Source organism: Streptomyces sp. CB01373, from assembly GCF_002803075.1.
Classification (GTDB): Bacteria; Actinomycetota; Actinomycetes; order Streptomycetales; family Streptomycetaceae; genus Streptomyces.
On record NZ_NNBK01000017.1, the window covers coordinates 1 to 115,025 of the forward strand.

At 72.2% G+C, this 115,025-nt stretch carries 95 protein-coding genes and 5 pseudogenes (1 of these 100 running past the window's edge); 52 read left to right on the plus strand and 48 right to left on the minus strand.

All coding sequences use genetic code 11. The features are described from left to right. The first annotated feature begins 68 nt into the window (after positions 1-68). Positions 69-860, plus strand: coding sequence for an IS5 family transposase (locus CG719_RS26155; protein ID WP_199836791.1), 792 nt, complete (start codon positions 69-71; stop codon positions 858-860). A gap of 49 nt (positions 861-909) precedes the next feature. On the opposite strand, the gene CG719_RS26160 is transcribed toward CG719_RS26155, so the two are convergent. Next, positions 910-1,674 carry a GNAT family N-acetyltransferase gene (locus tag CG719_RS26160; RefSeq protein WP_100571149.1) on the minus strand — a complete coding sequence of 255 codons (765 nt, stop codon included), beginning with the start codon at positions 1,672-1,674 and terminating at the stop codon, positions 910-912. Positions 1,675-1,807: 133 nt separating this feature from the next. Here CG719_RS26160 and CG719_RS26165 point away from each other — a divergent pair. Further along, positions 1,808-2,137: pseudogene (locus CG719_RS26165) on the plus strand (IS701 family transposase); the annotation flags it as partial. Between the two features lie 256 nt (positions 2,138-2,393). Here the strand turns inward: CG719_RS26165 and CG719_RS36730 are convergent. Further along, a pseudogene (locus CG719_RS36730) lies at positions 2,394-2,591 on the minus strand (transposase); the annotation flags it as partial. A 301-nt stretch (positions 2,592-2,892) separates the two neighbouring features. Between CG719_RS36730 and CG719_RS26175 the strand changes: the two are divergent. Together CG719_RS26175 and CG719_RS26180 are read left to right on the plus strand one after the other, a co-directional pair. Next, positions 2,893-3,837, plus strand: a complete 945-nt coding sequence (locus CG719_RS26175) for an SDR family NAD(P)-dependent oxidoreductase (protein WP_159024954.1) — start codon at positions 2,893-2,895, stop codon at positions 3,835-3,837. Then, on the plus strand, positions 3,834-4,439 hold the full coding sequence (locus tag CG719_RS26180) for a TetR/AcrR family transcriptional regulator (RefSeq protein ID WP_100571152.1): 606 nt from the start codon (positions 3,834-3,836) through the stop codon (positions 4,437-4,439). The genes CG719_RS26175 and CG719_RS26180 overlap by 4 nt, the downstream gene beginning before the upstream one ends. A gap of 308 nt (positions 4,440-4,747) precedes the next feature. On the opposite strand, the gene CG719_RS26185 is transcribed toward CG719_RS26180, so the two are convergent. From CG719_RS26185 to CG719_RS26195, 3 genes are all read right to left on the minus strand, one after another. Next, positions 4,748-5,062: a hypothetical protein gene (locus tag CG719_RS26185; RefSeq protein ID WP_100571153.1), complete on the minus strand. Its 315-nt coding sequence runs from the start codon at positions 5,060-5,062 to the stop codon at positions 4,748-4,750. Continuing rightward, positions 5,059-5,691: a SigE family RNA polymerase sigma factor gene (locus CG719_RS26190; RefSeq protein ID WP_100571154.1), complete on the minus strand. Its 633-nt coding sequence runs from the start codon at positions 5,689-5,691 to the stop codon at positions 5,059-5,061. The genes CG719_RS26185 and CG719_RS26190 overlap by 4 nt, the downstream gene beginning before the upstream one ends. Before the next feature lie 71 nt (positions 5,692-5,762). Further along, positions 5,763-6,077 carry a hypothetical protein gene (locus CG719_RS26195; RefSeq protein ID WP_159024955.1) on the minus strand — a complete coding sequence of 105 codons (315 nt, stop codon included), beginning with the start codon at positions 6,075-6,077 and terminating at the stop codon, positions 5,763-5,765. A gap of 252 nt (positions 6,078-6,329) precedes the next feature. Here CG719_RS26195 and CG719_RS26200 point away from each other — a divergent pair. After that, a pseudogene (locus CG719_RS26200) lies at positions 6,330-6,979 on the plus strand (ISAzo13 family transposase); the annotation flags it as partial. Positions 6,980-7,131: 152 nt separating this feature from the next. Here CG719_RS26200 and CG719_RS26205 read toward each other — a convergent pair. Further along, positions 7,132-8,205: a hypothetical protein gene (locus CG719_RS26205; protein ID WP_100571156.1), complete on the minus strand. Its 1,074-nt coding sequence runs from the start codon at positions 8,203-8,205 to the stop codon at positions 7,132-7,134. 343 nt (positions 8,206-8,548) lie between these two features. On the opposite strand from CG719_RS26205, the gene CG719_RS26210 reads away from it, so the two are divergent. From CG719_RS26210 to CG719_RS36735, 3 genes and pseudogenes are all read left to right on the plus strand, one after another. Further along, complete coding sequence (locus CG719_RS26210) at positions 8,549-9,637, plus strand: peptidoglycan-binding domain-containing protein (protein WP_234375769.1); 1,089 nt, start codon at positions 8,549-8,551, stop codon at positions 9,635-9,637. Positions 9,638-9,924: 287 nt separating this feature from the next. Beyond that, positions 9,925-10,398 (plus strand): annotated as a pseudogene (locus CG719_RS26215) (site-specific integrase); the annotation flags it as partial. Between the two features lie 55 nt (positions 10,399-10,453). Then, entirely contained in the window at positions 10,454-10,969 is a 516-nt protein-coding gene (locus CG719_RS36735; protein WP_234375770.1) for a hypothetical protein, read from the plus strand. A gap of 182 nt (positions 10,970-11,151) precedes the next feature. Here the strand turns inward: CG719_RS36735 and CG719_RS26225 are convergent, their stop codons facing one another. Continuing rightward, complete coding sequence (locus CG719_RS26225) at positions 11,152-11,544, minus strand: nuclear transport factor 2 family protein (protein WP_100571157.1); 393 nt, start codon at positions 11,542-11,544, stop codon at positions 11,152-11,154. A gap of 409 nt (positions 11,545-11,953) precedes the next feature. Between CG719_RS26225 and CG719_RS26230 the strand changes: the two genes are divergently transcribed. The 4 genes from CG719_RS26230 (at position 11,954) to CG719_RS36740 (ending at position 14,392) form a co-directional block, all read left to right on the plus strand. Beyond that, a complete protein-coding gene (locus CG719_RS26230) occupies positions 11,954-12,172 on the plus strand; it encodes a hypothetical protein (RefSeq protein WP_100571158.1) in 219 nt (72 codons plus the stop codon). Positions 12,173-12,428: 256 nt separating this feature from the next. Beyond that, complete coding sequence (locus tag CG719_RS26235) at positions 12,429-12,911, plus strand: hypothetical protein (RefSeq protein WP_199836784.1); 483 nt, start codon at positions 12,429-12,431, stop codon at positions 12,909-12,911. A 30-nt stretch (positions 12,912-12,941) separates the two neighbouring features. After that, entirely contained in the window at positions 12,942-13,709 is a 768-nt protein-coding gene (locus tag CG719_RS26240; RefSeq protein WP_100571159.1) for an SDR family oxidoreductase, read from the plus strand. Beyond that, positions 13,703-14,392: a DUF6233 domain-containing protein gene (locus tag CG719_RS36740; RefSeq protein ID WP_234375771.1), complete on the plus strand. Its 690-nt coding sequence runs from the start codon at positions 13,703-13,705 to the stop codon at positions 14,390-14,392. Before CG719_RS26240 ends, CG719_RS36740 begins: the two co-directional genes overlap by 7 nt. On the opposite strand, the gene CG719_RS26245 is transcribed toward CG719_RS36740, so the two are convergent. The 3 genes from CG719_RS26245 to CG719_RS26255 all read right to left on the minus strand — a co-directional run bounded on the left by CG719_RS26245 (position 14,386) and on the right by CG719_RS26255 (position 16,463). Next, positions 14,386-15,009, minus strand: coding sequence for a hypothetical protein (locus CG719_RS26245; protein ID WP_159024956.1), 624 nt, complete (start codon positions 15,007-15,009; stop codon positions 14,386-14,388). The two genes, CG719_RS36740 and CG719_RS26245, sit on opposite strands and share 7 nt — an antisense overlap. 252 nt (positions 15,010-15,261) lie before the next feature. Then, positions 15,262-15,762: a hypothetical protein gene (locus tag CG719_RS26250; RefSeq protein WP_100571161.1), complete on the minus strand. Its 501-nt coding sequence runs from the start codon at positions 15,760-15,762 to the stop codon at positions 15,262-15,264. A 209-nt stretch (positions 15,763-15,971) separates the two neighbouring features. Continuing rightward, on the minus strand, positions 15,972-16,463 hold the full coding sequence (locus CG719_RS26255) for a MarR family winged helix-turn-helix transcriptional regulator (RefSeq protein ID WP_100571162.1): 492 nt from the start codon (positions 16,461-16,463) through the stop codon (positions 15,972-15,974). Positions 16,464-16,573: 110 nt separating this feature from the next. On the opposite strand from CG719_RS26255, the gene CG719_RS26260 reads away from it, so the two are divergent. Beyond that, positions 16,574-16,987: an organic hydroperoxide resistance protein gene (locus tag CG719_RS26260; protein ID WP_100571163.1), complete on the plus strand. Its 414-nt coding sequence runs from the start codon at positions 16,574-16,576 to the stop codon at positions 16,985-16,987. Between the two features lie 38 nt (positions 16,988-17,025). Here the strand turns inward: CG719_RS26260 and CG719_RS26265 are convergent, their stop codons facing one another. Next, positions 17,026-17,331, minus strand: coding sequence for a hypothetical protein (locus tag CG719_RS26265; protein ID WP_376491943.1), 306 nt, complete (start codon positions 17,329-17,331; stop codon positions 17,026-17,028). Between the two features lie 726 nt (positions 17,332-18,057). On the opposite strand from CG719_RS26265, the gene CG719_RS26270 reads away from it, so the two are divergent. Continuing rightward, positions 18,058-19,554, plus strand: coding sequence for a multicopper oxidase family protein (locus CG719_RS26270; RefSeq protein ID WP_199836785.1), 1,497 nt, complete (start codon positions 18,058-18,060; stop codon positions 19,552-19,554). A 175-nt stretch (positions 19,555-19,729) separates the two neighbouring features. Here CG719_RS26270 and CG719_RS26275 read toward each other — a convergent pair whose 3' ends face one another. The 3 genes from CG719_RS26275 to CG719_RS26285 form a co-directional block, all read right to left on the minus strand. Beyond that, on the minus strand, positions 19,730-21,409 hold the full coding sequence (locus tag CG719_RS26275) for an ABC-F family ATP-binding cassette domain-containing protein (RefSeq protein WP_100571164.1): 1,680 nt from the start codon (positions 21,407-21,409) through the stop codon (positions 19,730-19,732). A gap of 80 nt (positions 21,410-21,489) precedes the next feature. Beyond that, positions 21,490-23,124 carry a ribosomal protection-like ABC-F family protein gene (abc-f, locus tag CG719_RS26280; RefSeq protein WP_100571165.1) on the minus strand — a complete coding sequence of 545 codons (1,635 nt, stop codon included), beginning with the start codon at positions 23,122-23,124 and terminating at the stop codon, positions 21,490-21,492. A 398-nt stretch (positions 23,125-23,522) separates the two neighbouring features. After that, a complete protein-coding gene (locus tag CG719_RS26285) occupies positions 23,523-24,146 on the minus strand; it encodes a hypothetical protein (protein ID WP_100571166.1) in 624 nt (207 codons plus the stop codon). Positions 24,147-24,325: 179 nt separating this feature from the next. On the opposite strand from CG719_RS26285, the gene CG719_RS26290 reads away from it, so the two are divergent. Next, positions 24,326-25,555: a sensor histidine kinase gene (locus CG719_RS26290; protein WP_100571167.1), complete on the plus strand. Its 1,230-nt coding sequence runs from the start codon at positions 24,326-24,328 to the stop codon at positions 25,553-25,555. Continuing rightward, positions 25,552-26,223 (plus strand): response regulator, encoded by a 672-nt coding sequence (locus CG719_RS26295; protein ID WP_100571168.1) that lies wholly within the window; start codon positions 25,552-25,554, stop codon positions 26,221-26,223. Before CG719_RS26290 ends, CG719_RS26295 begins: the two co-directional genes overlap by 4 nt. 43 nt (positions 26,224-26,266) lie before the next feature. On the opposite strand, the gene CG719_RS26300 is transcribed toward CG719_RS26295, so the two are convergent. Beyond that, positions 26,267-27,775, minus strand: a complete 1,509-nt coding sequence (locus tag CG719_RS26300) for a cryptochrome/photolyase family protein (RefSeq protein WP_100571169.1) — start codon at positions 27,773-27,775, stop codon at positions 26,267-26,269. Positions 27,776-28,223: 448 nt separating this feature from the next. On the opposite strand from CG719_RS26300, the gene CG719_RS26305 reads away from it, so the two are divergent. Beyond that, on the plus strand, positions 28,224-29,474 hold the full coding sequence (locus CG719_RS26305) for an NAD(P)/FAD-dependent oxidoreductase (RefSeq protein ID WP_100571302.1): 1,251 nt from the start codon (positions 28,224-28,226) through the stop codon (positions 29,472-29,474). 76 nt (positions 29,475-29,550) lie between these two features. On the opposite strand, the gene CG719_RS26310 is transcribed toward CG719_RS26305, so the two are convergent. Together CG719_RS26310 and CG719_RS26315 are read right to left on the minus strand one after the other, a co-directional pair. Then, entirely contained in the window at positions 29,551-32,040 is a 2,490-nt protein-coding gene (locus tag CG719_RS26310) for a lamin tail domain-containing protein (protein ID WP_324838672.1), read from the minus strand. Positions 32,041-32,875: 835 nt separating this feature from the next. Next, positions 32,876-33,532 carry a DUF2238 domain-containing protein gene (locus tag CG719_RS26315; protein WP_100571170.1) on the minus strand — a complete coding sequence of 219 codons (657 nt, stop codon included), beginning with the start codon at positions 33,530-33,532 and terminating at the stop codon, positions 32,876-32,878. A gap of 320 nt (positions 33,533-33,852) precedes the next feature. Between CG719_RS26315 and CG719_RS26320 the strand changes: the two genes are divergently transcribed. The 5 genes from CG719_RS26320 (at position 33,853) to CG719_RS26340 (ending at position 37,418) form a co-directional block, all read left to right on the plus strand. Beyond that, positions 33,853-34,401: a DinB family protein gene (locus tag CG719_RS26320; RefSeq protein WP_100571171.1), complete on the plus strand. Its 549-nt coding sequence runs from the start codon at positions 33,853-33,855 to the stop codon at positions 34,399-34,401. Between the two features lie 25 nt (positions 34,402-34,426). Then, positions 34,427-35,068, plus strand: a complete 642-nt coding sequence (locus CG719_RS26325; RefSeq protein WP_100571172.1) for a PadR family transcriptional regulator — start codon at positions 34,427-34,429, stop codon at positions 35,066-35,068. Between the two features lie 94 nt (positions 35,069-35,162). Then, a complete protein-coding gene (locus CG719_RS26330; RefSeq protein WP_100571173.1) occupies positions 35,163-36,137 on the plus strand; it encodes an ATP-binding cassette domain-containing protein in 975 nt (324 codons plus the stop codon). Then, on the plus strand, positions 36,134-36,895 hold the full coding sequence (locus tag CG719_RS26335) for an ABC transporter permease (RefSeq protein ID WP_234375772.1): 762 nt from the start codon (positions 36,134-36,136) through the stop codon (positions 36,893-36,895). The genes CG719_RS26330 and CG719_RS26335 overlap by 4 nt, the downstream gene beginning before the upstream one ends. Positions 36,896-36,962: 67 nt before the next feature. Continuing rightward, a complete protein-coding gene (locus CG719_RS26340) occupies positions 36,963-37,418 on the plus strand; it encodes a GNAT family N-acetyltransferase (RefSeq protein WP_159024958.1) in 456 nt (151 codons plus the stop codon). Positions 37,419-37,429: 11 nt separating this feature from the next. On the opposite strand, the gene CG719_RS26345 is transcribed toward CG719_RS26340, so the two are convergent. Further along, a complete protein-coding gene (locus tag CG719_RS26345) occupies positions 37,430-38,101 on the minus strand; it encodes an epimerase (protein WP_100571175.1) in 672 nt (223 codons plus the stop codon). A 218-nt stretch (positions 38,102-38,319) separates the two neighbouring features. Between CG719_RS26345 and CG719_RS26350 the strand changes: the two genes are divergently transcribed. Continuing rightward, positions 38,320-38,907 (plus strand): TetR family transcriptional regulator, encoded by a 588-nt coding sequence (locus tag CG719_RS26350; RefSeq protein ID WP_100571305.1) that lies wholly within the window; start codon positions 38,320-38,322, stop codon positions 38,905-38,907. Between the two features lie 126 nt (positions 38,908-39,033). Here the strand turns inward: CG719_RS26350 and CG719_RS26355 are convergent, their stop codons facing one another. Beyond that, positions 39,034-40,410, minus strand: a complete 1,377-nt coding sequence (locus CG719_RS26355) for a glycosyltransferase (RefSeq protein WP_100571176.1) — start codon at positions 40,408-40,410, stop codon at positions 39,034-39,036. A 158-nt stretch (positions 40,411-40,568) separates the two neighbouring features. Continuing rightward, the gene (locus CG719_RS26360) at positions 40,569-42,905 is read right to left on the minus strand and encodes a chorismate-binding protein (RefSeq protein WP_100571177.1); all 2,337 of its coding nucleotides are present in this window, start codon (positions 42,903-42,905) and stop codon (positions 40,569-40,571) included. Between the two features lie 854 nt (positions 42,906-43,759). Between CG719_RS26360 and CG719_RS26365 the strand changes: the two genes are divergently transcribed. From CG719_RS26365 to CG719_RS26390, 6 genes are all read left to right on the plus strand, one after another. Continuing rightward, positions 43,760-44,206: a MarR family winged helix-turn-helix transcriptional regulator gene (locus CG719_RS26365; protein WP_100571178.1), complete on the plus strand. Its 447-nt coding sequence runs from the start codon at positions 43,760-43,762 to the stop codon at positions 44,204-44,206. After that, on the plus strand, positions 44,206-47,043 hold the full coding sequence (locus CG719_RS26370) for a helix-turn-helix transcriptional regulator (protein ID WP_100571179.1): 2,838 nt from the start codon (positions 44,206-44,208) through the stop codon (positions 47,041-47,043). Before CG719_RS26365 ends, CG719_RS26370 begins: the two co-directional genes overlap by 1 nt. 69 nt (positions 47,044-47,112) lie before the next feature. Further along, entirely contained in the window at positions 47,113-49,884 is a 2,772-nt protein-coding gene (locus CG719_RS26375; RefSeq protein WP_100571180.1) for an AAA family ATPase, read from the plus strand. A gap of 5 nt (positions 49,885-49,889) precedes the next feature. Further along, positions 49,890-52,673 (plus strand): ATP-binding protein, encoded by a 2,784-nt coding sequence (locus CG719_RS26380; RefSeq protein WP_100571181.1) that lies wholly within the window; start codon positions 49,890-49,892, stop codon positions 52,671-52,673. A gap of 562 nt (positions 52,674-53,235) precedes the next feature. Continuing rightward, positions 53,236-53,961, plus strand: a complete 726-nt coding sequence (locus tag CG719_RS26385; RefSeq protein WP_100571182.1) for a helix-turn-helix transcriptional regulator — start codon at positions 53,236-53,238, stop codon at positions 53,959-53,961. Positions 53,962-54,203: 242 nt separating this feature from the next. Beyond that, positions 54,204-55,559 carry a beta-1,3-glucanase family protein gene (locus CG719_RS26390; RefSeq protein WP_100571183.1) on the plus strand — a complete coding sequence of 452 codons (1,356 nt, stop codon included), beginning with the start codon at positions 54,204-54,206 and terminating at the stop codon, positions 55,557-55,559. Between the two features lie 317 nt (positions 55,560-55,876). Here the strand turns inward: CG719_RS26390 and CG719_RS26395 are convergent, their stop codons facing one another. The 6 genes from CG719_RS26395 to CG719_RS35520 all read right to left on the minus strand — a co-directional run bounded on the left by CG719_RS26395 (position 55,877) and on the right by CG719_RS35520 (position 59,727). Then, a complete protein-coding gene (locus CG719_RS26395) occupies positions 55,877-56,383 on the minus strand; it encodes a DUF6584 family protein (protein ID WP_100571306.1) in 507 nt (168 codons plus the stop codon). Positions 56,384-56,673: 290 nt separating this feature from the next. Next, on the minus strand, positions 56,674-57,516 hold the full coding sequence (locus tag CG719_RS26400) for a GNAT family N-acetyltransferase (protein ID WP_234375773.1): 843 nt from the start codon (positions 57,514-57,516) through the stop codon (positions 56,674-56,676). A gap of 89 nt (positions 57,517-57,605) precedes the next feature. Continuing rightward, positions 57,606-58,109 (minus strand): hypothetical protein, encoded by a 504-nt coding sequence (locus CG719_RS26405; protein ID WP_100571185.1) that lies wholly within the window; start codon positions 58,107-58,109, stop codon positions 57,606-57,608. Then, the gene (locus CG719_RS26410) at positions 58,093-58,584 is read right to left on the minus strand and encodes an RNA polymerase sigma factor (RefSeq protein ID WP_100571186.1); all 492 of its coding nucleotides are present in this window, start codon (positions 58,582-58,584) and stop codon (positions 58,093-58,095) included. Before CG719_RS26410 ends, CG719_RS26405 begins: the two co-directional genes overlap by 17 nt. A gap of 145 nt (positions 58,585-58,729) precedes the next feature. After that, positions 58,730-59,368, minus strand: coding sequence for a class F sortase (locus CG719_RS26415; protein ID WP_100571187.1), 639 nt, complete (start codon positions 59,366-59,368; stop codon positions 58,730-58,732). Next, on the minus strand, positions 59,365-59,727 hold the full coding sequence (locus CG719_RS35520) for a Tat pathway signal sequence domain protein (RefSeq protein WP_159024961.1): 363 nt from the start codon (positions 59,725-59,727) through the stop codon (positions 59,365-59,367). Before CG719_RS35520 ends, CG719_RS26415 begins: the two co-directional genes overlap by 4 nt. Positions 59,728-59,852: 125 nt before the next feature. On the opposite strand from CG719_RS35520, the gene CG719_RS37430 reads away from it, so the two are divergent. Continuing rightward, on the plus strand, positions 59,853-59,993 hold the full coding sequence (locus tag CG719_RS37430; protein WP_324838684.1) for a hypothetical protein: 141 nt from the start codon (positions 59,853-59,855) through the stop codon (positions 59,991-59,993). Between the two features lie 249 nt (positions 59,994-60,242). On the opposite strand, the gene CG719_RS26430 is transcribed toward CG719_RS37430, so the two are convergent. Next, positions 60,243-61,430: an amidohydrolase gene (locus CG719_RS26430; RefSeq protein ID WP_100571189.1), complete on the minus strand. Its 1,188-nt coding sequence runs from the start codon at positions 61,428-61,430 to the stop codon at positions 60,243-60,245. Positions 61,431-61,561: 131 nt separating this feature from the next. Continuing rightward, a complete protein-coding gene (locus CG719_RS26435) occupies positions 61,562-62,695 on the minus strand; it encodes a PP2C family protein-serine/threonine phosphatase (RefSeq protein ID WP_100571307.1) in 1,134 nt (377 codons plus the stop codon). 237 nt (positions 62,696-62,932) lie between these two features. On the opposite strand from CG719_RS26435, the gene CG719_RS26440 reads away from it, so the two are divergent. Beyond that, positions 62,933-63,961 (plus strand): 6-phosphofructokinase, encoded by a 1,029-nt coding sequence (locus tag CG719_RS26440; protein WP_100571190.1) that lies wholly within the window; start codon positions 62,933-62,935, stop codon positions 63,959-63,961. Between the two features lie 36 nt (positions 63,962-63,997). Here the strand turns inward: CG719_RS26440 and CG719_RS26445 are convergent, their stop codons facing one another. Next, a complete protein-coding gene (locus CG719_RS26445) occupies positions 63,998-64,858 on the minus strand; it encodes a universal stress protein (RefSeq protein ID WP_100571191.1) in 861 nt (286 codons plus the stop codon). A gap of 164 nt (positions 64,859-65,022) precedes the next feature. On the opposite strand from CG719_RS26445, the gene CG719_RS26450 reads away from it, so the two are divergent. Continuing rightward, positions 65,023-66,777: a sensor histidine kinase gene (locus tag CG719_RS26450; protein WP_100571192.1), complete on the plus strand. Its 1,755-nt coding sequence runs from the start codon at positions 65,023-65,025 to the stop codon at positions 66,775-66,777. Positions 66,778-66,859: 82 nt separating this feature from the next. On the opposite strand, the gene CG719_RS26455 is transcribed toward CG719_RS26450, so the two are convergent. Continuing rightward, the gene (locus tag CG719_RS26455; RefSeq protein ID WP_100571193.1) at positions 66,860-67,330 is read right to left on the minus strand and encodes a universal stress protein; all 471 of its coding nucleotides are present in this window, start codon (positions 67,328-67,330) and stop codon (positions 66,860-66,862) included. Positions 67,331-67,575: 245 nt separating this feature from the next. Between CG719_RS26455 and CG719_RS26460 the strand changes: the two genes are divergently transcribed. From CG719_RS26460 to CG719_RS26470, 3 genes are all read left to right on the plus strand, one after another. Then, complete coding sequence (locus CG719_RS26460; protein ID WP_100571194.1) at positions 67,576-68,481, plus strand: universal stress protein; 906 nt, start codon at positions 67,576-67,578, stop codon at positions 68,479-68,481. 164 nt (positions 68,482-68,645) lie between these two features. Next, positions 68,646-69,668: an alcohol dehydrogenase AdhP gene (adhP, locus tag CG719_RS26465; protein ID WP_100571195.1), complete on the plus strand. Its 1,023-nt coding sequence runs from the start codon at positions 68,646-68,648 to the stop codon at positions 69,666-69,668. A 5-nt stretch (positions 69,669-69,673) separates the two neighbouring features. Next, positions 69,674-70,540 carry a universal stress protein gene (locus tag CG719_RS26470; RefSeq protein WP_100571196.1) on the plus strand — a complete coding sequence of 289 codons (867 nt, stop codon included), beginning with the start codon at positions 69,674-69,676 and terminating at the stop codon, positions 70,538-70,540. A 2-nt stretch (positions 70,541-70,542) separates the two neighbouring features. On the opposite strand, the gene ppk2 is transcribed toward CG719_RS26470, so the two are convergent. The 4 genes and pseudogenes from ppk2 to CG719_RS26490 all read right to left on the minus strand — a co-directional run bounded on the left by ppk2 (position 70,543) and on the right by CG719_RS26490 (position 73,766). Continuing rightward, positions 70,543-71,346 (minus strand): polyphosphate kinase 2, encoded by an 804-nt coding sequence (gene ppk2, locus CG719_RS26475; protein WP_100571197.1) that lies wholly within the window; start codon positions 71,344-71,346, stop codon positions 70,543-70,545. Positions 71,347-71,413: 67 nt separating this feature from the next. After that, entirely contained in the window at positions 71,414-72,763 is a 1,350-nt protein-coding gene (locus CG719_RS26480) for a phosphoribosyltransferase family protein (RefSeq protein WP_100571198.1), read from the minus strand. Positions 72,764-72,878: 115 nt separating this feature from the next. Then, positions 72,879-73,283, minus strand: a pseudogene (locus CG719_RS26485) (Rv1733c family protein); the annotation flags it as partial. A gap of 84 nt (positions 73,284-73,367) precedes the next feature. Beyond that, a complete protein-coding gene (locus tag CG719_RS26490) occupies positions 73,368-73,766 on the minus strand; it encodes an STAS domain-containing protein (RefSeq protein ID WP_100571200.1) in 399 nt (132 codons plus the stop codon). Between the two features lie 362 nt (positions 73,767-74,128). Here CG719_RS26490 and CG719_RS26495 point away from each other — a divergent pair, with 362 nt between their 5' ends. From CG719_RS26495 to CG719_RS26520, 6 genes are all read left to right on the plus strand, one after another. Beyond that, complete coding sequence (locus CG719_RS26495) at positions 74,129-75,199, plus strand: alcohol dehydrogenase catalytic domain-containing protein (RefSeq protein ID WP_100571308.1); 1,071 nt, start codon at positions 74,129-74,131, stop codon at positions 75,197-75,199. Positions 75,200-75,359: 160 nt separating this feature from the next. Beyond that, positions 75,360-75,800 carry a pyridoxamine 5'-phosphate oxidase family protein gene (locus tag CG719_RS26500; protein WP_100571201.1) on the plus strand — a complete coding sequence of 147 codons (441 nt, stop codon included), beginning with the start codon at positions 75,360-75,362 and terminating at the stop codon, positions 75,798-75,800. A 77-nt stretch (positions 75,801-75,877) separates the two neighbouring features. Continuing rightward, positions 75,878-76,618: a CBS domain-containing protein gene (locus tag CG719_RS26505; protein WP_100571202.1), complete on the plus strand. Its 741-nt coding sequence runs from the start codon at positions 75,878-75,880 to the stop codon at positions 76,616-76,618. A 129-nt stretch (positions 76,619-76,747) separates the two neighbouring features. Beyond that, positions 76,748-77,623, plus strand: coding sequence for a universal stress protein (locus CG719_RS26510; protein ID WP_100571203.1), 876 nt, complete (start codon positions 76,748-76,750; stop codon positions 77,621-77,623). A gap of 206 nt (positions 77,624-77,829) precedes the next feature. Next, on the plus strand, positions 77,830-79,215 hold the full coding sequence (locus tag CG719_RS26515; protein ID WP_100571204.1) for an MBL fold metallo-hydrolase: 1,386 nt from the start codon (positions 77,830-77,832) through the stop codon (positions 79,213-79,215). A 112-nt stretch (positions 79,216-79,327) separates the two neighbouring features. Next, positions 79,328-80,074, plus strand: a complete 747-nt coding sequence (locus CG719_RS26520) for a sulfite exporter TauE/SafE family protein (RefSeq protein ID WP_100571205.1) — start codon at positions 79,328-79,330, stop codon at positions 80,072-80,074. Positions 80,075-80,110: 36 nt separating this feature from the next. Here CG719_RS26520 and CG719_RS26525 read toward each other — a convergent pair whose 3' ends face one another. Next, entirely contained in the window at positions 80,111-80,398 is a 288-nt protein-coding gene (locus CG719_RS26525; protein WP_100571206.1) for a metal-sensitive transcriptional regulator, read from the minus strand. A gap of 93 nt (positions 80,399-80,491) precedes the next feature. Here CG719_RS26525 and CG719_RS26530 point away from each other — a divergent pair, with 93 nt between their 5' ends. Further along, positions 80,492-81,079 carry a rhodanese-like domain-containing protein gene (locus tag CG719_RS26530; RefSeq protein WP_100571207.1) on the plus strand — a complete coding sequence of 196 codons (588 nt, stop codon included), beginning with the start codon at positions 80,492-80,494 and terminating at the stop codon, positions 81,077-81,079. Positions 81,080-81,185: 106 nt separating this feature from the next. Here the strand turns inward: CG719_RS26530 and CG719_RS26535 are convergent, their stop codons facing one another. Both CG719_RS26535 and CG719_RS26540 read right to left on the minus strand, forming a co-directional pair. Then, complete coding sequence (locus CG719_RS26535; RefSeq protein WP_234375774.1) at positions 81,186-81,992, minus strand: YihY/virulence factor BrkB family protein; 807 nt, start codon at positions 81,990-81,992, stop codon at positions 81,186-81,188. Between the two features lie 361 nt (positions 81,993-82,353). Next, on the minus strand, positions 82,354-82,587 hold the full coding sequence (locus CG719_RS26540; protein ID WP_100571208.1) for a hypothetical protein: 234 nt from the start codon (positions 82,585-82,587) through the stop codon (positions 82,354-82,356). A 370-nt stretch (positions 82,588-82,957) separates the two neighbouring features. Here CG719_RS26540 and CG719_RS26545 point away from each other — a divergent pair, with 370 nt between their 5' ends. Together CG719_RS26545 and CG719_RS26550 are read left to right on the plus strand one after the other, a co-directional pair. Next, positions 82,958-85,204 carry a serine/threonine-protein kinase gene (locus CG719_RS26545; protein ID WP_100571209.1) on the plus strand — a complete coding sequence of 749 codons (2,247 nt, stop codon included), beginning with the start codon at positions 82,958-82,960 and terminating at the stop codon, positions 85,202-85,204. Between the two features lie 206 nt (positions 85,205-85,410). After that, entirely contained in the window at positions 85,411-86,979 is a 1,569-nt protein-coding gene (locus CG719_RS26550) for a phytoene desaturase family protein (protein WP_199836786.1), read from the plus strand. Positions 86,980-87,281: 302 nt separating this feature from the next. On the opposite strand, the gene CG719_RS26555 is transcribed toward CG719_RS26550, so the two are convergent. From CG719_RS26555 to CG719_RS26580, 6 genes are all read right to left on the minus strand, one after another. Continuing rightward, entirely contained in the window at positions 87,282-89,228 is a 1,947-nt protein-coding gene (locus tag CG719_RS26555; RefSeq protein WP_100571210.1) for a protein kinase domain-containing protein, read from the minus strand. A gap of 46 nt (positions 89,229-89,274) precedes the next feature. Continuing rightward, positions 89,275-90,867 (minus strand): VWA domain-containing protein, encoded by a 1,593-nt coding sequence (locus CG719_RS26560; RefSeq protein ID WP_100571211.1) that lies wholly within the window; start codon positions 90,865-90,867, stop codon positions 89,275-89,277. 79 nt (positions 90,868-90,946) lie between these two features. Then, positions 90,947-93,538 carry a hypothetical protein gene (locus CG719_RS26565; protein ID WP_100571212.1) on the minus strand — a complete coding sequence of 864 codons (2,592 nt, stop codon included), beginning with the start codon at positions 93,536-93,538 and terminating at the stop codon, positions 90,947-90,949. A 37-nt stretch (positions 93,539-93,575) separates the two neighbouring features. Beyond that, complete coding sequence (locus tag CG719_RS26570; protein WP_100571213.1) at positions 93,576-94,952, minus strand: hypothetical protein; 1,377 nt, start codon at positions 94,950-94,952, stop codon at positions 93,576-93,578. A 224-nt stretch (positions 94,953-95,176) separates the two neighbouring features. Further along, complete coding sequence (locus CG719_RS26575; RefSeq protein WP_100571214.1) at positions 95,177-97,036, minus strand: hypothetical protein; 1,860 nt, start codon at positions 97,034-97,036, stop codon at positions 95,177-95,179. Positions 97,037-97,406: 370 nt separating this feature from the next. Beyond that, positions 97,407-99,197, minus strand: a complete 1,791-nt coding sequence (locus CG719_RS26580) for a serine hydrolase (RefSeq protein ID WP_100571215.1) — start codon at positions 99,195-99,197, stop codon at positions 97,407-97,409. Positions 99,198-99,391: 194 nt separating this feature from the next. On the opposite strand from CG719_RS26580, the gene CG719_RS26585 reads away from it, so the two are divergent. The 5 genes from CG719_RS26585 (at position 99,392) to CG719_RS26605 (ending at position 103,502) form a co-directional block, all read left to right on the plus strand. Continuing rightward, positions 99,392-100,891: an acyl-CoA synthetase gene (locus CG719_RS26585; RefSeq protein ID WP_100571216.1), complete on the plus strand. Its 1,500-nt coding sequence runs from the start codon at positions 99,392-99,394 to the stop codon at positions 100,889-100,891. Further along, the gene (locus tag CG719_RS26590) at positions 100,888-101,502 is read left to right on the plus strand and encodes a GNAT family N-acetyltransferase (protein WP_100571217.1); all 615 of its coding nucleotides are present in this window, start codon (positions 100,888-100,890) and stop codon (positions 101,500-101,502) included. The genes CG719_RS26585 and CG719_RS26590 overlap by 4 nt, the downstream gene beginning before the upstream one ends. Positions 101,503-101,539: 37 nt before the next feature. After that, positions 101,540-101,782 (plus strand): DUF397 domain-containing protein, encoded by a 243-nt coding sequence (locus tag CG719_RS26595; RefSeq protein ID WP_100571218.1) that lies wholly within the window; start codon positions 101,540-101,542, stop codon positions 101,780-101,782. 124 nt (positions 101,783-101,906) lie between these two features. Further along, a complete protein-coding gene (locus CG719_RS26600) occupies positions 101,907-102,809 on the plus strand; it encodes a universal stress protein (RefSeq protein ID WP_100571219.1) in 903 nt (300 codons plus the stop codon). Positions 102,810-103,004: 195 nt separating this feature from the next. After that, positions 103,005-103,502, plus strand: a complete 498-nt coding sequence (locus CG719_RS26605; RefSeq protein ID WP_100571220.1) for a hypothetical protein — start codon at positions 103,005-103,007, stop codon at positions 103,500-103,502. A gap of 86 nt (positions 103,503-103,588) precedes the next feature. On the opposite strand, the gene CG719_RS26610 is transcribed toward CG719_RS26605, so the two are convergent. Together CG719_RS26610 and CG719_RS26615 are read right to left on the minus strand one after the other, a co-directional pair. Beyond that, on the minus strand, positions 103,589-105,571 hold the full coding sequence (locus CG719_RS26610) for an N-acetylmuramoyl-L-alanine amidase (RefSeq protein ID WP_199836787.1): 1,983 nt from the start codon (positions 105,569-105,571) through the stop codon (positions 103,589-103,591). Between the two features lie 341 nt (positions 105,572-105,912). Then, the gene (locus CG719_RS26615; protein ID WP_100571222.1) at positions 105,913-107,052 is read right to left on the minus strand and encodes an aminoglycoside phosphotransferase family protein; all 1,140 of its coding nucleotides are present in this window, start codon (positions 107,050-107,052) and stop codon (positions 105,913-105,915) included. A gap of 233 nt (positions 107,053-107,285) precedes the next feature. On the opposite strand from CG719_RS26615, the gene CG719_RS26620 reads away from it, so the two are divergent. Further along, positions 107,286-108,779, plus strand: coding sequence for a DNA-binding protein NsdB (locus tag CG719_RS26620; protein ID WP_100571223.1), 1,494 nt, complete (start codon positions 107,286-107,288; stop codon positions 108,777-108,779). 21 nt (positions 108,780-108,800) lie between these two features. Here the strand turns inward: CG719_RS26620 and CG719_RS26625 are convergent, their stop codons facing one another. Continuing rightward, the gene (locus CG719_RS26625) at positions 108,801-110,237 is read right to left on the minus strand and encodes a PP2C family protein-serine/threonine phosphatase (RefSeq protein ID WP_100571224.1); all 1,437 of its coding nucleotides are present in this window, start codon (positions 110,235-110,237) and stop codon (positions 108,801-108,803) included. Positions 110,238-110,654: 417 nt separating this feature from the next. On the opposite strand from CG719_RS26625, the gene CG719_RS26630 reads away from it, so the two are divergent. After that, complete coding sequence (locus tag CG719_RS26630) at positions 110,655-111,068, plus strand: SsgA family sporulation/cell division regulator (protein WP_100571225.1); 414 nt, start codon at positions 110,655-110,657, stop codon at positions 111,066-111,068. Positions 111,069-111,119: 51 nt separating this feature from the next. Here CG719_RS26630 and CG719_RS26635 read toward each other — a convergent pair whose 3' ends face one another. Then, positions 111,120-112,220 carry a baeRF3 domain-containing protein gene (locus CG719_RS26635; protein WP_100571226.1) on the minus strand — a complete coding sequence of 367 codons (1,101 nt, stop codon included), beginning with the start codon at positions 112,218-112,220 and terminating at the stop codon, positions 111,120-111,122. 433 nt (positions 112,221-112,653) lie between these two features. On the opposite strand from CG719_RS26635, the gene asnB reads away from it, so the two are divergent. After that, entirely contained in the window at positions 112,654-114,498 is a 1,845-nt protein-coding gene (asnB, locus tag CG719_RS26640; protein ID WP_100571227.1) for an asparagine synthase (glutamine-hydrolyzing), read from the plus strand. A gap of 30 nt (positions 114,499-114,528) precedes the next feature. Here asnB and CG719_RS26645 read toward each other — a convergent pair whose 3' ends face one another. Continuing rightward, positions 114,529-115,025: the final stretch of an alpha/beta hydrolase gene (locus CG719_RS26645; protein ID WP_100571228.1), read on the minus strand. The gene runs 1,111 nt beyond the window's last position; only the last 497 of its 1,608 coding nucleotides appear in the window; its start codon lies off the right edge, out of view — the gene reads right to left on this strand; its stop codon occupies positions 114,529-114,531.

Here is a 115,025-nt window from a genome sequence, read left to right on the forward strand (position 1 = left end):
CGATCTACCCCACGACCGAAGATCCTCCCAACGCGGTTACACCACTACAGGGGGCATGACCACCGGGTATTGCGCCGGGCCGAGCGGCCCTGTATGGGCGACAGTTGATCGACGGCATACGGTTCCGTGTTCGGACCGGTGTGCCGTGGCGGGACGTACCCGTCGAGTACGGACCATGGAGCCGGGTCTACGACTTGTTCCGCTGGTGGCAGCGGATCCTCACTCAGCTTCGATCCCTGGCCGACGCGAGAGGCGCAATCGTCCGGGACTTGAGCGTCGACTCCACGGTCTGCCGCGCTCACCAGCATGCGGCCGGGGCCCGCAAGCAGAGTGACCTGCAGAAGGAACCACCAGGCGGCATCTTCACCGAGCCTCGCGATCACGGGCTGGGAAGGTCGCGCGGCGGGTTCACCACCAAGCTGCACCTGGCGGTCGAGCAGGGCCAGAAGCCCATGTCGATCGTGGTGACGGCAGGGCAGCGTGGCGACTCGCCGGAGTTCGAAACGGTGCTGAAGAAGGTACGCGTGCCCTGCCTCGGGCCGGGCCGGCCGCGCGTCCGCCCCGATCGCGTGCGCGCTGACAAGGCGTACGCCTCCCGCAAGAACCGCGCCTACCTGCGCCGCCGTGGCATCCGCTGCACCATCCCGGACAAGGCCGACCATGCTCACAACCGCGAGGAGCGCGGCTCCCGCGGTGGCCGGCCGCCCGAGTTCAACGCCGAGGACTACAAGGCTCGGCATGTCGGCGAGTGCGGCATCACCCGCCTCAAAAGGAACCGGCCTGTGGCCACGAGATACGACAAGCTCGCGGGCCGCTACGAGGACACTGTCCTCGTAACGGCCATCAATGAGTGGCTGTGACCAGCCCATTCAGGGATGGCGGACGGACAGCCCGTGGAGTCTTGGCGGTTCAGAGGTTGATGGCATGTTCGACGAACTGACCGCAGGAGCGGAACCCCAGGCGGCGGTAGACGGGCTCGCCGTCGGCCGACGCCTGCAGGACCGCAATGCGGTGGTCTCGCTCGTGGGCCGTGCGGAGGGCCGCGAGCGTGATGGCGCCGCCGTAGCCGCGCCGGCGGTGGGCGGCCAGGGTGGAGATGTTGTAGATGCCGGCGACTCCCGCATGGTGGAACACCTCGGCGGAGCAGACCGGACGGTTCTCCACATAGCCCACCAGGTACCGGGCCGAGCAGGTCGCGGCCAGTGCCTGCGAAGCGGCCCGGGCGAAGAAGCGTCGGACGGTTTCGGCGGGCGGGTTCCAGTTCGCGGCGAGGACCGTGGCGTAGTCGGCGAGCTGCTCGGGCGTAGTCACCCTCCGGATGTCCAGTCCCGGGACGGCGGGAGGCGGCAGGGTGCCGTCCAGTTCGGCCCACATCGCCGTCTCGCGTTCGGACACCGGCAGACCGGCCGCCGCCAGGCGGGGGGTGAGGTCCACCGGTGTCGAGGCAGGGCCCACCCACCAGGAAAAACGGCGGCCGGTGCCTGCCAGCGTCCCGGCGGTCTCGGTGATGCGTGCCGCGGTGCCGGCGGCGGTGAAGCGGGCCGCGGCAACGATGTTGAACGTGTCGTCGTCCAGGCCACTGTCCGCGACCAGGAGGTCACCAGCCTCTGTGACGGTCGCACCAGACATACTCCGGTGCAGATGACAGGCGTGTTCCGCCAGGTTCCGTTCCATCCTGTCCGTCAAGTCGGCTTCATCAAGAAAATGATCATTCATAGCGATTGATCCCAGCACGACCAGGCGGAGATCGCATGCCATTTTAGGCAGTGTCGCGCCTACGACCAGCACTTTCGATACACGGCCTAGGTGGGTGACCGCGGATGCCGCCTACGGTTTCAGAAAGGGCTGGCGGTCCGAGTCGGAGCAGGCCGATGTCTACCACGTCATGGCCACCACCCGACACGACACCGTCGTCACCCGCTTGGGCGATCGACTCCACGATCTGTTCCCGGGCCTGCCGTGGCAGAAGTGGAAGCGCCGCTCGTGCGGCCAGGGGGCGCACGGCCCGCGGATCTATGACTGGGCACGTGTGGAGGTCAGGCCCTGGCACCGCGAAGACCGCCGACACTGGGTCCTCGCCCGCCGCAGCGTCAGCCGCCCGCAAGAGATCTCCTACTGCATCGCCTACTGCCCAGCCGACCCGAGCGTTCCTACCGGCAGTATCGACCTTGCGGCACCGAAGGTCACCTGTGGCGGCCTTACAGGCGAACGGGAAACGGGCGCCGACAGGCTTACCGGCCGTTCCGCTTGCTCGGCCTGCACCTGTCAGGGCCGGGGCGGGAGGAGGCTGGTCGAGTGGTGGATCCGGGTGCAGCGGAAGGGGTTTTGCACTGGATGGCGTCCGAGCCGTGGTCTCCTTCCCGCCGGCGGCGGACGCTGACCTGCGAGTGACGGCTGTGGTCACCTACGCCACTGCTCCGGCTGCACTTGGGCCACGCCTGCGGCTCACGGTCTGCCGCGGCGTGTCCGCGGTGGCCCGCGTACACCAAGTAGACGGCGACCTGGGCGTTTTCGTCCCCTCCCGGCGGTGCCGGTGTACTGGCGTTGACACCGACGGTGTGCGTGCTCTTCTTCACATCCCCGGTCTCGTCCGAGCAACGGCCGGTGGTGCAAGTGGAGCTGCTCCACCTCCGACAAGTTCGCCGCCCCGAGCGCGATCCCGATCGCGAGGAGCACCAATGCCCCGGCGCGTTCCCGCACGACCAGTCTCTTCCCGTCAGCCACCACGGACAGCCGTCGGTCCCACCCTGTGCACGCCGTGGATGTAGATCCGTTCGAGCCTGGGAATGCGGGCCGGCGTGTCAGGTGCGGTTTCGTCGCTCAATGTGGAAGTGAGGCATGGCATGTTACGGTACTGGGTACCACTTGGAACTTGATACCAAGGAGTCTGCCATGGACAGCCGGACCATCGTGTTGACCGGCGTGACCCGCGGTTTCGGCCGCGAGTCCGTCGAGTTGCTGATCCGGGAACGGCCGCAGGACCACTACGTCCTGCTGGCTCGCCGCGGCGGCGAACGCCTCGCTGCGGAACTCGCCCAGGCCACCGGCGCTTCCGCGGTCACAGGCGTCGACTGTGACCTCGCTTCGCTCGCCGAGATCAGGCGGGCGGTGGAGGAGATTCTGCGTGGGCTCGACACCGGGTACCTGCCGCCGCTCGGCGGCTATCTCGGCAACGCCGGCCTGACGGTCACGACCACCGAGAAACGCACCACGGACGGGTACGAGATGACCTTCGGGGTCAATGTGCTGTCCCACTATCTGCTCGTCAGGGAGCTGCTGCCCCGGTTCACCGGTCCGGGCTGGATCGTGCTCACCTCGAGCGACTGCCACTTCGGGCAGTTCCGCCATACGCTCGGCGCCACGCCGCCGCCGCGCTGGGAGACGCCGGAACGACTGGCCACGCCTCGTGCTGGTGGGGCGCGGGAGGCCGGGCGGGCGTACGCGACCAGCAAACTCGGCGTCATCCACCTGACCCACGCGCTGGCCCGCCGCCTGCCCGAGAGCGTCGGCGTCTACTCCTACAACCCGGCGCTCGTTGCGGGCACCGATTTCTTCCGCCACGCCCCGGAGCCCGTGCGGGGCGTACTCAACGGATTCTTCCAGCTTCAGCGATTCCTCGGCCGGGGCATGACGTCGCAGCAGGCGGGCGCGCGCCTTGCTGAGACGATCCTGACCGGGCTGACCGCCCGGACCGGGTCCTACCTCGATCGTGGCCGCAACGTGCCGTCGTCGCCGGAGTCGCACGACGAGGCCCGCGAGGAGGAGCTGTGGCGCGAGGCCGGCCACCTCGTCGACGCTGACCGCGGGGCGGGACGGGCGGATATCCTGGCCGAATGAGCGCGAACAAGTTTCCGGTGGAGTCATTGCGGGACCGCAAACGCCGCCAGACCCGGGAACGGATCATCGAGACGGCCTTCGCGCTCTTCGCGGAGCGGGGGTTCGATGTCGTCACCGTGGACGAGATCGCCCAGCGGGCCGAGATCGGCCGTACCACCTTCTTCCGCTACTTCGGCGACAAGCAGGAAGTCGTCTTCTCCACCGAGGACGACTTCCTGCGCGCGCTCACCGCGGCCATGCGCGATGCGCCCACCGAGCCGCTCCAGGATCTCGCGCAGGCACTGGCCACATCTCGGCGGCTGCTGCTCGTGATCTGCACCGAGGCCGCCCGCAACCCGGGCCACTACGCGGTTTACCACCGTCTGGTCAAGGAGCACCCCGAGCTCGAAGACCGCCACACCCGCAAGACCCGGCACTACGCCGACCTCCTCGAGAAGCACCTGATCGACCACGGCACCCCGCCGGCCACCGCCGTCCTCGCCGCCCAGTTGACCGTCGCCTGCTACCAGGCGGCGTGGCGCCTCGGCAGCCACGACGCGACGGCGGTGCTCCGCGAGGCGAATGACGCCTTCGACCTCCTGCTGGGCGCCACCGCCGCATAACCGGCGGACCGGCCTTCGCTCAGCCGGGACATCCGCCACCTCGCAGCGGGCTCGACCACCAATCCAGCACTCGGGCAGATACGGTTCCCGATCAGTCGGCAACGACGTGTCTCCGTCCGACGTAGCGGGCGTCGAACAGCTGGCGGACGGCGTCCAGGTTGGCTTCGTTCACGAGGATGCGTTCTGACGCAACTTCAGTGATCCCCAGCGGTCGGTTTGCTGACTACCGCGACAGCCGCGATCCCATGTCTGACCAGCGAAAGTCACACACGAGCTTCGGAAAGAGAACGACCTCTGTCAGAGCCCTACTAGGGCGTGGATGCGACGGGGGAGGGCACCGGGTACGGGACGGTGGAGGTAGGGGTGACGGTGGGGGTGGAATGTCGTGCGGGCGGTGCCGGGCGGGGGCGGTCCGGGGTGTTGGAGGACAGCAGGAGGACGACGGCGGCTGCGGCCGCCGCGGTGGCGGCTGCGGCAACGTACAGCACCCGCCGGATCTTGCGTGTGCCCCAGGTACTTCCGGCAGGCGGGCGGGCGGGTGACAGGTCGTGGGCGCTGATGAGCTGCCCGCGTGCTTCAAGCGCAGCGCGCAGTCGTTCCTCGATCGGTGCCCGAGTACTCATCTGCCCACCTCCAAGAGTTTTTCCAGCGTGGCGAGCGCGCGGCTCGCGGTCGACTTAACGGTGCCACGGGACACGCCGAGGGTCTCGGCGATCTGCGCCTCGGTCAGGTCGGACCAGTAACGCAGGACCAGTACCTCGCGCTGGCGCGCGGTGAGCTGCGCCAGCGCGTCGAAGACCTGCCGGTGCTCCTCGGCGAGCAGCAGCAGCTCGTCGACCGGCGCCCCCGGGCCCTGGTACGGCGGGGTGTACGCGCGTGCGGTGCGCCGCCGACGCAGCACCGAGCGGGCGGCGTTGACCACCGCGGTGTGGAGGTAGGCATGCGCGTCCTGGAGGTCGTCCAGCCGTTCGCCGTGCCGACGGCAGACGGCGGCGAAGGCATCCTGGACGACGTCCTCGGCGGTGTGCAGGTCGTCCACCAGGAAGACCGCCAGCCGGACCATGTCGAGCCGCCGGGTCCGGTACAGATCGGCGAGTGTGGGGGAATCCTCCTCGCTGTCCCGGTCGGCCACCGAACGCAGATGCCCGAATCGTCGGCCGGGGTGCGGCGCGCCCGACGCCGGAGTGGAGGAGGTAGTCCGGGCGCGGCGCAGTAGCCGGGCCCACCAGGGCAGGTCAAGGGTGAGCTGCATCGTCCTCGTTCACATCAGGGGTACGGCGGGGCCGGCTCCTGTCCGGCCCCGCCACGCCTATGGTCGGCGGCTCAGCGGCTGGTGTTACCCGTGTAGGGCTTGCCGTTCGCGTCACCCGGGACCGGGGTCGGGTCGGTGTCGGCGGAGGTCTGCTTGCCCGGGGTGGAGGGCACGGCAGACGGGTAGGGCTTGCCGTTCGCGTCACCCGGGACCGGGGTCGGGTCGGTGTCGGCAGAGGTCTGCTTGCCCGGGGTGGAGGGCACGGGCTTCGGGTCGGCCGTGGCCGACGTGCCCGACTTGGCCGGGTGCGCGTGGCCGGCGGTGGCCGCCTGGGCGGCGATGCCGCCGCCCACCACCAGGGCGAGACCGGCAGTCGACCCCAGCACCCAGGTGCGAAGGGAACGGTTTGACTTCTTGGCGCGGATGTGCCGCATAGGAAACGACTCCAAAGAGTTCGTGGACAACGCTGACAGGTCAGGCAGCACCGGGACTGAAAATCCCGTCCCGTAAACCGCCTTTCACCCCACCAGACGTGCGGCCCCACCCGAGGTTGTCGAGATCCGCAAAAAAATCCGCAGCCTTCGTGGGGCCAGCCGGCCGTCTCCTCGTCATGGGCAATGCGGCCCCGTACGTGATGCCTGGGGATCGAGGTGGTCCTGGCGGCGAAGTTCCAGGTGTTGCCGCATCTGGACGAGCGTCAGCGTCGCCTGGCCATAGGGGCAGAAGCACTGTCGCTGGGGCATGGTGGGATCAGGCTCGTCGCTGCCGCGGCCGGGGCCGGGGTTCGGGAGGGCACGGTCCGCGCGGAGCGGCTGAACTGGAGGCTGGTCGGGCTCTGTTGGGGCGGGTGCGTCGTCCTGGTGGGAGCCGGAAGAAGACTGTGGACCTTGATCCGGGGCTGCGGCCGGCGCTGCTTGCGCTGGTCGAGCCCGACGAGCGGGGTGACCCGATGTCGGCGCTGCGGTGGACGACGAAGTCGACGCGGAAGCTGGCAGGGGAGCTGACACGGCAGGGCCACCGGGGCTCCGCCGACACGGTTGCCGGCCTGCTGCGGGAGGAAGGCTTCAGTCTTCAAGCCAACGCCAAGACCATCGAGAGTGCTCAGCACCCCGACAGGGACGCCCAGTTCCGCTACCTCAATGAGCAGGCACGAGACCACAGGGACGCCGGTGACCCGGTGATCAGCGTGGACAGCAAGAAGAAGGAGCTGATCGGCGATCACAAGAACGCCGGGCGCGAATGGCGGCCCGCAGGGCAGCCCGTGAGGGTCAAGACGCACGACTTCCCCGGCCAGGCCGAGAAAGCGATATGGCTTTGCGATGTCGGTTCGTTTTGACGTCGCCCAGGGGCTTGCGGTGGGAGGGGGCGTGTGTTTCTGCCGCAGGCGGCTACGGGGAAGTCGCAGTCGACGGGTTGATCTTTTCGCCGCGATCCGCCTGATCACCCTGGCGCCGCATCAGGCTCCTGCTGTCCGATCCGGCGGATCGCCTCCAACGGGTAGGGGGTTGCCCGGCTCTCCTGCTGGAATCGGCGATAGAAGTCCCCCGTCACCGCGGCGACCGGCGCGTATCGGACAAGAACTGCCGCGACGGCCGCCGGAATGTCCCCCGGGGCCACCCCCTGGGCACAGGCGTGCACGAACGCCCTGCGTTCTTCCGGCCCGTACCCGTACAGGGCGACGGCCAGCCAGTTCACCAGGTGTGTGACGCTGTAGCACTGGTCGTAGATGCGGTGCCGGTCGAAGAAGTCGGTCTCTTCCTGTGTGAGCTCGAAGCGGGAGGAGATCGCGAGGCCGTAGTCTGCGAAGAAGAGCCGCCGGCCGTCGGTCAGGATGTTCTCGAAGTGGGCGTCGAAGTGCAGCAGCCCGCGGGCGTTCATGAAGGAGATGCCGGCGTTCAGCTCGTTGTCCACCATGGCGCAGGCCCGCTCGGCCGCCTCGTTACCGGCCCCGACCTGGATGCCCAGCCAGTCGTGCAGGTTTTGCGGGATGTACTCCAGGAACAGCATGAGGCTGGCCGAGGACTGCTGGAGAGCCTCGATCCGGCTGCGTACCTCCGATCCGCCTCCCCAGTAGGCGACAGCTCGTTCCACGTCGGCCAGTTCTTCGGGAAGGGGCTGGCCACGGCCTGGTAGCACTCGCCAGTGGTACATCAGGGGGAAACCCTCGTAGTCTCCCGCGATCACCCAGTTCGTTGTCATGGTGTGCACGGCCAGCTCCCGCCAGGCACCGAACCCCGGGCCGCCGATACTGCCGACGCCGTAGTGGCAGAAGGTCGGCAATCCGAACAGATTCGCCGTGGAGTGAACGTTCTCCGGCCGTCGCTCCAGATCGGTCAGGCGTATCTGCTTGACGAAGACCGAGGCTCCGTCGACCTCCAGCAGCACTGTCTTCCCGCCGATGCCGGAACCGATCGGCGTGGCGGCGTCCAGGAGCTCGTGCAGTCGGCGATCACTGCTCAGCGCCAGAGCTGTGGAAACGGCACCGTGGGCGGCCAGACGCGCACCGCGGGACATGTCAGGGCTCTTCACCTATGCCTCCAGCCGGACACCCGCCTCTCGCTTCAACGAGCACGCGGGCAGGAGTTGCCGCCACCCTCTCACGTCCAGGGCGACGATCCGCTCCCGAGGCCTGAGGACTGCCGCAGCGTCCCAGTGACATCCATCCACATCGATATCAATCACGAAAAAGCCCCGCGAGTGACTCCCGAACTCACCTCGAAACGGCCATGGGTCCGGCTTCCAAAGGAACAGCGGTACGCCAACTCTTCACCTCGTCGGCGCCGCCCAGCAGGGCGGCGAAGCACCCCACGCTTCCGCCGCAAGCGGACTGGCCGGGAAACACGAACGAGGACAAGACATGCGTAAGAACGTCAGGAACCTTCTGCTCCAGGGCCTCGCGGCCGTGCTCCTCGCCGGCGGCGCGCTGGGTGCGGTGAACGCCACCGGCGACGAGGCCAACGCCTCGACGAAGCCGGGCCCCCGCAGCGGCTCCCACGCCACTCCCCTGAACCTGGTGTGGCCGACGCTGAAGCCCGGCTCCAGGGGCGCCGATACCCTGACCGCCCAGCACCTCCTGGCCGCCCGCGGACACCGCCTCACCGCCGACGGCGTCTTCGGCCAGAAGACCGCCCAAGCGGTGAGGGACTTTCAGAGGAAGAACCGCCTCGCCGCCGACGGAGTCATCGGCCCCAACACCTGGACCAAACTGACCAACCTCACCGTCGCCCCCGGCGCCCGGGGCCAGGCGGTCAAGGCCGTCCAGGTCCAGCTCGGCGTGAGGGCCGACGGCATCTTCGGCAAGAAGACGAAGACCGCGGTCAGCAACTTCCAGAAGAAGAACCGCCTCCCGGTCGACGGCGTCGTCAGGCCGGCGACCTGGCACCGGTTCATCGCCGGCACCACCACCCCCGCCATCCCCACATCGGGCCGCGACGTCCGCCTGGACCACCGACTGGCCCTCCAGCAGCTCGCCGCCGCCAGCATCAAGGCCCCCGTCGGCCGCACCTCCCTCGACGGCGTCCGCGCCCGCACCATCCAGGGCGTCATCGCCCTGAAGAAGGTCAGCCGCTGCACCATCACCATCACCGGCGGCACCGAGTCCGGCCACAGCAACGGCAAGTACTCCCACGCCAACGGCTACAAGCTCGACCTGCGCACCCGCGACGAGGGCCGCTGTATCACCGACTGGATCAAGACCACCCAGCGCAAGGACAAGCCCCGCGGCAACGACCCCCGCCGGCACGGCACCCTCAACGGCATCTCCGCCGAATACGTCTACGAGACCCCCGCAACGGCGGCGTCCACTGGGACATCACCTTCAAGTAGGCCCACCTCCTGCCCCACCCGCGGCCGCGCCTCCTTCTGGGCGCGGCTGCAGCCGTGCGTGGCCTTCCCCGGCCGACCAGTTCAGAACGGGAACCGCAGCCGTAAGGGGCCCGTACGATGACCGCGTGACAGCCCGCCGCGCTCTTGGCGCTGGTCCCCAGGATTCTGTGCAGATCCGTGCCGCCCAGGCCGACCTTCTCGCCTCCCTGCCCACAGTCCGGCTCCCCGACCTTGACGAGCTGCGGGCCCGCGGGGCACTCGGGGCACACTCGGCGACATCCTTGCCGGCCCCACGCCGGACCCTCGGAGCCGGCAGTCGTACCGACGAGGAGCTACCGCGTAGATAGTGCCGTATCAGGCACAGCGTTTCTCGGAGGGTTCCGGAGCCAGTTGGTGATCACCGGGTCTGCCGTGGGCCGGCTCATCGCCCGGCGCGAGGTCCACCTGCGGGAGAAGACGCAGTGGCGGATGCTCTACGAGACCGCCGGGCGGTCCGAGAAGATCCTCGGCGTGAACATCGAGGACTTGGACCTCGCCGCCCGCCGCTGCCTGGTCAAAGCCAAGGGCGCCCGCAGCAAGGCCCGCGGCCGAGGACAGGCGTGCGAGGACTTCGTGCCGGAGGCGGTCTACTGGGACGCCGGCACTGCCCGGCTCCTGCCCCGACTGCTGCGGGGCCGCACCCGTGGCCCGGTGTTCGTCACCCATCGCCGTCCCGGTCCGGGGAAGGTGGTCAGCCCGTGCGACGTCTGCCCGGACACCGGGCTGGCCCGCCTCTCCTACGGTCAGGCCCGCGCCCTGCTTGATGAGCACACCGCCGTGCGCGGACGGGGGACAAGCTGGGACCTGCACGAGTACCGCCATTCCGCCCTCACCCACCTCGGATGGCATCCTTGGGTTTATGCCTTGACTTCGATCCAAGGATTGAGACCTTGGGTTCATGCCAAGCAATGAGAAGCCTCGCCTCATCCCGACCGGCAAGTGCTGGTGCGGCTGCGGGAAGGACGTCGGCCTGGGCAAGTTTTTCGCCGCCGGCCACGACAAGATCGCCGAAGCAGCGCTCATGGCCCTCAAGTACGACGGGTCCGTTGCTCAACTGCTTCACGCCCACGGCTTCGGCTCGCACCATTCCGTCCGCCACGCCGCCGTCACCGATCCGGACTGCTCGTGGGAGAAGTGCTCCGACTGCAACTACAGCGGCGCCCCTGCCAGTATCGCCAACCACCGCAAGAAGGATCATCCCGACCGGCATGTCCTCGCCCAGGCGATTCGCGCCCTCGGCGGCACCTGGGATCCGCAGCGGGCCATCAAGACCCTCAGCGACCACGGCCACACGTGGGAAGACCAAAGGGCAGCGGAGAAACGGGTCCGGCAGATCCTGCGCGACCTGTGCGCGGACGGGCTCATCGTCAAAGCCGACCCGCAACGGGCTGTCTACGACCTCGCTCAGGAGTAGAGCCGGGGAAGCCGCGGTACCCAACGGCGAGCGAGCCGAGCATGCGGTAGGCCGTCGCCCGCATGTGCGGCGGGTCCTGCCCGAACCGTTCCGTCAGGAACGCTCCGTCGTCCGTCGCCCACATGTCCCGCCACTCCTCCGGTTGCCCCACCTGGCTGAACACCCCGTCAAAGCAGGGGTGTTCAGCCCTCGGGGACGGGGGTGGCCTGGTGGTAGTAGAGCCGCCATCCGGTGTCGCCCTCGCCCTTGCGCCAGAGGGAGCTGCGGCGGGCCCGGCGGCCGGCGATGACGCTCTCGTACGTCAGGTGCACGAGGTCCGGGGCGAGGAGCACCCCGCGCATGCCGGAGGCCTCGATGCGCGGGCTGTCCGCTCCGCCGTGCAGGGTGGGCAGGGCCGCGACCATCTCCTCGTACGTCCAGCGCCGCCCGGAGGCTCCGACCTCGACGAACTCGGGGTCGAACAGCCGGACGCCGACGGCGGAGGCCCGGACGGCGGGGTCGTGCAAACGCAGTTCACCGTCCTTCGCGGCGGCGATCGCGGCCTGTTCCTCGGGGTTCTCAGTCGTGTCGATCATGGACGCATCCTCTCCCGCCCCGGAGCCCTCGGCAAAGGGTCTTCGGGTCCCCGTCCGTTGGCCAAAGTGGAGAACATGGCATTCCGGGCAGCGGCGTGCCTGGTCGCCTCTCAGCTGCGTCATGGAGTTCAACTGGGGTGACTCGATCTGGAACTGATGTTGACGAAGCGTCCCTCCGACACATACTTCTCGAAGTCGAGCACTCCGGGCGGAGAAAGCCCGCCGGCGCGGGATGACAACAACACGTTCAACACAGACGCCGTGCTGTTCGACGGCACCAAGACGGCCCTGGGGATCCTCGGCAGGGGCGTCGCGCTGAGGGCCGCTGCGATGAAGGCCGCGCCGCACGTCAAGAGCGGGCTGATCAGCTTTGGCGAGCTCGTGCACGGGGCAGTGAGGTGTCGAGCGCATGTACCGGCACGATGCGGGAGCCCTCCTTTACGCCCCCCTGCGCACCACGATCCATGAGTCCCCCTCGGGGGAGACGCTGTTCGCCATCGACCGGCCCAGCGACACGGTCGCCGCGCTCGGCCGACCCGAGATCACGGAAGTGGGACGCGAGCTGGACCGCAGGGTCGGAGCTCTTCTGCGTCATCTGGGGGTCGCAGTGCCCGACGAACTGACGTGACCAGACCATCCGTCAGCGTTCACGGTGGGACACGTAAGACCCGCGCCGCCCGCCGGCGGCACCTGTTCAGCAAACGGATGGTCGATGATCGCTGTCGACTCGTCATCGGAAGCGCAAGGCGCGTGGCCCCGCCTTCACCCCGAACAACCGCCATCAGCGGCGTCGCATCTCTCACTGCCGCGTTGGTCCAAGCCGTCACCCGGCCGCCGCCTCCCGTCGAGCAGCTCCCCGATGCGGGCCCCGACCCGGTCGCCGTGTGAGCGGCAACCCGGCACTGGCGGGCAACCGGCCAGGGCACGCCCCGATCGCCGCGGCTGATCAATCCCGGGTGATCGCCGCCCCGCTACTCGACCCCGAGCCACACGACCGCGCCATCTACACCCTGCACGGCCCCGTCGAAATGAACCACCACGACATCGCCAGGGCCATCTCCACGACACTTGGCATCCCGGTGCACTACGAACCGATCAGCGTCGAGGAGTTCGCCTCGGCCATGGACGAACGCGGGCTGCACGCGCATCTCATCCAACACTTGAGCAACGTCGCCGTCGACTACCAGAACGGCGTGTTCGCCGGCACGAACGACAACGTCGAGCAGATCGGCCACCACGCGCCCCTGACCGTCGAACAGTTCGTCACCGAGCGCACGTCCGACTTCGACACCAGCGGCCCCAACTTCGCCCCTCCCAGGCAGGCCGTTCCATTCGGCTCCGGTATCCACCCACGGCCCCGCCGGTGAACATCGAACTCAGCAGCTAGGAGAATCACTATGGCGTCCGTCCTCATCACCGGCGCGTCCAAAGGAATAGGGCGAGCCATCGCCATCGAACTGGCGCATCGTGGTCATCGAGTGATCGTCACCGCTCGCCGTCCCGAGACCCTGGCCGACCCACCCGTGGAGCAGCGCCTGCGCCTCGACGTCACCGATCAGGCCAGCGTCGACCAGGCCATCAAGGACGCCGGGGAGATCGACGTCCTGGTCAGCAACGCCGGTGCGACGGTACGCGCGCCGCTGGAGACCGTCCCGCTCGCGGACGTGGAACAGCTCTACCAGCTCAACACCCTGGGGGCGTTGCGCGTCGCGCAGGGGGTGCTGCCGGCGATGCGGGAACGAGGATCTGGCCGGCTCATCTTCGTCTCCAGTGTCCAAGGGCGACTGGTATTGCCGATCACCGGCCCCTACGCAGCCAGCAAGTGGGCACTGGAGGCGATCGCCGAGACACTCGCCATCGAGACCGGTCACTTCGGCATCAAGGTGAGCATCGTGCAGCCGGGCGCCGTCTCCACGAATGGCGCCAAGCAAGCCCAAGCATTTGTCGGGGAGGACAGCCCCTACGCCCCGCTCTATGAGCAACTGACCGCCCTGCGCGGCGAGGCCATCACTCCCGAGGAAGTGGCCGCGGTCGTCGCCGACACGATCGAGGAACCCGCACCTGCCCTGCGCGAGTCTGCCGGTGCCCCAGCCGAACGATCCCTGAAGGCACGCAAGGAGGCGCCCGAAAGCGAGCCCTTCCTACTGGCCGGGATCGATTGGTAGGGGCAGCCGGGTGTGATGCGGGCGGGCCTACGGCGAAGAGGACCGAGTGGATCGTCGAACTCGGCATCGGGGCCGGCCGGCCGCCGACGCAGGTCCACCGGGACGCCTGTTACTTGGTGGGCAAGCGGCATCGCCCGTTCGGCCGTGAGGTGGCGAGCGCGGCGGCCGCGCTGTCGGCGCCGACTGCTGCGAGAGTGACTTCAATCCGAGCAGGGCGGCGGCAATGCCCTGCCGTCGTCCGGCTCCGCGGATGCCGGATGCGGCGCCTCCTCGAACGACTTCCGCCGTGGCAGCCTCTCCGCCTTCGCCACCCCAGCAGCAGCCCGAGCCAACTGCGCGAGCAGCTGATCGAACGCTGCCGGCCCCGACAGCTCCCGCAATCTGCGACTCCTGCTCATACCGGCCCAACGCCCCGGCGCACCGCACGTAACCGCAATGCACCCGAACGGAGCACCGCCGCGGGAAGATCAGCGTCCATCGCCACGGCTGTCGCTCGGCGCACTGACAAGCGCACCCGGTCAGGGCGAAGTGCCTGCTGGGTTCTGCGGTTTGATGATCCGGGTGATCTCCACGGCGCTTGGAGGCGTAGGCGGCCTGTGGCCGACGGGGCCCATACTGTGCGGTCTTCCACTGCTGCGCGGCTGTACCTACGCGTTGCGCCAGAGTTGGTTCGAAGTCACTGACACGTCCCGGTCGTGGTGGGGGCGGTCATGGTCCGGACAGTGTGGGGGCCTACGGTGCAGGTCCAGGCGACGCCTTCAGTGGTCGGTTCGGGGTGGGTGCCGATTCGGTGGTCCGGGCAGAGTGGCCAGACGATGTGGTGGCGTCGGGCGAGGTAGTCCTGGGTTGCGCCTGCCGTTTCCTGGAAGATGCCGAGGGGGTCCAGGGACAGGATCTCGGTGGTGTAGACGTTGACTTGGCCTGCGGGTTCGAGGGGTTCGGGGTGCAGGATGTGCGGGATGAGGGTGAGGGGAGTCGGGGCTTTCAGGTCGATGTCGGCCGCGTTCAGGAAGTAGTCGACCGCCTGGTTGGTGAGTTCCAGGCGGCGGTCCAGGATGAGCGGGGCGATCATGTCAGCGGGCATGGACCCGTTGCCGGTGAACAGGTCCCAGAGCCATGCGCGGGTCTCGGGCGGGTTGACTGGGATGGTGAGTTCGTTGTCGAGGTAGGTGCACCAGTCGTTGAAGGCTTCGGTTCCGGGGGCGGGTGGGGTGGGAGCGGAGTTCATCGGGGTGTGGGCCTCGTCGGAGTGCAGGAGCGGGGGCGTCAGGCACTCGCTGTGAACTGGCCTTGCCCGCATGCTGGTTGGTGTTGATCGTTTGGTGTGTGCTACGTGCTGCTTGGGCGTGCCTTATGTCTATCGGCCGCCTCCGGAGAAGGATTCGCCGAGGGTCTGGTAGACCTTGATGCCGCCGAGGAGCCAGGCCACTCCGTGGATTTCGAGAAGGACGGAGTCTCCGGGGTCCATGCGGTAGCTGACGACGCCCTGCAGTGGTCGGGACCGCCGGCCCGCCGTGACCGCGCTCGGCCCAGACGTCCACGAAGGCCGTGCCTACTGCGGCAGGTTGGCCTTGTGTGCCTTGCGGAAGATGTCTCCGCACGTGGGGGAGGGCACCGACTCGCGGGCCGCAAGGACGGTCAGCGTACGGCGCACTTCCGTGCCCAGCCGAAGGAGTTGGAGACTGGTCTGGCCGCCCCTATAGGCGTGCAGGCGGAGGACTTTGACCGCGATTTCGTCGCGGTCGTCGGCGAAGGTCTCTGGGAGCCCGGCGAGCAGTTCGAAGTCTTGCTTGCCGGTCGCCGCGTCGGCCACGGCGCTGAGGCGCAGGGTCTCGAACTCTGCTGCGGACAAGGAAGTGTCCACCGCGACAGCGTGGGCGGCCAGGGCCGCGAAGACCTCCATGAGTCGTTCCCCCACCGCCACGTCAATGCCCCAGAGGTGCAGCCGCTCTTGGCGGCGATCCTGGCGCCATGGCTCCTGGTCCAGCAGTGGTAGCAGGACGCGACCCAGGTACGCGCAGCGACGCCACAGCGTGTCGTGGTCCGAGGTCATGGTCGATCCTCTCCGCAGTAGTTGGAGGGCCTGCCGCCCGAGCCGCGCAGGCCCTCCAACTTCCCACTACACGCAGGCCAGGTACAGGACGGGACCGCCACCATGAACAGCTCCAGGGTCAGCAGGACTCTTCCGTCAGCACTGGACGGCAGCGCACAAGTTCGTACGCCTCCGGCCCCACTCCGCGTCCCCCGCGTGTCCGGCAGATGTCACCCGCAGTCGGGAGCCTCCTCCAGGGCCGCCGCGTCGAGGGCCATGGTCAGCCGGTCGAGGCGGGCGCGCAGCTCGCGGACCTCGTCGAGGGTGAAACCGGTCGCCGCGCCGATCCGGTGCGGCACCCGGAGCGCGCGCTCGCGCAGTGCCGCGCCCTCCTCGGTGAGCCGCACCTCGACCGACCGCTCGTCGCGTGCGCTGCGCTCCCGATGCACCAGACCGGCCGCTTCCAGCCGCTTGAGCAGCGGGGACAGGGTGCCGGAGTCCAGCCGCAGATGCTCGCCGAGCCGCTTCACGGGCGTGTCGCCGTGCTCCCAGAGCACCAGCATCACCAGATATTGCGGGTAGGTCAGCCCGAGCTCCTTGAGGATCACGCGGTAGACGCCGTTGAAGGCGCGTGAGGCGGCATGCAGCGAGAAGCAGATCTGGCGGTCCAGACGCAGCCACTCCTCGTCCGGCCGGGCGCTGGGCGGAACCTCGGTAGTCATACGGCCAGGATAACTGGACACCACGCCATTTGATTGTGCACAACTCAATTGTGTGCTCTACTTGTGTGCGCAACCGATACTCGTCTCGCTTCGAGAGGACTGGGTCCCCCATGGACACGCTCTACACCGCAGTCGCTACCGCCACTCACGGCCGGGACGGCCGCGCTGTCAGCTCCGACGGCAAGCTCGACCTGCAGCTGGCCGTCCCGGTGGAGATGGGCGGCAACGGGCAGGGCACCAACCCCGAGCAGCTGTTCGCCGCGGGGTATGCCGCCTGCTTCGCCGGCGCCCTCGGTGTGGTCGGCCGGCGGGCGAAGGTGGATGTCAGTGATGCCGCGGTCACCGGTGAGGTCGGCATCGGCAAGCAGGGCGAGGGTTTCGCGCTCGCCGTCACCCTCCGCATCGAACTGCCCGACGGCATCGACGAGGCCACCGGCCGCAAGCTGGTCGAGCAGGCCCACCAGGTCTGCCCGTACTCCAACGCCACCCGCGGCAACATCCCGGTGGAGCTCGTTGTCGAGTAAGTGCTCCTAGTGGAATGACTTCGGGCGTCGCCGGCAGATCAGCGCGCAGCCCAAGGTGAGAAAGGCTTCGTGGATGTCGTCGCGGATCTCGCAGCGGATCCGCAGACGGCGAACCCGGTACAGACGGGCGAACGCGCGCTCCGCGAACCAGCGTTGGGCGCCGAGCCCGGAGCCGTGCTCGCGGTGCCGCGGCGGGGGATCAGCGGCTTCACGCCGAGATCCAGGACCAGGCGGCGGTACTTGTCGTGGTCGTAGCCGCGGTCGCCCAGCACCACCCCTGGGCGGCGTCGTGGCCGGCCGCGTTTGCCCCGCACTGGCGACTCAGCCTGGAGGAGCGGGTTCAACTGCGTGACATCGTTGCGGTTCCCGGCGGTCAGGGTGGCGACGAGCGGGATGCCGGTGGCGCCGACGTCCGCGCCGGTCCGGGCGCCACGGCCTGCGTCTGCGTCTGCGTGTGTGTCTACGTCATGGTCGTCCCCGGCCCCGGATCAGTGCCCAGGTCAGGGCGGCGACCTCGGCCACGCTCATATCTACGATCCCGTGCCATTCCTGTCCCATACCCTCCCGGCGGACCCCGGTGTGATCCTGGACGCTCTCCTCGCCGACCTGACCCGGTACACCGAAGGACACCTGGACGACGATGCCGCCCTCATGGCCGTTACCCGCCCGCCGGACGCGTCCGGCGGCACTTGGCGAAAGTCGCCTCCGCACCCCTAGTGCGTCGCGCCGCAGCGCCAGGCGCACTGGCTCTGACTGAAAGCCTGGAGCGAATCCATGACGGCTCAGGACGCTGCCCCCGAACTCAACCGGGGCCACAGCCAGACCAACGAAGAGATCTTGCGCATCGCAGACCGGTGAAGGAAAGCCGGGAACAAGCGCCACCGGCTCTGCGAGCCTGACCCGGTAGGGCCCATTCGGGCGGATGGCACCGTGGGCCGGGCGTGGCCGAGTGGCTCGGGATCTTTGTGCGCCTACTCTCCGGCTGACTGACCAGCAGCACACCAGCAGCACATGGATCTCCGGCCCGGTCGTGTGCGGTCGGGGTCCGCCGGTATTTCTGGGGGAGACAAGTGACCCGGCCCGCAACGCGTTTTTCCTCGCCGTCCCGCATCGTCGCCGGTCTGCTTCTCGCCGCGCTCTGGCTCGCGGGCTGCGCGGGGAGTGCACCGAGCGAGCGCTCCCGCGCCACGCAGGGGTCCGTGGTCGAGGGTGGGCCCACAACGCCGGGCGCGGGGCCATGGCTCCAGGATCCCCTGGAGGTGGTGAGCCGCGGCGGCGTGCTCAGGACCACGATCGTGGTGGAACGGCGAATCGTGCGCGTCGGCAACCGCCAACTGCGCGCGACGACCTACAACGGGGCCTACATGCCACCCACGTTGCGCGTGCGGCCTGGCGACCGTATCGACCTGACCCTGATCAACAAGGCCGACAAGTACACCAACCTCCACACGCACGGACTCTTCGTGTCGCCGCGCGCTCCCTCCGACGACATCTTCGTCTCCATCAAGTACGGGCAGTCGTACCACTACGCCTATCAGCTGCCGCGCAGTCACCCCACCGGCACCTTCTGGTACCACTCACACGCAGACATGCTGTCCGCCCCGCAGGTCGCGGGTGGTGAGTCGGGCATCCTCGTCGTCGAGGGCCTGCAGCGGCACCTGCCCATGTCGTTGCGGAACATCACCGAGCACACCATCGCGCTCAAGGACTTCCAGGTCCAGGGCGACGCGATCAAGACCCATCCCCTGAGTATCGGCGCGTCCACCAACCGCACCGTCAACGGCCAGCAGAACCCGGTGATCCACATCCGGCCCGGAGAGACCCAGTTGTGGAGACTGGCCAACATCGGCGCCAACATCTACTACAAACTGCACCTTCCGGGCACCCGCTTCCACGTGATTGCTCAGGACGGCGTTCCCGTGGGCAGGGTCTACGCCGAGGACACGCTGCTCATTCCCGCCGCCGCTCGCTTCGATGTCCTGGTCCAGGGCGGCGCTCCCGGCACCACACGGCTGGAGACACTGCCGTACAACACAGGCCCGGCCGGAAACCAGTTCCCCCGGGCCGACCTCGCTACCGTCGTCACCAGTGGCACGCCCGTGATGAGGGCCGCGCTCCCGACCGCTCTCGGGCCTTACGAGGACTTGAGCCATGCGACGGTCGCGGACCGCAAGACCGTCGTCTTCACGGAGAACAAGGCGGGCACGATCTTCTACGTCAACGGCCGGACGTACGACCCGAACCGGACCGACTTCGTCTCCACCCTCGGCACCGTCGAGGAGTGGACCGTCCGCAATGACTCGGACGAGGACCACAGCTTCCACCTGCACACCGAGCACTTCCAGTTGATGAGCACCAACGGGAAGGCCCACGCCCCCACCCATGGCATGTACGACACGGTGAACGTGCCGAAGCGTGGTGCGATCGTCGTTCGCGTCCACTTCAGGGAATTCACCGGCAGGACCGTGTATCACTGCCACATCCTCAATCACGAGGACATGGGCATGATGGCCGTCCTGGACATTGTCGCGCCCGGCGCGCGCCCCCGGGCCACCCGCAGCGGATGACCGCCGACACGAGGCGCGACCGCCCCGTACCGCTGGAGCGCGAAGCCGTACGGAAACCGTGCATGGCCTTCGCCGGCCGGGCGCGCCGGAAGATCCACAGGATCAACGTGTGCACCAGGTAGCCGAGCACGACCCCGAGCAAGGGCGGCGGTGACAGCCGGCGGAGCTGGGTCGCTCACGGCTCGGTCCCGGCGCGGCGGGCGAGGTTGGGACCCGCGCTGTCCGGGCGCTTGCCGTCGGAGCCGAGCCGGATTTCCCGTCCCTGCCAGCGCTCCCGCAGCCAGCGGTCGTGGCTGGCCAGCACGATCGCGCCGGGGCCGGTGCCCAGCGCCGCCTCCAACTCGTCGCACAGGCGCGGCGACAGGTGGTTGGTGGGTTCGTCGAGCAGCAGCAACTGCGGCGGTCGCGCCACCAGCAGCGCCAGCGCGAGCCGCCGTCGCTGTCCGACCGAGAGCCGGCCGACCGGCTTGTCCAGGTCCGCCTCGTGCATCAGACCGAGCGAACCCAGCGGCACCGCCTCGGCCCGCTCGGCGCCCAGCGCCAGCTCATAGGTGTCCCGGACGGACCGGCCCGGCCGGTCGAAAACGGTGTCCTGGGCGAGCAGTCCCACGGTCAGTCCGCGCCGCCGCCGCACCTCGCCCTCGGGCGCGAGCCGCCCGGCGAGCACGGCCAGCAGAGTCGACTTGCCGGCCCCGTTCCCACCGGTGACCAGCAGACGGTCGGTCGCCGACACCTCCGCACTCAATGGTGCGAGCCGGCCCGGCACCCGTACGTCATCCAGGGACACCAGCGGACCGTCGCCCTGCGCTGCCGGAGCGGCGAGCGCCGTGCTCTCGAACCGCAGCGGCTTCGGCGGCTCGCCGACCTGGGAGCGCTCCAGTTCCTCCAGGCGACGGGCGGCGTTGCGCACTCGCCGGGAGATCTGGCTCTGCACCCGGCCGGCGCGGTGCCCGTAGCCCATCTTCTCGTTGTCGCGCGGTCCCCGGTCCGGTGCGACGCGGTGCGCGGTGATCCCGGCGGAGACCCGCAGCGCCGCCAGTTCTTCCTGGTCCTCGGCCCAGCGCCGCTCCCAGCGGTCCCGCTCGGCCCGCTTCTCGGTCAGGTAGGCGCTGTAGTTGCCGCCATAGCGGACCGGGCCGTCCATCGCGGGGTCGAGGTCGAGCAGGTCCGTGCACACGGCGTCCAGAAAGGCCCGATCGTGGCTGGCGACCACGACGACCCCGGACAGGGTACGCACATGCTCCTCGACGAATGCGGCGGCACCGTCGTCGAGATGGTTGGTCGGTTCGTCCAGCAGCAGCACGGAGGGCCGCCGGACCAGCAGCGCGGCCAGCGCGAGCCGGCCGCGCTGCCCGCCGGACAGAGACCCGAGCGTCCGGTCGTGTGCGAAGGCGTCGAGGCCGAGGCCGTCGAGCACGAGCGCGGCACGCCGGTCGGCGTCCCAGGCCTCCTTTCCCTCGGCCTGTTCGAGCCGGACGCCGTACGCGCCGAGCAGGCCGGCGTACTCGGGCGCGTCCTGTGGGGTCCGCGCGAGCTGCTCGCCGAGCCGTTCCAGCTCGGCGAGGTCCTCCCTGGCTTCGCGCAGGGCGTCGTCGAGCACGTCAGCGATCGTCGCGTCGGCGTCGTACGGCATCTCCTGATGAAGAAAGCCCAGGTCGGGCGGGCGGGTGACGCTGCCGGCGTCCGGCTCGTCCGTCCCGGCCAGCAGGCGCAGCAGGGTCGACTTGCCGACGCCGTTCTCCCCGATCAGCCCGATGCGATGCCCGGGCGAGGCGGTCAGGGAGACACCGTCGAGCAGCCGTCGGTCGCCGAGGGTGTGGACGAGGTCGTGGGCGAGCAGAGCGGTCTGAGGCATGAGGTCCGTCCAACGTGATCGGTGCGCGGCCCGCGGGGCGGCATTGCCTCGGACACGGGCCAGGACGACACGTCGGCGGTTCACACCTCAGGAGCCCCCGTCTCCTCCAGCTTGCCGTCGGCCAGCCGCAGCCACCGGTTGACGCCGATCTCGCGCAGGAACCGCTCGTCGTGGCTGACCACCACGAAGGCCCCCTGGTAGGAGTTCAGGGCGCTCTCCAACTGGCCCGCGCTGACCAGGTCGAGGTTGTTCGTCGGCTCGTCCAGGAGCAGCAGGTGCGGAGCCGGCTCCGCGCACAGCACGCAGGCCAGGGTGGCGCGCAGCCGTTCGCCTCCGGAGAGCACCCCGACGGGCAGATGGGCGCGGGGCCCCCGGAAGAGGAAGCGGGCGAGCAGGTTCATCCGCTCGGCCTCCGGCCGCTCCGGGGCGTAGTCGGCGAAGTTCTCGGCGACCGTACGGTCCAGGTCCAGCAGGTCGAGGCGCTGCGAGAGGTAGGCGATGCGGCCGTCGGCCCGCCTGATCTCACCGCTCCGTGGTGTCAGGTCGCCGCTGAGCAGACGCAGCAACGTGCTCTTGCCGGCACCGTTGGCACCGGTCAGCGCGATGCGCTCGGGGCCCCGGACCGTCAGGTCGGCACCCTGGCCGGCGAACACGTCCTTGTCGCCGAGGCGGACGAGGAGCTGCTCGCCGAGGAACAGGTTGCGTCCGGCGGGCACGTTGGTGTCCGGCAGGTCCAGCGTGATGCGCTGCTCCTCGCGCAGCGCACGCCCGGCCTCGTCCAGCCGGGCCTTCGCCTCGCTGACCCGGCCGGCGTGCATCTGGCCCGCCCGGCCCGCGGACTCCTGCGCACCCCGCTTCATGTTGCCGGCGAAGATACGGGGCAGACCTGCGTTCTTCAGGTTGCGGGCGGCGTTGCTCTGCCGGCGTTCGGCGCGCTCGCGGGCCTGCTGCATTTCCCGCTTCTCCCGCTTCAGCTCCTGCTCGGCGTTGCGGATGTTCTTCTCCGCGACTTCCTGCTCGGTTCGCACGGCCTCCTCGTACGCGGTGAAGTTGCCTCCGTAGAAGCGCAGTTCGCCGCGGCCGAGTTCGGCGATGCGTTCCATGCGGTCGAGCAGGTCGCGGTCGTGGCTGACCAGGAGCAGGCAGCCGTTGAAGTCCTTCAGCACGTCGTAGAGCTTGTGCCGGGCGTCGAGGTCGAGGTTGTTGGTGGGCTCGTCGAGCAGCAGCACATCGGGCCGCTTCAGCAACTGGGCGGCGAAACCGAGGGAGATGACCTGGCCGCCGCTGAGGGTGCTCAGCCTGCGATCCAGGGTGAGGCCGGCCAGGCCGAGGCGGTCGAGCTGGGCGCGGCTGCGTTCCTCGATGTCCCAGTCGTCGCCAATGGTGACGAAGTGCTTCTCGTCGGCGTCCCCGGACTCCACGGCGTCGATGGCCTGGATGATCGCGGCGACGTCCAGCACCTCGGCGACCGTGAGGTCACCGGTCAGGGGGAGGCTCTGCGGGAGGTAGCCGAGGGTGCCGGCCACGGAGATCGACCCGGCGCCGGGCCGCAGTTCACCGGCGATGAGCTTGAGCAGCGTGCTCTTGCCGGTGCCGTTGGGCGCGACCAGGCCGGTACGGCCGGGGCCGACGGTGAAGGACAGGTCCTGGAAGACGGGAGTGTCGTCGGGCCAGGTGAAGGACAGGTTTGAGCAGACGACGGAGGCGTCGGACATGAAGGTGACCTCGCGAGGAGGGGGCAGGGAAGACACTTCTGCCCCGGCAGCAGACAGGGGGAAGAGGAGACGACAGCGAGGCCACGTCGGCGGTGTTTCCACGCACCGGTCCGGTGGCCTTTCTGGGCCGGGTATCACCCGGAGATGTCGTCGTCCACCACCATGTCTGGGCTCCTCAACAAACGATCAACGTCTCCTCCAGTCTAACAACCGAGCCCGGCTGGCCAGTACTCCAGCCGGACCGCTCCCGGCTGGGGGGACCTCATCCGGCCCCCCTCACGACACGGGACGCGCGGTCGAGCGGGCTTGGACCGCGCGTCCCGGTACGCGTTCGACTTCCGGCTGCTCGTGCGGTCCTGAACCCGCGGGGCCGGGAAGCCCACCGGAGCGAGCGGCGATCAGACCGCGGCCGACCCGACCACGCTCGCCGTGGCGACCTCGCTGCGCCCGCGTACGGCGTGGACGCCGATGGCGAACAGCGCGGCGAAGAACAGGTCGTCGGGAAGGATGAACCAGCGGCCGGGCAGCCCGAGGGCGCCGAGCAGGCACGAGACGAGCAGCGCGACACCGATCCACCAGGGCAGCGTCCGGGCGCGCAGCACGGCGATGCCCAGGCAGATCGCGCCGACGAGCAGGCACAGCAGCGCGATGCCCTCGAAGACGGCGAAGCCGGACGGCTGCTCGGTGGGGATGCCGCCGTGGTCGACCAGGTACGGCTTGACGAACCCCTCGATGACTCCCTCGCCGATGTTCAGCATCACCAGCGCGGCGAAGATGCCGGCATAGCCGACGACGTGCAGCTTCGGTGCCCGTTGCGCGAAGGCCAGGATCACGGGCAGCCCCAGCGCGATGATGACGTCCCCACCGAGCGCGATCCCCTCGAACAGCGGCCAGAGGTGGTAGCGGAAGACCTCGTCGCCGCTGCCCGGCGCGAGGAGGTTGGCGGCGAGGTAGCCGAACGCCGCGACGACGGTGCCGACGATGAGCGCCCATCCGGCCAGGCGCTTCAGGTTCAGGGTCATGGTCTCCTCCTGCGTTGTGCCGCCACTCGGCGGTGCGCCGTCAGCGTCGGTCCGGCACGGCCGGGGCGTCGTCGTACTCCGGTCGGCACCGGGTCGTTCGCGGGTCGCGATCCGCACCAGGCGAATACGACGTTCGGATGACGCCGCCCGGCTCCCCCCGCCGGTAGCTTGCGGATGTGATGCTGAAGACGGCACGCGCCAAGTCGCCGGCGCGAGAGGAGTCGGAAGCCCCGGCGCGTCCGCGGCGCATGCCGGCGGTGTTGCTGCCCGACGCTCTGCTCGCGCTCGCGATCACCGGCTTCGCCCTGCTCGACATCGTCTTCGATCTCGACAACTCGACGCGGTACGGCCCCATGCCGCCCCTGGTCGTGTCCACCCTCGTGGCGACGCTGATGCTGGCGCTGCGCAGGCTGGCCCCGCTTGCCACGGCCGTGGTCGTCGCGGTCGCGATCGCCGGACCGATGCTGGCCACGCCGCTGACGTTCACTCTGTGGGGCGACTTCCTGCCCCTTCTGCTCGCCACCTACTCGGTGGCCCGGCACGGTGAACGCGTGTCCGCGTGGCTCGGCGTCGCGGCGACCGCCACCACCGTCGTACTCGTGATGCTGCGCAACCCGGACGCCGGCACCGTCAGCAACATCCCGTTCGCCGCGGTGCCGATCGCCATCGTCTTCGTCGCCGGCCGGGTGCTGAGCGGCCGGGCCCGCAGCCACTCCGACGACCAGGCACGGGTCCAGCGGCTGGAGGCCGAGCGCGAAGAGGCGATCCATGTCGCCCTGGTGGAGGAACGCTCCCGTATCGCCCGCGAGTTGCACGACATCGTCGCCCACTGCGTCAGCGTCATGGTCGTCCAGGCGGGCGCCGCCGAAGACCTGCTCGACCGCGATCCCTCCCAGGCGCACGCGCCACTGCGCTCGGTTCAGGAGACCGGACATCAGGCGGTCGGCGAACTGGGCCGGATGCTCGGCCTGTTGCGCGGGGAAGCGACGCGACCCGCGCTCAAGCCGCAGCCGGGCACCGCGAACCTGGCCGAACTCATCGAGCACATGGGCGGCGTCGGCCTACCGGTCTCACTCACCATGGAAGGCCCGGCCCGCCCACTGCCGCCCGGCATGGACCTGACCGTCTACCGGGTGGTGCAGGAGGCACTCACCAACGCACTCAAGCACGCCACACCCACCACAGCCCATGTGCTGCTGCACTATGACGAGCAGTCCATACGGGTCAGCGTGCGGGACACGGGACGCACAGGCTCGTCCGCGAGTCCGGCCTCGAACCGGATCGGCCACGGGCTCCTGGGAATGCGTGAACGGGTCGGACTCTACGGCGGCACCCTGGAGACCGGACACGCCGACGGCGGCGGCTTCGCCGTGACAGCGAGCCTGCCGCTTCAGGCGGCGCCCCGATGATCCGCGTCCTGCTCGTGGACGACCAGGCCCTGGTCCGCGGCGGCTTCCACTCCATCCTGAGCGGCCAGGACGACATCGAGGTCGTCGGCGAGGCAGCCAACGGCGCGGAGGCAGTCGACAGCGCGCTCACCCTGCTGCCCGACATCATCCTGATGGACATCCGGATGCCGCGCATGGACGGCATCGAGGCAACCCGCCGCCTGCTGCAGGACGGGCGCTGCCCCGCGCGGGTACTCATCCTCACCACCTTCGACGAAGACGAGTACGTCTACCAGGCACTGCGCGCCGGAGCGAGCGGCTTCCTCCTCAAGAGCGCACCACCACGTGAACTCGCCGGCGCCATCCGCACCGTCGCCGCCGGCCAGGCGCTGCTGGCCCCGGAGATCACCCGACGGATGATCGAGGAGTACGTACGCCGCCCGCGCCCCGGTTCGCACCAGCCCACCCGGCTGGAGAAACTGACCCCACGCGAGCACGAAGTGCTCGGTCTCATCGCCCGCGGCCGCTCCAACGCCGAGATCGGTGCGGAACTCTTCCTGAGCGAGCCGACGGTCAAGACCCACGTGACCCGCATCCTCGCCAAGCTCGGCCTGCGCGACCGGGTCCAAGCCGTCGTCTTCGCCTACGAGTACGGCCTCGTCCAACCCGGCCACTCGCCCCACGAGTGACCGACCCACGGCCTCCCGGCGCCATCTCGCAGCTCCCACCGCCTCACGGCACCTCGTCCGCCCGCCGCCGCTCCTGCCGCAGCACTTCGTCGAGGTCGCCGAGGCGGTCCAGGCCCTGTACCGAGCGCCGCATGCGGGCGTTGCCGGACAGCAGCCGCCGGTGCCGGTGCAGGAAGGCCCAGTACCCGGCGGTGTAGGGGCACGCGTGCGGACCGGTGCGCTCGGTGGGCCGGTAGGCGCAGCCGTCGCACAGGTCGCTCATGCGGTGGATGTAGGCGCCGCCCGACGTGTACGGCTTGGTGGTCATCCGGCCGCCGTCCGCGTACTGGGACATGCCCGCCACGTTCGGCACCATCACCCACTCGTAGCCGTCGACGAAGCAGCGGTGGAACCAGTCGGTCACCGCGGCCGGGTCCCAGCCGCGCTGCAGGGCATGGCTGCCCAGCACCATCAGCCGGGGGATGTGATGCGTCCACCCGGTGTCGCGCACCTGGGCGAGCACGGTGCCCAGGCAACGCGCGGTGACCGCGTCCGCGTCCAGCTCGGCGAAGTACTCCGGCAGCTTCTCCGTGTGCCCGAGCGCGTTGTCGCGCCGGTAGTCCTCGCCGAAGTGCCAGTACAGCTGCCAGACGTACTCCCGCCAGCCCGCGACCTGCCGGACGAAGCCCTCCGCGCTGTTCACCGGGACGGCGCCCTCCCGCCAGGCCCGTTCGGCTCGCTCCACGCACTCCGCCGGGTGCAGCAGCCCCAGGTTCAGCGAGGACGAGAGCAGGCTGTGGCTCATCACCGGATCACCGGTGAGCATCGCGTCCTCGTAGGGTCCGAAGGACGCCAGCCGGTGTGTCACGAAGCGGCGCAGGGCCGACAGCGCCTCCCGTCGGGTGGCGGGGAAGCGGCGGGGACCGTCCCGGCCGACGAATCGCACCCCGTCCTCGCGTTCCCACCGGTCGAGGTCGTCGCGCACCTCGGCGTCGATGTCGTCCTCCCGCGGCCGGTACGGACCCGGCACGTCGAGCTCCCCGGCGCCGCCGGGCGGGGGCTCGCGGTTGGCGTGGTCGTGGTTGAACCGGCCGCCGGCCGGCTGGCCGCCCTCCATCAGCAGGTCGTGCTCCTGGCGCACCCAGCGGTAGAAGTCCTCCTGGAGCAGCCGCCGCCCACCGTGCTCCTCGACCCAGCCGGTGAACTCCTCGCGGGCCACCATGAAGCCCCTGGCGGGCAGCACCCGCACCCGGGGCAGGGACCGCACCAGCCGGAGCGCCGCGTACGAGGTGGGGTGGCACACCGTGACCGGCGCCCCGCCCATCGCGCGGCGCAGTCCCTCCCGGTAGGTCTCGGCCCGTACGTACGTCACCCGCCCGCCCAGTTCCGCCGCGCGGTGCCGCATCGCGGAGAGCACCAGGTGCGCCTTGGCACGGTGGAACCGGCGCCGCCGGAAGACCGATCTGGCCTCGATCATCACCACGGGCGCCCCGCGGTCGGGCCCGTCCTCGCGGGCGGGCGTGAGGAAGTGCGGGCCGAGCTGGTCGCCGAAGAGCCAGTGCGGGGTGGTCATGACCGGGGCGCCTTCCGTGCGATGCGGGTGTGGCGGCGTACACGTACGAGGTGTCGCGCGGGGTGCCCGACGGCCCGGCGGACGTCCTCCCTTTGGACCTCAGGAGCGCCCCGGGCCCGCTTGAAGGGGTCCAGGCCCTCCGGGCAGGGGGACGGTCCTCGCGCGACCCTGTGCCGGAAGGTTCCACGGCTCGTGCACGAGCGCCCCCTTCACGTCCGCCAATTCCTCCGCCCAGCGCCGTACATGTACTCCGTCCGGGGCGTACCGCCTGCCCCGGCGGATACGGCGGGCCGCTGGTAGTCGCCCGTTCGGGTGCGGGCGCATCCGCTGTGGTGGCCGGCGGGGAAGTACCTGGTGAAGACGCCGGGCCCCTGTTGACGTCCTCGGGGCAGCGGGGAGCGCGGCAGGTTCCGCTCGGCAGCAGGCCCTTGAGGAGCGAGGAGAGGTGGTGGCCGTGGCGGATGGAACGGCGGTCGCGGACGTCGTCGTGGTGGGTGCCGGGGTCGCCGGGCTGGCGTGCGCCCGCGACCTGGCCGCCGCCGGGCTCGGCGTCACGGTGCTGGAGGCGGGCGACGCGGCGGGCGGGCGGATGCGGACCGACCGCCTGGACGGCTTCACGGTGGACCGGGGCTTCCAGGTCGTCAACCCGGCCTACCCGCAGCTGCGCCGCCGCCTGCCCGCCCGGTTCCTCGACCCGCGCCCCTTCCTGCCGGGCGTCCTGGTGCACACCGGTGGCCGGCGCGTGCTGCTGGCCGACCCGCGCCGCCGCCCCGATGCGGTGGCGTCGCTGCTGTCCGCGCGGTTCGCCCGGCCGCGCGACCTGGTGGCGCTGGCCGTGCTCGGCGCCCGCGACGCGCTCGCCCCGGCCCGCGCGCTCAAGCACGCGCCTGAGCGCACCACCCGTGCCGCCCTGGCCGACGCGGGTTTCTCCGCCCCGTTCGTGGAGGGCTTCTTCCGGCCGTTCCTCTCCGGCGTCTTCCTGGAGGACTCCCTGGAGACCTCCAGCCGGGTGTTCCACCTGGTGTGGCGCAGCATGCTGCGCGGCGCGCTGTGCCTGCCCGCCTTCGGCGTGCAGTCCGTTCCGCGCGCCCTGGCCGCAGCCCTGCCCGAGGGAACCGTACGGCTCGACGCACCCGTGTCACGGCTCGCCGGCCGGGGCGTGGTCACGGCGGACGGCGTGGAGTTGCCTGCGCGCGCCGTCGTCGTGGCGACCGGTGCCGCCGCCGCCTCACGGCTGCTGCCCGGCCTGGACGTCCCTGCCCACCGCACCGTCACCACGTACTACCACGTCGCTCCGCGCTCCCCCCTGGGCCGCCCCGTCCTGCTGGTCGACACCCGCCGCCGCGTACTGAACACCTGCGTCCTCAGCGATGTCGCGCCCGAGTACGCCCCGCGCGGCAGCGCCCTCATCGCCACCTCGGTCCTGGGCGGCGACACCGAGCCCGTGCGGGCGGCCGCGGTCGCGGCCCTGTCCGAGATGTACGGCGCCGACGCCACCACCTGGGACCTGCTGGTCGCGCGCACCGTCGAGAACGCGCTGCCCGCCATGCCGCCGCCCTGGCCGCTGACCCGAACGTGCCGCACCGGGCCGGGCCGTTACGTCTGCGGGGATCACCGCGGCACGGGTTCCGTCCAAGGCGCCCTCGCCTCGGGCGCGCGGGCCGCCCGGGAGGTGCTGGAAGACCTCGGCGGAAACTGAAGGGCGAGCCGATATGCAGACAAGCCCGCCCGCCCCCGCTGCGTTGAGCGCGGGAGCGGGCGGGCTTGCGAGGACCTTACGGCTTCACACGCAGAACCTGCGGGTCGTGGTCGCTGACCTGGTCGGCGAACTCGGAGTTGATGTGCACCACGTCGTAGGTGACGTGGTTCAGCATGCTCGGGTTGACCATCATGTGGTCGAGCACCTGCGAGTTGCCCTGGAAGACGTAGGAGTAGCGCTCGTCCGCCGGCAGGGTGTTCACCAGGTCGGTGAGCTGCTTGCCGTCACCGGTCAGGGTCTTCATCGCGGAGGAGAACTGGTAGTCGTTGTAGTCGCCCAGGGAGACGATGAGGGCCTTGGGGTCGGCCGCCTCGAGCTTCTTGACGAAGGCGTTCTCCAGCGTGGCCTGCTTGTTGCGCTGGATCTCGGAGCTGCGGACCGGCTCCTGGATGCGGCCGGCGACGTTCTGGTCGCCGCCCTTGCTGTTGAGGTGGTTGGCGATCACGAAGATCGTCTTGTTGTTCTTCGTGAGGAACTCGCCGACCAGCGGCTTGCGGCTGCTGTTCCAGGCCTCGTCCGTCGGGGCGATCCGCCCGGGGGAGACGGTCAGGTGGGTCTTGCTGCCCGTGCCGACGACGTCGACGGCGGTGACGGAGTCGCCACCGGGCCGGTCCACGAAGGTGACCCGCTTCGGGTCGAACAGGAAGACGGTGCGGATGTTGCCGCCCGGCTGGCCGCCGTCCTTGTCGTTCACCGGGTTGATCTGACGGTACTCGTAGCGCGGACCACCCGCGGCGACGATGGCGTCGGTGAGCTTGGCCAGCGTCTTGTCGGAGTCCACGGTGCCGTCGTCGATGGCGCCGCTGTTGTCCTGGATCTCCTCGACGCCGACGATGGCGGGCGCGCGCAGGTTGGTGACCAGGTTGTGGCCGAGCCGGTCGAACTTGGACTGCGGGTCGCTCGGGGCGAGGTTCTGCACGTTGTACGTGCCGATGGTGACCTCGTTGGACTTCGCCTCGCTGGTGACCTCGGGCTTGAGGCCGTTGTCCTTGTAGGTACCGACCTGGCGGGCCGCGAGGATGTAGGTTCCGGCGAACTGGCTGTAGTCCAGCGGGCCCGCGGTGACGCCGGTGAGCTCGTCACCCACATTGGCCATCGGGAACGCGTCCGTGGTGTTGATCGCCTGGACCTGGAGACGAGCCACGTTCGGGTCGTCGTACGACGGGTAGTAGACGCCGCCGCGCTTGGTCTTGTTGTGGTCGGGGTCGGCCGTGACCCACAGCTCGTGGTAGGCGTCCGTGGCGCCGACGACGCGGGCGTCGGAGACCTGGACGTTCATGCCCTCCAGGGACTCGTAGAAGTCCAGGGCGTACTTGGTCGGCTCGAGATCGGCGTACTCGATGCTGCCGCTGCTGTCGGCCTTGGGGGACCACACGGCGGGGATGCTGTTCTTGTCGAGGACGACCGGGGCCGGCAGCGGGTTGCCGCTGGACAGCACGGTGACCGTCGGCTTCATGATCTCGGTCGTCGACTGGATGCCGGTGTCGTAGCCGCCCGGGTAGTACTCGGTGACCACACCGGAGACGGTGACGCTGTCGCCGACCTTCACCGTGGGGTTGGAGCTGGTGTAGACGAAGATGCCCTCGCTGGTGCGGGGGTCGTTGTCCGGGTTCGGGTCCTGCATCCAGAAGCCCTTGGACGTGGAGGACGTGCTGGTGGTGCGGACACCGGTGACGATGCCGGTGACGTCCTTGACGTTCTTGGTGGACAGCGGGGACCGCCGGTTGGTGCCCTGGATGTCGTGGATCTTCGCCGAGATCGCGTCGGCGGGGGGCGTCGCGGTCGGGCTCGGCGACGGGGAGCTGTCGCCGCCGCCGGTGCCGCCGCCCTGGCCGCCGGAGTTCTCCGGGGTCGGGTCACCCGCGGCGAAGTCCGCCGCGTTGTCGTCGGTGTCGACCAGCGTCTTGCGGGCGACCGAGGCGGTGTTGCTCGCGCCCGCGGCCGGGCCGGAGCCCTCGTGGACGAGGGCGGTACCGAAGCCGACCAGGTCCTTGATGCGGGAGTCGGCGGCGCAGTCGGCCTTGGTGACGCAGGTGAGCAGATCCGTGCCCTTGACCAGCGCGACGGTGCCGGCGGTGCCCGACATGTTGATGTTGCCGGTGGCGTCCGGGGTCGGCAGGGCGGCGGTGCCGCCGGTGCCCGCGGCCTCCTGGATCAGGTAGCGGCCGTTGCCGGCCAGGGTGCCGGTGAGCGGGGTGGACTGCCACTTGGTGGTCGGGCCGGGGCTGCCCGAGAGGTACTGGACGCTGTAGCCGGAGAGGTCCAGCGAACCGGAGCCGGCGTTGGCCAGCTCGATGAAGTCGTTGGTCAGGGTGGCGCCGGAGTTGCCGCCGCCTCCGTAGACCTCGGAGATGACGGCGTCGGCCGAGGGGGTGGCGAAGGCGGAGTGGACGCCCACTCCGGCCAGCACGACCGAGCCGGTGATCGCCAGCGGTATCAGCCGCTTGCGCAGAGGAGTCGCGCGGTGTCTTGCGGGACGGGGCGTTTCAGCGCTGGAATTCGACACAGGAAGGTTCTCCTTGGGGGCCGGGAAAACGTGAGGGCGCCATGGGAAGCGCCGACCGACCCGGATCCGCCGTCGACGGCCTGGGTCTGGCACGCGGGTCAAGCTACGCGCATAGATGCGTCCGAAAAAAGGCCGCGGGGCCAACACTTGGCAAACTGTTATCCGAAACCCGGCTCGCCCGACGCCGGTGCGGGTGGCGATATAACCGGAGGTGAGCCGATCCCATGGGTGCGGAGGCAGGCCGCGCCATGTCCGGCCCGGGACTCCTGTCGCCGTCCCGCGACGAGTTCAAGGCCGATGCCGGGGCCGTGTGCGAGTCCACGCGCGGGGCGACCCGCAAAGGTGTCGCAGACCTGGACATTTCACTCCAGGGACTTCACTGCCCCGCGGCCGTGACGCATAGGCGACATCGCCCATTTTCCCCTGGAAAGCGGAGAGTTCCTCAACGCCGGTCGACCGCCGACCACATGGGCGCGGACCTGCCCTCGCCGCTCATCCATCCATGAGCCCTCGGCACCTGGCAACTGACCGGCCCACAGCGCGTGTTCGTGGACGATCACGCGTGGCCGCCCGGTACCGCGGCGCGCACCCACTTCCCGCCCCCCGCCGCCGGCACGACGTGCCACCTTCCCGGTCGCGGTCGCTAGTGCTGTGACCGGAAAGGTTCACCGGCTCGCGACGCCCGGCACGGCTCCCCCAAGCTCTTCGAGCAGGGGGGACCCCCAGCCGCGTTGTCGCATCACCCGAGTACATCCAGTACACGGGCGATGCTCCGCCTTGCGATGCACCGCACCGGACGCCGCGAGCTTTCCGGCAAACCTTCCCGGCCACAGCACTAGAGCGCCGCGGCCTCCAGGACCGCCATCCGGCGGTCGTGGAGGCGGCTGAGCAGCATCACCGAGACAGTGGCCCCGATCAGCGCGCAGAACATGTCCCATTGGGTGTCCCAAACATCGCCCTGAGTGGCGAGGAACGCGTCCGCGCCGTGGCCGCCGATCACGGCCGCCGCCCACTCGAACAGTTCGAAGAGCGCGCTGAACGCGAGGCACGCGCACACCGTGAGCGGCGCCAGCCAGCGGCTGCCGCGCAGTGGTGAGGTGCGGCTGAGCAGTTCCCGTACCAGCACCGCGGGCACGAAGCCCTGCATCAGGTGGCCCAGGCGGTCGTACGGATTGCGCTGGAGGCGGAAGGTGTCCCGGATCCAGTCGCCGAGGGGCACCTCCGCGTAGGTGTAGTGGCCGCCCGTCGCCAGCACCAGCGCGTGCACGGCGAGCAGACAGCACAGCAGGTCGGTGAGCGGGAAACGCCGCCATGCCAGCACGGCCAGCGGCAGCCCGACGATCACCCACACGGTCTCCAGCAGCCAGGTGACGCGGTCGCGCGGGGCCCAGCCCGACACGATCATCCCGGCCACCACGATCCCGGCGAGCAGGAGGGGCGGAACGCGCCAGGGGGTGGGGCGTGCCGGTGCGGGCAGGGTCGGGGCGGACATGGGCGGACTCCTCGCCGTAGGACGCTCCTCGCAGCAGGAGCGTGAAAGGTCCCCTCATCCTGGCGCGGCGCCGGTACGGCGTGATGAGTACCGCTACTCATCCTGTTCTGGGGGGCGGGACACCTTCGGCCGGAGCCCGGGCGCAGACCGGGTCGGCCCGCGGAAATTCTCCGGTGCCGGGCCATTGGATCATCGGGCCATTGGGTGGGACATGGGGTGGGACATGGGGTTATTGAGGACAGGATCTGACCTCAATCACCCGTAGCGTCGTTCGGGTCGGGGCAGAAGCCCCGGCGCGAATCGACGAAAGGCGGCCGGACATGGTCACTCACGTTTCCGCCGAGGCACACGGCGACGAGCGTGGAGCGCTGCTGGCGTTCATCGAGGAGCAGCGCGGCGGTATCCGCCGGTCGGTGCTCGGCCTCACGGAGGAGCAGGCCGCGTCGCGGCCCAGTGCCAGCGGCCTTTCGCTGGGCGGGCTGGTCAAGCACGTGGCCGAGGTCGAGCAGAGCTGGATCGCGCGTGCCAAACAGGAGGCGCCGGCGGTCGAGCGGGACGAGTCCAACTGGCACGAGTGTTTCCAACTGGCCGGCGACGAGACCGTCGCCTCGCAACTGGCCTACTGGGAGAAGGTCGCAGCCGAGACGGAGGCGTTCCTCTGCGCGGTGCCCAGTCTCGACGACACCTTCCCGCTGCCGTCCCAGCCCTGGTTCCCGCCCGAGGGGCGCGTCTCCATGCGCTGGCTGGCCCTGCATCTGATCCGTGAGACCGCGCGGCACGCCGGCCACGCCGACATCATCCGCGAATCCCTCGACGGGGCCACGGCCTTCGAACTGGTCGCCAGGGAGCGGGGCAGTTCCGGCGAGTGAGCGGCGGCGTCCTACGCTGGACCGCATGTCAGCGATCCGTCTTCTCGTGCTCGGGGCGGTCCGCCAGCACGGGCGGGCCCACGGCTACCAGGTCCGCAACGACCTGGAGTACTGGGGCGCGCACGAGTGGTCCAATGCCAAGCCCGGCTCGGTCTATCACGCCCTGAAGCAGATGGCGAAGCAAGGACTGCTGCACGCGCACGAGATCGCTCCCTCGACGGCCGGCGGCCCCCCGCGCACCGAGTACGAGATCACCGCGGCGGGCGACGAGGAGTTCTTCACGCTGCTGCGGGAGGCCCTCGTCGCCTACGACCAGAAGATGGACGTGAAGTCGGCGGCCATCGGCTTCGTTGTCGATCTGCCGCGGCACGAGGCGACGGCGCTGCTCAAGGAGCGGATCCGGTGCATCGACGAGTGGCGGGCCGCGGTCACCGGGCACTACGTGCCCGAGGGCGGCCCCGAACCGCTGGGCCACATCGGCGAGATCATGAACCTGTGGGTGCACACGGCCGACGCCGAGGCCGAGTGGACCAGGGGGCTGATCGGGCGGATCGAGGCCGGTGCCTACACCTTCGCCGGGGAGGGGGAGCCGTTCGTCGGTGTCCTGACCGAGGGTCAGGAGAACCCGTACGCGACGGGGGAGCGGCACCCGGGGGACGAGCGCTGAGGTGCTCGTCGTGCGTTGATCAAGTTTGACTGATGAATCCGAGGCGCTTACCTTCGTGCGCCTGTAGTCAAGTTTGACTAGCAAGGGGGTCCCAGTGGCCGACGCGGCGATCATCGTCGAGGAAGCACGCAAGACATACGGCGGGAAGAACACGAAGAACGGCAGGGCCGCGCTGGACGGACTCGACCTCACGGTCGCGCGCGGCACGGTGCACGGGGTGCTCGGCCCGAACGGCGCGGGCAAGACCACCCTGGTCCGGATCCTGTCCACGCTGGTGCGGCCCGACGCGGGCCGGATCGAGGTGGCGGGCCACGACGTGGTGCGCGAGGCGTACGCGGTACGCCTGCGCATCGGCCTGCTCGGCCAGCACGCGGCGCTCGACGAGGAACTCGGCGGCCGGCAGAACCTGGAACTGTTCGGCCGCCTGCATCACCTGGGCGGGCGACGCGCCCGCGAGCGTGCCGACGAACTCCTGGCGCGCTTCGGCCTGACCGAAACCGGCGGCAAGGCGGTACGGCAGTACAGCGGAGGCATGCGGCGCCGCCTGGACCTCGCCGCTTCCCTGATCACCGAACCGGAGGTGCTCTTCCTGGACGAACCCACCACCGGTCTCGACCCGCGCGGCCGCGCGGAGGTGTGGGACTCGGTCCGTTCCCTGGTCGACGGCGGCACCACCGTCCTGCTCACCACCCAGTACCTGGAGGAGGCCGACCAACTCGCCGACCGTGTCTCGGTCGTGGACGCCGGCCGGGTCATCGCCGACGGCACGGCGGACGAGCTCAAGGCGGCCGTCGGCGGCGACCGCGTCGACGTCGTCCTGCGCGATGCCGGGCAGTTGGGCGCGGCCGTCGCGCTGCTGCCCGTACCGGAGGACCGGATCACCGTGGACACCGACCGCCGGCTGCTGAGCGCCCCGGTCGCCGACCGCATGGCGGCCCTGGCCGGGATCGTCCGCGCTCTGGAGGAGGCCGGCATCCAGGCCGAGGACATCGCGCTCAGGCGTCCGACGCTCGACGAGGTGTTCCTGAGGCTCACCGGACACGACGACCGAGTGAAGGAGACCGCGTGACCGCCCACGCACTGACCGACTCCTGGACCATGACCCGCCGCGAACTCGCCCGCTGGGGGCGGCAGCCGGTGACGGTGGTGGTGAACCTGGTCTTCCCCGTGATGCTGCTGCTGATGTTCGGCTATCTGGTCGGCGGCGGCCGGGGGGTGAGCGGCGACTACCTCGACTACCTGGTCCCCGGCATGCTCGCCCTCACGATGGCCTTCGGCCTGGAGGGCACGATGGTCGCCGTCACCCAGGACCTGAACAAGGGCGTCGTCGACCGCTTCCGCTCGATGCCCATGGCCAACAGCGCGCTCCTGGTGGGTCGTTGCGCCGCCGACATGCTGCAGTCGGCGATCGGTCTGGCGGTGCTCCTGGCCGTCGCCGCCGCGCTCGGCTGGCGCGGCGACGGCGGACCGGCCGGGTTCCTGGGCGCCGTCGGACTGCTCCTGCTGTTCCGGTTCGCGATGCTGTGGATCGGCATCCACCTGGCGCTGGTGGCGGGGAAGCCCGAACTGGTGCAGGCGGTGCAGATCCTGGTCTGGCCGGTCGGTTTCCTGTCCAACGCCTTCGCCGTGCCCGGGTCCATGCCCGGCTGGCTCGGTGCGGTGGTCCAGTGGAACCCGATGTCCCACACGGCCACGGCCGTACGCGACCTGTTCGGCAGCCCCGGCGGCGAGCCGGGGCACTTGTGGGCGGCCGTCGCCTGGCCCCTGGCACTGCTCGCGGTGTTCTTCCCGCTGGCGGTACGGAGATTCGCGCGGCTGGGCCGCTAGGACCTGTCCGTAGCGGGAGAGCGGACGGTGGTGTGAGGATGGCGCGATGTTGATCGTTTCTTCCTGTATGGCCGACGACCCCGCTCTGCGCACATTGGTCGATGCGATGACGGCGGAACTGATTCCCGTGTACGAGCTTCCTCCCGACGTCCAGCCCGCTCCGCTGGCTTCGGCGGCCCGGTATCTGCTGGCTCGGAAGGACGACCAGGCGGTGGGCTGTTGTGCGGTGCAGCCGATCGGTGCCGAGATATGGGAGCTCAAGCGGATGTTCGTCTCCCCGGCCGCCCGGGGAACGGGAGTGGCGGACCTGCTGCTGGCCGAGGCCGAGCACCTCGCCTCGGGGCTCGGCGGCCGGTTGGTGCGCCTGGAGACGGGAGTGCGGCAGCCCGCCGCGATGCGCCTGTACGAGCGGACCGGGTACCGCAGGATCGCCAACTATTCGCCGCACGACGAGGATCCGCTGTCGGTGTGCTACGAGAAGGCGCTGCCCGCTCGGTCGTCAAGGGTTGCCGTTGGCGAGTAGGAGGTCCTCGCTCATCTCTCGCCGCCCAGGCGGTTGATCTCCGGGCTGTACAGGATCCGCTCCTCGACCGCCCCGGGCCGGGTGACGGCGAGCATGGCGCGGCCGATGTGTTCGGTGGTCGTGGTGTGACGGGGAGCGAGCCGGTTCAGCAGCGGGTAGAGCCAGGAGGTGAGGGCGTACAGGACGCGGTACACCGGGGTCCTGGAGACCGCTCCGTGGCGGGGGCGGATATAGGCGGGGCGGAACATGTACGCGTCCATCGGCATGGCCAGCAGGGCGTTCTCGGTGCGGCCCTTGACGCGGGCCCACATGGTCCGGCCGCTTTCGCTGCTGTCGGTGCCCTCTCCTGAGACATAGGTGAAGGTCAGTCCGGGGCTGGACGCGGACACGGCACGCGCGGCAGCGAGGGCGTAGTCGTAGGTGACGCGGGTGTACTCGGCCTCGCGGCGGCCGGAGGAGGACATGCCAAGACAGTAGAAGCAGGCATCGTGACCCGCCAGTTGCTCGGAGATGGCGGACAGATCGGTGAAGTCCTGGTGGATGACTTCCCGCAGCTTGGGATGGCTGATGCCCAACGGGCTGCGGACCACCACCAGCACACGAGTGACGGCGGGGTCGAGGAGACAGGCGCGCAGTACGCCCTGTCCGACCATGCCGGATGCGCCGAAGATGACGACTTTCACGAGCAGACTCCAGGTGGGGGAAGGGTTCAGGTCCGTTACAGCGGGCTCAAGCCGCCCAGCGCGCCCATGAACTCGGGTGCGTAGCGGTCGCCGATGACCACGCCGTGCGGCGCCACCGCCTCGATCGCGGCCTCGGTATCTAACTGGATAGGTACAAGCGTAGGGGCAGGCGCGCACAGGTGTCAATAACTGGATAGTTACTTGCTAGGGTGGCGAACATGCCTCGGAACTCCAGCGCCACCAAGGCCAGGCTGCTCGACGCGGCGTTCACCGAATTCGCCGCCTACGGCATCGCCGGCGCCCGAGTGGACCGGATCGCCGAGGCGGCAGGTGCGAACAAGCGCCTGATCTACGTCTACTTCGGCAACAAGGAGCAGTTGTTCGACGCGGTGCTGCAACGGGCGATGACGGAGGGTGCCGAGTCGGTCCCGTTCGACGTCGATGACCTGCCCGGATACGCCGGCGCGATCTTCGACCACCTCGTCGCCCGGCCGGACCTGATGCGCCTGCGACTGTGGAAGCTGCTGGAACGCCCCTCCGTCACCGGGCCCGAACCGGACGCCTTCCGGCGCAAGGTCGCGGGCGTGGCCGACGCACAGCAGCGCGGCGTTCTCGCCCCGGGGATGCAGCCGGACGATCTCCTGACCATGGTCCTCGCCATGGCCCAGGCGTGGTTCTGGGCCGCCGAGGACGGCGACCCCGGACCGGTCGGCCACTCCTGGTCGCCGGAGCGACTGGCCCTGCACCGCTCCGCAGTCGTCGAGGCCGCCCGCCGGATCAGCCAGAGGACCGCTGAGGGCTCGTAACGCCGTCCGGTCCCTCACCGGGAACGCCGCAAGGGGGGCGCGCATCGCCCACGCGCCCGCCGGTCCGCGTCAGGCGGTGCGGTGCCGGCCGTCGAGGGAGGGCCGGGTGCCGGGAGTCGCTGCCCGTCAGACCAGGGCCGGCAGACCGAGGATCAGGTCGGCGGCGGCCGTGCGGCCGCCCGCGGCACGTTGCAGCGCGCCGATCCGTTCCGCGTTCTCGTGGAAGGACGGCTCGGTCAGGACCCGGCTGAGTTTGTCCACGACATCGTCGACGGCGATGGTCTCCGGGTGGTCGAGGGTCAGGGAAACCCTGGAGTCCAGGCCGCGTACCGCCTGGTCCCAGCAGTTGACCCACAGGGGGCGTACGACCAGCGGCTTGCCGAAGTAGAGGCCCTCGTGGAAGCCGTTGCCGCCGCCGTGGGTGAAGAACGCCTTGACGGCCGGGTGGGCGAGGACGTCGAGCTGGGAGGGCACCCAGCTCTCGATGCGCAGGTTGTGCGGCAGTTCGCCGGCCGGCGGCAGCAGATGCTGCTGTTCGGCGGGCAGCTTCCACAGCACCTGGTGCTCGTCCGCGAGCCGGCGGGCCACCTCCACGAGGGAGCCCACCTGCTCCCGGGTCAGCCGGGTGATGGTGCCGAAGCCCATGTAGACGACGGACGACTGGTCGTCGAGCCACTTGCGTACCGGATCGTCTCCGGTGGTCTCCGGCAGGGGCGGCAGCACCGCGCCGACGAGGCGCACCTTCTCCGGGATGTCGAACGGATAGTCCAGCTCCGCGACCGAGTTGCACAGCACCAGCTCGGCCTTGTCTATCCGCGTCATCGGGTTCGGCGGCGGAAGCCCCAGCTTCTTGCGGATACGGGCGTCCTCCTGGAGCACTCTTCCCATGGCCGGGTTGAGGAACATGGCCAGGGTGCGGAGCTTGAACAGCTGGTTGGCCACCCGCTGCGCCAGGTTCATCCGGCGCGGCAGCCCCGAATGCGGGACCGGGAAGTCGCGCGGAGTATGCCCCTTGGTGAGGGGATGGTGCGAGGTCAGCACGTTGCTGGGCAGGAACGGCACACTCAGCACGAACGGGATGTCCCGGGACACCGCCAGGTCCACGGCGAACCCGCTCATGCAGTCGACGACCATGAGCGTCGGCCGGACCTCGTCGACGATCTCCTGGAGCCGGCGGAACTTCTCGGCCTGGAGGACGGGCTTGTAGGACTGCCTGATGACCGCGCGATGGGCCCGGAAGCGGGAGGGCTGCGTGACCTGACGGTAGACGTCGTCGGGCCAGGTCACCGCCGACAGCTCCGGAATCACCTCGCCGAGGGAGGCGAACCGGACCGGCGTGCGGCGCACCGTCCCGCGCACGTCCTCCCTGCGGGGCTCGTCGGTGGCGAACCACAGGTCCTCCACGCCCTGGCGGGAGAGTTCACCGGCCAGCACCAGCAGCGGGTTCAGCAGACCGCACTCGGGGAGACTGACGAACAGGATCGGCCGTCGGGCGGATTCCATCAAGTGCCTTGCGCCTTTCGTCGGTGGCCGCGGGTCGGGGAGCGACGCCCTGGGCGATCATCGCCCCGCACTGTGATCTCATGCCGGATGCCGGAAGATCCTTAGACCTCCCGCCGGGTGCCGGACGGGGCTGCCGGCGGAGCCCGTCGCGCCCGTGTTCAGTGCCCGTATTCGGTCGCGGCACCCGGAAAAGCCCTGGAAGCGGCGCCGCGCGAGCCGTGCGGGCCGACGCCGGAGGGCTCCGGTGTGCCATGGCCGGGGAACCGGGCGCCCAGGAGGGACAGCAGTGGCCCGGCCTCGCGCGCGGTCTGCTCGAACACGGCGTCCGGGTCGCACGGCGCGGTGACGGCGCCTCCGACGCCGTAGCGCAGCCGGTGGCCGTTGAACACCGCGGTGCGGGTGGCGAGGCCGAAGTCGGCTGCTCCCGAAAGGGAGAAGTAGCCGATCGCCCCGGTGTGGATGCCGCGTGGCCCGCTCTCCAGCCGGTCCAGGGCCCGCATCGTCCCCGGCCTGGGGGCGCCGGTCACGGAACCGCCCGGGAACGCCGAACGGAACGCCGCCACGGCCGTGGTGTCCTGGCGCAGCCGCGCCCTGACCGTGCTCACCAGACGGTGACCCTCGGGGCACGTCACCACGTCGAACAGCGGATCGACGGTGACGGCGCCAGCCTCGGCGCGGGAACCCAGATCGTGACGTGCCAGGTCGACGAGGGTCAGATGCGCGGCCCGTTCCGGCTCACTGGTGGCGAGGTCCGCGATCAGCAGAGCGTCCTCCTCCGGCGTGCTCCCGCGGGGACGGGAGCCGTTGGTGACCGTGGACTCCGCCCACCCCTGTCGGTCGACGCGCAGGAAACGCTCCGGGGCGGAGCTGAGCACGGACAGCGCGCCGAACCCGAGGAACGCCCCGAACGGCGCCGGGGCGAGCCGCCTCAGGACGCGGTACGCCTGCCACGGGTCGAGGTCCGTCCTGGCCTCGACCATGTTGGCGAGAAAGAGCGCATGAGCCTGCCCCGAGGCCAGTTCCTCCTGGCAGGCGGCGACGAGCTTGAGGTACCTCTCGCGCTCGTGACGCAGCCGCAGACGTGGCCGAACCGGCCGGGAAGGTGCCGGGAAGCGGGCGCCCGGGACGGGCGGAACGGGCGTCGGCGGCAGCGCTGCAAGCCGCGCCGAGGCGAAGGTCAGCCAGGACCGGGCGGGGCCCTCGTCCCCTTCCTCGGCCAGGGCGAGCAGATAGGTGGTGTCCGTGTCGTGGTCGAGGACGACGGCACGGTCGGCGAAGACCATGACGGCGTCCGCTGTTGGTGACCGGTGTGCCCGTGTTCCGCCGCACTCGGCCTTCAACTCGTAGCCCAGGCAGCCGACCCAGCCGAGCGCGAAGTCGAACGGCAGCTTCGGGACCTCCACCGTCAGGGACCGCAGATCCTCGTCGAGCAGGCGCAGGAACGGACTGCGGACCACCTCCGGCGCCGTGCCCGGGGCCCGCACGGAGACGGTGCCCCTGACCACGTTCGCGGTGGCCACCCGGGCGAGCGGCCCGTCCGCGTTGCCGAGGACGGAGACCCGGCCAGGTCCGCCGTCCGTTTTGCTGCTGTCCAGCCAGAAGGGATGGTCACCGGAGCGGAACAGGTGGTCGAAGACCGTCTCCGCCTCCCAGCGCGTCTCCAGCCGTTCGGCCAGCACCCGCAGCCCGCGGCGCGGCGGCCGCGACCGTCCGGCGCCCGGGAGCCGTACCGGCGCCCTTCCGGCACCTGCGGTGACCGCCGGTGCCCTTCTCGTACCTGCGGCGGCCGCCGATCTCGCTCCCGCCCCGGTGTTGACCGCCGCGGCCTTGCGTGGCCCGGCGGTGAGCAGGGAGGGCCCGGCGGTGAGCAGGGACGGTCCGGAGGCGAACAGGGTGGGCCCGCGGCGTGATGCGTGGTGCCGCTCGGTCAGTTCACCGAAGGCGGCCAGCAGTTGACGACCCGTGTCCGTTCCGGCGGATTCCGGGTGGAACTGCACTCCGAACAGCGGCAGGCTCCGGTGGCGCAGCGCCATGACCACACCGTCGTCCGTCGCCCAAGCGGTGGGCTCCAGGACGGGGGAGAGGCCGGTGACCGCGAACGAGTGGTAGCGGACGACCTCCAGGGGGTTGGGCAGATGCCGAAGGAGCCCGGCACCGGTGTGCCGCACGGGAGAGATGCGTCCGTGGCACGGCCAGGGGGCCCGGCTCACCGCACCGCCGTGCAGCAGCGCGATCGTCTGGTGGCCGAGACCCACGCCGAGGACGGGCAGCCGGTCCTGACGGCAGATCTCGGCACTGACGGCGTTGCCCAGGCGGTCGTGCGGGGTGCCCGGGCCGGGGCAGAGCACCACGTTGTCGAAGCCCCTCAGCAGTCCGGGGCGCCAGGAGGGATCGTCGAATCGAACGATCTGGGGCTCCCTGTCGTTCACCTCTGCGAGGAGATGGAACAGGTTGTGGGTGAAGGAATCGTCGTTGTCGACGAGCAGAGTGCGCATCGCGGGTCCTCGCTCCACTGGTGCGGGGACCGGGACCAGGGCGTCGGAGGGAGAGCGTCGTCAGCCGGAACCGGGGCATGCGTCGGTCCCCGTGCTGCGGATTGGGTGGCTCGGGTTCCGGAGGGTGAGAGAAGTGTGCTGATTCCGGCCGAGTGCAATTCGGTCATCAAGCGGGCGCCGCTCGGGCGGTCCCTATTCTTGACAGCGTGACAAGGCGGTTCCACTGCCTGAGAGGAACCGGGTGGGCGAAATTGAGCAGTTTAAGCGCGATCCATCCGAAGGTATTTGCTGTCGGGAACTTAGATGTCTATCCGGGCTCGAATTTCAGGGTGTGGACTCGCGCGGAAGCCCGAGTGCGGCGGGGGTGGTTCGACGATCCCGTGGTTCTCATCGGACGCCCGCTCCTTCCGGTCCGGGCGTGTATCGCCTCCCTATGTGATCTCATGCGCGCCACCGGAAATTCCCTAGTGTCGAGTGCGCGGTCGGGGCAGGTGGAGGGGTGTATGGGTGGCGCGTTGGCGGGGTGATGCGGGTCACGCCTTCCGGCTCGGCGGGTGCCCTCTCGCCGTCGGGGCGTCCGGGTCGGCACCGGGCCGCGGTACCCGGTGAATGACGGACCCGGCGAGCGTTTTCCGGTCGGTCCCGGTGGTCCGCGTGCACCGTGCGACATCTCGCCGCCGGCCATGTGAACACTCGTTGACTTTCGCAAAGCGAGCCACTGGACATGAGGGTCCGACTCGTGCGAACACAGACATCGCCGCGTAATGCTGTTCGGCCGGACATTCGCACGTGAACCGCATGTCTCTGACTTGGCAATAGCTGACTGCACAACTGTTCTGGCATAGAATCTTTGAGTGCCTTCCTCGGACCTGATCGACCACCCCCTCATCACCACGTTCGGCCGCCTCGTGGAGACCCACTGCCATCTGGAGCGGCGCCTGGGTACGGCCATGCAGACGGAAGTCGGCCTGCCCCACCTCTGGTTCGAGGTGCTGATACGGCTCGCCCGCGCGGAGAGAGGTCAGTTGTCCATGAGTGCGTTGGCCGACCAGATCGCCCTGACCACCGGCGGGGTCACCAGGCTGATCGACCGGATCCAGGCGGCCGGCTACGTCGAGCGCTGCCCCTGCCTCAGGGACCGGCGGATCGCCTACGCCGCCATCACCGACGCCGGGCACGACATCCTCGCCCGGGCCGCCGTCGGGCACGTACGCAATCTGCGGGCCTCCTTCGCGAAGTTCAGCGAGGACGACCTGGCCGTCCTGGACGATCTGCTCGACCGCCTCCGGAGTACGACGTGATGCACGGCCGCGACAACGAGCTGACCGCACTCGGCGCCGGGGCGGCCGCCGCCCGCCGCGGCGAAACGGGGTGCGTGGTCCTGACCGCGCCGCCCGGCTACGGCAAGACCGTTCTCCTCGACGCCCTGCTGCGTGCCCCCGCCTGCCGGGACATGACGGTGCTGCGGGCCCACTGCGGCGAGGCGGCCGGAGGCGCCGGGGCCTACGCGGGGCTGAGGGCGCTGTTCACGCCGGCGGGCGCACCGGCCCCGGACCGCCGGGAGCCGGAACCAGGCACGGACAGCCCGGCCATGATCCTGCCCGGTCCCGGGGACGCCCAGCAGTTCGCCCTCACCACGGCCTACCCGGTGTTCCGCCGGCTTGTCGGGCACGTGCTGCGGCTCACTGCGAAGCGGCCACTGCTGCTCGTGCTCGACGACGCCCACCACTGCGACGAACACTCCCTGCGCTGGCTGGAGTTCCTGATGCGGCGGGCAGCCGGGCAACCGCTTCTCGTGGTCCTCGCCCGTGGCTCCGGCACCGAACCGCGCGCTCCCCGGGCCTGGGCCGACCTCCTCGCCCACCCCGCGGTGTCCGTGACACACCTCGGGCCGCTAGGCACCGACGCCGTCGTCAGCCTCGCCGAAGAGGTCTTCGGCGGGCCGGTGCACCCGCTGCTCGCCGAGCGCGTCGCCACGGTCACCGGCGGCAACCCGCGCACCGCCGTAGGACTGCTGCGCGAGCTCAGAAGGCGCGGTGCCGCTCCGGACGAGGCCGGAGCGCGCCAGGCGTGGGACCTCGGCGGCGGCATGGCCGCCCGGGCGGTGCGGCGTGTGCTCGACCGCGAGTCGCCCGCGGTCCGTGGCGTCGCCACGGCGGTCGCGCTGCTCGGCGGCACCCAGCCCCCGGAGCGCCTCGCGGTGCTGGCGGAGGTGGACCGTGCGCAGGCCGACGAGGCGATCGCCGTGCTGCGCCACGCGGGAGCCCTCACCTCCGACGGCACCGCACTGGTGCACGAGGCCGTACGTTCCGCGCTGCGCGAACCGCTCTGCACCGAGCGGACCGCCGACATGCCCGCCCGTGCCGCGCTGCTGCTCAGCGACGCCGGCCGGCCCGCCGAAGAGGTGGCCCGCCATCTGATGCGGATGCCGGGCGTCCTGGAACCCTGGATGACCGCGGTCCTGCGGGACGCCGCCGCCCGGGCCGAGCAGCGCGGCGCCTTCGCCGACGCCGCCGACTGCCTGCGCCGGGTCCTGGAGGCCGAGCCCGACGACATCGAGACGCGACTCGGGCTGGCGCTCGCCGTGGCACCCGGCGACCCCCTGAGCTCCGTTCCGCTGTTCCGCGCGGCGCTCGCCGGCACGGCCGACACCCGCGAAAGAGCAGGCATCGCGGTCCAGTTCGCCATGGCCTGCCTGACCGTACCGCTCCCTGCGGCCTCCCGGGCGGAGATCGTGGGCGCCCTGGAGACCGCCTGGGACGCCCTGACGACCGGCCCCGAGCGCGCCCCCCACCTGCGTGACCAGGTGGCGGCCGTACTGCTGCTCATGGGCCGGCGCGGGACCGGCGTGGCGGCGCGGGAGCACCGCGGCACGGTGACGGCCTCGTACCGGCTGCGCACCGACCGGCACCAGACGGAGGCGCTGGCCGCGCTGCGCACCGCGCTGGCCGGCGACTCCCGTGAGGCGGCCGTGAAAGGCGCCCGGCGCGCGCTGGAGACGACCTCCCCCCAGCAGCCGCCCTGGCTGCGGTTCGCCGCCGCCGCCACACTCGTCCTCGCGGACGAGACCACCGAGGCGCACGCCGCGCTGGACACCATGCTGCGGAGCGCGGGCGACGAACCGACGACCTGGGTCCGGGTGCTCACCGGCTCCCTGAGGTCCCATCTGCTGCACCGTGACGGAGCCCTCGTCGACGCCGCCGCGGAGGCCCGCGCGACGATCGCCGCGGTGGGCCGGACGAACTGCGAGGCCCGGCTGGTGACAGCACGCGCGGTGCTGGCGTCGGTGCTCGTCGACCGCGGCGAACCGCAGCAAGCCGAGCGTCTGCTGGACCGGATCGGGCGCGGCGAGGCGACCGGCTCGGCCCTCGCCTACCTGGTGTACCTGCACACCCGCGCCCGCACCCGCTGGGCGACGGGCCACCCCCGTCAGGCGCTGCGGCTGATGCGCGAGTGCGGCGCCGTGCAGGAGACCGCCGGTGTGCTGAACCCCGTGCTGACTTCCTGGTGGGTGGACAGCTGCCTGATCCTCGCGTCCATCCGGCCTGCCGAGGGCAGGGAACTGGCCGAGCAGGGAGCCGAACGCGCCCGCCGCTGGGGAACGCCCCGCGCTCTCGGCCTTGCCGCCCTCGCCGCAGGCGCCCTCACACCGGGCCGGGCCGGGCTCGACCTGCTCGCCGAGTCGGCCCACCAACTGTCCCGGTCGCCCGCGGTGTCCGCGTACGCCCGCGCCGAATACGCGCTGGGCCGGGCCCTGCTGGTGCACGGCGACGAGGCCGGCGCCCGGGAGCGGCTGCGCCAGGCGGCCGGAATCGCGGGGGGTTGCGGGGCGCTCGCGCTGGCGGAGTCGGCCCGCAGCCTGCTGCTCTCCGCCGGGGGACGCATGGGCCAGGCCGCCGACGCGCCGACCGGAGGCCTGCTCACCACCACCGAGCTCAAGGTGGCCGGTCTCGCGGTGTCCGGGGCGAGCAACCGCCAGATCGCGCAACGGCTGTTCGTCACGGTACGCACCGTGGAGTCCCATCTGACCAACGTCTACCGCAAGCTCGGGGTGCGTCGACGGGAGCAGCTCATGGACGCGCTGCGCGCCGTGCACGGCGGCTCCTGGCCGGGCCGGCCGGTGCTGGAAGGGGCGTGAGGGTCCGTCCTGTCGGGAACTCACGCGCCGCAGACACGAACGGGGGCAGGAAGACAGGGTGATGGACGGATGACGGGGTGGACCCCATCTCCCCATGCGTGGTATCGCACACGGTCGGCGGCGGCCGTCGAGGATCCGCCGTCCCGCGTCCGGGCGCGGGAGCGGTCGATGATGACGGCCGTCCTCGACGGGCTCGACACCTCGGGCCCGGTGCTCGTCACACTGGCGGGCCGAAGCGGCCTCGGCCAGTCCGCGCTGGTGCGCTGGGCCGCCGACCGGGCCGCCGCGTCGGGCCGCCGCGTGCTGCGCGCCCGGGCGGCGCTGTCGGAGTCGGAGCTGCCGTACGGGGTGGTCTCGCAGCTCCTCGAACCGCTGGACCTCACGGCGGCGCCTCCGGGGCCGACGCGGCACGAGCCCTTCCCGGGGCTGGCCGCGCTGCTGCGCGCGGCACGGACGTGTCCGACCGTCCTGGCCGTCGAGGACGCGCACTGGCTCGACCGGGAGTCGATGCACTGGCTCCAGGCGCTCCTGCGAAGATCCACCGGCACATCGCTCGCGGTGGTGTGCGGCGGTGACGACGCGGCGGCGGCCGATCCCGGATGGTCCGGTCGGCTCGGCTCCGTGCCCGGCCCGGCCGCCCACCACCTGACCCTGGCACCGCTGCCCCCGGACGAGATCGCCACCGAGGTGGACCGGGTGTGCGGACGCGCGGACGAGGCGTTCACAGCCGAGGCCGGCCGGATCAGCGGCGGTCATCCAGCGGTGCTGCACGACCTGTTGCAGCGGTTCGCCGCGCTCGGCCACCGGCCGGCCGCGGCCAAGGTGCCGGTGCTGCGGACGACCGGCACCGCCGTCCTCGGCGACCACCTGACGAGCGCCGTGCGCACACTCGGCGCCGAAGCGGGCGAGGTGGTGCGGGTGCTGGCGGTCTGCGGAGACCTGCTCGACTTCCCCCTCGTGCGCACGCTCGCCCGCGCCGGCTCACTCAACGAACGCCGGCTGCGGGCGGCCCTGACCCGGACCACCGGCATCCGGGCGCTGCCGGACGGCCGCCTCGCGGTCGACCCGGCCCTGCGGGTCCGCGTGCTGGAGGAGATGACCGCCGACGACCGGGCCGACCTGCACATCCGGGCCGCCGAACTCGCCCATCGCTCCGGAGCCGAGGACCGTGCCGTGGCCGGCCTGCTGCTCGCCGGGCGCCCGACCGGGTCCGCCTGGGCGATCCACACCCTGCGACGCGAAGCGGACCACGCCGTACGGGAGGGCGAGCACGACCGCGCCGCCGCGCTCCTGGCGCGTGCGGCGGAGGAGGAACGGGACCCCGGCGAGCGCGACCGCCTCCGCCTCGAACTGGCCGCCGTCCACCTGGTCACCGAACCCGAGGCCGGCGACCTGCGGATCGAGCGGCTGATCCGCACACCGCAGACCCCCGCCGCCGTACGCCTGCACGCCGCGGACCTCGGCCTCACCGGTGGCGGCACCGACGTGGTGCGCCGGTCGCTCACCGACGCGCTGACCACCGCGGCCGCGTCCGAACGGGACGACCTGCTCGCGCTCTTCTGGGCCGCCGACCCCACCGGTCAGGCGATCGGCGCGCCCACCGTACCCACGGTGCCACCGCTGCCACCGCGCCCGGCCTCACCCGCGCAGGCCGCCGTGCGCGCCTGGCAACTCGCCCTGTACGGCGAGAGCCTGGACGAGGTCGGGAGCCTGGCCCGGGCCGCCCTCGCCGACGACCGGCGGCCGGACGGCCCGCTCATCCAGACCGTTCTGGCCGCCTGCAAGGCCCTCTGCCTCGCCGACGCGCTCGACGACGCCGAGTCCGGCCTGAACCGGCTTCTCGGCGCACTCGACGGCAGCAGGCTCCGGCTCGCCGCCCCCCAGATCCTCGCCCTGCGCGGCGAACTCAACACCCGCCGAGGCCGGCACGCCCAGGCCGATCGCGACCTGGAGGCCGCCGAGCAGGGGGCGAGCCGGCTCGGCAGGTCGGATGCCCTGCTGCCCCATCTGTACGGCATCCGCGCCATCGTGGACGTGGAGAGCGGCCGTGAGGACGCCGCACGCGAGCGTGCCGCCACGCCCCTGCCACCCGCCGCGGAGGACAGCGAGCACTGGCCCCGCCTGCTGTTCGCGCGCGGCGTGGTCGCGCTGCGCGGTGGCAACCCCGTCGAGGCGCGCGACCAGTTCCGGGAGTGCGGCCGTCGGCTGCTGAGCCGTCATCACCTCAACTCCGCACTGGTACCGTGGCGTTCGCTGACGGCACTGACCTGCCACACCCTGGGCGAGTCGGCCGAGGCGCGGCGGCTGAGCGAACAGGAACTGGCGCTCGCCCGGCGCTGGGGCACGGGCAGCACCCTCGCCTGGGCCCAGTTGACGGCTGTGCTGGTGGCCGGACGTGAGGACCGCCTGACGGGCATCCGCTCGGCCATGGGAGCGGTGCGCTCGGCGCCCACCGGCCCGGAGTACGCCCGGGTCCTGGCGGAGTACACCGCCCTGGAGATGACCGAGAACGGCGGTGACCGGCGGATGGCCGCCCTGTCGCTCGCCGAACTGAGCGCGCTCACCGCCGCTCACCCGGCCGCCCCCATGGCGGTCAGAGCCCGCGCCCTGGCCGGAGCGGCCACCGGAACGGTGTCGGTCCCCGGCTGGGACGCCCTCTCGGAGGCCGAGCAGCAGTCGGCGCTCCTCGCCGGCCGCGGCCGCAGCAACCGCGACATCGCCGCGCTCCTGGGGATCTCCAGCCGTGCGGTCGAACTCCGGCTCGCCCGCGTCTACCGCAAGCTGCGGATCAACGGGCGTCAGGAACTGCGGGAACTGGTCCGCGCGATGGAAGGACACTGAACGGGATGCTGCTCGAACGAGGTGCCGAGCTCGCGGCGGTGCGACAGGCCCTGCGTGCCGCCGCCGAGGGGCGCTCCTCCGTCATGGTGCTGGCCGGGCCCCTCGGCATCGGCCGCTCGGCGCTGTTGCACGAACTGCCGCGCTGCGCCGACGAGGGCACCGTGCATGTGCTGCGGGCCGGCGCCGCACCGACGGAACAGGGGCTCGCCCACGGTGTGGTGCGTCAGCTGTTCGACAGCCTGCTGACCACGGCATCCGGACCGGTGCGGAAACGACTGCTCGCCGGCGCGGGGGCCGCCCGGCAGGTGCTCGGCGACGACGTGGTGCCCGGCCCCGACGCCTCGGACGGGACGGTTCTGCGCGATCTGCGTGGCCTGCTGGCCACGTTGAGCGCCGCGGCGCCCCTGCTCGTCCTCATCGACGACCTTCAGTGGACGGACCCCCGGTCGCTGAGCTGGCTCGCCCGTCTCGCCCAGCGGCTGGACGGACTGCGGCTGCTGCTCGTGTGCACCCTGCGGGACGGCGATCCCGGCTCGCGCGACCCGTTGGTGCAGGAGCTGGTGGCCTCGGCCCGCGTTCTGCGACCCAAGCCCCTGTCCCCGGCCGCCACCGGTCAACTCGTTCGCACGCACCTGGGGGAACCCGCAGACGACGACTTCGTCCACGCCTGCCACGAACTCTCCCGCGGCCGCCCGCTGTTCCTCCGGTCGGTACTGTCCGAAGCCGCCCTCACCGGCTGCGCGCCCGTGGCCGCGAGCACCGGCCTCCTGCACACGGCGCACCCTGCCCAACTCCGCGACCGTTTAGTGAACTGCCTGCTGCTCCAGCCCCAACCGGTCCGGGACGCGGCGGCCGCGATCGCCACGCTGGCCGGGCACGAGGATCCCGCACTCCTCGGCCGCCTCGCGGGACTCGACGAGGTCGGTCTCACGACGGCGCTGCGCGTCCTGCGCCAACTGGGGCTGACGGCCGAGGAGGACGAGACCCGCTTCGCCCACCCGTCCGTACGGGAGGCCGTCGAATGCTCGATGAGCGCCGCCGAACGGCAGCGCTGGCAGGAGACCGCCGCGGTGGTCCTGTACGACAGCGGGCTTCCGGCGGAGCAGGTCGCCGCCCAGCTCCTGGAGGTTCCGACGCCCGGCTACGCCTGGGCCGTCCCGGTACTGCGCAGCGCGGCGGACGGCGTACGCCGCAAGGGGAGGCCGGAGTTGGCCGCCCGGTATCTGCGCCGGGCGCTGCTGGAAACGGTGGAGCAGGACCGGACCAGGGCCCAACTGCTGGTCGAGCTGGCCGCTGTCGAGTTGTCCTTCGACCCTCCGGCCGCCGAATCCCATGTCGCGCAGGCGCTCCCCCTGCTTCCCACGGCCCGTGACCGAGCCGCCGCGGTGCTGCGGCTCTCGCCCTGTGTGACCAGCCCCGTGACCCCGTCGGGCGCCGCGCTGCTCAGGCGCGCCGTCGACGACCTCGTCGACCCCTGCGTGCGCGACGACTCCGGAGGCGAGGAGGCTCTCGGCCTGGAGGCGAGACTGCGGTACGCGGGTCTGGACGACTATGCCCAACTCGCCGACGCCGTCGCGAGACTGCGCGTCCTGGAACCCCCGGTCCGCTCACGCGGCGGCAGGGAACTGCTGGCCGTGCTGCTGCACGCGGCGACGCTCAGCGCCGACGGAGAGGCGTCGGAGGTCGTACGTCGGGCCCGCACTGTCCTCGACTGGGAACCGGCGACCATCGTGGGCGGTGGTTCGGTGATGCAGCTCGTGCTGTTCTCCCTGGTGGGCGCCGACGCCCTGCAGGCCGCCGAGTCCTGGCAGAACGCGGCGGAGCGCGGCGGCCACGGAGACGACGGCGCCGATGCCATGACGCACGCGCGGCGCGCGCTGTTCCACATCGCGCGCGGCCGGCTGCCCCAGGCCCGGGAGCAGGCGGAACACATCGTCGAACTGGCCGGCACGATCCGCGAGGAGAGCCGCTGCTTCGTCTACGGTGTGCTGGGCGCGCTGGCGCTGTCGACCCGTGACATGCAGCTCAGCTCACGCATCGTGGGCGATACGGCCGACCGGTGCCTCGGGCCGATCCCGTCCGCGCTGCTGAGCCTGCTCCGGATGGCGGAGCAGGCCCAGGAGGGCGATGCCGAAGCGGCGTTGGAGACGGCCATGGAATGCGGCCGGCAACTGGAGTGCGCGGGCTGGCGCAATCCCGTTCTGTTCCCCTGGCGCCCCTGGGCGGTCTCCCTCTCCCACCAGCTCGGCGACCATCACCTGGCCCGGACCCTTGCGGCGGAGGAGTACGCGCGGGCGAGGGAGTGGGGGGCGCCGGTGGCCATCGGCCGCGCGCTGCGGCTGCGCGCCCGCACCGACGGGGCGGACGAGCGGGTCGATCTGCTGCGGGAGGCGGTGGGAACACTGCGCGAGTCCGCCAACCAACTCGAACTCTTCATGGCAGTGCGGGACTTGGGGCGGCAGCTGGGTGATGGCACCGAGGCCCGGGAGTCCTTGCGTGAGGCCGGTGAACTGGCGGAGTCCTGCGGCGTTCCCTGGCTGCCCGGGCCGGTCACCGGGGAGGGCAGGCCCTCGGCCCCCGCCGTACGGACGGCACTCACCCGTACCGAGACCCGGGTGGCATCACTCGTTGTCAACGGCCTCACCAATCAGGAAATTGCAGCTGAACTTCAAGTGAGTGCCCGGGCTGTGGAAAAGCACCTGACTAACTCCTATCGTAAACTCGGCATTACGGGCAGGCGAGAGTTGGCCGCGGTTGTGCAGGAATCCGGGGTGCATGCTCCCGGCTGATCGGGCATTCGGTCCCAGCGTTCCGGAGGTGTGCTCTCTGACCTGCGGTTTAGCAACCGTACCGAACCTTGTGTGCGGTGCCCGGGCGAGACACCGAACCTTCTCCCGCCACTCCACAGAATCGGCGCGATCGGGCCGGTTCACGTTGACCCGGTCGCCGTCAACTCTCTAGAGTTCCTGGTGTGGTTCCAGTGGTAATGGCGAATTGAGCGGTCGGGAAAACCGAGTGTTTCTCGGCTTTCCTCTTCCGTGTGGAAGGAGAGAGGAAAGCCCTGGAGGACCGGTGACTGTCCCGACCGGGAAGACCATCGGAACCCGCTACCTGTTCACCCATCTCATGAGTACCAACCGCTGCGCAGACCGACGGTCCGGTGACGGTGACGAGAAGTCGCTGCCCGGCAACGTTGTCAGACGCGTGAGGCACTGCACGTCGCCGTACTCGCCGGCGTGCGCCCTCCACGCAGGGTCCCCCGGGCGCCCTCGTGCCGAGCCGTCTTGCCGGGCCCGAACCCATCGGGTCCACCGCGCGCGGAGTACACCCCCCACCGCACGAAGGGCGATTATGCCGCAGGTCACCAACTCACGACGTGAGGCGATCACGCTCACGTCCACCCTTGCCGCTTCGGGCAAGGGGACCGCCCGCGACCTTCCGGAGGGCGGCCGATCGCCGCAGACCGCGCCACTCGACGAGGGTCGCCTCAACATGGCCCGTCTCGACCGGTCCCTGACCATCCAGCAGGCCAGTGAGGGCTTCTTCTGGCAGTTCGGAGGCTCGTCCGCGGACCTGTGCGGCCGGACCTTCAGCGATCTCGTCCACCCCAGTGTCCAGCAGCCGCTGATGCGGCAGTTCACCGGTCTGATCGAAGGCCGGCGTGACCGCTTCGCCACCGACGTCATCGCGGTGGGACGGGACGACGCCACGTTCACCGCCCCGTTGACGGCCCTCATGGTGCGCGGCGGTCTCCCGGACGAGTCCTCGATCCTGGTCATGATGCCCAGCGCGCAGAACGACCCGGCCGACTCGGAGGTCGTCGGCGGACGCGGCAAGAAGCTCCTGAGCCAGATCGACGCCCGGATCCTCGAAGGCATAGCCTCCGGACTCTCCACGATCCCGCTCGCCTCACGGCTGCACCTGAGCCGGCAGGGCATCGAGTATCACGTGACCTGTCTGCTGCGGAAACTCCGGGTGCCCAACCGGGCGGCGCTGGTGTCCCGCGCGTACTCCATGGGCGTGCTGAAAGTCGGCGTCTGGCCGCCGAAGGTGGTCCCGGACTTCATCAAGGACTGACGCCACGGAACACACCGGCGGCCGGCCAGGCTCAGGCCCGGCCGCCGGTGCGGGTCTCGCACGAGCCGTCCGCCGAACCGGACGGCTCGTATCAAGTAGTGAAGGCATCCACCGTCAACTCGCAGGATTTCGGATTCAGTTGTTGACGTCGGCCGGTGGTGGGGATACAACCCGGAGAGAGCGCTCTCACGTCTGCTACCGCTCCACCCCCACGCACGCCGAACCGGCTTGAGGAGACCTGTATGCAGCCCTTCTCCGGCGTACTCACCCGCAGACCGGCGACCACCGCCCGTGCCCGTACGGCACTCGGCCTGGTCGTCGTCCTGCTCGCCGCCTGCTTCGCCGCTCTGACACCGTCGTCCGCGCACGCCGCGGACCAACTGCTCTCCCAGGGGCGGCCCGCCGTGGCGTCCTCGGTCGAGAACGACACCTTCCCGGCCTCCGCCGCGGTCGACGGCAACACCGGCACCCGCTGGTCCTCCGCCTTTTCCGACCCGCAGTGGCTCCGGGTGGACCTCGGATCCGTCCAGCAACTGACCCGCGTCACCCTCAACTGGGAGGCCGCGTACGCCAAGTCCTTCCAGATCCAGACGTCCAGCGACGCGAACACCTGGACCACCGTCTACTCCACCACCAACGCCACCGGCGGCACCCAGAACCTCGCCGTCACCGGCAGCGGCCGCTATGTGCGCGTCTACGGAACCGCGCGAGCCACCCCCTACGGCTACTCCCTGTGGGAGTTCCAGGTCTACGGACCCGGCGGCACCACCACGCCGCCGGACGACTTCTGGGGCGGCACCAGTGACATTCCCGCCGCGAAGAACGCCGTCGAGGTGAAGATCCTCAACCGCACCAACGGCAAGTACCCCGACAGCCAGGTGTACTGGAGCTTCAACGGCCAGGTCCACTCCATCGCCGAGCAGCCCTACCTCGACATGCCGGCGAACTCGGCGGGCCGCATGTACTTCTACCTCGGCTCGCCCAACAGCCCCTACTACGACTTCATCGAGTTCACCGTCGGCAACAACGTCTTCAACGGCAACACGACCCGCGTCGACGCCTTCGGACTGAAGCTCGCCATGCGCCTGCACTCCAAGGACGGCTACGACGTGGAGGTCGGCGAGAACCGGCAGACCTTCGCCGAGGACCGCGCCACCACCTTCCAGCGGTTCACCAGCGCGGTTCCCGACCAGTTCAAGGTGCTGGCCCAGACCCAGGCCCCCTACCGGATCATCGCCCCCGGCAGCGACCCCAGCTTCCGCGCGGGCGGCGCGAACGCCAACTACTTCACGTCCTACGCCCAGTCGGTCGGCGTGAACGCGGCCACCTCCGACATCTTCGGCTGCGCCGCCTCCCTGGCCGGCAACCCCGACATGTGCGCCGCCCTGAACCGGCATGTCGCCACACTCCCGGCCGCCCAGCAGTCCGACCCGGCCCAGTACTACAAGGCGGCACCGGCCAACTACTACGCCAAGTTCTGGCACGACAACGCTATCAACCGGCTCGCCTACGGCTTCCCCTACGACGACGTGGCGGGCCAGTCCTCGTTCATCTCCCACGGCAACCCGCAGTGGCTACTGGTGGCCGTCGGCTGGTGACCGACCACGAGAGGGTGCCCCGGGGCCGCGCTGACAGTCGGCCCCGGGGCACCCTCTCCTCGCGTACGCGCCCGGAGCGGAAACCAGCGCTTCTCTACTCAAGCAGCGGCTGGTCAGCAAGCTCGCCGTTCCCTGGGCACCTCACGGCAACGGCCCATTCGCGAGCGAGCAGGACCGCATCGAAGCGCTCCGCGCTCTGCTCGTCCACCAGACACAGCGAAATCATTCCACTTGTCGCCGGGGTGTTCTGGTCACGGCAGTTCTCGACAGTCTCACCGAACCTCGAGCGGCGCTCCCACAGGCACCAGCGATCTGAGTCAGTCGAAGAGGGCAATGAGTCCGTTTACCCAGATCGCGAGGAACGCAAGGGCCGCCACCAGGCATCCGGCCCCTGCCAGGAAGCCGGCGAAGGCGCCTTTCCTGCGGTCCGCCTTCTCGCCGGATGGCACCGTGTCCCAGTCGACGGGGTGTCCCATGACATCGGAGCAGGCTGCTCGTACTGCTGTCAGTTGCTCTCTGGCAAAGGTTGTGCGGGCAAGGGACTCCGGGCCCTGCCAGGCAAGTGCCCGCAGCCGCCGCGGAGCTGTGTGGTATCTGGCCTCGAAGGCGGAGGTCTCAGCTGCGTCCCTGTCGTGTTCGAGGTACATCCAGCGGCCTGCTTCTGCGGGGTCTCCGTACAGGCGGTACACCTCGGCCAGGCGTCGGCGAAGCATCAGGTCGTTCGGAAACGAAGACACCAGGCCGCGCAGGCGCTGGCGCGCGACGGGGACCCGGCCAGCGGCCAGGTCTGCATCGACTCGGGTCAGGGTGTCTCTGAGAGGCATGAACGCATGATCGGGTACCGCAGTGACCACCGTCGACCTGGTTTTGTCGCTCAGTACTCGCTCGCCCCCAAGGTTGAGGGGTGCGGGCCGGCAGTTTGCCTGCTGGTCGGTCAGCAGGTGACCGGTCGGGCGAGCACCAGCCAACTCCTCGATCAGTCCGCCGAGATGTGCACGGGATAGGCCGCAGAAGGCAGGATGAGACAAGGCCGCACGGGCCCAGGCTGACGTCACAGTCCTCCCAACCCGTACGGCCGTCGTCGCCTCACGGGTGGTGGTCTGCCTGACAGTGGCTACTCGACGGGCTCGGCGATCAGTGCCGTGGCCACAGAGCGGAAGCCGAGTCGGGCATAGATCCGGGCGACGTCATGGTCGCCCGCGGACAAGAAGACGGTCTCGATGCCTCGCGACCGGGCGTCGGCCACCAGCACTGCGGTGACCGCGTGCGCAAGACCCTGACGGCGCGCGGTCGGCAAAGTTCCCACCCCGACGATCTCGGTGACCGCTCCGACCGGCTGGTGCTGACCGGCGCACAGCGCCATGCTGTCCTCCATCGCGGCGGCAACGCACGTCAGGCCGGCCAGAATGCGTGCCATCGCGCGTCCCACCGACCCGTCACCGGCACGGCCGCGCACCGCCTCGCCGAGTTCCGTCAGGCCGGCTGCACCGCCACCGGTGCCAGGCTCGGCGAAAGCCAGGTGAGGAAGGGCCAGCGCGCTCGGCAGCACGGGATCGTCCGGCCCGACGGTCCGAACCGCCACACCGTCGGCCACCTCGGGCACGGTGGGAGTCGGTACGTCCGGGCCGAGCACCATCAAGGGGTGCTCGTGTACCGCAAGTCCTGCCTGCTCGACCGCGGCCCGCAGCGCGGGCGCGGTCTCGGCGACCCACTCGAAACTCTCCGGGATGCCCAGTTCCCGCTGCCGGGCTCGGACCCTGTTCACTTCGGCGGCACTCACCGCTCCGGACCATCCCAGGGTCGGACGTGCATAGAAGGGCCAGCCCTGCCCCTCTCGTATGAACAGCGTCAGCGGCCCGAAGTCTTCGACTCGGGCGCCGGAACGGGGAACCGCGTCGTAGTACTGCTCGAGCCGGTTCAGCAGCTCACGGCGATCAACAAGATCCACAGACGTCACGCCGAGCATCCAAGCAGGAGCTCGGGAGCCGCTGCCACCGTATTACGTCCTGTCACGGCCGGCTCCCGGTGAAGCGACGAACCAAGTCGTCAGCGAGGAGTCGCCGCCCCGGGTGTGGGAATGGCCCGGGACCGCTCCGGGGTGGCCGGAATCGTGCGGGCCGGGCCGGGTCCGGCCGTTCTGCGCGTGCCGGTCTCCACGGTGCGGCTCGGCGTGCTGGCGGTCCTCCTGGTCGCGGCGTCCTCGCGGGGGCTGGGGGCGGCGGAGTCCGAGGGGCGAGCCGTCCGTGCCGTCGTGGGAGAGGGGGACGGTGTGGTCGCGGCGGGCGGTGGGGGCGGCGGCGCCAGGGGGACCGTGGGCGTGACGGGGGCGGAAGGGGCCGACGGATGCAGCGGCAGTACCACGACGGCGACCGCCGCACAGGTCACGGCCGCTCCGGCCGCGGCCCGCAGCAGCCTGCGGCGGCCGGCCGCGCGGCGGATCGCCTCGTAGCGGCCCGGGGGCGGGCCGAGACGGTCGGCGGGAGGCCGCAGGATCACCGCGAGCGGGTCGTCGGGCGCGAACTCCGGGTCGTTGTCAAAGCGAGTGGTCAAGGCTTCTCCTGAGGTGGACGCGGAGCAGTTCTCGGGCCGCATGGAGGTCGGCTTTGACGGTTCCTTCCTTGCGTCCGGTCAGCACGGACACCTCCCGGATCGGCATGTCAGCGTAGTAGTGGAGCAGGATCGGGACGCGCAGCCGTTCCGGCAGGGACTGCACGAGCAGGCGCACCGACGGGTCCGTCTGCTCGGAGTGCGGGCGGATGGCGGCCTCGGTGGTGGCGCGGCGCACGGCGCGGCGCTCGCGTTCCTGCTTGCGCCAGTGGTCGCGAACGATGTTGGCCGCGGTCACGTAGAGGAAGCCGTGCGGCTCCTCCACTGACGTCCAACGGGCCCAGAGCCGGGTGAACGCCTCGGAGGCGATCTCGTGGGCCGTCTCGTCGTCGTCGACGAGCCGGCGGCACCAGCCGGCGAGGCGCGGGTACAGGGCGGCGAACAGTTCGGCCGCTGCCTTGTCGCGGGACCGTTTCAACGCTCTCCAGGGTCGGGGTGCCGGTTCGGGCACGAGCGGGTGGGGGAGGGGGCTGCGGGTGGGCGGCTGCTCCTGAGGAAGGATGCCGGGCCGGCGGTGCAGTGTTCCGCCGGCCCGGCCGCTGTCGCCGTATCGGCCGTCGCCGTCAGCGGATGACGGCACTGAGGACGGCGAACACGATCACGTTGTCGCGGTAGCCGTCACCGTCGCGCGGGCCGCCGCAGGTGATGAGCCGCAGCTCCGGGCGGTCCACGTTCCCGTAGACGTCGTCGGTCGGGAAGCGCGCCTTGGCCACCGTCCGGGTGGACGTGACGGCGAACCGCGCCTGTGTGCCGTTCTCCAGGCGGGCGACGATCGTCTCGCCGGTCCGCAGCCGGTCCAGGTGACGGAAGACTCCGTCGCCGTAGGGGCCGACCGTGACATGGCCGAGGACGACCGACGGCCCGAGCTGCCCCGGTGTGGGGGAGTTCCGGTACCAGCCCGCCCGGTCGTGTGCGGTGACCGGGGGCACCTGCACGGTGCCGTCCTGTTCCAGCCCGAGGCTCAGCAGCGGGGTGTCGACCCCGATGGCCGGGATACGGAGCCGGACCGGGACGGAACGCGGCAGGGGGCGCGGGGAGCCGGTGGCATCCGGCGCGGCCGGCGTGGTGCCGGCCGTGTCCGGGGTGCCGCCGCGGGCGGTGGGGTGGGAGGTCACGGAGGCGTCCCTCCCCGCGCCGCCGCAGCCCGCGAGCAGTCCGGCCAGCGCCGCGGTGCCGAACGCGCGCCTGGAGAGCGGTGTCATGCGCCGGTCGTCCGGCGCTTGCGGACGACGAGGACGGCCCCGCCGGCCACGACGAGCGCCATGCCGGCGCCGCCGCCGATCAGACCGTCCCGGGAGCCGGAGTCCTGGGCGGGGGTGGTGACACCGGTGTCGGGCGCGCCCGCGGGCACCGCGCGGACCTGGCCGCGGGCCGGGGCACGGGTCGGCTCGGCGGCCGGCGCGGCCGGCGCGGGCGTGGCGGCCCTGGTCGGGACCGGGGAGGGGGTGGCGGCCCGGCTGGGGACCGGGGAGGGAGCGTCCCCGTCGGCGAAAGCGGGTGCGGTTCCCGCCAGCACGGCAGTGCAGGCGACTGCCGCGACGGTGAGGATGGTTCGGCGCATCGATTCGCTCTCTTTCGTCGGCGCCCACCGGGTCGGCGGGCGGTTGCGGATCGAGCGGAGAGACGAGGCGGGGCGGGACCGGGTTGTAAAGAGATGGCAAAGGCGGGTTTCCGGGCGGTCGGAAGGTGATCGACGGGGCAGATCCGATCGGGCTGCGCCTGCTGTTGTCCGCCGCGTTCGTCCCGGTCTTCGCCGCGGCGACCGCGTACTTCGCGGTGTGGGCGGTGGACTCGGTCCCGGGGACAGCCCGGGACCGGGCCCGCTGACCACCATCGCCGTCGTGTGCGGCGTGCTCACCCTTCTGGCGGCGATCGACCTGACGGTCGTCGCCCGCCGCGGCCGACGCAGGAACCCGGCACTTCGGTCCCTGCTCGATCTGCTCGACCTGGTTCAGGCGTGAACGGGACTTCACCACGACAAGCCGCTGAGCTGCTCACCACGCGCCTCGCGGTGCTGATGCCGCCAAACCGCGCTGGCGGCGAGTGAGTCCCGGCGCGGCCGTGTGCGGGCGTGGGTCAGTGGTCCTCGTGGTGGTGGGTCCACGCCTTCTCGCGCAGGGCCGCGCTCGACAGTACGTCCGCCGCCGTGCACGCCAGTGCGCCGGTCACGGCGACGAGGGTGTCGCGGGCCCGTGGGGAGGCGGCGGCCGCGGCGAACTCGGGGGTGTGGTCGGACCCTTCGTCGGTGATGGCGACGAAGGGGTGGATGGCGGGCACGCGCGTGCTGACGTTGCCGATGTCCGACGAACCCAGGTAGACGCCGGGCACAGGCGGGGTCAGCGTGATCCCGGCCCGTGACAGGTGCTCGGCGAACCGCTCGGACAGCACGTCGCTGTCACGGAAGTGCTCGTAGCGGAGCGTCGTGCGTTCCATCTCGGCCCTGGTGTCCGTGGCCAGCGCGACGCCCTCGGCGCACGCGCGCAGCTGCCCGGTCAGGACCCGCAACGCACGGCTCGTCTCCGCGCGCAGGCCGAACAGGCCCTCCGCGTACTCCGGGACGATGTTGGTGGCCGTGCCCCCGGCGGTGATGATGCCCTGGACATGGGAGGCTTCCGGCAGGCGCCGGCCCAGCGTGGTCAGGACGTTGAACAGCTCCACGAGCGCCAGGAGCGCGTCGATGCCTTCGGCCGGGCTGCCGGTGGGGTGCGCGGCGCGGCCGTGGAAGGCCACGCGGTACTGCACCGACGCGGTCAGCGGCGCCCGCGTCCAACTGCACACCCCCGGGTGGAACATCAGTGCGGCGTCGACGCCGTCGAACACACCGGCCTCCACCTCCACGACCTTTCCGCCGCCGCCCTCCTCGGCCGGGGAGCCCACCGCCATCACACACCCGGCCGAGCCGTCCAGCACCGTGTTCAGCGCGAGAGCCGCTCCCAGGCCGGCGGCCGCGATGAGGTTGTGCCCGCAGGCATGGCCGAGGCCGGGCAGGGCGTCGTACTCGAGCAGCAGCGCCACGGAGGGGTGGCCGTGACCCGTGCGGGCGGTGAACGCGGTCGGCATGTCGGCCACCCCGCGCTCCACCGCGAACCCGGCCCGTTCCAGCTCGCCCGTCAGCAGGGCGGCGGCCCGGTGCTCGGCGAAGGCGTACTCCGGTTCGGCGTGCAGGCTGAGGGCGACGTCCCACAGCAGGTCCGCCCGCTCGCCGACCGCCGCGCGAAGCCTGTCGTGGACGTCGGCGCTCACGTCGTCGGGCGTACGGGCCACCTGATCTCCTCGGGGTGCGGGAGCCGGTCGTGAGGTGTCCACCGCCGGGTGCCACTCTCCCGGGCCGCGACACCTCCGGGTTTCGACGACGCCACCGGTGCGACACGTGCGGTGAGCGGCGGGCGGACAAGCTACTCCGGTCGGGCGTCCCCCGCGGCCGACGCGTGCCGCTGGGGCGGCGTGCACATGACCGCGACGGCCGCCGCGTCGTCGGTGAGCCGGCCCCCGACGTACGCGAGGAGGTCGCCACGCAGACGTCGGAGCACGTCGTCGGGCGCGCGGTCGCCCCACGCGGAGAGGCGTTCGGGCAGCACGTAGAAGGCGCCGGACTTGTCACGGGCCTCGACGACACCGTCGGTGTAGAGCAGCAGCAGGTCGTCCTCCTCGAAGGGGAACTTGTCGAGGAGGTAGTCGCCGCAGTTGAACTCGCCGAGTCCGAGCGGCGGCGCCGAGGGGCTGCGGTCGAGCGGCACCACCGTGCCGCGGTGCAGCATGAGCGGCGGGGGGTGCCCGCAGTTGACCATGTGGACGCAGCCGCCGTGGTCGGGGAAGTCGAGAAGCACCGCCGTGACGAACCGCTCCTCGCCGCTGTTCTCGCCGCTGTGCGGATCCCATCTGACGCTGCCGTCAAGGTGGGCGGCCAGGGCGGGCAGGTTCTCCTGGCGGTGGGCGAACCCGTAGAAGGATCCGAGCAGCATCGCGGCGTCCCCGACCGCCGCCAGCCCCTTGCCCCGGACGTCGCCGATGAGCAGCCGGGTGCTGGTGTGGGTGCGCGCCGCGGCGTACAGGTCGCCGCCGATCTGCGCCTCGGCCTCGGCGGCGAGGTAGACGGAGGCGACGGTCAGCGGCCCGATCCGGTCCGGCAGTGGCCGCAGCAGCACCTTCTGCGCGGCTTCGGACACGGAGCGCACCTGGCTCAGCACGCGCCTGTGCCGGTCGCGTACCGCCGTGAAGGCGACCACCACGATCGCGCCTGCGGCCAGCGCGGCGATCTCCCCGTCCCGGCTCGCGATCCCCGCCGTGTGCTGGAACGAGGCCACCGTGAGCCGGGCTCCCACGGCCAGGACACCGACCAGCGCGGTGAGCCGGGGTCCGGCGAACGCGGCGGTGACGGCGGGTGCCGCCATCAGCAGCGGTCCGAGCTCGACGTACGCCGGAGTCAGGGCGTCGATGAGGGATATCAGCGCGATCAGCGCGAACGGCAGTGCCACCAGCGCACGCCTCGGCCGCCCCCGCACCCCCGTGAACAGTTCATTGGCTCCCATGGCCGTCACCCAGACCTACCCTGCGGCCTTCGGTGTTCGCGCCGGGCTGACGCCGCCGGAACTTACAAGGCTCATACAAGACCATATAGCGACAAAGCGACCGCCGTGCGAGTGCACCGTCGCCCCGCGACCCCACAGGAGCTGTCCGGGGAGCCGTGGATCCGGACGCCCCCTCCCGTGCCGTGCGGCACGTCGGCGGCGGGTCCAAGCTGGAGGGGGATCTGCGAGGGAGTGACCATGCGGGTGGGAGTGCTGACCGGAGGCGGCGACTGCCCCGGTCTGAACGCGGTGATCCGCAGCGTCGTGCGCAAGGGCGCGCAGGAGTACGCCTGGGAGTTCGTCGGGATCGCGGACGGCTGGGGCGGCGCGGTCAAGGGCGTCACCCGTCCCCTGGACGTCGCGGCCGTGCGCGGGATCCTGCCGCTCGGCGGCACGATCCTCGGCTCCTCCCGCACCAACCCGCTCCGGATCGACGGGGGCATCGACCGCATCCGTGAGACGCTCCGCGACCACGAGATCGACGCCCTCGTCGTCATCGGCGGCGAGGACACGCTCGGCGTCGCGAGCGCGCTGTCCGACGCGGGGGTCGACCTGGTCGGCGTGCCCAAGACCATCGACAACGACGTCGGCGGCACCGACTACACCTTCGGCTTCGACACCGCGGTCGGCATCGCGACCGAGGCCATCGACCGCCTGCACACCACCGCGGAGTCGCACAAGCGCACGCTCGTCGTCGAGGTGATGGGGCGCCACTCCGGCTGGATCGCCCTGCACGCGGGCGTCGCGGGCGGCGCGAACGCCATCCTCATCCCGGAGGTGGAGTTCGACGTCGACCAGGTGTGTGCCTGGGTGGAGAGGCGCTTCGAGATCAACTACGCGCCGATCGTCGTCGTCGCGGAGGGCGCGGTCCCGCAGGCCGGGCAGATGGTGGTCAAGGACGAGTCGCGCGACGAGTTCGGGCACGTGCGGCTGTCCGGCATCGGCGACTGGCTGGCCCGGGAGCTGGAGCGCCGTACGCAGAAGGAGGCGCGTACGACGGTGCTCGGCCACGTCCAGCGGGGCGGCACGCCGTCCGCCTACGACCGGTGGCTCGCCACCCGCTTCGGACTGCACGCCGTGGACGCCCTCAGGGACGGAGCCTTCGGCACCATGGTGGCGCTGCGCGGCACGGATGTCGTACGCCTTCCGCTCGCGGACGTCACCGGCACGAACAAGCGGGTTCCCATGGAGCTGTACGAGGAGTTCGACGTCTTCTTCGGCACCTGACGCGCGGTCACCGTACGTGCGGTCACCGTATGTGCGTCAGCCGTGGGGCACGACGGCCACCGGGCAGTGGGAGTGGTGGAGCACGGCGTGGGCCACGGGACCCAGCCGCTGCTCGGCCGCCCGCGGGCTCGTACGCCGGCCGACGACGAGCAGGCCCGCCCGCTGCGAGGCGTGCACCAGCGCGTGGGCCGGGTGGAGCAGGACGACGTCGGGCAGCACGGAGACGTCCGGATACCTCTCCCGCGGCTCCCGGAGCACGTCGGACAGCCGCTGGACCTCCTCGTCCTCCCACGCCGCCCGGTCCTCCTCGGGTACCGCGAGCGCGGTCCACGGCGGAGCGCCGGTGAGGGCCCACGCGTGCACGGCTCGCAGCCTGTCCGTATGGAGCCGAGCCGCGTCGAAGGCGAACTCCACGGGGGGCTCGGCCGCCCTGCGGGCGTCGACTCCCACGGCCACCTCCGCCTCGTGCCGTGCGGCGGCGGGCGGCCGGGGCACGACCACCACGGGACAGGGCGCGCGGCTCGCCGCCGCCAGCGCAGTCGAGCCCACCACGAGACCGTCGAATCCGCCGTCCCCGCGCGCCCCGACGACGAGGAGCTCGGCCGTCCGGGCGGCGGAGAGCAGGGCGGCCGGGGCCGAGCCGGTCACCTGCACGCTGCTCATCGCCACACCGGGACGCCTCGCCGCGAGAGCGGCCTCGGCGCGCCCAAGCACCTCCTCGCCGGACCGCTGCCAGGAAAGGGCGAACGCCGGTTCGGCTATGCCGTCGGCGGGGTCGGGAACGGCGAGAACCAGCCGTAGTTCCAGACCGCGGCGGCCCGCCTCCTCGGCCGCCCACTCGCCCGCGACGAGGCTCTCCCGGGACGCGTCGATCCCGGCCATGAGGAAACGGGTCATCCGGTCCTCCCCTGGGGCACAGAGGACCATTGTGGACGGGCCGTCATCGCGGCACCAGTGGAACCGGCCGGGCTCCCGGTGCCCTGGCCTGCCGGGGCCGTTAATGTGGCTGGCAGGTGGGTGAGAGGGCTTTCGGTGGTGCGCGGGGTTTGGAGGGTTCGCCGGTGAGTGGTTCCGGGGAGTCGGTGGAGGCCCGTGTGCGGCTGCCGCAGTTGCGGTTGGACGAGTTGCTGGGGGAGTTGCAGGCGCGTCTCGACGCGGCGCGCAGTACCCGGGACCGGGTGCACAGTCTGCTGGAGGCGGTGCTCGCGGTCGGCCGGGAGCTGGACCTGGAGCAGGTGCTGTACAGCATCGTGGACGCCGCGGCGACGCTGGTGGACGCCGAGTACGCGGCGCTGGGCGTGATCGGCCCGGACGGCAGGCGGCTGTCGGCGTTCCACACCGTCGGGGTGAGCGAGGAGGGGATCGCGCGGATCGGCCCGTTCCCCGAAGGGCACGGCATCCTGGGCGAGCTGATCCGGCATCCGGAACCGCTGCGGCTGACGAAGCTGTCGGAACATGCGGCGTCGTACGGCTTCCCCGAGCACCATCCGCCGATGAACACGTTCCTCGGCGTTCCGATCCGGGTGCGGGACCAGGTCTTCGGCAATCTGTACCTGACCGAGAAGCGCGGCGGTCTGGAGTTCGACGAGGACGACGAGTCGGTGCTGGCCACGCTGGCGGTGGCGGCGGGCGTGGCGATCGACAACGCGCGGCTGTACGAGGAGTCACGGCTGCGGGAGCGCTGGCTGCGCGCGATGGCGGAGATCACGCAGAACCTGATGTCGGGTGCCGACCAGGCGGAGGTCCTGGGGCTGATAGCCGAGCGCGCGCGGGAGATCACCGGGGCGGCGCTGGCGGCGATGTCGACGCCGGTGAAGGAGACCGGGACGCTGAGCGTGGAGCTGGCGATCGGCCAGGAGGCGGAGGCGCACCGGGGTCTGGTGCTGCCGGTGGAGGGCACGCTGACCGGGGAGGCGTTCACCGGCGGGGTACCGGTGAGCAGCCCGGACATCTCGCGTGACCCGCGGGTGACGGCGGGTCCGCCCCGGTTCGCGGGCCTGGGTCCCGCGGTGGCGGTGCCGGTAGGGGGCCCGGGCGATCACGTGCGCGGGGTGGTCCTGCTCGTACGGGAGGCCGGCGCGAACGACTTCTCCAGCAAGGAGCTGGAGCTGCTGAAGGGATTCGCGGCGCAGGCCGCCGTGGCGATGGAGCTGGCCGGGCGGCGGCGGGACGCGGAGCAGATCGCGCTGCTGGAGGACCGCGACCGGATCGCCCGGGACCTGCACGACCTCGCCATCCAGCGGTTGTTCGCGACGGGCATGACCCTGCAGAGCGCGGGCCGGTTCATCGACCATCCGGGGGCCAAGGAGCGGGTGCTGCGGGCGGTCGACGACCTGGACGAGACGATCAAGATCGTCAGGTCGACGATCTTCGGTCTGCGGGCGCACGACGAGGAGGCGGGCGCCGGACTGCGGACGCGGGCGGTGCAGGTGGTCGGAAAGGCCGCGCCGGTGCTCGGGTTCGCACCCGGGGTGCGGATGGAGGGGCTGCTGGACACCCATGTGTCGCGGGAGACCGCGGACGAGGTGGTGGCGGTGCTGTCCGAGGCGCTGACGAACATCGCCCGGCACGCGCACGCCGACCGTGCGGAGGTGGCGCTGGAGACCGACGGCCGCAGCGTACGGCTGACGGTCACGGACAACGGCGTGGGGATCCCCGCCGAGGGCCGCCGCAGCGGACTGTCCAACATGGCCGAACGGGCCCGCCGGCTGGACGGCGGCCTGGAGTGGACCACACCCGAGGGCGGGGGCACGAGGCTGGTCTGGCACGTGCCCGTGGGCTCCGCGGAGGCCGCGCGGTCCTCGTCGAAGGCGTGACCGGGGCGGAGTCGAGGGAGTGACCGGGGTTTCACCCGGGCAGTGACCGGCGCCGGGGCGCACCGTACGGACGTGGGACGGATCAGCCGGGCCGGCCGTGGTCCGGGCGTACCTCGTGGTCAGGGCGCACCACGACCACCGGGCAGGCCGCGTGCTGGGCGCAGCGCTGGCTGACCGAGCCCAGCATCGCGCGGGCGAAGCCGCCGCGACCCCGGCTGCCCACGACGAGGACGTCCGCCCCCGCCGAGGCGCGGATCAGCACCTCCGACGGATCGCCCTCGACCAGGTACTCGACCAAGTGCGCCGGCCGGTCGTCGCCGAAGACACCCCGCAGACCCTGCGCGAAGCGCTCCCGGGCCTGCTCCAGGTCGAACTCGGGATCGATCGCGGGGCCGGTCCAGCCGATGGCCGACGGCGTGTCCCAGGCGTGGATCGCCTCCATGACACCGCCGACGAGCCGCGCGTATTCCGCCGCCCAGCGCAGCGCCGCGCACGAGGACGGCGAACCGTCCACGCCCACGACCACCCGGCGTCGCGGTGCGGAAGGCTGCATGGCCACCTCACTGAGCAGTCGTTGTGCCTACGTCCACGCTGCCCGGCCCGAGGCGACCGTGCCAGCCGGGGACCGGCCCGGTCAGGGGGCCGGTCGGCCCTGGTGCGGGACCAGCGGCCCATGGCCGCCGCGCCGGCCGACGGCGATTCTCGGAGGCAGATCAACAGATCAGCGGACCAACGGATCAACAGATCAGCGGATCAATGAAGTTCCCGTCGCGGCAGCGCCGCAGGAGGTGGCAGTCCATGCCTCGCACCGTCACTGTCGGTCTCGACGGCTCACCCGAGAGCCGGGCCGCCGCCGAATGGGCGGCGCGGGAGGCCGCGATGCTCGGGCTGCCGGTCCGGCTCGTCCATGTGGGGGAGCCGGTGCCCGAGCCCCTGGCGCAGGCACCGCTGCTCGGTGCGGAGGCGCGTCGGCACTGGACCGAGAGGGTGCTCCGCGAGGCCGCCGAAGGACTGCGGTTGCGCCATCCGGGTGTCGAGGTGCGTGCCGAGCACCTGTCGGGCCGTCCCGCCGAGGTGCTCACCGAGGAGGCGGCCGGCGCCGAAGTGCTCGTGCTCGGCTCGCGCGCCCTCGGCAGGGTCGGCGGCTTCCTGGTCGGCTCGGCCGGGCTGTCCGTCCTGGCGCACGCCGAGCGTCCCGTCGTGCTGGTACGGGCCGGGGAGCAGGCCGCCGACGAGCACGAGACGGACCGGGCGGGCCTCCCCTCCGCCGCGGCCGCCCGCCGGCCCGTCGTCCTGGGCCTCGACACCGCGCACCCGGACGAGGACCTGATCCGGTTCGCCTTCGAGGCGGCCGCCCGCCGCGGTACGTCGCTGCGCGTCGTGCACGGCTGGTACCCGCCGCTGTACTACGGCTACGGCGTGCCCGCCGACGCCGAACTGCTCACCTCGCCCGCGGTGGCCGAGGCCGCCGCACTGACCGAGGCGTTGTGCCCCTGGCGGCGGAAGTACCCGGACGTCGAAATCGTCGAGGTCTCCCGCCCCGGCAGCGCCGCGGAACTGCTCGTCGACGCCTCCCGCGCGGCATCCCTCGTCGTGGTGGGCCGGCGCGTGCGCCGCAGCCCCCTGGGCGCCCGCGTCGGGCACGTCACCCACGCCGTCCTGCACCACGCCGCCGCCCCTGTCGCGGTCGTCGCCCACCCCTGACCGCCACCCGAGCACGGCCCCTGACCGACGTACCCCGAGCACGGCCCCCGACCGTCACCGAGTAACCGCCCCCCGACCAGCACGAGCACCGGCCCGCACGAGCACCGGCACCACGAGCACCCGCGCACCGAACACCACAGGACCCCATCCGAGGAGTGAGGATCATGAAGGCTGCGGTCGTACGGACCTTCGGCGAACCCCTGGTCATCGAGGAGCGCCCGGACCCCGAGCCAGGACCCGGCCGGGTGCGCGTCCGCGTCGAGGCCTGCGGCCTGTGCCACACCGACATCCACGCCGCCCACGGCGACTGGCCGGTCAGGCCCGACCCGCCGTTCGTGCCCGGCCACGAGGGCGTCGGCCTCGTGGAGAAACTCGGTGAGGGCGTCACCCACCTGGCCGTGGGGCAGCGGGTGGCCGTGCCGTGGCTCGGCCACGCCTGCGGTCGCTGCGAGCACTGCCTGTCCGGCTGGGAGACGCTGTGCGAGCAGCAGATCAACACCGGATACGGCTGCGACGGCGGCTACGCCGAGAAGATGACGGCCTGGGCGGACTTCGCACAGCCGGTGCCCGACGGTGTCTCCCCCCTCGACGCGGCCCCGCTGACCTGCGCGGGCGTCACCACGTACAAGGCACTCAAGGTCGCCGGCGTCCGGCCGGCCCAGCTCGTGGCGATCTCCGGGGTCGGTGGACTCGGCCACCTGGCCGTGCAGTACGCCAAGATCGCCGGCGCCCGTGTCGCCGCGATCGACGTCACCGACGACAAGCTCGAACTCGCCGCCGAACTCGGCGCGGACATCCTCATCGACGCCCGCACCCAGGACGTCGGCCGGGAGCTCAAACGGTACGGCGGCGCCCACGCGGCCATCGCCCTCGCGGTGAACGAGGCCGCCTTCGAGGCGGTCGCCTCCGGGTTGCGGCGCGGCGGCAGGCTCGTCATGGTGGCCCTGCCCGCGCAGGGCACCGTCCGAGTGCCGATCTTCGACACCGTGCTCGGCGGCACCTCCGTGATCGGCTCGATCGTCGGCACCCGGCAGGACCTCGCAGAGGTCTTCCAACTGCACGCGGAGGGCCGCACCCGGGTCATCCGGGAGAGCCGACCGCTCGGCGCCGTGAACGAGTCCATCGACGAGGTGCTGCGCGGTCAGGTCAAGGCCCGCATCGTGTTCGACCTCGGAGAGGGAGGCTGAGGACCATGGATCTGCCGCTGGTCGTCGGAGTCGACGGTTCCGAATCCAGCCTGCGGGCCGCCGACTGGGCTGCCGACGAGGCCGCCCTGCGCGCGGTGCCGCTGCGGGTCGTGTACGCCTCGCTCTGGGAGCGCTACGAGGGCGCCGCGCTCGCACGCGAACTCGGCAAGCCGGACGGCCAGGTGGAGGCCGAGGAGGTGGTCGCGGCCGCCGCCCGGCGCGCCCGCGCCCGCCATCCCGGCCTGCCGATCAGCAGGGCCGCGCTGCCCGAGGCGCCCGAGTACGCGCTGGTGCGGGAGGGCAAGAACGCCTCCGTCCTGGTCGTGGGCGCCCGCGGCCGCAGCCCGGTCGTCGATCTGCTGCTGGGCTCCGTCAGCCTGTGGGTGGCCGCGCATGCCGACTGCCCGGTGATCGTGATCCGCGGCAGCCACGACAACCAGGCCCGCGTCCCGGTGAACGGCCGTGTCGTCGTCGGCGTCGGGGACCGGTCGGCGGCGGCGGTGCGCTTCGCCGCCGAGGAGGCCCTGCGCCGCGCGGCCGAACTGGAGGCCGTACGGGCCTGGCGGTGCCCCGCGCACGAGGCCCTCGACCATCCGCTGATCGGCGGGGAGCCCGAGCGGGTGTACGAGGAGCGGGCCGTCGACGACCTGGAGTCGGCGCTGCGGGACGTGCCGCCGGAGGTGAAGGTACGCCGGCGCACCGCGGAGGGAACCGCCCGCCGGGTGCTGCTGGACGCCTCGCCGGGCGCGGACCTGCTCGTGGTCGGAACCCGGCGCCGGTCGGGACGGTTCGGGCTCCAGCTCGGCCGGGTCGCCCACACCGCCCTGCACCACTCGGCCTGTCCGGTGGCCGTGGTGCCCGAACGGGCGTGAGGTCACAGGTCTGCCGTGCGGTCGGGGACGTAGGTCTGAAGATCGCGCGGCGGCCGCTCGTAGCCGGTCGGCGCCGGCCGCTCGGGCAGCCGCAGCGCCGTCGGTGAGACCTCGTGGTACGGCATGGTGCTGAGCAGATGGGCGATCATGTTCAGCCGGGCGCGGCGCTTGTCGTCGCTCTCCACGACGTACCACGGGGCCTCGGAGATGTCCGTGTGCACCATCATCTCGTCCTTGGCCCGCGAGTACGCCTCCCAGTGCGTGATGGACTCCAGATCCATCGGCGACAGCTTCCAGTGTCGCAGCGGGTCCTCCAGACGGCGCTGGAAACGTTCCTGCTGGACGGCGTCGCTCACCGAGAACCAGTACTTGCGCAGCAGGACCCCGTCCTCCACCAGCATGCGCTCGAAGATGGGGCACTGGCGCAGGAACCTCTGGTGCTCCTCCTTGGTGCAGAAGCCCATCACATGCTCGACCCCGGCCCGGTTGTACCAGGACCGGTCGAACAGCACGATCTCCCCGGCGGCCGGCAACTGCTCGACGTACCGCTGGAAGTACCACTGGGTGCGCTGGCGCTCGGTCGGCGCGGGCAGCGCCACGATCCGGGCGATGCGCGGGTTGAGGTGCTCGGTCACCCGCTTGATGGTGCCGCCCTTGCCGGCCGCGTCCCGCCCCTCGAACACCACGACCAGCCGGGCCCCGGTGGTCCGCACCCACTCCTGGAGCTTGACCAACTCCGTCTGAAGGCGCAGGAGTTCGCTCTCGTAGGTCTTGCGCGGCAGCGCCGCCCCGTTGTCGGCCTTCACAGCAGGACACCGTACTTTCCGGCGGGCGTGGGCGCACCCGGGCGGCCGCGCGGACGACGGGCGCCGCTCACGCCGACGTCAGGGGCCTCGCCGCCCCCTCCGGCCGGGCGTGATGGGCGGTGAACCAGTCCCTGGCCAGCTCCGCCGCCGTCTCCACCGTGTCCGGCGCGGAGAACAGGTCGGTGGCGCCGGGAACGGGGACGACGCGGTGGTCGCAGCACATCCAGTCCGCCGCGAGCCGGTTGAGGCCGAGGAGCCGTGTGTCCTGGGCGCCGACGACGAACAGGCAGGGGGCGTGCACCCGGGCCAGCGCCGAGGGCTGGGCCAGGTCGGGGCGGCCGCCGAGGCAGACCACGGCACGGATGTCGTCGCCCGCCGCGGCCTCCACCGCCGCGCCGGCGCCCGTACCGGCCGCGCAGTGACTGACGGGCAGGCCGGTCTCGCGGCGCAGCCAGTCGGTGGCGGCCCGCAGCCGCCGGGCCAGCAGCACGATGTCGAAGGCGTTGTGCGGGGTGCGTTCCTCGTCCTCGGTGAGCAGGTCGATCAGCAGCGTGCCCAGGCCCGCCCGGCGCAGGACGGCGGCGACGCGCTGGTGCGGCGGGCGGTGCCGGCCGCTGCCACCGCTGAGGGCGTAGGCCACCGCCACCGGCGGCGTGGGCGGCAGGGCGAGCCGGGCGGCCAGGCGCACCGGACCGGCCGGCACCTCCACCTCCTGGTCCGGCGAGGGGGCTGCCGAGGGAGGCTCGGGGAGCGGTCCGGCGGCGTTCGTGGCGATCGCGGTGGCCGGCCGGGTCTCGGCGAGCAGCGTGGCGACCTCGGCGTCGGTGACGCGCCCGAAGTCCGTGTACCAGGCGCCGGCCGAACCGAGGTGGCGCAGCGGCTGGAGGCAGACGACCCGGTCGGCCACCGTGCGCAGATGCGGCAGTGCCGCCTCCGGTCCGACCGGGACCGCGAGGACCACCTGCCCGGCGCCGCGGGTCCGGGCCACCCGGCAGGCGGCCTCCGCGGCGGCGCCGGTCGACAGCGAGTCGTCCACGACGAGCGCGGTCCGCCCGGCCACGGGCAGCGGCGGGCGTTCGTCGCGCAAGTGCCGCAGCCGGCGCTCCAGTTCGGCGCGCTCGGCGCGTTCGACGGTTTCCCGCCCGGCGGGATCGAGGCCGCTCTCGCTCAGGACGGCCCGGTCGATGACGCGTACGCCGTTCTCACCGAGGGCGCCGAATCCGAGGTCCGGCTGCCAGGGCACGCGCAGCTTGCGCACCACGGCCAGGTCGAGCGGGGCGCCCAGGTGCCGGGCCACCTCGAAGGCCACCGGGACGCCGCCCCTTGGCACTGCGAGCACCACCACGTCCTCGTCCCGCAGGAACTCCAGGCACCGGGCCAGGCGCCGTCCGGCGTCCGCGCGGTTCTCGTAGCGCATGCGCCGCCACCTCCTCGTACGTGGTTCCGGCGGCGCGGCGGCAAACCGCCTCGAATCCATTCCAACGCTTCCGGCGTGCGCCCGCCTCCGGGGCGGGTCGCGCCGTCCTGGCGGGTCAGCTCGTCGTCCGGTCCCGGCGCGGGCCGACGAGGTCCCAGTCCGCGCCCCACAGTTCGTAGCGGCGCCGGTCCAGCCGCCGGCGGACCAGAGCCGTCGTCCCGTGGGCCGGCCCGCCGAAGGCGAGCGCCGCCGCGGTGCCGAACGGGGCGGCCTGCGCGGTCACCTCCGACGGGCCGGGCGGCTCGGCGGAGGCGGCCAGGAAGCCCCGGCCGTCCTGCCGGACGGTGACCGCCGCGCCGGCGGGCAGGTCCGTGCTCACCATGGCCTGCCCGGTGCGGGTGGTGCCGTCGGGGCCGGTCCGGCGGACCTTCGCCGGTGCCCGGCAGGTCGCGTCACCCGTCGACGCGGTCTCCGGGGCGGACGTGAGCAGCACGGCCCGCACCGGCTGCCGGTCGGCGCGCTGCCGGCGAACTCCTGGCCCGCAGCGCGCCCCGCCGCCGTACCGGCGACCACACCGCCGACCACGATGTTCTCGGCGTGTGTGTCATCCCGGTCCCGCGGCGACCACCCCCTGCGGGGGGACCGGCCCGGCGCCCGGGGACTCCCCGAACTCCGGCAGCACCTGGAAGACACCGGTCAGGCCGGTGTGCCGCAGGATCCGCCGGAAGGACGAACTGCCGCTGACCAGCCGCAGCCGGCCGCCGCGTGCCGTGACACGGTTGCGGACCCGGCACAGCAGACCGAGCCCGGCGCAGTCGATGAAAGGCACCGGCCGCAGGTCGAGCACCAGGTCCGGCCGGGGCCCGTCGGTCAGCGTGTCGAGACGCGCGGCGAGGGACAGCCTCGTGACCAGGTCGACGTCGCCGTTCAGTGTCACGACGGTCGTGGCGCCGACCGTGCGTTCCGCATGGCTGTCGGCGGGTCCGGTGGGACGTTCGGACATGCCGCCAGCCAAGCCGGTCCGGCCGGGTGCGCGGAAGGGCCGTTCGGCCCCCTCGGGGGCGGCGGAGGAACCCGTGGGCGCCCCTGCACCGCGGGTACGCGCCCCCGTGGGCGGCCGATGGGGCCGACCGGCCCATGCGGAACCCCCGGTCGTCGGAGAAGCTGAAGACGTTGGCGGTCCCGGTCAGGGTTCCGGTGCCGCGCCGAGCGCGGTCCGCGCCCACCGGCCGCGGACCGCGGGCTCCCGGCCGACCGATCAAGAAGGCCGACCGACCGGGAAGACGATCCGACCGGGAAGGCCGTTCGATGGGCCGTCCGTCCGTGAAGGCCACCGGTCCCGGAGCGAAGAGGGTGAGGTTCGGCATGAAAGGCTACGTCTTCCACGGCCCCGGGCAGTCCGCCTGGGACGAGGTCCCCGACCCGGACCTCGACGAGGCCACCGACGCCGTGGTCCGCGTCGACGCCGTGACCATCTGCGGGACCGACCTGCACATCCTCAGGGGCGACGTGCCCGAGGTCCGCCCCGGCACGGTGCTGGGGCACGAGGCCGTCGGCGAGATCGTCGAGGTCGGCGCCGAGGTGGGCAGCGTACGACCCGGCGACCGCGTCCTCGTCTCCTGCGTCACCGCCTGCGGCCGGTGCCGCTTCTGCCGCGAGGCCATGTACAGCCAGTGCCGCGGCGGCGGGGGCTGGATCCTGGGCCACCTGGTCGACGGCACCCAGGCGGAGTTCGTCCGGGTGCCCTTCGCGGACCTCTCCGTCCATCCGCTGCCCGCCGCGGTGACCGACGCGGACGCCGTGCTGCTGGCCGACGTCTTCCCCACCGCCTACGAGGTCGGAGTGCTCAACGGGCGGGTACGCCCCGGGGACACCGTGGTCGTGGTCGGCGCCGGACCCGTCGGACTCGCGGCGATCGCCACCGCCCGGCTGTTCGCGCCCGAGCGGATCATCGTGGTGGACCTGGCGGCCGCCCGTCTGGAGGCCGCCCGCAAGCTCGGCGCCGAGGCCGTCGCCGACGCGCGCGAGGCCCCCGAGCAACTGGTCGAGGACCTCACCGGAGGCCTCGGCGCCGACGTGGCCGTCGAGGCGGTGGGCGTACCGGAGACCTTCGAGCTGTGCACGCGGATGGTGCGGCCCGGAGGACACGTGGCCAACGTCGGAGTCCACGGCAAGCCCGCCACCCTGCACCTGGAAGACCTGTGGAGCAGGAACGTCACCATCACCACGGGCCTGGTCGACACCCGCTCCACGCCGACCCTGCTGCGGATGGCGGCGGCCGGCCGGCTGCCCACCTCCCAGCTCGTCACGCACACGTTCCCGATGGAGCGCATGGAGGAGGCGTACGACGTCTTCGCCCACGCCGCCGAGACGGGGGCCCTGAAGGTCGTGCTCGGCGGCCCGCGGCGCGAGGTCGTCCCGGTGCCCGCGGCCTGACGGGCCGGACGACGTGACGAGCCGGACGATGCGATGGGCCGGACGACCGGCGTGTACGCGAGGGAGAGGTGCGGACGTGCGGGCGAGGCGCTGGAGACACCCAGGAGACGCGGTGCGGAACGGCCGCACGCGCTCCGCCAGGCGGAAAGACGGATGACTGATGTATCGCAACGACGGGTTCCGTGAGCTCGGCCGGCAGGAGTGCCTTCGGTTGCTGGCCACGGTGCCGGTGGGCCGTATCGTCCACACGCGGCACGCCCTGCCCGCGGTGCTCCCGGTCAACTTCGCCCTGGACGGCGACGGCGCGGTGCTGCTGTGCACCTCGGCCACCTCCGAACTGGTCCGCGCGATCGACGGCGCGGTGGTCGCCTTCGAGGCCGACGAGGTGGACGCGGTCGCGCACTCCGGCTGGAGCGTCGTCGTCACCGGCCCCGCCTCGGCGGTCGCCGACCCGGCCGAGCACCGGCGCCTGCTCCACGGTGGTCCGCGTTCCTGGGTGCCCTCGCCTCAGGTGGTGTTCGTCCGTATCGAACCGGAACTGGTCACGGGCCGTGAACTCGTCGGCGGACGCAGCATGTACGGCCTGGACTCCGTCGTCTGACCCTCGAGTGATCCTCGACCCGCCCCCTCGTCAGCCCCTTGTCAGCTCTCTCCTCTTCGAGCCCGCCGGAGGACGCCATGCAGGGTTCCCAGTACACCGTCGGCGACGTCATGACCCCGACCGTCGTCGCCCTGGCCGGTGGAGCGATGTTCAAGGAGATCGTGCGGACCATGGAGGAGTGGGGCGTCAGCGCGATGCCCGTGCTGGACGGCCGGGGCCGGGTGCTCGGCGTCGTCTCCGAGGCCGATCTGCTGCGCAAGGAGGAGCTGCGCGAGGACGACCCGGACCTGCCCGGCGGGCCGCCTGGGCCCGTGGCCGGGCCGGGCTCGGCCAAGGCCCGGGCCGTGACCGCCGAGGAGCTGATGAACACCCCGGCCGTCACCGTCCACCCCGCCGCCACCCTGGGCCGGGCCGCCCGCCTCATGGCCCGGCACGGCGTCAAGCGCCTCCCGGTCGTCGGCGACGACGGCGTGCTCGTCGGTATCGTCAGCCGCTCCGACCTGCTCAAGGTGTTCCTCCGCGGCGACGAGGACATCGCCGCGGACGTGCGCCGTCAGATCGTCGCCGCCGGTTTTCTGACGGACTCGGTGGGCGTGGCGGTGCGCGAGGGCGTGGTCACCCTGACCGGCCGGCTCCCGGACGCCTCCCTGATCCCGCTCGTCGTCCGCCTGACGCGCACCGTCGGCGGTGTGGTGGACGTGCGGTGCGACGACCTCACGGGACCACGCCGCCGCCCCCTCCTGGAACCCGATCTGGCCCATGAGCAGCCGTCGTCCCGCGCCACGGGGACGGGAACGGGGACCGGACCCGAGACCTGACGGCAGGGGACCGACCGGCCCCCTGAACGACCGGACCGCTCTCGCGCCGTGCCGTGCCGGATGCGACGGTGAAGGTGGCGGACGCAGCCGCAGGAGGGCGGCAGCCCCCGGTGGAAGGCGGTGGGGTCGATGGAACTGCCCCTGGTGGTGGGTGTCGACGGGTCGGACCCGAGCCTGACAGCGGTGGACTGGGCGGTGGGGGAGGCCGCCCGGTTCGGACTGCCGCTGCGCCTGGTGTACGCGTCCCTGTGGGAGCGGTACGAGGGCGCGATGCCGTCGGGGACCGAGGGACGTCCCTCGGAGCAGGTGATGGCGGAGCACGTCGTCGCCTTTGCCGCGGAGCGCGCCCAGCGGCGCGACCCGGGGGTGAAGGTGTCCACGGAGGTCCTTCCGCAGGACGCGGTCACCGCCCTGCTCGGCGAGGCCGCCAACGCCTCCGTGCTGATCACCGGCTCTCGCGGGCGGGGACAGCTGAAGGGGCTGCTGCTGGGTTCGGTCGGCCTCGCCGTGGCGGCCCGGGCGCACTGCCCGGTGGTCGTGGTGCGCGGCGACCGTGCGGGCCTGGCCGGCACCCACGAGCGGATCCTGCTCGCCGCCGGCGACGCCGACACCGGGCACGAGGCCGTGCGGTTCGCGTTCCGCGAGGCCGAGGTGCGCGGCTGCGTCCTCGACGTCGTACGTGCCTGGCGGCGTCCCGTGCACGAGGGCGTCGGCAACCCGGTGCTCGCCGACGAGCCGGCCCGGCGGCAGGAGGAGCATGCCGCCGCCGTCCTCGAGGAGCTGCTGCGCGAACCGGAGGTCGAACACCCGGCGGTACGAGTGCGCCCCGCGACGGTCGAAGGTCCGGCGCACCGGGTGCTCGTGGACCGGTCGGCCGCCGCCGACCTGGTGATCGTCGGGGTACGGCGCAGGGAGGGCCACTTCGGCCTCCAGCTCGGCCGGACGGCCCACACCCTCCTGCACCACGCGCACTGCCCGGTGGCCGTCGTACCGCAGCGGGTGTGACCGCGCGGTGCCGGGCAGGCGCGCCCTGCGCGTCCTGCCGGGTGCGACGTGCGCTCCGGTGCTGCCCGACCGAACCATGTTCCCGGCCCCCTCCCGGACCCTTCCTCCCCACCGCCGGAGGCCGGAAATACCCCCGGGGGTACTCGTGCTACTGTCGGTGCGAGATACCCCCGGGGGTAATTCTTCGCTCAGGAAGGGAGCGCCCTGTGTTCTTCGTCGACACCATCGAGCTGGCAGGACTCGGCAACCGCAGCTACCTGGCCGGAGGCGGGCGCACGGCGGTGGCGGTCGACCCGCCCAGGGACGTCGACCGGGTGCTGGCGGCGGCGGCCCGGCGCGGGGTGCGCGTCGCGTACGTCGTCGAGACCCATGTCCACAACGACTACGTCTCCGGCGGCCTGGAACTCGCCCGGCTCACCGGAGCCGACTACCTCGTCCCGGAAGGCGCCCGCGTCAGCTTCGCGCGCACCCCCGTTCGCGACGGCGACACGGTGACCGTCGACGAGGACGCCCGGCTGACCCTGCACGCCCTGGCCACCCCGGGACACACCCCGCACCACACCTCGTACGTCCTGCGCGAGGCCGGCACCGCCCTCGCCGCGTTCACCGGCGGCTCGCTGCTGATCGGCACCGTCGGCCGCCCCGACCTGGTCGAACCGCGGCTGACCGAGGGCCTGGCCCGCGCCCAGCACGCCTCCGCCCACCGGCTCGCCGACGCACTGCCCGACGCCACCGCGGTGCTGCCCACCCACGGCTTCGGCAGCTTCTGCTCCTCCGGGCAGGCGGAAGGCGACAGCACGACCATCGGCCGGGAACGCGTGGTCAACGACGCGCTCACCCGCGACGTCGACGCCTTCGTGGCGGACCTGCTCGCGGGCCTGGACGACATCCCCGCGTACTACACGCACATGGGACCGGCCAACGCCGCCGGACCCGAGCCGGTCGACCTGACTCCGCCCGCCGTGGCCGACCCCGATGAGATAGCCGCCCGGCTGGCCGCGGGGGAGTGGGTCGTCGACCTGCGCAACCGGGTGGCCTTCGCCGAAGGGCACGTCACCGGGTCGTTCAACTTCGAGGCCGAGGGCAAGCTCGCCACCTACCTGGCCTGGCTGGTGCCCTGGGGCAGGCCGGTGACGCTGCTCGCCGGGACGGCCGCGCAACTGGCCGACGCGCAGCGCGAGCTGGCCAGGGTCGGCATCGACCGCCCGGCCGCCGGGGCCACCGGCGGGCCGTCCGCCTGGCTCCGCCCGGGCGAGGAGCCCGCCTCCTTCCCGCGGGCCACCTTCGCGGACCTCGCCGAGCGGCACCCGGCCAAGGGCGTCGTCGTACTGGACGTGCGGCGCGACTCCGAACGGGCCGGGGGCTTCGTCGAGAACTCGGTGCACATCCCGGTCCACGAGCTGCACCGGCGGACCGGCGAGGTCCCCGACGGCCAGGTGTGGGTGCACTGCGCGGGCGGCATGCGGGCCGCCGTGGCGGCCTCCCTGCTCGACGCGGCGGGCCGCGACGTGGTCGCGGTGGACGACGGGTTCGAGTCCGCCGAGAAGGCCGGACTCACCGTACGGACCGCACGGGAGGAACGGTGCCGATGAGTCCGGCCCGCCCCGCTCCCGCCAGGATCACCGCCCTGGAGGCCGCCACACGTACGGGCCACGCCCGGACCGGCGGCGGATCCGGCGGCCGGCGCGAGGACGGCGCGATCGCGTGAGTGCTCTGCTCCTCGCCCTGGCCGCCGGGGCCGTCGTCGGCCTGGCACTGGGCGCGCTCGGGGGTGGCGGCAGCGTCCTGGCCGTCCCCGCCCTGATCTATCTGCTCGGCTTCACCCCGGCCGCGGCCACCACCGCGAGCCTGGTCGTCGTCACCGTCACCTCGGCCACGGCGCTGGTCGCACACGCCCGCGACGGCCATGTGCGGTGGCGCACCGGCCTGTCGTTCGCCGCCGCGGGCATCGGCCCGGCCATGCTGGGCGGCGCGGTCGCCGGACGGCTGCCGGACGCCGTGCTGGCCGCCGCCTTCGCGCTCGTCGCGGCGGTCGCCGCGGCCCGGATGCTGCGCCCGCGCCCGGCGCCGGAGGGGGACCGTCCCGTACGGCACGGGCGGGCCGCGGCCACCGGCGCCGGACTCGGCGCGGTCACCGGAGTGCTGGGCGTCGGCGGCGGCTTCCTCGCCGTCCCCGCCCTGGTGGGCGCGCTCTCCCTGCGGATGCGCGAGGCCGTGGTTACCAGCCTGCTGGTCATCACCGCCAACTCCCTGGCCGCGCTGGCGCTGCGCGCCGGGACGGTCGACGGGCTCGACTGGGCGGTGATCGCGCCGTTCGCCGGTGCGGCGGTCCTCGCCGCCTGGGACGGCAGGCGGCTGGCCGCCAAGGTGTCCGGGCCGGTGTTGCAGCGGATCTTCGCCGCGACGCTGCTGGCGGTGGCGGCGTTCATGCTCGTCGACGCGGTGGCCTGATGCACGCCGGCCGGCCGGGCCCGGGACGGCCCGCTCTCACGCCAGCGACAGGAACAGCTTCTCCATGCGGGCCCGCATCTGCGCGGGGTCCTGGCCGTTGGTCCGCCCCGCCTCGATGTCGGCCACGCACTTCTGCAGGCCGGTGGCGATGATGGCGAAACCGGCGCGGTCCAGGGCGCGGGAGGCGGCGGCGAGCTGAGTCACGACCTCCTCGCAGTCGCGGCCCTCCTCGATCATCCGGATCACCCCGGAGATCTGGCCCTGCGCCCGGCGCAACCGGTTCAGCACGGCCTTGAGGTCCGCGCCCTCGAGCTCCAGTTCCACGATCACTCCTTGCGACATACCCCTGGGGGTACTGTACGTCCGTCCTCGGGACGACGTCGACCGCCCCACCGACCGGAAAGGACCCGTTCCGCCGTGACCGATCCCTCCATCCCCGTCCCCCTGGCCGTCGAGCAGGCGCGCTCACGGCTCGACGGGCTGACCGTCATCGATGTGCGCACGCCCGGCGAGTATGCCTCCGGACACCTCCCCGGCGCGCTCAACATCCCGCTGGACCGCGTCGGGCAGGCGCTGCCCGAGATACGGCACGCGGCGGAGCGCGGCGAGGTCCTCGTCGTCTGCGCCTCGGGCGCCCGCTCGGCCAAGGCCTGCGTCTACCTGGCCCGGCAGGGCGTCGCCGCCGCCACCCTCACCGGCGGCACCGGCGCCTGGGCGGCGGCGGGTCACGAGCTGCACCGGCCGACGGCCTGCGAGACCCCGGCCGGCTGGAGCATGGAACGCCAAGTGCGTTTCACCGCCGGAACGTTGGTGCTGCTCGGGCTGGCGCTCGGACTGCTCGTCCACCCGGCCTTGCTGATCCTGCCGGCGGGCGTGGCGGGCGGACTGGTCTTCTCCGCCCTCACCGACACCTGCGGTATGGCCGTCCTGCTCGGGAAGCTCCCCCACAACCGGCCGCGCGCGGCCCGGCTCGACGCGACGCTCGAGACGCTGCGGAGCAGGTGAGACCGGCGGGGCGGCCGACCGGCCGCCCCGCAGCGACTCCGCCCCGCAGCGACCGGCCACCCCCGGAGATCCGGACTCCTTCGTCGGCCCGGAGGCCGGCCCGGACTCACTCGACGGGGCCCTCCTGGTGTTCCAGCAGGTGCCCCATGCGGTCGCAGAACAGATGGCCGAACAGCGCGCCGCCGTAGACGACGAACCCCGCGCCGACCAGCCAGGACTCCACCACCAGGATGGTGCCGATGGCGCCGTAGCTGACCGCGTTGGTCACGATCAGCGGGGTGAACACCAGGAACGAGAAGGCGCGCAGGCCCACCAGGCCGACCATGGTGGCGACGGCGCCGGGGAAGAGGAGCCGCCAGCGCACCTGGCTGCCGAGCAGGAAGTGCGGGCCCCACCAGAAGAACAGCACGCCGACACCCACGCTCAGCAGCATGCGGTAGGTCCCGTCGAACACCGTCCGGGTGAGCACCTGCATGTACAGGTACACCATGAGCGCGACCAGCCAGACGGCCTGCCGCCAGATCCGGTGCCAGGGCCCGGCGGGCAGCCGCCACACCCGCTCGTAGGCGTTCTGCACGCTCGACGCGAAGGACACGCCGAACACCGCGAGCAGCACCAGGCCCCACGCGCTGGTGGTACCGGCCACCCTGCGCGCCGGGCTGAAGACCTCCGAGAGCACGTCGGCGGACCGGCCGGACAGGTCCATGCCGTCCACCAGCCACAACGCGAACCCGCCGTGGTGCAGCGGATCGAGCGCGGCGACCACGATCAGCAGCGGTGCCAGGGTGACCAGGGAGAGCGTCGCGAACCCCATCGCCCGGTGCATGAGCTCCAGCCGCTTGCCGCGCCGGTAGAGCTCAGCGGCCCACCCCAGGTGCGTCGTCGGGCGGTCGGAGGACTCCCGCTTGCTCAACTCGGCCGCCGTGAACGCCCGTCACGGTGGCCGGTGCCGCTCGACGCCGGAGGGGACGGGGTGGGACATGACATGGCGACGGCGCCTCCTCTCCGGGTCACGGGTGACCGGCGCCCGGCCCGCGCAAACCCGTCATCGCGACCCACCCGCCCAGCCGCACCATAGGCAGGCGTGAGTCCGACAGGTTCCGGGACAGGCGTGCGCGGTGCACCGCCCCTCAGCACTTCCATCGTCGCGCCGCTGCCCCGCACGGGCACACCGGGAGCACGGGCACCCCCTTCGCGCCCGGTCGTCAACGTGCCCAGGCCCCTCCCGCCCATGGACGAGAAGGGCCCTCCTTCACTGATGGCGAGGCCGGGCCTCAGCGCATCCTGGTGGTACAGACCATGTGCTCCGAGACCCAGACCCTCTTGCCGTGGCGGGTCGTGAAGTAGTGCCCCTTGACCTTGTGACAGTTGTGGTGCGCTGTCCCGTACGAGGTGGTGCTCTTGGCGGGGGCTGCCGATGCGGTGCCCACGGAGGCCACGGCGGCGCCACCCGCCATGACGCCCGCAGCGAGGCCGGTGGCCAGTGCGCGTGTGAGTCGACGTCGCATTACTGGCTCCCTTTCGCTTGGGAATCAGGTACGTTGCCCATTTTCGTCCCTCCTCTGGGCCCTTGCATCAGCGCTGGTGGGCGGGCCGGGACGGGGCCCGGCGGGCGGTGCCGCAGACGTCCGGCGCCTCGTACGGGGTCATTTCGCACGGTGGGATGTGCAGTTCGGGCTTGCCCCCGGGGCGGCGCGCGTGCCCGGAGCTCCGCGCCCCCGGGTCCGTTCCGCACCGTACAAAGCCGGGCGGTCGCTCGCCATACTGGACGGGGGCCCTTCCGCGGATCAGGCCGGTGCCGGGACGGGGCCAGGGGGCGGCCCGGACGCCGGGCACGGCCCGGAGAGGCGGGGTACACGGCGACGGGGGCGGCGCGAGATGTCGGACACCATGCTGATCCAGGGCCGTTACCGGCTGCTCGACACCATCGGCCGGGGCGGCATGGGCGAGGTGTGGCGGGCGCGGGACGAGTCGCTGGGCCGCCATGTCGCGGTGAAGTGCCTCAAGCCGCTCGGCCCCCAGCGCGACCCGTCCTTCACCCGGGTGCTGCGCGAGCGGTTCCGGCGCGAGGCCCGGGTGGCCGCCGCGCTCCAGCACCGGGGGGTGACCGTCGTCCACGACTTCGGCGAGTCCGACGGCGTGCTCTACCTGGTGATGGAGATGCTCGACGGCCGCAACCTCGGACAGTTGCTGAAGGACAACGACCACCGGCCGCTGGCCGTGCCCGACATCGTCGAGATCGCCGAACAGGTCGCCGCGGCCCTCGCCTACACCCACCAACAGGGCATCGTGCACCGGGATCTGAAACCGGCGAACATCATGCGCCTGACCGACGGGACGGTGAAGATCTGCGACTTCGGCATCGCCCGGCTCGGCCACGACATCGGCTTCACCGCCCGCCTGACCGGCACCGGCGTCGCCATGGGCACCCCGCACTACATGTCGCCCGAACAGATCGGCGGAACCGAGGTCGACCAGCGCAGCGACCTGTACTCGCTGGGCTGTGTGCTGTACGAACTCGCCACCGGGACACCGCCGTTCGACTTCGACGACGCCTGGGCGATCCTCGTCGGGCACCGCGACACCCCGCCCGAACCGCCCCGCCGTCAACGCGCCGAACTCCCCGAGTACCTGGAGCGGATCATCCTCGATCTGCTCGCCAAACTGCCCGAGCAACGGCCCGACGACGCCCACGCGTTGAGCCGCCGCATCATCGCCGGCCGCACGCCGGCGCCGCGGTACGCGCCCACCATGGTCACCCCGCTCCCAGGGCCGCGCGTGTCCGAACCGGCCGGTCGTGACGCCCGGCTGCCGTCGTGGACACTCGGCATGACCACCGGTCACAAGCCGGCCGGCGCGGCCCCGCGCACCGCACCTCCGGCCGACGCGGCCGGCCTGACCGGTGAGTGGACCCCGCGCACCGCCACGGACGGCCCGGCGGAGACCGGGCGGACGCCCGGCGGACGGCCCGTCCCCGCCCCGGAGGCCGTCAGGGCGCTGACCGACCGGCATCGGGCGGCCCTGAGCCTCGGACGGCTCGGCCGCTGGGAAGAGGCGTGCGAGGCACACCACGCCATCGCCGACGAGCGGGCCCGCCTCCTCGGCCCCGACCACCCCGACACCCTCGCCGGCCGCTACGAATACGCCTTCGGCCTCAGCCGGACCGGTCGTCCGGCCGAGGCGCTGCGGGAGTACAAGCAGGTGGCCGAGGCGCGCATCGGGGCGCTCGGCGCCGACCACCCGGACACGCTCGCCGTGCGCCAGGAGATGGCGTACGTACTGGGCCGCCTGGGCCGCCACTTCGACGCGCACCAGGTGTACGCGGCGGTGCTCGCCGCGCGCGAGCGCACCATGGGCCCGGACCATCCCGACACCCTGCGCTGCCGGCACAACCTCGCCTTCAGCCTCAGCCGGCTCGGCCGCCCGGACGACTCGTACCGCATGGCCTGCCAGGTCGCCGCCGCCCGCGCCAGGGTGCTCGGGCCGCAGCACCCCGACACCCTGGTCACCAGGTTCGAAGTCGCCTACACCCTCGGGCAGTTGGGGAGGTGGGCGGAGGCTCTGGACACCTACCACGAGGTCGCCGGGGCGCGCGCCCGTGCGCTCGGCGCCGACCACCCCGACACCCTGGCCGCCCGCTACGAGGTCGGCATCAGCCTGGGCCGGCTCGGGCGCAGCGCGGAGGCGCTGGAGCTTTACCGGGCCCTGATCGACGACCGCACCCGGGTGCACGGACCCGCGCACCCCGAGACCCTGCGCGCGCGCCACGGTCTCGGGGTCAACCTCGGCCGGCTCGGCCGCTGGGAGGAGGCCCTCGCGGAGTCCCGCGACGTGTGCGCGATCCGCGTCCGCGTGCTCGGCGCCGACCACCCCGACACCCTCGTCAGCCGCCGCGAGGTCGCCGTGAGCCTCGGCTGGCTCGGCCGCTGGGCCGACGCGCTCACCGAGTACCGCGCGGTGGCCGGGGCCCGCGAGCGCGTCCTGGGCGCCGGCCACCCCGACACCCTCGCCAGCCGCACCGACGAGGCCCACTGCCTGGAACAACTCGGCCGCGGCCAGGAGGCCGCAGAGCTGTACCGCAGGGTCGCCGTCCTGCGCGGGCAGCGCGCGGCCGACGGGCCGTAGGGCCTGCTGCGAAAGTCCCGCCTGCCCCGCGACACCATGCACGCTTCCCCAAGCCCTTCGAGCAGGGGGGACCCCCAGAGCACGCGCCTGACGCCGCGAGGCCCGCCCTCCGGGCGGACGACGGGACTTTCGCAGCAGGCCCTAGGCGCCCATCCGCCTCGGACCGCACCCTGGCCGATGTGGATCACCGCGTGTTACGAAGGACCATGAGCGCACACCAGGGACACGGTACGTACGACGCCGTCATCGTCGGCGGAGGGCACAACGGGCTGGTCGCCGCCGCCTACCTGGCCCGGGCCGGACGGTCGGTGCTCGTGCTGGAGCGGCTGGACCACACCGGCGGCGCCGCCGTCTCCACCCGCCCGTTCGCCGGCGTGGACGCCCGGCTGTCCCGCTACTCCTACCTGGTCAGCCTGCTGCCCCGGAAGATCGTCCAGGACCTTGGCCTGGACGTCCGGCTGCGCACCCGCACGATCTCCTCGTACACGCCCGTCGAGCGCGGCGGACGGCCCACCGGACTCCTCGTGGGCGGCGGCGAGGAGCGCACCCGCGAGGCCTTCGCCCGGCTCACCGGCTCCGACCGCGAGTGGGAGGCCTGGCAGCGCTTCTACGGCATGACCGGACGCCTCGCCCGCAGGGTCTTCCCGACGCTCACCGAGCCGCTGCCGACCCGCGAGGAACTGCGCCGCCGCGTCGACGACGAGGAGGCCTGGCGGATCCTGTTCGAGGAGCCGCTCGGCCTCGCCGTGGAGGACCGCTTCGCCGACGACCTCGTACGGGGCGTGGTCCTCACCGACGGCCTCATCGGCACCTTCGCCGACGCCCACGACCCGTCCCTCGCGCAGAACCGCTGCTTCCTGTACCACGTGATCGGCGGCGGCACCGGCGACTGGGACGTGCCGGTCGGCGGCATGGGCGCCCTGACCGACGCGCTCGCCGCCGCGGCCCGCCGGGCCGGGGCCGTCATCGCCACCGGCCACGAGGCCGTACGGGTGGTGAGCGACGGGCGCGCGGCGGAGGTCACGTACCGCACCCGCGACGGCGAGGGCACCGTCGGCGCCCGGCACGTGCTGGTGAACGCCTCCCCGCAGGCCCTGGCCGCGCTGACCGGCGAGGAGCCGCCGGAGCCCGCCGAGGGCGCCCAGCTCAAGGTGAACATGCTGCTCAAGCGGCTGCCCAGGCTCCGGGACACCGCGGTCGACCCGCGCGAGGCCTTCGCCGGCACCTTCCACATCGCCGAGGGGTACCGGCAGCTCGCCGACGCCCACGCCCGGGCCGCCGCGGGCGAGCTGCCCGCCGCGCCGCCCTCCGAGATCTACTGCCACTCCCTGACCGACCCCACCATCCTCGGCCCCGGCCTGGTCGAACAGGGCTACCAGACACTCACCCTGTTCGGCCTGCACACCCCCGCCCGGCTCTTCGCCCGTGACAACGACGCCGTACGCGAGGAACTGCTGAAGTCCACGCTCGCGCAGCTCGACGCCCACCTCGCCGAACCACTCGCCGACTGCCTGGCCACCGACGCCGACGGCCGGCCCTGCATCGAGGCGAAGACCCCGCTGGACCTGGAACGGGACCTGCGCCTGCCCGGCGGCAACATCTTCCACCGCGCCCTGAGCTGGCCCTGGGCCCAGGAGGGCACCGGCCGCTGGGGCGTGGAAACCCGGCACGCCAACGTCCTCCTGTGCGGCGCGGGCGCGGTACGCGGCGGAGGAGTCAGCGGCGTACCGGGCCACAACGCCGCGATGGCGGTACTCGAAGCGCGCGACGACTGACGACGCCCGCCCCCCCCCCGAGGCGGGTCGGCGCCCCGCGCCCAGGAGGGTGACGGCCGGCGCGCGGGCGGATGCGGCCTGGCCCGCCGGCCGTCCGTGGCTGCGTGCCCCCGGATCGCGGTGGTGTGCGCCGCCGCGGCGAGTGGGAGTCCGGAGTCCGGGCTCCCTTCTGCACGGCGCGGGGGCGGCCGCGGTTCGGGGCCGGGCCCGTTGACGGTGCGTGGGTGTCCGCCGCCGGATCGCGATGATGTGCGCCGCTGCGGCGGGCAGGGGACCCGTGTCCCCGTTTCCCGCACGCCGCGCTACCGGACCGCCGCGGCCGGCAGCGTGTGCAGGGTGCCGCCCGAGGAGGCGGCGTGGACGCTGTCGGCGCCGGGGGAGCAGGCCGTGGCCAGGATCTGGCCGCCCAGGTCGAAGCTCTGGAGAGACGCGCCGTCCGCCGCGTCCAGCAGATGGAGCCGTCCGCTCCAGCCGCCCGCGTACACCGCGGCCCCGTCGGAGCACAGGGCGAAGAACTCCTCGCGCTCCCCGTGGTGCGCGCGCCAGACCGGCTCGCCGGTCGCCGCGCCCAGGCAGTGGACCGTGCCCGCGACGTCCCCGACGACCACCGTGTCGAGCACCCTGACCGGCGCGGCCACCACCGGCGCGCCGAGCCGGACCTCCCACACGGCGGAACCGTCGACGGCCGCGAGGCACCTCAGCGTGCCCTCGCCGTCCGCGACCACCAGGTGCTCCTCCAGCGGCAGCGGCGGCGCCAGGACCGGGGCCGGCAGCCGTACCGGTGCCGTCCAGGCCAGGGCGCCGTCCTCGTCGTCGACGGCGAGGATCTCCGCGCCCCGCACGGCCGACAGGTACACCTGCCGGGCCCCGGCCACCACGGGGACGGCCGGGGCGCCCGAGGTGTCGGTGAGCGGATCGGTCTCCCACCACAGACGCCGGGTCACCGCGTCGAAGTGGTGCAGCCGGCCGGTCGCGTCGCCGAGGAACACGCTCCGCCCGCGCAGCAGCACCCGCGCCTGGGCGAGTCCGCCCGCTGTCGAGGACCACCACAGGCGGTGCTCCCGGGTGTCCCAGGACTCCAGCCGCCCGTCGGCGTCGCACACCAGCAGCACGTCGCCGTCCGCGCACAGCTGCACCGGAGCCGTGAAGTCCGGTCGCCGCACCTTCTCCGCGCCCGTGGCCGCGTCCAGCCAGCGCACCGCGCCCCCGCCGTCGGCCACGACCACCCCGTCCTCCTCGGTGGCCACGACGCACTGCGGCCACTCCCCGACACCGGCGCTCCAACTGCGCCGCCCCGGACGGAACGGCACCGTCAGATCCGCGGCGTTGCCCACCCCGGCCAGGAAGTCCCGCAGTTCGGTGCGGTACGCGGTCAGGGTGCGGCCCACCCCCTCGGGCAGCCGCAGTGCCCCCGGCCGGCCGAAGCCGTCGACGACCTCGTCGAGGTGGGGGCGGTCGGCCGGATCCTCGGCCAGACAGGCACGGATCAGCCGGCCCGTGGCGTCGTCCGGCAGCCCGGACAGATCGGGCGCGGCCCCGCTCACCCGGCGCACCAGCATGGCCCGCGCGTCGTCCTCGGCGGAGTACGGCGGGTGGCCGGTGAGGGCGTACAGGACGATGCCGGCGAAGGCGAAGACATCGGTCGCGAGCCCGGTCCTGGCCAGCCCCCGCACCTGTTCGGGGGCGCAGAAGTGGGGCTGCCCGATGACCATGTCGAGGGTGAGCGTGACCCGCTGGCCGCGGATCCGGGTGAGCCCGAAGTCGATGATCCACGGCCCGTCGTGGGTCAGCAGGATGTTCCCCGGGTGCAGGTCCCGGTGCAGCAGCCCCTTGCGGTGCGCGGTGCCGAGGGTGTCGAGGAGTTCGGCGGCGAGCGTGTGCACCGTGTCGCGGGGCAGCGGGCCGCCGTGCGCCTCCACGACCCGGTACAGCGACAGACCGGGGATGAACCGGGTGGCCAGCGTGGGCCGCCGGCCGGCCGCGAAGTCGAGCGCGAGCAGTTCGGGGATCCGCGCGCCCCTGCACCGTTCCAGCGCCTTGCTCTCCTGGTGGAAGCGCTGCATGTGCTGGGTGTCCTCGGTGAACTCGTGCTTGAGCAGCTTCACGGCCGCCAGCGTGTCCGGCCCGTGCCGGTCGCCGGGCCGCCGGCCGAGGTAGACCGTGCCGAACCCGCCCGTGCCCAGTCTGCCCAGCAGCCGGAACCCGGCGGCCTCCGCCGGATCCCCGTCCGGGTCCAGGGGCATCACCATGTCGACGTCCTTTCTCGGGGCCTTCCGCGGCCCGCCGGGGGAGAGGTCACTGAAGGACGGCCGCCTCGTTCTCCGTCTCGTGGGAGAACCCGATGCCGCACAGCACGGTGGACTTGCCCAGCTCGCAGGTGCCGGTGTCGCGCAGCCGCTCCCCGCCCGCGCGTGGGGCGTCGCGTTCGCACCGCAGGACGAGGACCGCGCGTCCGGCCTCCTGCCGGCCGCGTACGGTGATCCGGGCCCGCACCTGCCCGGCGTCCGTCTCCTCGCTGACCTCCCGGCCGCGCAGCGGGATCGTCTGCCGGTTCCCGGTCCGCAGGTCGGTGACGACCAGCAGCCCGCCGAGTTCGGGGTTGCGCTGCCGGTGGACCCGCCAGACGAGGGCGGAGCCCAGCAGCAGGACGAGCAGGACGAGAGGGTAGAGCCAGCCGGGCGGCCGGCCGGGCACGGTGCCCCGCAGGTCCAGCGCGGTGACGACCGGCTCGCCGGTGGAGAACTTCGACTCGCCGAGGGAACCGCGGACCGTCGTCGTCCACGCCGAGGAGATCTCGGCGCGCAGGCCCACCCGCTCCCGGAAGTCGCCGGCGCCGGGGAACAGGCTGAACCGGGCCTCCTGACGCCAGGTCAGCGTCATCGGCACGGTCTTCTTCTCACCCGGGCGCAGGGTGACGGGCGCGGCGGGTCCGTCCGGGGTCAGCCGCGGACCGCCGGCGTCCCCGGGGGCCGTCAGCCGGACCGTCAGCGGCACGTGCGTGGCCTTCGACTCCAGCGTCAACCGCAGCGTCCGGCTGCGGGCGCCGGTGCGGTCCCCGGTGGCCACGGCGACATGTGCGCCGCCCGCTTTGCTCACGCCCTCCCCGGCGACCGACACGGTGACCGTGCCGCCCTGGTCGGCGCGGAGCAGGGACACCGCCTTCTGCGTGCGGACCTGGTCCTTGGCGGCGCTGAGCTGCGAGCCGAGGGCCGTGGGGTCGACCGGCAGGATGCGCGGGGCGCCGAAGGCGCCGCCGAGCACCTCGGCGACCCCGGTGCCCTCGGCGAGCGGAAGCCCGTAGCCCATGATCTTGCGGTCCTCGCCCAGCGCGGCGAAGCGCGACTTCAGCCGCTGCCAGGCCGTGCTGCCCAGCTGGGCGAACGGGCTGCCCGGCGCGTTGACGGCGCCGTCGGTGAGCATCAGCACCGCCCCGACCGGGGCCGTGCTGCGGTCGAGCTGGTCGGCGGCGGCGTCCAGCGCGGCGCCGTGGTCGCTCGCCGACTCCTTGGCGGACTGGGGGAGTTCCTTGGTGAACAGGCCGTCGGTGCGGTTCGCCGGGGACATCGGGTGGACGACCCCGGTGGCCCGGCCGAAGGTGACGACGGCCACCTGGTCGGCGGGCGTCAGCGAGTCGAGGAAGTCGGCCAGGCGCCGCTTGACCGTGGTGTAGAGCGGTACGCCGTCCGGGCCCCGGTCCTGCATGGAGCTGGAGACGTCGACGAGGACGACGTAGGCCGCCGGGACGTCGTCGACCTTCAGCGAGCGGTAGATGTCGTCGCGTGGCACCGGTGGGTCCGCGGCCGCGGCGGGCGCCGCGCCGCACAGGGCCAGCAGGAAGGCGAGGGCGAGCAGCGCGGCTCGGTGGGCCGTGGCCCGGGTGGTGGGCATGAGGTGGTGTCCCCCTGGTGTCGTGCGGTCGTGCGTCGTGCGTTGTATGTCGTGGGGTTCGCGCTCGTCGGGCCGTGCGTCAGGTACGGGCGCGGGCGGCGACGGCGTCGAGCTTGCGCAGCCGGCTGATCTCCCGCTCGCACTGCCGGCGCTGCCGGTCGAGGTCGTCCTTGAGCTGTGTCTGCCGGCCGATCGCGTGCTCGCGGTACTGGACCCAGATCCGGTGACCGGTGCTGCACCGGATCAGGGCGAGCTCCAGGTCCTCGCGCTCCTCGGAGGCACGGCCGGTCGCGTCGTAGGAGGCCCAGACCTGCTCGTAGGCCTCGAGCAGGGTGAGGACGCGTTCGCCGACGCGTCCCTGGGCCGCCCAGCCCTGCAGGGCGGTGGCGAGCTGGTTGTTCGCGGCGCCCGCCCGTCGTGCCCCGCAGACCTGCACGGCCAGCTTCTCGCAGTCCTCCGGGGTGCCCGAGCACCGCGACGCCAGGCCCTGTACCTGGCGCAGGCCGATCAGGGGCCGCAGGGACGGCAGGCGGTCCGCGACGCGCATGAGCCACCGCCGGTCCTCGGACGTCTCGCGCCAGTGCGGCTCCTCGGTGGCGAGCCGGTACACGGCGTCCAGGACGATCTGCTGGAAGGGGCCGGGCCAGTGCGACAGATGCCAGGCGAGGTCGCGGCCGGCCTGCCCCGGACCGGCACCGGTGGCCCTGTCCACCGACAGGGCCCGGTCGAGCAGCAGGTCGACCACGGCGGGCGCGTGCTGGTGCGCGGGGCGCGTCTGAAGCGCAGCCCGCAGCGTCGAGACATAGGTGTCGACCCGTCCCGTCACGCCCGCGGTGCCGGGCTGCGGCGCGGTCGCGGCCAGGCTGAGGAAGCCCGACGGCGGCAGACCGGCCAGGAGGCACAGCACGTCCCAGTGGGCCGCCGTCTCCGGACGCATCCGGGCGGGCGGCCGGCCCAGTGTGCGCAGGATCGGCGACCGGGGGGCGCCGTCCGCCGCGGCGGGGGAGCGGAGCACGCGGTCGAGGAGCCCCTGGAAGAAGCCGGGCAGCAGGACCTGGTCGACGGCGCCGCAGACGACGGCGCCCTCCAGCAGACGTGCCGCCGCCTCCGGGTGGCCCGCGGCCCATTTCCGGTCGGCCTCGGCCGGACCGGTGCCGGTGCTCAACAGGATGTTCAGCAGGGGGAGTTCGGTGCCTCCGACGATCTCCGTGCGCTGCTCGGGCCCGGCTTCGCCGCACAGCCACCGCAGCCAGGCGCGGACGAGGGCGCCCGGTTCGGCCTCCGCGTACAGGGCCCGGACCAGGCCGCCCGCGAGGCCGGGCACCTGGCACAGCATCGAGTGCGTGAAGCGCATGGTGCCCTCGCTGAACGGAGCGACGGCGGGCAGCAGCCCCTCGGTCACGGGATCGGGCACGCCCTGCGGGCAGCGGACCCGGAGTTCGTCCAGGGCGCCGGCCAGGACCTCGTCCAGGGGGGCCAGGCTCTGCCCGGTGGAGGTGAGGGCGGCGCGCATGCTCTCGAAGTCGCGGCGGGCCACGTCCGTCCGCCCGTGGAGCAGATCGGCGAAGAGCTGGTCGCGGTAGGCCTGGGAGACCTCGGGACTCGACATCAGGGGCGCCAGTGCCTCCATTCCGGTGTGCGGATGGGTCAGCGCCTTCCCCGCGAGGACGGCGAGCGCTCTGGAACTGATGCCGGGCATGCGCAGGGCCTGGTTGATCCGGTCGGCGTCCACCTCCTGGCCCGCGGTGACGGCCTGGGCGACCGCCAGCGACGGGTCCAGGGCCGCCAGCACCTCCAGCGCCCTCTCGTGCGCGTCCGGCCCGGCGATGTCCAACGGTTCCCGGGCTTCCGCGAGATGCCGTACGACGGCCTCTCCGCCGTGCGTGGCCCAGTTGTCGATGAGCAGGTCGTGGTAGCCGCGGGCCTGAGGGGACAGCTCGCCGAGATCGGGCAGCGAGGCGCTCACCGGCAGGGCGGTCACCCCGGGAGAGCCCTCGGCTTCACCCCAGTACAGGCGCATGGGCACCTCGGAGCCGGAGGATGTCGAACTGGCCGCGGACAGGGTGCTGCGCATACCGAAGGGCAGCAGGGCGGCCACGGAGTCCAGGACGCCCAGCAGTTGGAACGGCTCGTGGTGGCGGTCGCCGGTCACCGCCACCGGGCCGTCCAGCAGATGGGCCGCGGCGGCCGCCAGCCACCGGGTGCGCTCCGAGACCGAAGGGGTGATGTTGTGGCCGACATCGGTGACCAGCAGGTCCTCCTCGCGGAAGGCCAGGTGCGCGGGTCCCGCGCCGGTGCCGGGCAGACCCGCGGCGGCGGCGTGGGCGGCGCGGGCCAGTGCGCACCAGCCGATGCCCGCCGCGCTCACCTCCGCGTAGGGGACGGCGAAGTGGGTGATCCGGTAGATCGCGCGGTTGCTTCCGTCCACGTCGTCCGTGCGGTCCAGCACGAAGACCCCGACCTCGCGGGCTCCGTCCACGCCTCTGGCGCAGCCCATGGTGATCCACGGCAACGGGTCGCCGGGCTCCGGAGTACCCGGCGACCAGTGGTGGACGGCGGCGTTGAACTCGGCGCTGCGGCCGGGCGGGTGCGCGACGAGGACCCCGTATCCGCTGCTGGTGTGGGGCTCCTTGCCCCACACGGCCCAGTCGGCGATCAGCCCCGGTGCCATGGCGTGTCCTTCCTCATGCGGGTGTTCGGGTGCCGGATCAGGACTGCGTCGGGCCGAAGCCCCGCAGGAAGAGGAACGGTTCGAGGACGTTGACGGGCCTGGGCGGCGCCACGAAGCGCACGCTGTCCTCGACGTGGTTGATCAGGTACGGGTTCTCGAAGTCGAAGCCCCGGTCGGGGTCGACCCAGAAACCGACGGCGGAGCAGACGAAGTAGCCGACGCGTTCGGGCGCGAAGAACTGCTCGATCTGCTGCTGGATCTCGCGCAGGCTGCCGTGCGGGAACGCGTTGCACAGCCCGTCGAACAGCCGCTTGGCGTCCATGACCTCGGGTTGCCCGGTACGGGGGTTGACCCGAACGTTGCCCTGTTCGCAGGCGAACCGGAACACCCGGTCGTCGTCGAACTTCGCCAGGCACACGGCGATGCTGTGCGGCAGGAAGTTGCCCTGGCGCTCACGGCGCATGTTGATCTCGGTGGCCACCCCGCCGAGGACCTCGGTGAAGAAGTCCGCGTTCTGCCGGGCGTCCTTGGTCACCGGTCCGTCGTCGCCGTTGACCTGCCACTCGCGGACGGGGTCGACCACGTAGACCATGGCCCGCGCGGCACCGAGGTCCTTGATCAGCCTGCTTCCGTAGGCGGCTCCGGTCTGCGAGCGCAGGTCGAACGCCTCCCCGGGCAGGTCGCGGACGGTGACCTTGAACTCCGTCAGGTCGCGTGCGCGTTCGGCGCCGCGCCGGAAGAGTCTGCGTCCGGCGCGCGAGTAGCGGGTGCCGGTGAGGTCGCCGGCCAGGGTGAAGCGGACGGGGCGCTGCTCGGTCAGCGTCGCGTTGGGGAACTTGCGCTCCCGGTACAGCAGGCGTGCCAGGTCGCCCAGGAACTTCTGGGAGGCGTGGTCGTCCGGATAGATGGTCCACTTTCCGTACAGCGGGTCCTGCACGGCCCGGGAGAGGGCGGCCAGCAGCGTGGACTTGCCGCTCTGCATACCGCCCCAGAGCGTGATCGTCGACTCGGGCGAGGAGGACTGGTCCTCCGGCTCCTGAGGGGGCGCCTCCTGCTTCTCGCGCTTTTCCGAGGCCCCGTTCCGGCCGGACTTCGCGGGCTTGTCGGCGCGTGCGGGCGCGGCCGGCTCGTCCACCTTCTCCAGGAAGACGCTGGGCAGCGCCCCGTCCTCGGGCGCGGACCGGGGCGCGGGCGGAGTGGTCGCGCGTGCCCGGTCCTGCCGCGAGCCCGGGGGGCCCGGGCGGGGACGCAGGGGCGCGGCCGCGGGCGGGGCGGTCGGCGGTGGCAGGGCGGCCAGACCCCCGACGAGGGTGGACCTGCCCAGGACGTCCAACGGCCCCTGCTCACGGTCCTGTTGCCTGCGGTCCGGTTCGGCGTCCTTTGTGCGCTCGGACCGCGCGTCGTCGTCGACCATGGATGTGCTCCCGCTCGATGGGCGGCGGATGTCGTCCGCCGCGCGATGGTGGTCCGGTCCGCGCACACGCGCGCCCCGGTGTGGGCGAGACCCGCGCCGGCCTCGGTCTTCGTCGGGTTCGGTCCTCGTCGGCCTCGGGCCCTCGTTGGCCTGGGTCTTCGCCGGCCTCGGTCTTCGTCGGGTTCGGCCTTCGTAGGCCTGGTTCCTCGCCGGCCTGGTCCTCGTCAGCCGGCCGCGGCGTGCTGCCAGTCGGCGGTCGTGCCGTCGGCGACGACCAGCCGGATGGGCGCGCCGTCCTGCGGCAGGCACAGCGCGGGCGCCGCGACGACGGCGGCGATCTGCCGAGGGTCGTGCCCCGCGTCGAACCGCCCCTCGGTGCCGAACGCGCCCCAGGCGTGGTCCGCCCAGTGCGCCAGGTGGGGTTCGCCCACCAGCTCGTCCATCCACGCCGGTTCGTCGACGACGGCCACGCAGGCCACGCCCTCGTGGTGGCGTGCCGCGTCCAGTTCGGCCTGCCAGTCCAGCCGGTCGGGGCAGATGCGCACGGGTGCGCCGCGTCGCAGCACCTGGGGCGGGCGGGCCCGCGGATGCGGCGGCCGGGAGCCGACCACGAGCAGCACCCGGTGGCTGTCGGCCCGCCACTGGTGGCGCCACCCGGGCAGTTCCCCGGGCACGTGCTCCAGCCCCGTGGCGAAGTCGTGCCGCAGGGGGCAGGGGCGCCAGGACTCCAGCGCCCGCGCGGCGTCCGGCGCCGCCGACATCCCGACCCGGTGCACCACGGGGTCGTGGTCCCGCGGCCCATGGAGCGGGTCGTGGTCGCGGTAGCCGATCAGGCCCACCCGGAGCGTGTCGCCGCCGACGGCGTCCTGTACGGCGGTGACGACGGCCGCGGCCTCCTGGAGGCGCTCCTCGACCGCGGTGCCCCCGTCGGACTGCGGCCCGGAGACCTCGACGGCGACCATCAGGTCGACCGGGCAGGGCCGGGAGAGCTGCTGGGGCGTCCCGGAGGCCAGCGCGGGCCAGGGGGACGTCTCGGGTTCGTGGTGGCCGTCGTAGCGCAGTTCCACCCGGCTTCTTCCGTGCAGGGAGTAGGACAGCGTGGTCCGGGAGCCGGGCGGCAGTACGAGCCGGTCGATGCGCAGCGAGCGCCACCGGGACGCCGGTTCGTCCCGCCCGGCGGCGACGACGGCGGCGACGCTCTCGCCGGTGGTCGCGCCGGGCGGCGGCGCGGTGACCGGGATCCGCACGACGGGCCCGGCGGCGGTACGCCCGTCCGCGCGGCTGCCCGCGGGGAACAGTGGCCGGCGCACCAGGCCCACCGTCCCCGAGGCGCCGTCGACGTGGGCGGCGGCGAGCCACACCGGGGTGCGCAGCGGCAGTTCGCCCGTCAGGTCCTCCGGCACCAGGGGCCAGTGCGCGGGCAGCCGCAGGCACAGCAGCGCGCCCGACTCCGCCCGTACCGCCTCGGCCGCCCGCTCCAGCGGCTGCCAGCCGGCGGCCCTGACGGCGAGTACGAGCGGCTCGGCCGGATCGCGGTGCCCGGTCCGCGCGAAGGAGGCCAGAGAGGTCCGCAGGGCGGCGTCGACCCCGGCCGTGGCGCCGGTCCTCCCGCCGGCGAGGAGGAAGAGCCGGCCCGCCCGCTCCCGCGGGAGCACCGCGGAGGCGGGGGCCAGTTCGGTCCAGGACGACTCGGCCAGCCGGATCAGCTCCGGACCGGTCGCGCCGGGTCCGTAGGCCAGCCGGTTCAGGCGCAGCCGCTCACAGCCGACCTCCAGTACGTCCAGGGCCGGGAAGGCGCCGGAAGCGAGGCGGGTGAGCAGCCAGCCCAGGCCCGCCGGCGACCGCCCGGCGCGCTCCTCGGCGAGCACGTCCTCCCAGGCGGATCGCCAGGCGTGGACGGGCGGCGGGGCCGCGGCGGACAGGAGCCGCGCCATCCCGTGCCGGTCGGGCGGCGCCGGCGGCTCGCCCCGCTCGCGGTCCGGTTCCGTGCCGCGCGTGGCGGGCCCGCCGGCCAGCAGGTCCGCGACGCGGAGCGCGGCCCGAAGGTCGGCCGCCCCGGTCTTCGCACCGTGGTCCGACTGCACTGTTCCTCACCCCCCGATACGGCCGCCGGCGGCCGCGGAGGCGGCCGGCGACCGTTGTCGCACATGTTTCAGACATGGAACGGCCCTGACACAGAGGCAGCCATGACTGATCGCAGATCCCGGAATCCCCCATCCGGTTGCGGATTCACATTATCGCCCGTGATGCGGATGGGACCCGTATTCGTGAGCTTTTTATTTCCGTTACCGCGTCGCTGGTGGGGGAGCTGAATGGGGTCTGTGGGAGAGGGAGGGGAATGGCATTCGTCCATTTCCGCTGTTGGCGATTGTTGCCAATTTCCCGAGTGCGGAAAGGCCGAAATTGATCGAAGTCGACCGGTGTCGATTTCCTCAGTCCTTCCTCAGTCCTTCCTCAGTCCGCAGAGGCCGTCCAGCCCTTCGCCTCGATACGGGACGAGTCCGCCGGGCGCGCCTCGTCGAACAGGACGGCGCGGCCGGCCTCGACCCGCTGGGCGTCGACGTAGGCACCGCGACCCACGTACAGGCGGTCCGTCGTGTACCGCCAGCGCAGGGTCAGCCGTCCGGCCGCCGGGAGGTCGGCCGTGAGGCCGTGCCAGACCCGGCCCGAGTAGCCGGTGGCGATGCCCGTCGGGTGCCGCTCCGGCTCCTCCCCACGGTGCGTCGTGGTGAACGGCACCGGCTGCCAGGTGGCGCCGCCGTCCGTCGTGCACTCCAGGACGAGCACGTCCGATCCGGGCTCGGTGTCCCACCACAGGTCGCACCGCAGCCGGGCGCCGCCCGCAGAGGTGTCGAGCGAGGGGAGGGCCAGGGTCGCCGTCGTGGAACTCGCCATCCCGGAGAACCACGCCGTGCGGCCCCGCGTCGCACGGACCGGTACGGCCCGTGCCAGGTCGTTGCCGGTGGCGACCCGCGGAGCGGAGCCGGAGCGCCAGTTGCGCACCGGGTGCACGGAGTTGCCGAGGACGATCAGGAACGAGTCGGTGGTCGGGTCGAGGACCAGCGACGTGCCGGTGAACCCGGTGTGCCCCGCGGTGCGCGGAGTGGCCATCGCGCCCATGTACCAGTGCTGGTGGAGTTCGAAGCCGAGGCCGTGCGCGTCACCTGGGAAGGCGGTGTTGAAGTCGGTGAACATCAGCTCCACCGACTCCGGCCGCAGGACGCGGGTACGCCCGTAGGCGCCGCCGTTGAGCAGCGTACGGCCCAGGACCGCGAGGTCCCACGCGCAGGAGAAGACGCCCGCGTGGCCCGCCACCCCGCCGAGGCTGAACGCGTTCTCGTCGTGCACCTCGCCCCACACCAGGCCGCGGTCCAGGCCCGACCAGGGTTTGCGGGCGTCCTCGGTGGCCGCGATCCGCGGCTTCCAGAAGGCGGGCGGGTTGTAGCGGGTGCGGTCGAGGCCGAGCGGCCCGGTGATCCGCTCGTGCAGCAGGGTGTCGAGGGTCTGCCCGGTGACCGCCTCCAGGACCAGTTGCATGGAGATCATGTTCAGGTCCGAGTACAGGTACGCGGTGCCGGGCGGGTTGATCAGGGCCTCGTTGCGGAGGAGTTCGAGTTTCCCCTCGTACGTCGGCGCGTCGTACAGCGGGATCCAGGCGCGGAATCCCGAGGTGTGGGTGAGGAGTTGGCGGATGGTGACGTCCTGCTTGCCTGCCCGGCCGAAGTCCGGGAGGTAGGACGCGACCCTGCCCTCCAGCTCCAGCGTGCCCCGTTCGAGCTGCTGCACCGCGAGCAGCGAGGTGAACAGCTTGGAGACCGAGGCCAGGTCGAAGACGGTGTCCCGGGTCATCGGGATCCGCTGGTCCGCCGGGAACTCCACGGCGGTGTCGGTCTTCTCGTCGTACGCCGAGTAGCGCACCGCCATGCCGATCGGCTCGTGCAGCGCCACGGTCCCGCCGCGCCCGGCGAGCAGCACGGCTCCCGCGTACCAGGGGTGCGTGGGGGACGGGCCGAGGAACGCCTCCGCGTCCTTGACGAGTTGGCGCAGCGGGGCGGCCAGCAGACCGGCCCGCTCGGGGGATCCGTAGCGCAGGGTGGGGCTGCCGTTCGCCGGGGCGGCGGCGGCCGGTCCCGCGGGCAGGGCCGCGAGCGCCAAGGCGCCGCCCAACGCCATCGTGCCCCTGCCCAGTTGGCGGCGTGTCAGTCCGCCTGCTGCTGCTCTGCCTGCCGCGCCGTCGGTCGTCATGAGGCCTCCCGCCCACCATCTGAAAGTATCTTTCGGGGATGGTCGTGCGGAGTGAAACTTTCGTGTCAGGTGAGGACCGTGTCAACGGTGCGTGCGTGCCCGCGTGACCCTGACCGTGCGTCAAGTAGGTCCGTGCGAAGGGTGTCCACGGCGTTTCTTGACCTTCCGGCGCAGCGGAACGAGGATCATGTGTCATGACGCCTGGACACGGCAGTACGGTCGACGGAGTCCTGCGGCGCAGTGCCCGGCGCACACCGGCACGCGTCGCCGTCGAGTACGGCGAGCGCGCCTGGACCTACGCCGAACTCGACGACGCCGTCTCCCGCGCGGCGAACGTCCTGCTCGGCCAGGACCTCGCCCGCGGCGACCGCGTCGCCGCCTACGGCCACAACTCCGACGCCTACCTGATCGGCTTCCTCGCCTGCGCCCGCGCCGGACTGGTGCACGTGCCCGTCAATCAGAGCCTCACCGGCGACGATCTCGCCCACATCGTCGGCCAGTCGGGCAGCGCCCTGGTGCTCACCGACCCGGACCTGGCCGGACGACTCCCGGCCGGGACAAGGACGTTGCCGCTGCGCGACGCGGACGACTCGCTGCTCGCCCGGCTGCCGTCCACGCTCCCGTACGACGGCCCCGAGCCGCGTTCCGATGACCTCGTGCAACTGCTGTACACCTCGGGCACCACCGCCCTGCCCAAGGGCGCGATGATGACGCACCGTGCGCTGGTCCACGAGTACCTGAGCGCGATCACCGCGCTCGACTTCAGCGCGGGGGACCGCCCCGTCCACGCGCTGCCCCTCTACCACTCGGCGCAGATGCACGTGTTCCTGCTGCCGTACCTCGCCGTCGGCGCAACGAACATCGTCCTCGACGCGCCCGACGGCGACCGGATCCTCGACCTGGTCGAGGCCGGACGCGCGGACAGCCTGTTCGCGCCGCCCACGGTCTGGATCGGGCTGACCGGGCGCCCCGACTTCGCCACCCGCGACCTGGGCGGACTGCGCAAGGCGTACTACGGCGCGTCCATCATGCCGGTGCCGGTCCTGGAACACCTGCGGGAGCGCCTGCCGCGACTCGCCTTCTACAACTGCTTCGGCCAGAGCGAGATCGGCCCCCTGGCCATGGTGCTCGGGCCCGACGAGCACAAGGGCCGCATGGACTCCTGCGGCCGGCCGGTGCTGTTCGTGGACGCCCGCGTCGTCGACGAGGAAGGCAACGACGTGCCCGACGGCACGCCGGGCGAAATCGTCTACCGCTCACCGCAGTTGTGCGAGGGCTACTGGGACCGCCCCGAGGAGACCGCGGAGGCGTTCCGCGCGGGCTGGTTCCGCTCCGGCGACCTCGCCGTACGCGACCCGCACGGCTACTACACGGTGGTCGACCGGGTGAAGGACGTCATCAACTCCGGTGGCGTCCTGGTGGCTTCGCGCCAGGTCGAGGACGTCCTGTACACGCACCCGGGTGTCGCCGAGGCGGCCGTGGTCGCGCTCCCCGACGAGCGGTGGATCGAGGCGGTCACCGCGTTCGTGGTCCCGCGCGGTGAGGTCACCGAGGCCGGTCTGATCGCCCACGCCCGTGAGAAGCTCGCGTCGTTCAAGGCGCCCAAGAAAGTGATCTTCGTGGAGGAACTGCCGCGCAACGCCAGCGGGAAGATCCTCAAGAGGGAACTGCGCGACCGGTTCACCGCGCGGTGACGGCGTACCCCACGGCGGAGGCGACCCCCGACGCCCCCGCGCTGACCCTGCGCCCCTGGCACGCGGCGGACGCGGCCGACCTGGTCGAGGCGTACCGGGACGAGGCACTGCGCCGCTGGGCCGGTCAGGTAGTGGACGACGGGGCCGACGCGGCCCGGTGGATCCGGGAGCGGCAGCGGGACTGGGAGACGGGGGACCGCTTCTCGTTCGCCGTCCTGGAGGCGCAAGGCCCCGAGGGGTGCGAGCGGCTGGTGGGGCACGCCGTCGTCAAGGGCCTACGTCCCGGAGTCCCGTCCGCCGAGGTGGGCTACTGGACCGCCGCGCACGCACGCGGCAGGGGAGTGGCGCCCCGGGCCCTGCTGGCCCTGACCGACTGGGCCTTCACCCTGTTCGGGGACCGGGGGCCGGCCCGGCTGGAGCTGCTGCACCAGGTGGACGACACGGCCTCCTGCCGGGTCGCGCGCACATGCGGGTACGAACAGGCCGGGATCCTGCCGGCGGCGCCGCCGGACTACCCGCTCGACGGCCACCTGCACATCCGCACGCGGCCTGGCTCCTCTGCTGAAAAGTCGCCCTCACGTGGCCTGTTGACGCCGGGTCTCGATCGCTAGGCTGACCCGCGGACGACGATTGGGGAGGAGCACGGACGTGGCCGAGAGCACTGTCCAGCAGCACCCGCTCGCGGGATGGGACAAGCCGGAACTGGATCTCAGTAGCGCGCAGTGGCAGTCCAGCAGCGGCGGCCTGGGAGATGTCCAGATCGCCTTCGTCGAGGGTTTCATCGCGATGCGCAACGGCGGCCGCCCGGAAAGCCCCTTCCTGATCTTCACCCCCGCCGAGTGGGGGGCGTTCATGTCAGGGGCACGGCACGGGGAGTTCAACCTCACCTGACCGGACGCGGATCAGGGGTGTTTCCCTCGCGTCCGGGGACAGGGGACCTTGAAAGCCCCGCCGGGGCCGGCGGCCGAGCGACGCCGGGTCCGCGGGGAGGTCTCCGTTCGGAGGAGAGGAACTCATGAGCACCCCACCGGTCGTCGCCGCCGTCGACGGCTCCGACGACAGCCTGCGCGCCCTGGACTGGGCCCTCGACGCCGCCCGGCGGCGCGACGCGCCCCTGCGCGCGGTCCATGTCCGGCAGTACGCGGCCCTGGCCCAGCCCGACATCCTCGTCGCCGGACCGCCCGGCGACGACGGCGATCCGGTGCTCGACCAGGCACGCGCCCATCTGGGGGAACGCGCCTCCGGTACGGAGGTCGAGTTCGCCGGTCTGGACGGCCTTCCGGGCGCGCTGCTGCCCGAACTGGGTGCCGAAGCCCAGCTGTTGGTGCTTGGCTCACGGGGGCGCGGCGGCTTCGCCAGTCTGCTCCTCGGCTCCAGCAGCCTGGCCGCGGCCCGCGACGCCGACTGCCCGGTCGTCGTGGTGCCGCGGCCCGGCCGCGAGGGGCACGGCGAGACGGCGGCCGGCCCGGGGCCGCGGGTGGTCGTCGGCGTCAATGCCGACAGCCCCGACGACGCCGTGCTCGACTTCGCCTTCACGGAGGCCGCCCGGCGCGGGGCCCGGCTCCAGGTGGTCGCCGCCTACCCGTGGCCGCCTCCGGCCTGGGTGGCCCCGGCGGAGGTCACCACGCTCATGGTCGACCAGGACGCCGTGGAGAACGAGACCCGAACCCTGACCGAGGACGTCCTCGCCCCGCACCGCACCCGCCACCCCGACGTGCCCGCCGAGCCCCACGTGGCGCCCGGCGACGCGGCCGGCCTGCTGGTCGCCGCCTCCCGCGACGCCGAGCTCGTCGTGGTCGGCCGCCACCGCCGGCGCCTGCTGTCACCGGCCCGCATGATGGGCTCGGTCACCCAGGCCGTCCTTCTGCACGCGGCCGGCCCCGTCGCGGTGATCCCTCCGTCACCGCCGGAGGAGTGACGCCGGTCACTCCGCTGCCCCCGCACTCCTCACCCGGTCGTGCGGCGCTTCTCACCCACGCCGGTCGGGCCGGTGCGCCGGGCTCCCCCCGGCGCACCGGACGGACCGCCACGCACCCGGGCACCGGGTGATTCCACCCCCGGTCGGTGGCCTCCCTCACGCCGCCGGGCCGGGCGGGGCACGTACCATGGCGGCATGTCGTTCCTCCGCCGCCGCCACGCCACGCCCGCCGGGCCCGACTTCGACGTCCTGGCCATGGATCCGGGCGACTGGCCCGGCAACCTGGGCGCCGGTCTGCTGCCCGCGCCCGACGGCACCTGCCAGGGCGTGTTCCTGCGCTACGACCTGTTCGGCGGCCGCGGCACCGCGATGATCATCGGCAACCTGCCCGAGGGCTCGGCGGCCCGTGAGGTCGCCGAGGGCGAGGTCCCCTTCGAGGTGGCGCAGCTCCTGCTGGCCCTGGAGAACGACGAGGAGGTCACCGTCGTCGGCAGCGAGGACATGCCGGTGCTCCAGGGCGACAACCTCCTGATCGTGCGGCGGCTGAGGCTCTCCGAGAGCCGTATCTCCTGCGTGCAGTTCGACCGCAGCGACGGCGTCCTGGTCACCATCGCCGCCTGGGACCGGCCGATCACCGACGACCTGTACGCCCTGCTCAAGCCGCTGCCCGCCGAGCTGTTCCAGCAGGGCTGACCCGCCGCGCGAAAGGGCCGGCCCCCACGGGACCGGCCCCTCACGTCGTCCTCGTACCCTCTTCGTCCTCGTACGCTGTCGGCCCGCTACCGGGACGAGCGTTCCACCTGCACGTCCGCGGCCCGCACGAACGCCACCCGGTGGCCGAACTGGACCTCGTAGTACATGTCCTTGCCGACCACCACCCGGTGCGAGTCCGTGGTGAAGGTGGCCGAGTAGTAGTACTCACCCGGCAGCAGATCGCCCACCACGTACCTCTGTCCCGCGAGCAGCTTGTACGGCAGCGGCGACACCGCCTGGACGGGCACGCCCGCCGGGTAGGCCCCCTCCTCCGGGTAGGCCCTCCCGTACACCGGCACGCTGTCCAGCCCCGCCTTGGGCGTCACCACCGTGCCCGCCGCGTTCACCGCCGTCGGCTTCTTCGCCGGGTTCTGGAACCAGGCCTTCTGGCCCAGGTACCAGATCGCCGTCCAGTCGCCCTGCCGGTCGGCGACCGCGTACTGCTGCCCGGTCTCCACCCGCGAGGCCACGTCGTTCACGTCGGTCGTCGACGGGCCGCCGTCCGGCCTCAGACCGATGTCCTTGATCAGCGGCGAGGAGGTGTCGGGCTGCGAGTACAGCCGCACCTCGCTGGAGCCGTGCGCCGCGCACGGCTTGCCGCTGGTGACGCAGCCCGTGTACTCGGGCCGGTTGGCCGCGTAGTCGGGGCGGATGGTCACCAGGCCGCCCTTCTTGCCCGCGGACGGCTGGAAGGGGTGGCCGAGCAGCTTGAAGTAGTGCCGCCAGTCCCAGTACGGGCCCGGGTCGGTGTGCATGCCCGGGATGTTCGGCGTGGTCGTCGCCGGCACGGTGTCGTGGCCGAGGATGTGCTGCCGGTCCAGCGGGATGTCGTACTTGCGCGCGAGGTACTTCACCAGCCGCGCCGAGGACCGGTACATCGCCTCCGTGTACCAGGCGTCCGGCGAGGCGAGGAAGCCCTCGTGCTCCAGGCCGATCGACTTGGCGTTGATGTACCAGTTGCCCGCGTGCCAGGCGACGTCCTTGGCCTTCACATGCTGGGCGATGTGCCCGTCGGTGGAGCGCAGCGTGTAGTTCCAGGACACGTAGGTGGGGTCCTGGATCAGGTTGAGGACGCCGTCCCAGTTGCCCTCCGTGTCGTGGATGACGATGTACCGGATGGACTGCGCCTTGGGCCGGTCGCCCAGGTCGTGGTTGCCGTAGTCGTCCCCGCCGAACTCCTCGTACGGCGCCGGAACCCACTCGCAGGCCACCGAGGCCGGGCACTCCGTGCCCGCCGCCGAGGCAGGGGGCAGGGCCGCCCGCGTCAGCTGGGCCTTGCGGGGAGCGATGCCGGGCCGCGCGGCCAGGACGATCCGCTGCCCCGAGTCGGTGGTGCGCCGCTCACCGGAGCGGATCACGTTGTACACGTCGTCGGCGTAGGCCGCCGCCGTCGCGCTGTCGTCCGCGCCGGAGTAGCGGGCCACCGCGCCGTACCAGTCGGCCGGATCCCCGCTCAGCGGTTCGCCGAGCTTCTTCTGGGCGGCCGCCAGCAGGGCCGCGCCGCCCGCGATGTTCGCCGACTCGTCCTCACGCAGCCGTTCGGCGGGGATCCCGGTCAGCCCTGCCGCCCGGGGCAGCGTCTTCAGCCGGGCGGGCAGGGCCGAGTCCGACGGCACTTCCGCCTCGGGGTGCAGGGCGGCCCGCGCGTCGTCACCGCGCGCGTCCTCCGAGCCCTCGGTGTGGTGCGGGGCCGAGGCGAGCGCGGTGCGCGCGTCGGTCAGGTGCATCGGACCGTAGCCGCCGGTCACGCTCGGGGCGCCGCCGTGCCCGTCCCAGCGCGACTGCAGATAGGACACGCCCAGCAGAACGCTGAGCGGCACGTGGTACTCGGTGGACGCGGACGCGAACGCCCGCTGCAACCGGCCGGTGTCGTCCGTGGCGGCGCCCGCGGACGGGGTGCCGCCGAGCAGCGGCAGCAGCAGCGCGGCCGAGGCGACGACTCCCGCCGCGGTGCGCGCGCTCCTGCGTCCCGGCATGGTTCTGGGGTCGGTGGTGGCGGATCCTCGCAATGCAGCCTCCTGGGGCGCTCGGGCGTAGCGGGGCGTGCGGGGCCGGCGTGGATCAGTGGTACCGGCTGCCCGACGATCCGTCAATCATGCGCACAGCAAGGCGATTTCCCATGTCAAGCAGCATCTCGGCGAGTTTCGCCACGGCACGCCCGAGGCCTGCGCGGCGTCAGTGGCTTACACCAATGGCTCCTACGGCCACTGCTCCGAAAGAGGTGATCCGAAAGAGGTGAACTCCCGAGCGCGACGAACTCGGAAGGAGCCGCACGAGAGCCGGGCAAGGGCGGGCACGACAAAGGTCCGCGGGCACCCGATGCGGGGTGCGCCGCGGACCGTCGTCCCTGTCAGCGGGTGCCGACCGCCGCGCGCACGGCCCGGCGGGCCAGCTGGCAGTCGTCGTGGAGCCGCCGCAGCAGCAGACGCTGTTCCTCGCCGGACGGTACGGCACCCGGGTGGGCCGTACCCGGTGCCGCCGGGGCAGTGTCGTGCAGGGAACGCTGCACGGCCGTCTCGTACGTGCGGATCTCCCGGGTGAGCACGAGCATCAGATTCACCAGAAACGCGTCCCGCGAGGCCGGGCCCGCCGACTGGGCGAGCTGGCTGATCTGCCGCCGCGCGAGCGGCGCGTCCCCGAGCACCGACCACAGTGTCGCCAGGTCGTAGCCCGGCAGGTACCAGCCCGCGTGCTCCCAGTCCACCAGTACGGGACCGGCCGGGGAGAGCAGGACGTTGGCGAGCAGGGCGTCGCCGTGGCAGAACTGGCCCATGCCCTGCCGGCCGGCGGCGTGCGCGATGCCGTGCAGCAGCTTCTGCAGGTCACCCAGATCCCGGTCGGTGAGCAGACCCAGCTCGTGGTACCGGGAGATGCGGGCGGCGTAGTCCAGCGGGGCGTCGAACGTGCCCGCAGGGGGCCGCCAGGCGTTCAGCCTGCAGATCGCGCCCAGGGCCGCCCCGATGTCCGCCCGCGGCGGGGCCTCCACCGGGTGCCGCTGCAGCGCGGCCACCCGTCCCGGCGTCCGCTCGATCACCAGCGTGCAGTTGTCCGGGTCCGCCGCGATCAGCCGGGGCACACGGACCGGTGGCCGGTGCCGGACGAACGAGCGGTATGCGGCTATTTCGTGCCGGTAGCGCTCCGCCCACGCGGGGGAGTGGTCGAGTAAACACTTGGCGACAGCGGTGCCGCGCCCGATCGTGCCGACCAGGAGCACGGACCGCCCGCTGCGGCGCAGCACCTGCACCGGAGCGAACTCCGGGCAGATCCGGTGCACCGAGGCGATCGCGGTGCGCAGTTGCGCGCCCTGAGGGCCGGACAAGTCGAGTCTCCCGCTCAGCGGTTGCGTGCCGGGCCCCACGGCGTGCCGCGTCCGGCCGGCACCGAGCGCGGGGGCCGCCGGACGCAGGGGGTCGAGGTAGGGGCCGCCGACGCCCGGACGGGGACGCAGCGACCGGGGCGGGGCGGACACGGAGGACGATGCTGCGTACATGTGGCGGGACCGATCCCTTCGTGTGCCTGCTGCTTCAGCGCCTCCCGGCCCGGACGCCCGGGTGCACCCTGGGGAATGTCCCTCGGCGACCGGGTCGGGGTGGCGCTTTCCTACCTGACACCCGGCGCGCACTGGCACACCATGTGGCGCACCCTGGCGAACCCTGGCGAATAGTCGCCCGGCAAGTCGCGGCGGGTCTACTGTCAACTCAGCCGAGTACCTGGGGGCTTGACGTGACAGGACAACCCAACACCCGTCTCGCGGACCTGTTCGGCCTGGCCGGCTGGTCCAAGGGGGAACTCGCGAGGCTGGTCAACCGGCAGGCGGCGGCCATGGGCCACCCCCAGCTGGCGACCGACACCTCCCGGGTGCGGCGCTGGATCGACATGGGAGAGATCCCGCGCGATCCGGTGCCACGGGTGCTGGCGGCCCTGTTCACCGAGCGTCTCGGCCGTGTCGTGACCATTGAGGACCTCGGTCTGGTGCGGCACGGGCGTACAGGGAAACGGCAGGGCGACGGGAGCGAGGAACATCCCGACGGAATGCCGTGGGCGCCCGAGCGCACCGCCGCGGTCCTCACCGAATTCACGGGAATGGACCTCATGCTCAACCGACGCGGCTTGGTGGGCGCGGGCGCCGCGCTCGCCGCGGGCTCCGCAATCAGCAGCGCCATGCACGACTGGCTGCAATCCGATCCGACACTCAAGGCCGACACCCCCGCCCTCGACCATCCCCTGCACGCCGACCCCGCCGGGTACGACCGCTACGACGCCGCCCCCATCGGGTCGCAGGAGATCGAGGAACTCGAACGCTCGGTGGAGGTGTTCCGGGCCTGGGACGCCGCCCGCGGCGGCGGGCTGCAACGCAAGGCGGTGGTCGGCCAGCTCAACGAGGTGGGCGGCATGCTCGCCTACCACCACCCACCCCACCTCCAGCGGCGCCTGTGGGGCGTCGCCGCCAACCTCTCCGTCCTCGCCGGCTGGATGTCCCACGACGTCGGCCTGGAACCCACCGCCCAGAAGTACTTCGTCATCGCCGCCCACGCCGCGAGGGAGGGCGGCGACCGGCCGCGCGCCGGGGAGGCACTGTCCCGCGCGGCACGCCAGATGGTGCACCTGGGCAGGCCCGACGACGCGCTGAACCTGATGAAGCTCGCCCACTCCGGCGCGGGCGACCGCCTCCAGCCGCGCACCAAGGCCATGTTCCACACCATCGAGGCCTGGGCGCAGGCCTCGATGGGCAAGGGCCAGGCGATGCGCCGCACCCTCGGACGGGCGGAGGACCTCTTCGTCTCCGACACCGGCGACGCGGAGCCGCTCGACTGGATGCAGACCTTCAAGGACGAGGACCTGTACGGCATGCAGGCGCTCGCCTACCGCACGCTGGCCGAGCACGACCCGGACGCGGCCGTGCACGCCCAGCACTACGCGGAGAAGGCCCTGGCCCTGCGGGTCGACGGACGCGAGCGGTCGAAGATCTTCGACCATCTGTCCATGGCCTCCGCCTGCTTCATCGCGGACGACCCCGAACAGGCGGACCGGTACGCGCGGTTGGCCCTGATGGCGATGGGCTCGAACTCCTCCCGGCGCACCTGGGACCGGCTGCGCGAGATGTACCGGCTCACCGCCGAGTACGCCACCTATCCGAAGGTCGGCGAGCTGAGGGAGGAGATCCGGCTGGCGCTGCCGGGGCCGAAGGGCAGGAAATCCGGGAGCGCGCCGGCGTAGGGTTCCGGTCCCGTACGCGGGTTACGAGGTCACCCGGGCGACCAGCACACAGGCGTCGTCCTCGCGCCCGGTTCCGGCGAACTCCTCCACGACCGTCCGTACGCACTCCTGCGCGCCGCGCGCCGCGATGAACCGCGGGGCCAGGCCGAGCAGGCGGTCTGCCGCGGTGGCCGTTCGTCCCTCACGCCCGGCCGTGCCGGCGCGCGGGGACCCGCACCGGGGCGCCGGTGTCTCGGTGTGCAGCAGGAGCAGGTCGCCCGGCTCCAGGATCTCCTCGGCCTGCCCGTAGGAGGCTCCGGAAGCGGTGCCGAGCCGGACGCCGTCCGGGGCGTCCAGCATCCGCCCCGTCCCGCCGCGGAACAGCAGCGGGGCGGGGTGTCCTGCCTGCGCCCAGGTCAGGGTGCGGGTGGCGGGCCGGTACCGGCAGCAGACGGCGCTGCCGGCGGCCGGCTGCCCGGTGGCGTCCAGCAACTGGTCGAGCCAGGTCATCAGCTGTTCCGGCCGGGCCCCCGCCATGGCCATGCCGCGCAGGGCGCCCAGCAGCATCGCCGCGCCCGTGGTCGCGTCCGGCCCGCGGCCGGTGAGTCTCCCGGCACCGAGCAGGGTGTCGCCGTCGGGCAGCCCCATCGCGTCGTACCAGTCGAACCCGGCCGGGGTGCCGGTGGAGGACGGCAGGTGGTGGGCGGCCAGGTCGAGCCCTGGGCGGCCCCGGTGCGGGAGCCGCAGGAAGCCACGCCACGGGGGGAGCGCGGCCTCCTGCGGCTCGACCGCGAGCCGGTGCCCGGTCTGCGCGCGATGCCGGTGGCGGTGCAGCGAGTCACGGGTCTCGCGCACGGCCGACTGACTGAGCCGCAGTTCGCTGACGTCCCGCAGCACCGCCCACATCGAGGCGGTGCCGCCGTCGGCGTCGAGCACGGGCTCGCCCATCATGTGCACCGCGCGGACGGCTCCGTCCGGCCGCACGATGCGGAACTCCCCGTCGATCGGCTTGGCGTCGACCAGGCAGTCGGTGACCATGGCGGTCAGCCGGGGCCGGTCCTCGTCCAGCACCACGGAGGGCAGTTCGTCGAGGGTGAGCGGGGGAACGGCCGGGTCGCGGCCGAGGATCCGGAACAGCTCGCCCGACCAGGCGGCCTCGTCCGTCAGCAGGTTCCACTCGGCGCTGCCGACACGGCTGAGGAGCGAGCCGCGCGGGGCGGCGGAGGGTGCGGCGGGCACCGGTGGCGGGCCGTCGCGCAACTGCGCCAAGTGCGTGTCCAGATCATTGAGTTGACGCATCGCCAGATCGCACAGCGCACGCTCCCACCGGCCCCGCGGATCCGATGCGTCGCCCTGCGCGTCCCGCCGTACGGCGTCCATCCCGCCCCTGAGCCGGCGCGCCTGCGATATCAGCGCGTCGACCGGGCCGCCCCCGGGTGGCTGGGCGGGGGAGCGGTCCGCGGAGACATGGGGCGGCATGGCGCACTCCGATGCGGGGACGGTTCGGCCGGGGCGGCTGGAGGGGGCGCTACGACTGTGGCACAGCCGACGGCGCCCTGTAAGGGATTTGGCAAGACGCGACGCGAGGGTGCACCTGGCATATGCCACAGTCTCCCCAGGGCGGCTGACCGGCACTTTCTGTGTAGCCGCACCGGTGGCCGAGGCGTAGACGAGGTACGCGATTTGACGGTCGGCCGGAGGCGGTGCGCGGACGCTCAAGCGTGTGTTCTACGGCCGTCTGTTCCCTTATTGCGAGCCGCTCACGGCCGATCAACGGCAGAGTGACGCAGCTCACATGAATTGGTGGGCTGTCCGGCGTAATGCGAACGGCTCCAGCGCACTCCCAAGGACAACGGCACAACCGGCCGACCTGACGACTCACAGGGGAGACCGACCATGGACACCACCCTCGAACAGACCGCCCGCGCCCGTCTGATCACCGCGGAAGGACGGGAAGTCTCCGTACCCGCCGTACTGCGCTACGTGTCCACCGACCCGCTGGCCGTGCACATGGACTTCCCGCCCGAGGTCTCCCTCGACGGCGAGGCGGTCTCATGGACCTTCGCCCGCGTCCTGCTGGAGGAGGGCATCGAGGGCCAGGCCGGCGCCGGGGACGTGCACCTGTGGCCGTGCGGAGGGTCCCGTACGGTGCTGGAGCTGCACTCGCCCTCGGGTCTGGCCCTGCTCCAGTTCGACACCCCGGCGCTGCACCGCTTCCTGCTGCGCAGCTACGCCGTGGTCGCCCCGGGGCAGGAGGACCTCACCGCGGCCGTCGACCACGGCCTGAGCACGATCTTCGGCACCGTCTGAGCCGGCCACCCCTCGCCGCCGGGCGCCACCGCGGGCGCCCGGCGCCGGGCCTCAGTAGCGCAGCACTCCGGCGATCCCCTGCGCGTCGCCGAGGGTGCCGTCGGGGACGAAGCGCACGTCGGCGCCCGTCTCCAGGCACTGCTCGACGATCTCGTCCACGATGTCCTCACGGGCTCCCGGTTCCTCGCTCCCGGCCGGAACCAGATGCCCGCCGGCGGAGTCGCGCATCGTCACGCGGTAGTTCTCCTCGACGGCCAGCAGCCGGACGCGGCCCTCCCGCGCGGTCTGCCAGACCTCGTCGACACCGGCCGCGTACTCCTTGCGTCCGCGGGCCGCCTCCAGTTCGCGCGCCACCGCCTCCGTGTCGCCCCGCGTCCTCTCGTCCCGCACGGGCCCGATCGCCCGCCACACCGCTTCGGGGGTGGCGTGCGCCAGACCGCCGTGCTGGACGGACACCGCGCACTGGGCGACGCTGCCGACCTCCTCCAGCGCGGACAGCGCGGCCGGCTCGCCCGTGATGTACACCCGGCGTGGATGCTCGCGCAGGACCGTGCTCATCGCACTGTCCGCCTCCCGCAGGAACTGGCGGGTGCTCTGGTCGCGGAACGTGCTCGGCTCGTCGCCGATCTGCATCCGGCGTTCGGCGTCGAAGTTCTCGACGAGCTTCCTGGTCAGCGGGAAGCCGCCGGTGTGGTCCTCCGTGACCCGGTCGACGCCGCCGCTCCACAGCGTCACGCGGTCCGCGGAGACGGACAGGACCCAGAACGGGCGCTCGGCGGTCCGCGCGGAGACCAGGTTGCGGGTCAGGAAGGTGTCCGAGAGGACCACGCGCTCAGGAACGGCGCGGGCCAGCGACCACACCTGGTGCTCGCCCGGGGCGGCGAAGATCACCAGCCCGTCCTCGGCGTACGTCAGGTCCACCTCCGCGAGGGCTTGGTCGAGCTGCCGGAAGACGTCGTGGCGTTGCTCCCGGCCGACCTGCGGGTTGGCCTCAAGCTGCCGCTTGGCCTCGGCCACGACATTGCGCAGCCGGACCGGATCCTGTGCGTTGTCGGGCTCGCGGCGGTGCGTCGGCGTCAGCACCGAGACCGCGGGGTAGGGGCGCGGACGCCGCAGCTCGGCGAGGATCGAGGGACTCAGCTCGTGCTCCATGACAGCACGATAGGTCCGATTCGCGCATCAGGCATTCGGGGCAACTCGGCTGGCGCTCGGGCGCATTCGCTGCTACGGCCGCGGAGGCCCGGCACGCCCCGCGGCGCGCCCGCCCGAGACCGTCCGGGCCGCCGGCCGCACCGGCCCGGTGCGGCCGGCGTCGGAGGAGCCCGCGGACCCCGCGGACCCCGCGGACCCCGCGGACCCCGCGGACATGGATAAGTCTTTGCCCTTGGCCGGTTCCCACTGCCGCGCCCCAGGTGCGGGGCCCTTTCCGCGCTGTTCCGGGAGCAAAGCGCGGCCGGAACCAGCGGGTCGTGACGGCATCCGGGTGAAGCCCGCGTTGACCGCCACCGCCCCGGTGGCACACGCTCGACATATAGGTGCTCCATGCAACTGGTTCTCCGGCGGGCCGGAGGGCGGGAGGTAGCGGATGTGCGGCATCACCGGCTGGGTCTCCTACGACCGTGACCTGAGGGCCGAGGACGCGACCCTGCGCGCCATGACCGAGACGATGGCCTGCCGAGGCCCCGACGACCGCGGCACCTGGGCCGAGGGGCCCGCGGCCCTGGGACACCGCAGGCTCGCGATCATCGACCTGCCCGGCGGCCGCCAGCCGATGACCGCCGGCACACCGGACGGCACGGTGGCCCTCGTCTACTCCGGCGAGGCCTACAACTTCACCGAGCTGCGCGCCGAACTGGACGCCCGCGGCCACCGCTTCGCCACCGACTCCGACACCGAGGTCGTCCTGCGCGGCTACCTGGAGTGGGGCGACGAGGTGGCCGAGCGCCTCAACGGCATGTACGCCTTCGCGATCTGGGACGGCCGCCGCGGCGAGCTCGTCATGATCCGCGACCGGATGGGCATCAAGCCCTTCTACTACCGGCCCACGCCCGACGGCGTCCTCTTCGGTTCCGAGCCCAAGGCGATCCTCGCCCACCCCATGGTCCGCCCCCGGGTCACCCTGGACGGGCTGCGTGAGCTGTTCACCTTCGTCAAGACCCCGGGCCACGCCGTCTGGGACGGCATGCACGAGGTCGAGCCCGGAACCGTCGTCACCGTCGGCCGCGACGGCCTGCGCACCCGCACGTACTGGCGGCTGCGGACCCTGCCCCACCCCGATGACCGCGACACCACCGTCGCCACGGTGCGCACCCTGCTGGACGACATCGTGCGGCGCCAGCTCGTCGCCGACGTGCCCCGCTGCACCCTGCTCTCCGGCGGCCTCGACTCCTCCGCCATGACCGCGCTGGCCGCCCGCCGGCTGGCCGAGCAGGGCGAGAAGGTGCGCAGCTTCGCCGTCGACTTCGCCGGGCAGACCGACCACTTCGTCGCCGACGACCTGCGCGCCACCCCCGACACACCGTTCGTGCACGACGTGGCGCGCGCCTCCGACACCGACCACCAGGACATCGTGCTCGACGCGGACACCCTGGCCGACCCGGAGATCCGCCGCAAGGTGGTCCGCGCCCGCGACCTGCCGATGGGCTTCGGCGACATGGACTCCTCCCTGTACCTGCTCTTCCGCAGCATCCGGGACCACTCCACCGTCGCCCTGTCCGGCGAGTCCGCCGACGAGGTCTTCGGCGGCTACCAGCACTTCTTCGACGAGGAGGCGCGCCGCGCCGACACCTTCCCCTGGCTGGTGCGATTCCTGCGCGACTTCGGCGACGACGCCGGTGTCCTGCGCCCCGACCTCGCCCGCACCCTCGACCTGCGCGCCTACGTCGCCGACGGCTACCGCACCGCCATCGGCGCCGTCAGCCGCCTCGACGGCGAGAGCGACTTCGAGTTCCGGATGCGCCAGATCTGCCACCTCCATCTGACCCGCTTCGTCCGGGCCCTGCTCGACCGCAAGGACCGGATGAGCATGGCGGTCGGCCTGGAGGTCCGCGTCCCCTACTGCGACCACCGCCTGGTCGAGTACGTCTACAACGCTCCCTGGGCCCTGAAGTCCTTCGACGGCCGGGAGAAGAGCCTGCTGCGGGAGGCGACCGCGGACCTGCTGCCCAAGTCCGTGTACGACAGGGTCAAGAGCCCGTACCCGTCCACTCAGGACCCCAAGTACGCCCTCGCCCTCCAGGAGCACGCCAAGGACCTGCTCGGCCGGCCGGGGCACCCGGTCTTCGACCTCGTGGACCCGGAAAGGCTGCGCCGCCTCGCGCACAGCGACACCGATCTGGGCGGCAACCAGGCGGCGCGGCGCGGTCTGGAGCGGACCCTCGACCTGGCCGTCTGGCTGGACATGTACCAGCCGCAGATCGTCACCGCCTGACCCCGGCCGGCCGTACGACCCGCCGACCGGTCAGCCGCTCGCGTCGGGCTCCCGGTCCGCGCCGCAGGAGCTGCCGTCGGCCGGCAGGGTGCCGTACAGCAGGAAGTCGTTCACCTTCCTGTGCACGCACCGGGAGGACAGGTACCCGGTGTGCCCGTCGGCCCGGTTGTCGAGCACCACGGCGGACGAGCCGAGCCGCCGCGCCGTCTCCAGCGTCCAGCGGTACGGGGTCGCCGGGTCGCCGCGGGTGCCCACCAGCAGCATCCTCGCCGTGTCGACGTTCTTCACCTTCTCGCGGATGAAGTCGGTGCCCTTGGGGCGGCCGTAGCACATCAGCAGCTCGTTGAGCCGGGCGCGGCCGAAGACCGGCGAGGCCCGCCGGTACTCCGCGCTCAGCCGGCCGAGGTCCCCGGTGAGCCGAGCGGCGCCGGGCCGGTCGGGATCGTCGGCGCAGTTGACCGCCAGGGTCGCGGCGGGCTGGTTGTCCGGCGGGATCTCGCCCGAGCCGACCAGCCCACCGTCCGCCG

Excerpts from the sequence above, each read along its gene's own strand:
- CG719_RS26190 (WP_100571154.1), bottom strand. The coding sequence starts at position 5,691 with ATGCAGCTCACCCTTGACCTGCCCTGGTGGGCCCGGCTACTGCGCCGC.
- CG719_RS26245 (WP_159024956.1), bottom strand. The coding sequence starts at position 15,009 with ATGCGGGCAAGGCCAGTTCACAGCGAGTGCCTGACGCCCCCGCTCCTG.
- CG719_RS26290 (WP_100571167.1), top strand. The coding sequence starts at position 24,326 with ATGCTGAAGACGGCACGCGCCAAGTCGCCGGCGCGAGAGGAGTCGGAA.
- CG719_RS26160 (WP_100571149.1), bottom strand. The coding sequence starts at position 1,674 with ATGGAACGGAACCTGGCGGAACACGCCTGTCATCTGCACCGGAGTATG.
- CG719_RS26225 (WP_100571157.1), bottom strand. The coding sequence starts at position 11,544 with ATGATCGACACGACTGAGAACCCCGAGGAACAGGCCGCGATCGCCGCC.
- CG719_RS26180 (WP_100571152.1), top strand. The coding sequence starts at position 3,834 with ATGAGCGCGAACAAGTTTCCGGTGGAGTCATTGCGGGACCGCAAACGC.
- CG719_RS26605 (WP_100571220.1), top strand. The coding sequence starts at position 103,005 with ATGTCGTTCCTCCGCCGCCGCCACGCCACGCCCGCCGGGCCCGACTTC.
- CG719_RS26385 (WP_100571182.1), top strand. The coding sequence starts at position 53,236 with ATGCCGCAGGTCACCAACTCACGACGTGAGGCGATCACGCTCACGTCC.
- CG719_RS26320 (WP_100571171.1), top strand. The coding sequence starts at position 33,853 with ATGGTCACTCACGTTTCCGCCGAGGCACACGGCGACGAGCGTGGAGCG.
- CG719_RS26285 (WP_100571166.1), bottom strand. The coding sequence starts at position 24,146 with ATGACCCTGAACCTGAAGCGCCTGGCCGGATGGGCGCTCATCGTCGGC.
- CG719_RS26300 (WP_100571169.1), bottom strand. The coding sequence starts at position 27,775 with ATGACCACCCCGCACTGGCTCTTCGGCGACCAGCTCGGCCCGCACTTC.
- CG719_RS26500 (WP_100571201.1), top strand. The coding sequence starts at position 75,360 with ATGTATCGCAACGACGGGTTCCGTGAGCTCGGCCGGCAGGAGTGCCTT.
- CG719_RS26375 (WP_100571180.1), top strand. The coding sequence starts at position 47,113 with ATGACGGGGTGGACCCCATCTCCCCATGCGTGGTATCGCACACGGTCG.
- CG719_RS26455 (WP_100571193.1), bottom strand. The coding sequence starts at position 67,330 with ATGCAGCCTTCCGCACCGCGACGCCGGGTGGTCGTGGGCGTGGACGGT.
- CG719_RS26325 (WP_100571172.1), top strand. The coding sequence starts at position 34,427 with ATGTCAGCGATCCGTCTTCTCGTGCTCGGGGCGGTCCGCCAGCACGGG.
- CG719_RS26445 (WP_100571191.1), bottom strand. The coding sequence starts at position 64,858 with ATGACCCGTTTCCTCATGGCCGGGATCGACGCGTCCCGGGAGAGCCTC.
- CG719_RS26260 (WP_100571163.1), top strand. The coding sequence starts at position 16,574 with ATGGACACGCTCTACACCGCAGTCGCTACCGCCACTCACGGCCGGGAC.
- CG719_RS26185 (WP_100571153.1), bottom strand. The coding sequence starts at position 5,062 with ATGAGTACTCGGGCACCGATCGAGGAACGACTGCGCGCTGCGCTTGAA.
- CG719_RS26490 (WP_100571200.1), bottom strand. The coding sequence starts at position 73,766 with ATGTCCGAACGTCCCACCGGACCCGCCGACAGCCATGCGGAACGCACG.
- CG719_RS26390 (WP_100571183.1), top strand. The coding sequence starts at position 54,204 with ATGCAGCCCTTCTCCGGCGTACTCACCCGCAGACCGGCGACCACCGCC.
- CG719_RS26210 (WP_234375769.1), top strand. The coding sequence starts at position 8,549 with ATGCGTAAGAACGTCAGGAACCTTCTGCTCCAGGGCCTCGCGGCCGTG.
- CG719_RS26440 (WP_100571190.1), top strand. The coding sequence starts at position 62,933 with ATGCGGGTGGGAGTGCTGACCGGAGGCGGCGACTGCCCCGGTCTGAAC.
- adhP (WP_100571195.1), top strand. The coding sequence starts at position 68,646 with ATGAAGGCTGCGGTCGTACGGACCTTCGGCGAACCCCTGGTCATCGAG.
- CG719_RS26635 (WP_100571226.1), bottom strand. The coding sequence starts at position 112,220 with ATGGAGCACGAGCTGAGTCCCTCGATCCTCGCCGAGCTGCGGCGTCCG.
- CG719_RS26230 (WP_100571158.1), top strand. The coding sequence starts at position 11,954 with ATGTACCGGCACGATGCGGGAGCCCTCCTTTACGCCCCCCTGCGCACC.
- asnB (WP_100571227.1), top strand. The coding sequence starts at position 112,654 with ATGTGCGGCATCACCGGCTGGGTCTCCTACGACCGTGACCTGAGGGCC.
- CG719_RS26580 (WP_100571215.1), bottom strand. The coding sequence starts at position 99,197 with ATGACGACCGACGGCGCGGCAGGCAGAGCAGCAGCAGGCGGACTGACA.
- CG719_RS26380 (WP_100571181.1), top strand. The coding sequence starts at position 49,890 with ATGCTGCTCGAACGAGGTGCCGAGCTCGCGGCGGTGCGACAGGCCCTG.
- CG719_RS26435 (WP_100571307.1), bottom strand. The coding sequence starts at position 62,695 with ATGGGAGCCAATGAACTGTTCACGGGGGTGCGGGGGCGGCCGAGGCGT.
- CG719_RS26250 (WP_100571161.1), bottom strand. The coding sequence starts at position 15,762 with ATGACCTCGGACCACGACACGCTGTGGCGTCGCTGCGCGTACCTGGGT.
- CG719_RS26600 (WP_100571219.1), top strand. The coding sequence starts at position 101,907 with ATGAGCACCCCACCGGTCGTCGCCGCCGTCGACGGCTCCGACGACAGC.
- CG719_RS26470 (WP_100571196.1), top strand. The coding sequence starts at position 69,674 with ATGGATCTGCCGCTGGTCGTCGGAGTCGACGGTTCCGAATCCAGCCTG.
- CG719_RS26480 (WP_100571198.1), bottom strand. The coding sequence starts at position 72,763 with ATGCGCTACGAGAACCGCGCGGACGCCGGACGGCGCCTGGCCCGGTGC.
- CG719_RS26570 (WP_100571213.1), bottom strand. The coding sequence starts at position 94,952 with ATGGTCGACGACGACGCGCGGTCCGAGCGCACAAAGGACGCCGAACCG.
- CG719_RS26295 (WP_100571168.1), top strand. The coding sequence starts at position 25,552 with ATGATCCGCGTCCTGCTCGTGGACGACCAGGCCCTGGTCCGCGGCGGC.
- CG719_RS26370 (WP_100571179.1), top strand. The coding sequence starts at position 44,206 with ATGCACGGCCGCGACAACGAGCTGACCGCACTCGGCGCCGGGGCGGCC.
- CG719_RS26510 (WP_100571203.1), top strand. The coding sequence starts at position 76,748 with ATGGAACTGCCCCTGGTGGTGGGTGTCGACGGGTCGGACCCGAGCCTG.
- CG719_RS26460 (WP_100571194.1), top strand. The coding sequence starts at position 67,576 with ATGCCTCGCACCGTCACTGTCGGTCTCGACGGCTCACCCGAGAGCCGG.
- abc-f (WP_100571165.1), bottom strand. The coding sequence starts at position 23,124 with ATGTCCGACGCCTCCGTCGTCTGCTCAAACCTGTCCTTCACCTGGCCC.
- CG719_RS26540 (WP_100571208.1), bottom strand. The coding sequence starts at position 82,587 with ATGCGACGTCGACTCACACGCGCACTGGCCACCGGCCTCGCTGCGGGC.
- CG719_RS26555 (WP_100571210.1), bottom strand. The coding sequence starts at position 89,228 with ATGGTGATGCCCCTGGACCCGGACGGGGATCCGGCGGAGGCCGCCGGG.
- CG719_RS26205 (WP_100571156.1), bottom strand. The coding sequence starts at position 8,205 with ATGTCCCGCGGTGCGCGTCTGGCCGCCCACGGTGCCGTTTCCACAGCT.
- CG719_RS26315 (WP_100571170.1), bottom strand. The coding sequence starts at position 33,532 with ATGTCCGCCCCGACCCTGCCCGCACCGGCACGCCCCACCCCCTGGCGC.
- CG719_RS26340 (WP_159024958.1), top strand. The coding sequence starts at position 36,963 with ATGGCCGACGACCCCGCTCTGCGCACATTGGTCGATGCGATGACGGCG.
- CG719_RS26360 (WP_100571177.1), bottom strand. The coding sequence starts at position 42,905 with ATGCGCACTCTGCTCGTCGACAACGACGATTCCTTCACCCACAACCTG.
- CG719_RS36735 (WP_234375770.1), top strand. The coding sequence starts at position 10,454 with ATGCCAAGCAATGAGAAGCCTCGCCTCATCCCGACCGGCAAGTGCTGG.
- CG719_RS26415 (WP_100571187.1), bottom strand. The coding sequence starts at position 59,368 with ATGACACCGCTCTCCAGGCGCGCGTTCGGCACCGCGGCGCTGGCCGGA.
- CG719_RS26625 (WP_100571224.1), bottom strand. The coding sequence starts at position 110,237 with ATGCCGCCCCATGTCTCCGCGGACCGCTCCCCCGCCCAGCCACCCGGG.
- CG719_RS26355 (WP_100571176.1), bottom strand. The coding sequence starts at position 40,410 with ATGGAATCCGCCCGACGGCCGATCCTGTTCGTCAGTCTCCCCGAGTGC.
- CG719_RS26545 (WP_100571209.1), top strand. The coding sequence starts at position 82,958 with ATGTCGGACACCATGCTGATCCAGGGCCGTTACCGGCTGCTCGACACC.
- CG719_RS26255 (WP_100571162.1), bottom strand. The coding sequence starts at position 16,463 with ATGACTACCGAGGTTCCGCCCAGCGCCCGGCCGGACGAGGAGTGGCTG.
- CG719_RS26550 (WP_199836786.1), top strand. The coding sequence starts at position 85,411 with ATGAGCGCACACCAGGGACACGGTACGTACGACGCCGTCATCGTCGGC.
- CG719_RS26585 (WP_100571216.1), top strand. The coding sequence starts at position 99,392 with ATGACGCCTGGACACGGCAGTACGGTCGACGGAGTCCTGCGGCGCAGT.
- CG719_RS35520 (WP_159024961.1), bottom strand. The coding sequence starts at position 59,727 with ATGCGCCGAACCATCCTCACCGTCGCGGCAGTCGCCTGCACTGCCGTG.
- CG719_RS26240 (WP_100571159.1), top strand. The coding sequence starts at position 12,942 with ATGGCGTCCGTCCTCATCACCGGCGCGTCCAAAGGAATAGGGCGAGCC.
- CG719_RS26565 (WP_100571212.1), bottom strand. The coding sequence starts at position 93,538 with ATGGCACCGGGGCTGATCGCCGACTGGGCCGTGTGGGGCAAGGAGCCC.
- CG719_RS26505 (WP_100571202.1), top strand. The coding sequence starts at position 75,878 with ATGCAGGGTTCCCAGTACACCGTCGGCGACGTCATGACCCCGACCGTC.
- CG719_RS26560 (WP_100571211.1), bottom strand. The coding sequence starts at position 90,867 with ATGCCCACCACCCGGGCCACGGCCCACCGAGCCGCGCTGCTCGCCCTC.
- CG719_RS26395 (WP_100571306.1), bottom strand. The coding sequence starts at position 56,383 with ATGCCTCTCAGAGACACCCTGACCCGAGTCGATGCAGACCTGGCCGCT.
- CG719_RS26175 (WP_159024954.1), top strand. The coding sequence starts at position 2,893 with ATGGACAGCCGGACCATCGTGTTGACCGGCGTGACCCGCGGTTTCGGC.
- CG719_RS26615 (WP_100571222.1), bottom strand. The coding sequence starts at position 107,052 with ATGTACGCAGCATCGTCCTCCGTGTCCGCCCCGCCCCGGTCGCTGCGT.
- CG719_RS26630 (WP_100571225.1), top strand. The coding sequence starts at position 110,655 with ATGGACACCACCCTCGAACAGACCGCCCGCGCCCGTCTGATCACCGCG.
- CG719_RS26350 (WP_100571305.1), top strand. The coding sequence starts at position 38,320 with ATGCCTCGGAACTCCAGCGCCACCAAGGCCAGGCTGCTCGACGCGGCG.
- CG719_RS26495 (WP_100571308.1), top strand. The coding sequence starts at position 74,129 with ATGAAAGGCTACGTCTTCCACGGCCCCGGGCAGTCCGCCTGGGACGAG.
- CG719_RS26275 (WP_100571164.1), bottom strand. The coding sequence starts at position 21,409 with ATGCCTCAGACCGCTCTGCTCGCCCACGACCTCGTCCACACCCTCGGC.